The organism is Thermotoga profunda AZM34c06 (genome assembly GCF_000828675.1).
Lineage (GTDB): Bacteria > Thermotogota > Thermotogae > Thermotogales > DSM-5069 > Pseudothermotoga_B > Pseudothermotoga_B profunda.
Genome location: NZ_AP014510.1, coordinates 230687 through 346029, shown reverse-complemented (window position 1 = coordinate 346029; position 115343 = coordinate 230687). Strand labels below are relative to the sequence as shown.

The 115343-nt window shown below is 37.3% G+C and carries 109 protein-coding genes, 2 tRNA genes and 2 CRISPR repeat arrays (1 of these 113 cut by a window edge); of the genes, 62 read left to right on the top strand and 49 right to left on the bottom strand.

Features of this window, described 5'->3' with window-relative positions; all coding sequences use genetic code 11:
• Positions 1-178 precede the first annotated feature (178 nt).
• Together groL and groES are read right to left on the bottom strand one after the other, a co-directional pair.
• Positions 179-1798, bottom strand: a complete 1620-nt coding sequence (gene groL, locus TSP02S_RS01605) for a chaperonin GroEL (protein WP_041081388.1) — start codon at positions 1796-1798, stop codon at positions 179-181.
• Positions 1799-1813: 15 nt separating this feature from the next.
• Positions 1814-2083, bottom strand: coding sequence for a co-chaperone GroES (gene groES / locus TSP02S_RS01600; protein WP_041081386.1), 270 nt, complete (start codon positions 2081-2083; stop codon positions 1814-1816).
• Between the two features lie 272 nt (positions 2084-2355).
• Between groES and TSP02S_RS01595 the strand changes: the two genes are divergently transcribed.
• Positions 2356-3216, top strand: a complete 861-nt coding sequence (locus TSP02S_RS01595; RefSeq protein ID WP_041081384.1) for a YitT family protein — start codon at positions 2356-2358, stop codon at positions 3214-3216.
• A 38-nt stretch (positions 3217-3254) separates the two neighbouring features.
• Positions 3255-3455 carry a hypothetical protein gene (locus TSP02S_RS01590; RefSeq protein ID WP_041081382.1) on the top strand — a complete coding sequence of 67 codons (201 nt, stop codon included), beginning with the start codon at positions 3255-3257 and terminating at the stop codon, positions 3453-3455.
• Here the strand turns inward: TSP02S_RS01590 and TSP02S_RS01585 are convergent.
• Complete coding sequence (locus TSP02S_RS01585) at positions 3436-4446, bottom strand: lysylphosphatidylglycerol synthase transmembrane domain-containing protein (RefSeq protein ID WP_041081380.1); 1011 nt, start codon at positions 4444-4446, stop codon at positions 3436-3438. The two genes, TSP02S_RS01590 and TSP02S_RS01585, sit on opposite strands and share 20 nt — an antisense overlap.
• Positions 4447-4551: 105 nt before the next feature.
• Here TSP02S_RS01585 and mreB point away from each other — a divergent pair, with 105 nt between their 5' ends.
• Both mreB and TSP02S_RS01575 read left to right on the top strand, forming a co-directional pair.
• Positions 4552-5559: a rod shape-determining protein gene (gene mreB, locus TSP02S_RS01580; RefSeq protein ID WP_041084010.1), complete on the top strand. Its 1008-nt coding sequence runs from the start codon at positions 4552-4554 to the stop codon at positions 5557-5559.
• Positions 5560-6219: a hypothetical protein gene (locus TSP02S_RS01575; protein WP_041081378.1), complete on the top strand. Its 660-nt coding sequence runs from the start codon at positions 5560-5562 to the stop codon at positions 6217-6219. It begins immediately after the preceding gene.
• On the opposite strand, the gene TSP02S_RS10680 is transcribed toward TSP02S_RS01575, so the two are convergent.
• From TSP02S_RS10680 to TSP02S_RS01540, 7 genes are read right to left on the bottom strand one after another with little or no spacing between them, the layout of a single operon-like run.
• Complete coding sequence (locus tag TSP02S_RS10680; protein ID WP_052465262.1) at positions 6179-7045, bottom strand: tetratricopeptide repeat protein; 867 nt, start codon at positions 7043-7045, stop codon at positions 6179-6181. The genes TSP02S_RS01575 and TSP02S_RS10680 overlap by 41 nt on opposite strands.
• Complete coding sequence (locus TSP02S_RS01565; RefSeq protein WP_232503739.1) at positions 7032-9371, bottom strand: esterase/lipase family protein; 2340 nt, start codon at positions 9369-9371, stop codon at positions 7032-7034. The genes TSP02S_RS10680 and TSP02S_RS01565 overlap by 14 nt, the downstream gene beginning before the upstream one ends.
• A 4-nt stretch (positions 9372-9375) precedes the next feature.
• On the bottom strand, positions 9376-10206 hold the full coding sequence (locus tag TSP02S_RS01560) for a polyprenyl synthetase family protein (RefSeq protein ID WP_052465261.1): 831 nt from the start codon (positions 10204-10206) through the stop codon (positions 9376-9378).
• Positions 10196-10747, bottom strand: coding sequence for a bifunctional nuclease family protein (locus TSP02S_RS01555; RefSeq protein ID WP_041081374.1), 552 nt, complete (start codon positions 10745-10747; stop codon positions 10196-10198). Before TSP02S_RS01555 ends, TSP02S_RS01560 begins: the two co-directional genes overlap by 11 nt.
• Positions 10744-11487, bottom strand: coding sequence for a lysophospholipid acyltransferase family protein (locus TSP02S_RS01550; protein ID WP_052465260.1), 744 nt, complete (start codon positions 11485-11487; stop codon positions 10744-10746). Before TSP02S_RS01550 ends, TSP02S_RS01555 begins: the two co-directional genes overlap by 4 nt.
• 15 nt (positions 11488-11502) lie before the next feature.
• The gene (locus TSP02S_RS01545) at positions 11503-12123 is read right to left on the bottom strand and encodes a HesA/MoeB/ThiF family protein (protein ID WP_171816299.1); all 621 of its coding nucleotides are present in this window, start codon (positions 12121-12123) and stop codon (positions 11503-11505) included.
• Between the two features lie 37 nt (positions 12124-12160).
• A complete protein-coding gene (locus tag TSP02S_RS01540) occupies positions 12161-12454 on the bottom strand; it encodes a hypothetical protein (RefSeq protein WP_041081368.1) in 294 nt (97 codons plus the stop codon).
• A 34-nt stretch (positions 12455-12488) separates the two neighbouring features.
• Here TSP02S_RS01540 and TSP02S_RS01535 point away from each other — a divergent pair, with 34 nt between their 5' ends.
• From TSP02S_RS01535 to TSP02S_RS01510, 6 genes are all read left to right on the top strand, one after another.
• A complete protein-coding gene (locus TSP02S_RS01535) occupies positions 12489-13268 on the top strand; it encodes a carbohydrate kinase family protein (protein ID WP_052465258.1) in 780 nt (259 codons plus the stop codon).
• A 5-nt stretch (positions 13269-13273) separates the two neighbouring features.
• Positions 13274-14218: an MDR/zinc-dependent alcohol dehydrogenase-like family protein gene (locus TSP02S_RS01530; RefSeq protein ID WP_232503738.1), complete on the top strand. Its 945-nt coding sequence runs from the start codon at positions 13274-13276 to the stop codon at positions 14216-14218.
• 112 nt (positions 14219-14330) lie between these two features.
• Positions 14331-14960 (top strand): redox-sensing transcriptional repressor Rex, encoded by a 630-nt coding sequence (locus TSP02S_RS01525; protein ID WP_041081364.1) that lies wholly within the window; start codon positions 14331-14333, stop codon positions 14958-14960.
• 62 nt (positions 14961-15022) lie between these two features.
• Positions 15023-17545 (top strand): adenosylcobalamin-dependent ribonucleoside-diphosphate reductase, encoded by a 2523-nt coding sequence (locus TSP02S_RS01520; RefSeq protein WP_041081362.1) that lies wholly within the window; start codon positions 15023-15025, stop codon positions 17543-17545.
• A gap of 61 nt (positions 17546-17606) precedes the next feature.
• A tRNA-Leu gene (locus tag TSP02S_RS01515) sits at positions 17607-17694 on the top strand.
• Positions 17695-17732: 38 nt separating this feature from the next.
• Positions 17733-17809 (top strand) — tRNA-Met (locus TSP02S_RS01510).
• A 112-nt stretch (positions 17810-17921) separates the two neighbouring features.
• Here TSP02S_RS01510 and TSP02S_RS01505 read toward each other — a convergent pair.
• Entirely contained in the window at positions 17922-18557 is a 636-nt protein-coding gene (locus tag TSP02S_RS01505) for an HAD family hydrolase (protein WP_232503737.1), read from the bottom strand.
• 229 nt (positions 18558-18786) lie between these two features.
• Between TSP02S_RS01505 and TSP02S_RS01500 the strand changes: the two genes are divergently transcribed.
• The 5 genes from TSP02S_RS01500 to TSP02S_RS01480 all read left to right on the top strand — a co-directional run bounded on the left by TSP02S_RS01500 (position 18787) and on the right by TSP02S_RS01480 (position 26172).
• Positions 18787-19827, top strand: a complete 1041-nt coding sequence (locus tag TSP02S_RS01500; RefSeq protein ID WP_041081360.1) for a GntR family transcriptional regulator — start codon at positions 18787-18789, stop codon at positions 19825-19827.
• 158 nt (positions 19828-19985) lie between these two features.
• Positions 19986-21287, top strand: a complete 1302-nt coding sequence (locus tag TSP02S_RS01495) for an ABC transporter substrate-binding protein (protein WP_041081358.1) — start codon at positions 19986-19988, stop codon at positions 21285-21287.
• A gap of 76 nt (positions 21288-21363) precedes the next feature.
• Positions 21364-22233 (top strand): carbohydrate ABC transporter permease, encoded by an 870-nt coding sequence (locus TSP02S_RS01490; protein ID WP_041081356.1) that lies wholly within the window; start codon positions 21364-21366, stop codon positions 22231-22233.
• A gap of 13 nt (positions 22234-22246) precedes the next feature.
• A complete protein-coding gene (locus TSP02S_RS01485) occupies positions 22247-23077 on the top strand; it encodes a carbohydrate ABC transporter permease (RefSeq protein WP_052465257.1) in 831 nt (276 codons plus the stop codon).
• A gap of 32 nt (positions 23078-23109) precedes the next feature.
• Complete coding sequence (locus tag TSP02S_RS01480) at positions 23110-26172, top strand: alpha-mannosidase (protein WP_041084005.1); 3063 nt, start codon at positions 23110-23112, stop codon at positions 26170-26172.
• A 34-nt stretch (positions 26173-26206) separates the two neighbouring features.
• Here the strand turns inward: TSP02S_RS01480 and TSP02S_RS01475 are convergent, their stop codons facing one another.
• Genes TSP02S_RS01475 through ffh form a run of 10 tightly spaced genes read right to left on the bottom strand, consistent with a single transcriptional unit; the run spans position 26207 to position 33279 of the window.
• A complete protein-coding gene (locus TSP02S_RS01475; protein WP_052465256.1) occupies positions 26207-27709 on the bottom strand; it encodes a clostripain-related cysteine peptidase in 1503 nt (500 codons plus the stop codon).
• 51 nt (positions 27710-27760) lie between these two features.
• On the bottom strand, positions 27761-28390 hold the full coding sequence (gene upp, locus TSP02S_RS01470; protein WP_041081354.1) for a uracil phosphoribosyltransferase: 630 nt from the start codon (positions 28388-28390) through the stop codon (positions 27761-27763).
• Positions 28391-28429: 39 nt separating this feature from the next.
• Positions 28430-29287 carry a signal peptidase I gene (gene lepB / locus TSP02S_RS01465; RefSeq protein WP_041081352.1) on the bottom strand — a complete coding sequence of 286 codons (858 nt, stop codon included), beginning with the start codon at positions 29285-29287 and terminating at the stop codon, positions 28430-28432.
• A 1-nt stretch (position 29288) separates the two neighbouring features.
• Entirely contained in the window at positions 29289-29654 is a 366-nt protein-coding gene (rplS, locus tag TSP02S_RS01460) for a 50S ribosomal protein L19 (RefSeq protein ID WP_041081351.1), read from the bottom strand.
• Positions 29651-30226, bottom strand: a complete 576-nt coding sequence (locus tag TSP02S_RS01455; RefSeq protein ID WP_041081350.1) for an RNA methyltransferase — start codon at positions 30224-30226, stop codon at positions 29651-29653. The genes rplS and TSP02S_RS01455 overlap by 4 nt, the downstream gene beginning before the upstream one ends.
• Positions 30216-30956 carry a tRNA (guanosine(37)-N1)-methyltransferase TrmD gene (trmD, locus tag TSP02S_RS01450; RefSeq protein WP_041081349.1) on the bottom strand — a complete coding sequence of 247 codons (741 nt, stop codon included), beginning with the start codon at positions 30954-30956 and terminating at the stop codon, positions 30216-30218. Before trmD ends, TSP02S_RS01455 begins: the two co-directional genes overlap by 11 nt.
• Positions 30956-31462, bottom strand: coding sequence for a ribosome maturation factor RimM (gene rimM, locus TSP02S_RS01445; protein WP_041081348.1), 507 nt, complete (start codon positions 31460-31462; stop codon positions 30956-30958). Before rimM ends, trmD begins: the two co-directional genes overlap by 1 nt.
• A complete protein-coding gene (locus TSP02S_RS01440) occupies positions 31459-31683 on the bottom strand; it encodes a KH domain-containing protein (RefSeq protein ID WP_041081346.1) in 225 nt (74 codons plus the stop codon). Before TSP02S_RS01440 ends, rimM begins: the two co-directional genes overlap by 4 nt.
• Positions 31667-31963 (bottom strand): 30S ribosomal protein S16, encoded by a 297-nt coding sequence (gene rpsP, locus TSP02S_RS01435; RefSeq protein WP_041081344.1) that lies wholly within the window; start codon positions 31961-31963, stop codon positions 31667-31669. The genes TSP02S_RS01440 and rpsP overlap by 17 nt, the downstream gene beginning before the upstream one ends.
• A 14-nt stretch (positions 31964-31977) precedes the next feature.
• Positions 31978-33279: a signal recognition particle protein gene (gene ffh / locus TSP02S_RS01430; RefSeq protein WP_041081342.1), complete on the bottom strand. Its 1302-nt coding sequence runs from the start codon at positions 33277-33279 to the stop codon at positions 31978-31980.
• A gap of 223 nt (positions 33280-33502) precedes the next feature.
• On the opposite strand from ffh, the gene TSP02S_RS01425 reads away from it, so the two are divergent.
• Positions 33503-34471 carry a dipeptidase gene (locus TSP02S_RS01425; protein ID WP_041081340.1) on the top strand — a complete coding sequence of 323 codons (969 nt, stop codon included), beginning with the start codon at positions 33503-33505 and terminating at the stop codon, positions 34469-34471.
• Here TSP02S_RS01425 and TSP02S_RS01420 read toward each other — a convergent pair.
• The 4 genes from TSP02S_RS01420 to TSP02S_RS01410 are packed head-to-tail and all read right to left on the bottom strand — an operon-like array spanning position 34468 to position 37519.
• Positions 34468-35238, bottom strand: coding sequence for an SDR family NAD(P)-dependent oxidoreductase (locus tag TSP02S_RS01420; protein WP_041084003.1), 771 nt, complete (start codon positions 35236-35238; stop codon positions 34468-34470). The genes TSP02S_RS01425 and TSP02S_RS01420 overlap by 4 nt on opposite strands.
• A gap of 17 nt (positions 35239-35255) precedes the next feature.
• Positions 35256-36830: a bifunctional aspartate carbamoyltransferase catalytic subunit/aspartate carbamoyltransferase regulatory subunit gene (locus TSP02S_RS01415; protein ID WP_041081338.1), complete on the bottom strand. Its 1575-nt coding sequence runs from the start codon at positions 36828-36830 to the stop codon at positions 35256-35258.
• A 27-nt stretch (positions 36831-36857) separates the two neighbouring features.
• Positions 36858-36995, bottom strand: coding sequence for a hypothetical protein (locus TSP02S_RS11010; RefSeq protein ID WP_171816298.1), 138 nt, complete (start codon positions 36993-36995; stop codon positions 36858-36860).
• A gap of 47 nt (positions 36996-37042) precedes the next feature.
• Entirely contained in the window at positions 37043-37519 is a 477-nt protein-coding gene (locus TSP02S_RS01410; RefSeq protein WP_041081336.1) for a metallophosphoesterase, read from the bottom strand.
• An 88-nt stretch (positions 37520-37607) separates the two neighbouring features.
• On the opposite strand from TSP02S_RS01410, the gene TSP02S_RS01405 reads away from it, so the two are divergent.
• Positions 37608-38006: a GIY-YIG nuclease family protein gene (locus TSP02S_RS01405; RefSeq protein ID WP_041081334.1), complete on the top strand. Its 399-nt coding sequence runs from the start codon at positions 37608-37610 to the stop codon at positions 38004-38006.
• Here the strand turns inward: TSP02S_RS01405 and TSP02S_RS01400 are convergent.
• Genes TSP02S_RS01400 through TSP02S_RS01390 form a run of 3 tightly spaced genes read right to left on the bottom strand, consistent with a single transcriptional unit; the run spans position 37966 to position 40292 of the window.
• Positions 37966-38670, bottom strand: a complete 705-nt coding sequence (locus TSP02S_RS01400; RefSeq protein ID WP_041081332.1) for an ABC transporter ATP-binding protein — start codon at positions 38668-38670, stop codon at positions 37966-37968. The two genes, TSP02S_RS01405 and TSP02S_RS01400, sit on opposite strands and share 41 nt — an antisense overlap.
• The gene (locus tag TSP02S_RS01395) at positions 38654-39340 is read right to left on the bottom strand and encodes an ABC transporter permease (RefSeq protein ID WP_232503736.1); all 687 of its coding nucleotides are present in this window, start codon (positions 39338-39340) and stop codon (positions 38654-38656) included. Before TSP02S_RS01395 ends, TSP02S_RS01400 begins: the two co-directional genes overlap by 17 nt.
• Before the next feature lie 43 nt (positions 39341-39383).
• Positions 39384-40292: an ABC transporter substrate-binding protein gene (locus TSP02S_RS01390; RefSeq protein ID WP_041084002.1), complete on the bottom strand. Its 909-nt coding sequence runs from the start codon at positions 40290-40292 to the stop codon at positions 39384-39386.
• Positions 40293-40427: 135 nt separating this feature from the next.
• Here TSP02S_RS01390 and TSP02S_RS01385 point away from each other — a divergent pair, with 135 nt between their 5' ends.
• Positions 40428-42098 carry a sensor domain-containing diguanylate cyclase gene (locus TSP02S_RS01385; protein ID WP_041081328.1) on the top strand — a complete coding sequence of 557 codons (1671 nt, stop codon included), beginning with the start codon at positions 40428-40430 and terminating at the stop codon, positions 42096-42098.
• Positions 42099-42263: 165 nt separating this feature from the next.
• On the top strand, positions 42264-44042 hold the full coding sequence (locus tag TSP02S_RS10890; RefSeq protein ID WP_082025854.1) for a methyl-accepting chemotaxis protein: 1779 nt from the start codon (positions 42264-42266) through the stop codon (positions 44040-44042).
• A gap of 41 nt (positions 44043-44083) precedes the next feature.
• On the opposite strand, the gene TSP02S_RS01375 is transcribed toward TSP02S_RS10890, so the two are convergent.
• From TSP02S_RS01375 to TSP02S_RS01360, 4 genes are all read right to left on the bottom strand, one after another.
• Positions 44084-44917, bottom strand: a complete 834-nt coding sequence (locus TSP02S_RS01375; protein WP_041081326.1) for a carbohydrate ABC transporter permease — start codon at positions 44915-44917, stop codon at positions 44084-44086.
• Positions 44918-44926: 9 nt separating this feature from the next.
• Positions 44927-45754, bottom strand: coding sequence for a carbohydrate ABC transporter permease (locus TSP02S_RS01370; protein WP_232503735.1), 828 nt, complete (start codon positions 45752-45754; stop codon positions 44927-44929).
• A gap of 104 nt (positions 45755-45858) precedes the next feature.
• Complete coding sequence (locus tag TSP02S_RS01365) at positions 45859-47208, bottom strand: ABC transporter substrate-binding protein (protein ID WP_232503734.1); 1350 nt, start codon at positions 47206-47208, stop codon at positions 45859-45861.
• A 15-nt stretch (positions 47209-47223) separates the two neighbouring features.
• Positions 47224-47811: an HAD family hydrolase gene (locus tag TSP02S_RS01360; protein ID WP_052465255.1), complete on the bottom strand. Its 588-nt coding sequence runs from the start codon at positions 47809-47811 to the stop codon at positions 47224-47226.
• A gap of 208 nt (positions 47812-48019) precedes the next feature.
• Here TSP02S_RS01360 and TSP02S_RS01355 point away from each other — a divergent pair, with 208 nt between their 5' ends.
• The 4 genes from TSP02S_RS01355 (at position 48020) to TSP02S_RS01340 (ending at position 50052) form a co-directional block, all read left to right on the top strand.
• Positions 48020-48448 (top strand): hypothetical protein, encoded by a 429-nt coding sequence (locus TSP02S_RS01355; protein WP_041081321.1) that lies wholly within the window; start codon positions 48020-48022, stop codon positions 48446-48448.
• Positions 48449-48553: 105 nt separating this feature from the next.
• Positions 48554-49369: a septum site-determining protein MinD gene (minD, locus tag TSP02S_RS01350; protein ID WP_041081319.1), complete on the top strand. Its 816-nt coding sequence runs from the start codon at positions 48554-48556 to the stop codon at positions 49367-49369.
• Between the two features lie 5 nt (positions 49370-49374).
• Positions 49375-49647 carry a hypothetical protein gene (locus TSP02S_RS01345; RefSeq protein WP_041081317.1) on the top strand — a complete coding sequence of 91 codons (273 nt, stop codon included), beginning with the start codon at positions 49375-49377 and terminating at the stop codon, positions 49645-49647.
• A gap of 9 nt (positions 49648-49656) precedes the next feature.
• Positions 49657-50052 (top strand): secondary thiamine-phosphate synthase enzyme YjbQ, encoded by a 396-nt coding sequence (locus TSP02S_RS01340; protein WP_041081315.1) that lies wholly within the window; start codon positions 49657-49659, stop codon positions 50050-50052.
• Positions 50053-50054: 2 nt separating this feature from the next.
• Here TSP02S_RS01340 and TSP02S_RS01335 read toward each other — a convergent pair whose 3' ends face one another.
• From TSP02S_RS01335 to TSP02S_RS01270, 14 genes are all read right to left on the bottom strand, one after another.
• Positions 50055-51185 carry a type III PLP-dependent enzyme gene (locus TSP02S_RS01335; protein WP_041081313.1) on the bottom strand — a complete coding sequence of 377 codons (1131 nt, stop codon included), beginning with the start codon at positions 51183-51185 and terminating at the stop codon, positions 50055-50057.
• Positions 51176-52141 (bottom strand): GAF domain-containing protein, encoded by a 966-nt coding sequence (locus tag TSP02S_RS01330; RefSeq protein WP_041081312.1) that lies wholly within the window; start codon positions 52139-52141, stop codon positions 51176-51178. Before TSP02S_RS01330 ends, TSP02S_RS01335 begins: the two co-directional genes overlap by 10 nt.
• 3 nt (positions 52142-52144) lie before the next feature.
• Positions 52145-52564 carry an RrF2 family transcriptional regulator gene (locus TSP02S_RS01325; RefSeq protein WP_041081310.1) on the bottom strand — a complete coding sequence of 140 codons (420 nt, stop codon included), beginning with the start codon at positions 52562-52564 and terminating at the stop codon, positions 52145-52147.
• Positions 52565-52580: 16 nt separating this feature from the next.
• Complete coding sequence (locus TSP02S_RS01320) at positions 52581-54296, bottom strand: peptidoglycan DD-metalloendopeptidase family protein (protein WP_041081308.1); 1716 nt, start codon at positions 54294-54296, stop codon at positions 52581-52583.
• A gap of 5 nt (positions 54297-54301) precedes the next feature.
• Positions 54302-54970, bottom strand: coding sequence for a DUF2225 domain-containing protein (locus TSP02S_RS01315; protein WP_232503788.1), 669 nt, complete (start codon positions 54968-54970; stop codon positions 54302-54304).
• A 90-nt stretch (positions 54971-55060) separates the two neighbouring features.
• Positions 55061-55903, bottom strand: a complete 843-nt coding sequence (locus TSP02S_RS01310) for a MurR/RpiR family transcriptional regulator (RefSeq protein WP_171816297.1) — start codon at positions 55901-55903, stop codon at positions 55061-55063.
• On the bottom strand, positions 55893-56246 hold the full coding sequence (locus TSP02S_RS01305; RefSeq protein WP_041081302.1) for a cupin domain-containing protein: 354 nt from the start codon (positions 56244-56246) through the stop codon (positions 55893-55895). The genes TSP02S_RS01310 and TSP02S_RS01305 overlap by 11 nt, the downstream gene beginning before the upstream one ends.
• 1 nt (position 56247) lies before the next feature.
• Positions 56248-57135: an ROK family protein gene (locus tag TSP02S_RS01300; protein ID WP_052465254.1), complete on the bottom strand. Its 888-nt coding sequence runs from the start codon at positions 57133-57135 to the stop codon at positions 56248-56250.
• Positions 57119-57748 carry a bifunctional 4-hydroxy-2-oxoglutarate aldolase/2-dehydro-3-deoxy-phosphogluconate aldolase gene (locus TSP02S_RS01295; protein ID WP_041081298.1) on the bottom strand — a complete coding sequence of 210 codons (630 nt, stop codon included), beginning with the start codon at positions 57746-57748 and terminating at the stop codon, positions 57119-57121. The genes TSP02S_RS01300 and TSP02S_RS01295 overlap by 17 nt, the downstream gene beginning before the upstream one ends.
• Positions 57749-57764: 16 nt before the next feature.
• Positions 57765-59243 carry a tripartite tricarboxylate transporter permease gene (locus TSP02S_RS01290; RefSeq protein ID WP_198407756.1) on the bottom strand — a complete coding sequence of 493 codons (1479 nt, stop codon included), beginning with the start codon at positions 59241-59243 and terminating at the stop codon, positions 57765-57767.
• A 12-nt stretch (positions 59244-59255) separates the two neighbouring features.
• On the bottom strand, positions 59256-59672 hold the full coding sequence (locus TSP02S_RS01285) for a tripartite tricarboxylate transporter TctB family protein (RefSeq protein WP_232503787.1): 417 nt from the start codon (positions 59670-59672) through the stop codon (positions 59256-59258).
• A 60-nt stretch (positions 59673-59732) separates the two neighbouring features.
• A complete protein-coding gene (locus TSP02S_RS01280) occupies positions 59733-60668 on the bottom strand; it encodes a tripartite tricarboxylate transporter substrate binding protein (protein ID WP_041081294.1) in 936 nt (311 codons plus the stop codon).
• 427 nt (positions 60669-61095) lie between these two features.
• Positions 61096-62076 (bottom strand): SAVED domain-containing protein, encoded by a 981-nt coding sequence (locus tag TSP02S_RS01275; protein ID WP_041081292.1) that lies wholly within the window; start codon positions 62074-62076, stop codon positions 61096-61098.
• On the bottom strand, positions 62064-62594 hold the full coding sequence (locus TSP02S_RS01270; RefSeq protein WP_041081291.1) for a hypothetical protein: 531 nt from the start codon (positions 62592-62594) through the stop codon (positions 62064-62066). The genes TSP02S_RS01275 and TSP02S_RS01270 overlap by 13 nt, the downstream gene beginning before the upstream one ends.
• A gap of 138 nt (positions 62595-62732) precedes the next feature.
• Between TSP02S_RS01270 and TSP02S_RS01265 the strand changes: the two genes are divergently transcribed.
• The 24 genes from TSP02S_RS01265 to cmr6 all read left to right on the top strand — a co-directional run bounded on the left by TSP02S_RS01265 (position 62733) and on the right by cmr6 (position 90228).
• Positions 62733-63425 (top strand): hypothetical protein, encoded by a 693-nt coding sequence (locus tag TSP02S_RS01265; protein ID WP_041081289.1) that lies wholly within the window; start codon positions 62733-62735, stop codon positions 63423-63425.
• Between the two features lie 34 nt (positions 63426-63459).
• Positions 63460-64236: a hypothetical protein gene (locus TSP02S_RS01260; protein ID WP_041081287.1), complete on the top strand. Its 777-nt coding sequence runs from the start codon at positions 63460-63462 to the stop codon at positions 64234-64236.
• Between the two features lie 4 nt (positions 64237-64240).
• Complete coding sequence (csx20, locus tag TSP02S_RS01255; protein WP_041083998.1) at positions 64241-64645, top strand: CRISPR-associated protein Csx20; 405 nt, start codon at positions 64241-64243, stop codon at positions 64643-64645.
• Positions 64646-64663: 18 nt separating this feature from the next.
• Positions 64664-66088, top strand: a complete 1425-nt coding sequence (gene csx1, locus TSP02S_RS01250; RefSeq protein ID WP_041081285.1) for a CRISPR-associated CARF protein Csx1 — start codon at positions 64664-64666, stop codon at positions 66086-66088.
• An 81-nt stretch (positions 66089-66169) separates the two neighbouring features.
• Positions 66170-67321, top strand: coding sequence for a putative CRISPR-associated protein (locus TSP02S_RS10675; RefSeq protein WP_052465253.1), 1152 nt, complete (start codon positions 66170-66172; stop codon positions 67319-67321).
• A 4-nt stretch (positions 67322-67325) separates the two neighbouring features.
• The gene (gene cas10 / locus TSP02S_RS01240) at positions 67326-69524 is read left to right on the top strand and encodes a type III-A CRISPR-associated protein Cas10/Csm1 (RefSeq protein ID WP_041081283.1); all 2199 of its coding nucleotides are present in this window, start codon (positions 67326-67328) and stop codon (positions 69522-69524) included.
• Positions 69517-69933: a type III-A CRISPR-associated protein Csm2 gene (csm2, locus tag TSP02S_RS01235; RefSeq protein ID WP_052465252.1), complete on the top strand. Its 417-nt coding sequence runs from the start codon at positions 69517-69519 to the stop codon at positions 69931-69933. The genes cas10 (TSP02S_RS01240) and csm2 overlap by 8 nt, the downstream gene beginning before the upstream one ends.
• Entirely contained in the window at positions 69930-70712 is a 783-nt protein-coding gene (gene csm3 / locus TSP02S_RS01230; protein ID WP_041081282.1) for a type III-A CRISPR-associated RAMP protein Csm3, read from the top strand. The genes csm2 and csm3 overlap by 4 nt, the downstream gene beginning before the upstream one ends.
• A gap of 5 nt (positions 70713-70717) precedes the next feature.
• Positions 70718-71566: a type III-A CRISPR-associated RAMP protein Csm4 gene (gene csm4, locus TSP02S_RS01225; RefSeq protein ID WP_232503733.1), complete on the top strand. Its 849-nt coding sequence runs from the start codon at positions 70718-70720 to the stop codon at positions 71564-71566.
• Complete coding sequence (csm5, locus tag TSP02S_RS01220; protein ID WP_041081279.1) at positions 71563-72660, top strand: type III-A CRISPR-associated RAMP protein Csm5; 1098 nt, start codon at positions 71563-71565, stop codon at positions 72658-72660. The genes csm4 and csm5 overlap by 4 nt, the downstream gene beginning before the upstream one ends.
• Positions 72657-73232 carry a hypothetical protein gene (locus TSP02S_RS01215; protein WP_041081277.1) on the top strand — a complete coding sequence of 192 codons (576 nt, stop codon included), beginning with the start codon at positions 72657-72659 and terminating at the stop codon, positions 73230-73232. Before csm5 ends, TSP02S_RS01215 begins: the two co-directional genes overlap by 4 nt.
• Positions 73229-74038, top strand: coding sequence for a CRISPR-associated endoribonuclease Cas6 (gene cas6, locus TSP02S_RS01210; RefSeq protein ID WP_041081275.1), 810 nt, complete (start codon positions 73229-73231; stop codon positions 74036-74038). The genes TSP02S_RS01215 and cas6 (TSP02S_RS01210) overlap by 4 nt, the downstream gene beginning before the upstream one ends.
• Before the next feature lie 33 nt (positions 74039-74071).
• Positions 74072-75679, top strand: coding sequence for a CRISPR-associated primase-polymerase type A1 (locus tag TSP02S_RS01205; RefSeq protein WP_041081273.1), 1608 nt, complete (start codon positions 74072-74074; stop codon positions 75677-75679).
• A gap of 8 nt (positions 75680-75687) precedes the next feature.
• Positions 75688-76686: a CRISPR-associated endonuclease Cas1 gene (gene cas1 / locus TSP02S_RS01200; RefSeq protein WP_041081271.1), complete on the top strand. Its 999-nt coding sequence runs from the start codon at positions 75688-75690 to the stop codon at positions 76684-76686.
• A gap of 5 nt (positions 76687-76691) precedes the next feature.
• Entirely contained in the window at positions 76692-76970 is a 279-nt protein-coding gene (gene cas2 / locus TSP02S_RS01195) for a CRISPR-associated endonuclease Cas2 (protein ID WP_041081270.1), read from the top strand.
• Between the two features lie 12 nt (positions 76971-76982).
• Positions 76983-78896, top strand: a complete 1914-nt coding sequence (gene ago, locus TSP02S_RS01190) for a protein argonaute (protein ID WP_041081268.1) — start codon at positions 76983-76985, stop codon at positions 78894-78896.
• Between the two features lie 719 nt (positions 78897-79615).
• A CRISPR array of direct repeats spans positions 79616-82531; the repeat unit is 36 nt; unit sequence GTCCGAAAGAAGGTTCTCTCTGAAAGAGATGGAAAC.
• Positions 82532-82658: 127 nt separating this feature from the next.
• The gene (locus tag TSP02S_RS01185; RefSeq protein ID WP_041081266.1) at positions 82659-83069 is read left to right on the top strand and encodes a hypothetical protein; all 411 of its coding nucleotides are present in this window, start codon (positions 82659-82661) and stop codon (positions 83067-83069) included.
• Positions 83070-83237: 168 nt separating this feature from the next.
• A complete protein-coding gene (locus TSP02S_RS01180; protein WP_232503786.1) occupies positions 83238-83540 on the top strand; it encodes a YkvA family protein in 303 nt (100 codons plus the stop codon).
• Between the two features lie 38 nt (positions 83541-83578).
• Entirely contained in the window at positions 83579-84910 is a 1332-nt protein-coding gene (gene cmr1 / locus TSP02S_RS01175) for a type III-B CRISPR module RAMP protein Cmr1 (protein ID WP_041081262.1), read from the top strand.
• A gap of 5 nt (positions 84911-84915) precedes the next feature.
• The gene (gene cas10 / locus TSP02S_RS01170; protein WP_041083995.1) at positions 84916-87240 is read left to right on the top strand and encodes a type III-B CRISPR-associated protein Cas10/Cmr2; all 2325 of its coding nucleotides are present in this window, start codon (positions 84916-84918) and stop codon (positions 87238-87240) included.
• On the top strand, positions 87237-88298 hold the full coding sequence (gene cmr3, locus TSP02S_RS01165; protein WP_041081260.1) for a type III-B CRISPR module-associated protein Cmr3: 1062 nt from the start codon (positions 87237-87239) through the stop codon (positions 88296-88298). Before cas10 (TSP02S_RS01170) ends, cmr3 begins: the two co-directional genes overlap by 4 nt.
• A 15-nt stretch (positions 88299-88313) precedes the next feature.
• Positions 88314-89141, top strand: a complete 828-nt coding sequence (gene cmr4, locus TSP02S_RS01160) for a type III-B CRISPR module RAMP protein Cmr4 (RefSeq protein ID WP_041081258.1) — start codon at positions 88314-88316, stop codon at positions 89139-89141.
• Positions 89138-89482 carry a type III-B CRISPR module-associated protein Cmr5 gene (gene cmr5, locus TSP02S_RS01155; RefSeq protein ID WP_041081256.1) on the top strand — a complete coding sequence of 115 codons (345 nt, stop codon included), beginning with the start codon at positions 89138-89140 and terminating at the stop codon, positions 89480-89482. The genes cmr4 and cmr5 overlap by 4 nt, the downstream gene beginning before the upstream one ends.
• A complete protein-coding gene (cmr6, locus tag TSP02S_RS01150) occupies positions 89479-90228 on the top strand; it encodes a type III-B CRISPR module RAMP protein Cmr6 (protein WP_041081254.1) in 750 nt (249 codons plus the stop codon). Before cmr5 ends, cmr6 begins: the two co-directional genes overlap by 4 nt.
• 177 nt (positions 90229-90405) lie before the next feature.
• Here cmr6 and TSP02S_RS01145 read toward each other — a convergent pair whose 3' ends face one another.
• Positions 90406-90885 (bottom strand): BtpA/SgcQ family protein, encoded by a 480-nt coding sequence (locus TSP02S_RS01145; RefSeq protein WP_082025842.1) that lies wholly within the window; start codon positions 90883-90885, stop codon positions 90406-90408.
• A gap of 8 nt (positions 90886-90893) precedes the next feature.
• The gene (locus tag TSP02S_RS11095; RefSeq protein ID WP_232503732.1) at positions 90894-91061 is read right to left on the bottom strand and encodes a hypothetical protein; all 168 of its coding nucleotides are present in this window, start codon (positions 91059-91061) and stop codon (positions 90894-90896) included.
• Between the two features lie 68 nt (positions 91062-91129).
• Between TSP02S_RS11095 and TSP02S_RS01140 the strand changes: the two genes are divergently transcribed.
• From TSP02S_RS01140 to cas3, 13 genes are all read left to right on the top strand, one after another.
• The gene (locus TSP02S_RS01140) at positions 91130-91870 is read left to right on the top strand and encodes a hypothetical protein (protein WP_041081252.1); all 741 of its coding nucleotides are present in this window, start codon (positions 91130-91132) and stop codon (positions 91868-91870) included.
• Positions 91871-91913: 43 nt separating this feature from the next.
• Entirely contained in the window at positions 91914-92063 is a 150-nt protein-coding gene (locus tag TSP02S_RS11005) for a hypothetical protein (protein ID WP_171816295.1), read from the top strand.
• On the top strand, positions 92060-92497 hold the full coding sequence (locus TSP02S_RS01135) for a ribonuclease H family protein (protein WP_041081250.1): 438 nt from the start codon (positions 92060-92062) through the stop codon (positions 92495-92497). The genes TSP02S_RS11005 and TSP02S_RS01135 overlap by 4 nt, the downstream gene beginning before the upstream one ends.
• Before the next feature lie 176 nt (positions 92498-92673).
• The gene (locus tag TSP02S_RS11000; protein ID WP_171816294.1) at positions 92674-92814 is read left to right on the top strand and encodes a hypothetical protein; all 141 of its coding nucleotides are present in this window, start codon (positions 92674-92676) and stop codon (positions 92812-92814) included.
• A gap of 101 nt (positions 92815-92915) precedes the next feature.
• Positions 92916-93212: a YkvA family protein gene (locus TSP02S_RS01130; RefSeq protein ID WP_041081248.1), complete on the top strand. Its 297-nt coding sequence runs from the start codon at positions 92916-92918 to the stop codon at positions 93210-93212.
• 178 nt (positions 93213-93390) lie between these two features.
• Positions 93391-94170 carry a CRISPR-associated endoribonuclease Cas6 gene (gene cas6, locus TSP02S_RS01125; protein WP_052465250.1) on the top strand — a complete coding sequence of 260 codons (780 nt, stop codon included), beginning with the start codon at positions 93391-93393 and terminating at the stop codon, positions 94168-94170.
• Positions 94171-94182: 12 nt separating this feature from the next.
• Positions 94183-94674 (top strand): CRISPR-associated protein Cas4, encoded by a 492-nt coding sequence (gene cas4, locus TSP02S_RS01120; RefSeq protein ID WP_041081247.1) that lies wholly within the window; start codon positions 94183-94185, stop codon positions 94672-94674.
• A gap of 9 nt (positions 94675-94683) precedes the next feature.
• Positions 94684-95667, top strand: a complete 984-nt coding sequence (gene cas1b, locus TSP02S_RS01115) for a type I-B CRISPR-associated endonuclease Cas1b (protein ID WP_041081245.1) — start codon at positions 94684-94686, stop codon at positions 95665-95667.
• Between the two features lie 9 nt (positions 95668-95676).
• On the top strand, positions 95677-95940 hold the full coding sequence (gene cas2 / locus TSP02S_RS01110) for a CRISPR-associated endonuclease Cas2 (protein ID WP_041081243.1): 264 nt from the start codon (positions 95677-95679) through the stop codon (positions 95938-95940).
• 17 nt (positions 95941-95957) lie between these two features.
• The gene (locus tag TSP02S_RS01105; RefSeq protein ID WP_041081242.1) at positions 95958-97670 is read left to right on the top strand and encodes a TIGR02556 family CRISPR-associated protein; all 1713 of its coding nucleotides are present in this window, start codon (positions 95958-95960) and stop codon (positions 97668-97670) included.
• Positions 97663-98547: a type I-B CRISPR-associated protein Cas7/Csh2 gene (cas7b, locus tag TSP02S_RS01100; RefSeq protein WP_041081240.1), complete on the top strand. Its 885-nt coding sequence runs from the start codon at positions 97663-97665 to the stop codon at positions 98545-98547. Before TSP02S_RS01105 ends, cas7b begins: the two co-directional genes overlap by 8 nt.
• Entirely contained in the window at positions 98544-99239 is a 696-nt protein-coding gene (gene cas5b, locus TSP02S_RS01095; protein ID WP_041081238.1) for a type I-B CRISPR-associated protein Cas5b, read from the top strand. Before cas7b ends, cas5b begins: the two co-directional genes overlap by 4 nt.
• On the top strand, positions 99227-101464 hold the full coding sequence (cas3, locus tag TSP02S_RS01090) for a CRISPR-associated helicase Cas3' (RefSeq protein ID WP_171816293.1): 2238 nt from the start codon (positions 99227-99229) through the stop codon (positions 101462-101464). The genes cas5b and cas3 overlap by 13 nt, the downstream gene beginning before the upstream one ends.
• A 441-nt stretch (positions 101465-101905) precedes the next feature.
• A CRISPR array of direct repeats spans positions 101906-107791; the repeat unit is 30 nt; unit sequence GTTTCAATCGAATCTAAGAGGAATGGAAAC.
• A gap of 1105 nt (positions 107792-108896) precedes the next feature.
• Here the strand turns inward: cas3 and TSP02S_RS01085 are convergent.
• On the bottom strand, positions 108897-111254 hold the full coding sequence (locus TSP02S_RS01085) for a phosphoketolase family protein (protein WP_041081234.1): 2358 nt from the start codon (positions 111252-111254) through the stop codon (positions 108897-108899).
• 1086 nt (positions 111255-112340) lie between these two features.
• Here TSP02S_RS01085 and TSP02S_RS01080 point away from each other — a divergent pair.
• Complete coding sequence (locus TSP02S_RS01080) at positions 112341-114137, top strand: LTA synthase family protein (protein ID WP_052465249.1); 1797 nt, start codon at positions 112341-112343, stop codon at positions 114135-114137.
• An 84-nt stretch (positions 114138-114221) separates the two neighbouring features.
• Positions 114222-115343, top strand: partial view of an ArsB/NhaD family transporter gene (locus TSP02S_RS01075; RefSeq protein ID WP_232503731.1) — the 5' portion only. The gene runs 111 nt beyond the window's last position; the window shows 1122 of its 1233 coding nt (coding positions 1-1122); its start codon is at positions 114222-114224; its stop codon lies beyond the right edge, outside the window.

Here is a 115343-nt window from a genome sequence, read left to right as displayed (position 1 = left end):
ATATTATACGAAACGTATAAAACTAACAATTGAAGGAAATTATTCTGTAGAGCGAATATTCAATCAAATTTCAAACTTTACTTGTCAAATAGCTATGTACAGAACTTATACAAAACTAACTCTCAAATTAATAAAAAATAAGGAGGGCATCCGCCCTCCTTGCCATTTTTCTTTAGTATTAATATTCAGGTGGCATTGCGGGAGGTGTTTCTTTCTTTTCTTCTGGCTTTTCAACAACAAGCACTTCTGTTGTCAAAAGCATCCCAGCAATGGAAGCAGCATTCTGCAGTGCACTTCTTGTGACCTTTGCTGGATCGATAATTCCAGCTTTGAACATATCCGTGTATTCACCTTTGAGTGCGTCGAATCCATAGGCGTCGTCTTTTGAAGAGAGTATCTTTTCAACGATAACTGCACCGTCATATCCAGCATTTTCTGCGATCTGTCTGATAGGATACTCAAGCGACTTGTAAACTATTGTGGCACCAACCTTTTCATCTCCATCGAGTTCTTTGAGAAGACCTTCCAGAACTTTTCTACTTCTGAGAAGTGTTACTCCACCACCAGGAACTATTCCTTCTTCGACAGCTGCCCTTGTTGCGCTCAAAGCGTCTTCAATCCTGTGTTTCTTTTCTTTAAGCTCTGTTTCAGTCGCAGCACCGACCTTTATGACTGCAACTCCACCAGCGAGCTTTGCCATTCTTTCTTGCAGAGTTTCTTTCTCATATTCGGATGTTGTTTGCTCAATCTGGGATTTTATCTGAGCGATTCTCTTTTTGATCTCTTCTGGATTTCCCTTTCCACCAATGATGATCGTGTCATCTTTCTTAACTCTCACAAGATCTGCTCTTCCAAGATCTTCAAGTGTTACATCCTCGAGGTTTATTCCAAGTTCATCGCTAATAACTGTCCCACCTGTGAGGATTGCGATGTCCTGAAGCATGGCTTTTCTTCTGTCACCAAAACCAGGAGCTTTCACTGCACAGGCAGAGAGTGTGCCCTTCAGTTTGTTGAGAACAAGTGTGGTCAATGCCTCTCCCTCAACATCTTCCGCGATAACAAGGATTGGCCTACCAGTCTGAGCAACTTTCTCAAGAATGGGTATCAAAGGTTTAATTGCACTCAGCTTTTTATCTGTGATGAGAATGAAAGGTTCTTTAAGCTCAACTTCCATTTTCTCTGCATCGGTTACAAAATACGGAGAAATGTATCCTCTATCAAACTGCATACCTTCTGTGAATTCAACATAGGTTTCCAGGGTCTTTGAATCTTCAACCGTGATGACTCCATCTTCACCAACTTTGTCCATTGCCTCGGCTATGAGTTCACCAATCTCTGTATTGTTTGCACTGATTGCAGCAACGTGTGCGATATCTTCTCTACCAGAGAGTTTCTTAGATTTTTCTTTGATGTACTTTGCTACTTTTTCTGATGCTTTATCAATACCGCGTTTGAGAAGTATTGGATTTGAACCTGCAGCAACGTTCTTTAAACCTTCTCTGATCATTGCCTGTGCAAGCACTGTAGCCGTTGTTGTTCCGTCACCAGCTACGTCATTGGTCTTTGAAGCAACTTCTTTTACAAGTTGCGCACCGAGATTTTCAAATTTGTCCTCAAGGTCGATCTCTTTTGCTATAGAAACACCGTCATTGGTGATAGTTGGAGATCCCCAGCTTTTCTCGATAACAACATTTCTACCTTTTGGTCCAAGTGTAATTCTCACTGCATCAGCGACTTTGTTTACGCCTCTTTCCAAGGATCTGCGAGCTTCTTCATCAAATCTCAAAAGTTTCGGCATTACTCATTCCTCCCTTCACTCTTCGATCTTTGCAAGAATATCATTCGCATCAATGATGATGTAATCAACCTCATCAATTTTGATTTCAGTACCAGCATACTTTGAGAAGATAACTTTGTCTCCGGCTTTTACGTCGATGTTTTCAACTTTTTCCCCAACAGCAATTACCTCGGCTCTCATTGGTTTTTCCTTTGCCGAATCTGGTAAAACTATACCTCCCTCGGTTCTTTTTTCCTCTTTCAAGGGTTTGATCAACAGCCTCTCGCCAAGTGGCGTAACTTTCATAAAATCAGACCTCCTTTCATTTTTATAAAATCTTATCACTCTACCTATTTGAGTGCTAATTATAGAATACACCACTCATGATAAGTAATCAAGTGTCATTTTTGGCAATCGCAAGAAATTACGCCCAAATAACGGTGATTATATACGATAAAATCATAAAATAGAGGTATTATCTAATCAAATCACACTTTCTCATTTGTGAAACTCACAAATGGTTGTGAAGTTGTGATTTTCTCCATGGTAAAATCTTGCTAATTAGGAGGGGTGAGCGAATGAATAAGAGCTTAGTCATCAGAGAATACATACTTGCGAGCGTTGGTGTGTTGATAACAGCTATAGGTCTTGTGGTTTTTCTAATACCAAACAACATAGCCGCTGGTGGTGCAAGTGGACTTGCCATGGTTCTCAATGGTGTGATCAAATTGCCGGTTGGTGTCTGGATGTATATAATAAATGGTTTGTTATTTTTAATCGCCTTTCTCACGGTCGGTTTTGACTTCAGCATAAAAACGATATACTGCACCTTTTTAATAACTTTTCTTGTGGACCTTTTCGATAGATTCATAAAGTTACCAAGGTACATCGCTGGAGATATGATGCTTGCAGTATTCTTTGGAGATGTTCTCACTGCGATCGGAATGGCTATCACCTTCACTCAAAATGCTTCCACGGGTGGGACAGATATAGTAGCGAGGATATTAAACAGATATTACGCTGCACCGATGGGAACAACCTTGTTAATCGTCGATTTTATTATCGGTGTTCTCGCAGGTTTGACATTTGGTGTGAGAACGGGTATGTATGCAATTCTGGCCATTATAATAAATGGCATGACGATCGATTTTGTGATGAAAGGCATCGAAACATCTACACAAGTTATAGTAATATCAGAAAAGAATGAACAAATAGCAGATTTTGTTTTGAACAAATTGAAAAGAGGTGCAACGTATCTGGACGGATATGGCGCATACACCAAAAAATACAGAAAGATATTGTTAATAGTTTTGAGAAGAAGAGAGCTCGGTGAGTTGATATCTTTCATCCGAAAAACCGACAAGAGTTCTTTCATAATCGTCAACGAGGCACGTTATACTTTCGGTGAGGGATTTCAAAATATCAGAAACGTTTTCTAATGAAACACAAAAGATAAGGTATATCGCGAGGTGATAACTTGAAGGTTGTTTCAAATATCTTGTTCTTTGTGGGATCTGGTATATTGTTATTCGCCATCTTGAGCTTCGAATTAGGTTTGAGAGCCATGAAGAATGACGAAAAGGAAAAGATGAAGGGTCACAACAAAAGAGGTTGGAAAGCTCTGATGTTATGCGGAGCTATGTACGCATTGTCTTTCATTACGGCTTTGTTTGTTTGAAGGTCAAAAGCATTTTTGACAGCAGCAAAGTCCCAAGAGCAATCATTGTATAATACGTGATCAAGCGCCATGTTATGACAGTTGCAACAACAATATCGCGTGAAATCAAATTTTTAAACATTATGTAGAAGGCACCTTCAACACCGCCAGAAGAGCCAGGTGTTGGTAAGAAGTACACAACCATAGTCATCGCAAGTATTGCCGCCAAGAACTCAAGGTAATTCACCTTGCAAAAACCAAAACTCAATACTAATATATACGGAACACTCATTGTCAATAATATCTCTAAACCAGTCAAAAACACATTGACCAACAGGAGTATCTTTGAAGAGGTCCACAGATTCTTGAGCAATTCAAAATAATTTGATAGGGAATCAACTGTTTTCTTAAGAACTAATTGTATATCTTTCTTAGTCAAACGGGATATCACCTTTGTTAAAAATTTCGAGGTGAAAATTCTATATGTGAAATTCTTTGAAAGAATGAGAAGTAGAAAAAATACATAAATGGCACTTGTGAGTATAAGACCAGCATAAACCATAAAAGCCGAACTGTTATCAGATATGAGTTTCTTACCCCGAAACAAAATCAGAAAAAATGAAGTTGTAATCATCAGAGTCAGTGATGTGATGAATTTCACACCAATTGCCATCGATGATCTTTCTATTGAAATGTTGTTCTTGACCAGATGATATATCTGAAAAGGTTGACCACCTGCTGAAAAAGGGGTTATAGCACTCGTATAAAGACCAAGCACAGTGTTTTGAAAACACAATAAATAGCTAACTTTTAATCCATTATGCGACAATAAAATCTTTGTTCTAAGTGCATCAATCAGCATAAAAATAAAGTAAGCACAGCATGCAATCGAGAATATCCGAAGATCAATGGACTTGAACGCTGCCAAAAGACTCTCTTTTGCACCGAAAAGTGATATTAACGCAGTCATTCCCAAACTCAGAATGACACCTATCAGGATTTTTGTTCGCACAACGCATCACCTTTTTGCTCTATTACTTTACCACGATCTGTTATTTTTTCAACCTTCATGATAAAATGTATCTGAGTCGTATCAATGGAGGATGATGTTGTGAACATGAGACGTGACCTTGGTATAGATCTTGGAACGGCAAATACACTTGTGTACGTGAGGGGTAAGGGAATCGTTATAAACGAGCCATCTGTTGTGGCAATCAACGCAGATACAGGTGAAGTCCTCAAGGTTGGTATGGAAGCAAAGATGATGCTTGGAAAAACTCCCGCATCGATAATAGCCTTACGACCACTGAGAGATGGTGTCATTGCAGACTACGATGTGGCTCTCTCAATGCTCAAATACTTCATTGGTAAAACTAAACCAGCTATGTCCTTTCTCAAACCAAGGGTTGTCATAGGTGTACCCATAGGAATAACTGATGTTGAAAGGCGTGCAATACTCGAAGCTGGGCTCGAAGCAGGCGCTTCAAGGGTTTTTTTGATAGAAGAACCCATGGCGAGTGCAATAGGTATAGATCTCGATGTTGAAGAACCAAATGGGAATATGATCGTTGACATAGGAGGAGGAACAACAGAGGTTGCTGTGATATCCTTGGGGAGCATCGTTGTATGGGATTCAATAAGGATTGCAGGAGATGAGATGGACGAAGCAATAGTTCAATATGTCAGAGAAACATATCGAATAGCAATAGGTGAAAGAACTGGTGAGAAGATAAAAATAGACATCGGAAATGTCTTTCAAAACCAAGAATACGACGCATTAGAAACAGTGGTAACCGGCATCGATCTTTCAACTGGGTTACCACGAAGAACCATTCTAAAAGGTGCAGAGATTCGTGAAGCATTGATGATACCAATCGCAGCCATAATCGACAGTATAAAATCCACTTTAGAGAGAACTCCTCCAGAACTGGCAACGGATATCGTAGAACGTGGAATAGTGGCAACAGGTGGTGGTTCTTTACTACGAGGCATAGACAAACTCATTGAAAGAGAAACAGGAATAAAAGTCGTTAGGGCTGAAGATCCAATGTCGTGTGTTGCTAAAGGCGCTGGCAAGGTACTTGACAAAGTAGAAATACTGAAAAAACTCCAGCAGGTGGACTGAATGCCAATCAGAAAAGTTAATCAGGTTGTCGCACTTTTTTTTATCTTCATCTTGATCTTCGTGCTCGATATATTATCCTTACATCGCATAAGTTTTGCTTTACAATCATTTTTTCATCCCTTGACCGTTTTACCTCTCAAAAGTAGGATATTCGCGTTACATATCTTAGAAGGAATAAAGATCTCTCTAAATCAAAACAATGATACAGTCATGGAACGGCAAATTCAATCTCCTTCAGAAGGTTCTCCTGTTTTAGGATTGAGAGAACAATACATCATCATTGCTGGAGATTCAAAACCAGGCGATATAGCTGTAGATCCCGATAGAAAATGTTTGGTTGGGATCGTCAGAAGCTCTGACAAACAAATCAGCTGGGTAGAATCTATATTTTCCCCACAAATGGCTATACAGGTCACAGTCGAATCCTCAACGGTAAAAACAGATGGAGAACTTTTTTTCGGCAACAGGCTCAGGATTTATGAAAATATAGAAATCATGGGTTTTGAGGTGAAAATATCTGATGTATTTCCATGTGGAACGCTTTTGAAAAATCTCGGATTTGGAAAATTGGGTACAGTTATCGATAGAGATGGACCGTACTATGTCATTGATAACCAGTTCAGTGTTCCGTCTCGCCTTGTGATTTTCCCTGGGTATTGATGATCTTGTTCATCAAATCTGATAAAACCTTTGCGTCTTCTTCATCATAAGCGGTCTTTTCTTCAAGTTTCTTTAGAATCTCAAAAGGATCATCTTGACTGCTCAATCGAGTTTCTTCTTTGGGTTTTTCCTTCGACAAAATCTCCTGAACTATTGAATCAAGCTGTGCCTCTATTTCTTTGAACTTCTCATCAGACTCGACAACAGGTGTTTGTGTTGAAGTAGATATCTCCTGAACGAGTTTTTCAACCTCACTTATACTACTTTCAACTTGAGTTTCAACATCGATTTTTTGCTCGGTAGATTCTTTTGATACTTCCACCCGCACTTTCTTTTCTTTCCGTTTTTTCAACAAATACATTGCAAGAAAACTCACAGAGAAACTAACAACAAATACACCTATGATGAGAAGTAAAGAAACACCCTTCTTCTGAGGCAATTCTGTAGGAGTTGGAGTGGTTTGTGGAATTCTTGCTCTTATCCATGTCATCCATTCTTCGGTTGGTTGAGTACCCTGTTTGATCAAAGCCAAGATCTGTTTAGAGATTGGATTGGTGTTCTGATACTGTTCTAAATATGTCTTTGCCTTTTGCAGATCTCCTATGGCAAAGGCACAGATACCCATTTTCAATTTGAGTAAACTATCATAAGATTCCAATGAAGGCTCTATCTGCACAGCCTTTTCAAACCATTGTAGAGCCTGTTCGTAATTTCCAGAAATATAAGCATTCAGTGCCGATGTGTAATACTCATTTGATGCGAAAACCAATGCGACAGATATAACCAACCAAACAACAAGAGGTTTCACATTTTTAAGGTAACTCATAGATCTCTATCCTCCTGTCTACAAGTGCGTAGACCTCCTTTCCAACTGGTACAATCTTCTTGATCTTCCCATCAAATTTGTGTATTTCTTCTCTAAGCGCCATATTCTTCAGATCAAAGAAAAGAACAGAAGAACTTCCACTAATTAATAAATATCTCTCACCTTGCCCAATATAAATTGGATCTATCCATCCTTCAGCCACGATAACACGTGACTTTGTTGAGAGGTTGAACAAAATTATCGAATAACTTCTCAAACCCAAAATCAGCAGATCATCTTTCTCAATACAAGTTGTGAAATCGACCGACTTTCCTTTTATGTTTATGTCAGAAGAGCTCACGAGTTTTTTCAAAACACTCGAATTACTCGACAAACTGTACACAGCTTCATTTGTCAACAAAAGCGGACTGTTTCCATCGATAAATCTCGCATATTCTCCAGATAGGTCAGTTACTTTTTTCCATTCTCTTTCCCACTTATAAAGAGATAGTCCTTTGCTCTTCACTACTGAAAATATCCCTATATCACTGACCAAGAAATCCACGCAATTCTCCAAAAGATTCACACCAGAAGTCTGAGATATACCACTGCCATCATATATTATCGCATTTTTGTTGCTGTAAAATCCGAGTTTACCTGAAACAACATGTGCAAATTGAAGATCTCCTTGGTATAAAACTTTCCCATTCAAGTCATATAAACCACTACTACGTTGAATTAGAATCTTTGAACCAACTTGAAAAATATCGATCGCTTGCTGGTCAAGTGTCTTTATTTTTTTCATCAATTGAGCAATTTTGAAAGAACTCGGTGTTTTGACCTGTAAGGTCTGTATAGGTTTTGGAACAGTTTCTGTTTCTTTTACACCTGGCACTCTTTCAGAATAAGTTTCCACTTTGTACTCGGGAACCTTTGGGAGTTGATAATCCAGAATCTTCTTTAGCTTCTCGTGAAACTTTGGTGAAAGGTAACAATCGAAAAATGACCCATCTGACTCAAAAAGCTCAACTCCATCTATCGTTGCACTCTGTTTTGTAACAACACCATCTCCAGAACCAGTTACCAACTCCGGATAGAAACTCTCAAGTGGTGTACCTTTCAAGTCTATGGACATCGGAGGTTTATTTCCAACCACACAGAGATATTTAATATCTTTGCGTGGAGAACCTATCAAACTCAGCAATTTAGAGGATGCAGATATCTCTCTATACAGCGGACCAACTGACTCAAGATAAGATAACAAATGTGATTTCATGGAATCTACAGTGGATTTGTCCGTGCCAAAATTGTTTGCGATCAGCTCTGAAGGTTTGCCAAAAAGTAAGGTTCCAAAGTAAATTGGGTTCACTATATTTGTACCTTTGTTCGGGGTGCTCACCAAAACAACGGTCCTGATGTTCTTTATCTCTGGATGTCTTTCCAATGCCAAACGAGCTATCAAACCACCCATTCCATGGGCAAGGATATCAAAGTCAAGAGATTTTAACCTGAGAAGCTCTGCCGACAATTTTTCTGCCTCATAAAGCAAGAAGCTATTTATGTCGGAATTCTTAGAAAACTGTCTGAAGCCGTTCATGTAAGACTTTGACTTTGTATCGACTATTGGATATTCATAATACATGATCGTTCTACTTGGAAAGAGCTCACTCCAGATATTTATATCTTGCTTAAGAGTACTCGGAATGAAACCCAAAAAATTTCTGTCTATATCTGGTATGAGTAACAAAACAGGCTCCGCACTCTTTGAGTTTTCCTTGATCAGTTGCAAACCAAGTTTCTGTTTTTGTGGTACATTCGCAATTAATCCAATCGTTGATGTGTGAAAGGCCTCGGTTTCAATATACGGTCCCACTTCATCCATATCTATGTAAGCACCACCAAAGGTTCTGTAGATAGGCTCTGAAGTATTTGGAATATAGGCTAATCTCACATTTGCATAATCCTCGCCAAGATATAGATTCGCCGGTAAACGGTAACGAATCAAAATTGGTTTCATTGCAAATTCCTCGATTTTATCAACAGGAGTGACTTCATACACGTCAGAGACAAATATCGAAGCAAGTTGCAAAGGAAGGTTTGAAGAAGATATCTTTCTTATCTCAAAGGATTTGGGTCTACTATATGCACCTTCAGACACCGAGATCGTTAAAGCCTCGGTCATGACACTCGCACCTTTCTCGGGTTTGGTTGTAAAAGTTTTTCTAAAGATATTCAATCCTAAAAGGACAATCAAAACTACTATGATAGAACCAATAACGATGAGCAAAAGTAATTTCTTTTTCAGTATAGACCCAAGTAACTCAATAACCTTTTCCACAAATCTCACTCTCTCATTTGGCAAGAGATTTCAGAAAATCAACCGTCCCGTTCATTCCAAGTTCACTGAATCTTTTCACAACTCCTTTCAATAACTTATCGGCAAAATTCTCTGCCTTCTGAATCCCAACGATACTCACAACTGTTGGTTTTCCGAGTATTTTATCTCTCCCAACTGTCTTACCAACTGCTGTTTCATCAGACAAAGCATCCTTCAAATCGTCAACTACTTGAAACCACACACCAAGCAACGAGCCCAATTTAGAAAGTTTGTCTATTAAATGAAATTTCTCTGAAAGCATAGCGCCTGATGCAACACAAAACGAGAAAAGGCCACCGGTTTTCTTTGCATACATTTTAATAACTTTATCGAGCTCCTGGCGTTTACCAGTGTATTCGACATCAAGTGCCTCACCAATCAAAACATCATAAGTCGATCTTGAAAATTCTCTAAATAGAACGGCCTTTACATTTTCATTGGCAGGAGACTGGCTGAGTACACAAAAAGACTTCAACATCAACCCATCTCCTGCAAGTATCGCAAAATCATTTCCATAAACCACATGACAGGACGGTCTGCCTCGCCTGAGAGGTGAATCATCTATCTGTGGAAGATCATCATGAATTAAAGAGCCGGTGTGAAAAAGTTCGATTGCAAGTGCAGGGTGCCACACTAAATCGATATCTACCATCATGTCTTCACAGATGGTTTTTATCAGAATTGGTCTGATTCGTTTACCACCAGACAGAAGGCTATAGTTCATAGCCTCTTCGACTTTGCTGGATTTTGGGATCAAATTTTGCAGTTTTTTGTTGAATACTTCAAGAAAATCCTCATTCTTCATCTTCTTGATCCTGTGGCTCGTCTCTGAGCATCTGTCTAAATTTATCTATATCCAGATTTTCAACGAATTTTTTGAATTCCTCATCTGATGTATCTTCAGGTATCTGTAAATCAATTGCGTGTTCTTCTACTATTTCATTACTCACATAAAGTGGTATGCCCTTTTTCACGGCAAGGACTATGGAATCAGATGGTCTTGCGTCCATTTCGATCAAGGCGTGTTCATCTGAACCCTCGTCTTCTTCTCCTTCTACATACGTCAAATCACGTATCACAAGTGTCGCATAGTAAACGTTGTCTTTTACTGAGTGAATGATTGCCTTCTCAAGACGTGCATCGAGTGCCTCAAGAATATTCACGATTAAATCGTGTGTCAGAGGTCTTGGAAAGCCAAGACCCTCAAGGCTTATTGCAAGAGCGTTCGCTTCACATGCTCCTATCCAAATCGGCACCACCTTGTTAGTTCCTTCGATTCCCAATATCACAACCGGAGAATTGTGTACCTTGTCTAAAACCAATGCTTTAATCCAAGCCCTTCTCATTTCGAATCACCTCCAGTGGCTTTAAGTCTCTCAACCCCAAGTCTCACAGTCTCTTCCACTTTCTGAGCAAGCATTTCTTCACTGGGAAAGTCATTTGGACTAATTGGTGGGTGAATTATCATGGAAACTGGACCAGGGTTCAAAAAAAGACTGCGTTTTGGTACTAAAGATATTGTACCCCAAATTGAAATGGGTAACACTTTGACGTTGAGTTTCTTTGCTATCTTGAAAATAGCCGTCTTGAACCTACCAACCGTACCATCAACAGATCGAGTACCTTCTGGAAAGATCAACAGAGAATTCCCAGATGAAAGTGTCTTTATGATCTTTTTAATTACTTGAGCTCCCTCGGCTGGGTTATCTCTATCAAGAAAGAAGCCTCCCATGTATTTGACAAACCAATTCACACCAGGTACTCTCGAGAGCTCCTTCTTGGCAACCATAGGCATGGGACCAACATAACCGAGTATCAAAGGTATATCCATCAAACTCTGGTGATTTGCGACTACAAGACATCTTTCGCAAACATTTTCCTGCCCCATTACAATCACAGGTGAGAACATGAATCTAAAAGCATTCTTACCAAAGATCTTGATCTGACCGTCAATGAATTTTCTCGCCTTATTTTTATCTGCAAAAATACGAATGATCAACCCAATGAACAAGACAACAGTTCCATAAATCAAAATGTATAAAACAGCAGCCACAAGAAAATAAATTGTCACCAAGACTCTCTTCACCATATCACCACCAAATTAAATTATCTTCACAGTCTCAAAGTGGTTGCTTAGAAGGTCAACCATCAGAATTTTACCAGCTAATATCTCTTTCTTCTTGCAAATTAATTTAACCACTTCGGCTACCTGCATTGATGCCACCAAAACTACTAAAGGTGGAAAAATCTGCGAATCTTTTTGATCTTGAATCCCTCTGAACAATTGATTGAGTGTGGGTGTTTCACCATATAAGATAGTTGTGATTTGACCAACAAAACCCTGCACTCCTGCGTGTACAAGCGGTACTGAATTTTCTTGACAGAGTTTATCCAGTATCAATTTGGATCTGAAATTATCAAGGCAATCAACCACAACATCAACCTTTGGAAGACAAAAATTATCATCTATAGTTTCTTCGAATGTAACTACATTACACGATGGATTTACCTTTTTTAGCCTTTCTTTTGCCACAGTGGTTTTTGATCTTCCCAGACTTTCCCGATCGTACAAAATCTGCCTGTTTAAATCTGGTTCATCAACGATACCATGGTCAACTAAGTATATATTCTCAAAACCAAGTCTAACGAGCAACGACAAAACCGTACACCCAAGACCACCAGCACCGGCAACGAATACTTTTGCTGAAGTGATCCTATCCATGCATCCTTCAAGTAGTCGACAATGTCTTTCAAACATTTTATCCACCACTGACAGGGACAAAGATGGTCATTTCTGTACTCCTAAGATGGTTGGTATCACAATCAAGTATATTCACACCATCGCACAAAACGACAACCCAATTTCTGATGAGTTTACCATCCTTTTCAGTCAATAAATAAACACTCTCTTCTTTTTCATCGATAATGATCTCTACGCGCTTTTTCAATGCTTGAGAAATAGATTCAAAAATCTTTTTCAAATTACTCTCTTTCACCTCTATTTCTTTGATACCTACCATCGCATCTACGATATTTCCAAATCTGACCTTCACTTTTTCACCTCACTTCTATTATACTTTTCTATGGGTGATCTTCATAAAAATAGCTGTAGTCGGCGGAATTTTTTGGGATGTTTATATTTATGGTGACCAACCACACAGTGCAGAAATATTGGAGATGTGCGGTGGTTCTGGTCTAAACATCGCCTTTGGTCTCAAAATGATGGGTTTTGATGTTGCACTTTTTTCCAACATAGGTAACGATTACAAGGCAGATCTGATCATGGCAGAACTCACGCGATTGAATTTTAACACACAGTATATCAGAAGAATACAAGGAACAACAGGATACCACATCGCTCTGAATGAAAAACCCATAGCAGTGAATAGGGGTGTGAATAGACTACCAGTTCAAGTAGATCAAGAGCACATAAAATCTTTCGATTGTTTTGTGATCAACACCGAAGTGCCACCCGAGAGTGTTTATAAAGTTATCGAACTCTCAAAAGAAAAAAGAATTTTCCTGGACATTGGACCACTCGCGAATTTGAGAAAAGACGTAAAAAAGTTGTCTGATAACCTACTCGTGATTGGTAACGCCAAGGAATCTGAAAAAATCGATTGCGACGTGATTAAACTTGGACCAAAAGGTGCTAAGTGGGGAGATCTCATGATAGATGGAGATGGTATAGATCATCCTTATAAAATAGGTACTGGAGATGTCTTTGACGTAGTATTGATCTTTAATTTACTTTCTAAAGCAGATAAAGTCCATGCCTTAAAAGAAGCTGTAAAGAAAGCTCAGTATGCTGCCAAATCGATCAAAGGAGCCTTCAGTAAGATGAAAAGTCTTAGTGATGAAAAATAAAAGCCTTGATCTATGATGGACAAGATCTCAAACTTTCAGATGTTAACAAACCAATCATAAAGACAGATCATGCACTCATAAAAATTCTCCTTGCTGGTATATGTAACACCGATTTTGAGATATTGAAAGGATACATGAATTTCAAAGGTATCCTTGGTCATGAGTTCGTTGGAATCGTTGAACAAGGTCCACAGGAACTTGTTGGTAAAAGGGTTGTCGGAGAAATAAACATTCCATGTGAGCAGTGTGATTTGTGTATTCAAGGTCTTCACAGACACTGCCGGAACATGAAAGTACTCGGAATAAAAAATTACGATGGCGTGTTCGCTGAATATACGCTTTTGCCAGTGAAAAACCTTCATGTAGTACCAGAAGAAATAGAAAATGAAAGAGCTGTATTTATAGAACCACTCGCTGCTGCTTTTAGAATACTTGAGCAGATCAGTATATCAAATCCACAAAAAGTGGCGATACTTGGCGATGGAAAACTCGGTTTACTCATCTCCAAAGCCTTGAGTTTTTCAAAGATCGATCACTTACTCTTTGGAAAACACGAAGAAAAATTATCATTAGCCCGTACCTGGACATCTACTGAATCTTCACAGAACTTTCGAAGATATGATAGATATTTTGACGTTGTCATCGATGCAACGGGAAGAAAATCGGGTATAGAACAAGCACTTTCTCTTGTAAAACCCGAAGGTACTATTGTTTTAAAGACAACAATAGCAGATCGAATTGACCTGAACTTGAGTCTGGTAGCCGTTAACGAGATCAAAATGATTGGTTCAAGGTGTGGTCCATTCCCAATGGCAATCTCTGCTCTGAAAGAAGGACTTGAAGTTCGTGATTTAATTCAAGCCGTTTTTGATCTCTCAGATTATCAAAAGGCATTCGATGTGGCAAGAAACAATTCTCTGAAAGTAATCTTGAAGATTCATGATAAATAAAATTTGAGGCCAATTGAAGATATCTCAACGCCACTTTCTAAGATCAAAATATTTTTTTGATTCTATCGTGATAGAATATATTTGTGAAAAAGAGAACTAAGGGGGTTCCTGAATGAAAAAGATACCAAAACCCACCGTGAGAAGGCTGGCGATTTACTACAGATGTCTTGAGCGGTTAGAACAGCAAGGTGAAGAAAACATTTCGTCCAAACTGCTTGCTCAGATGGTGCATATCAAAGATTCTCAGGTGAGAAAAGATCTTTCATATTTTGGGAACTTTGGTCGTCGTGGCATTGGATACAATATCCAGAAGTTGTTGAATGAGATCCGAAAGATACTCGGGATTCACAAAAAGTGGAAGGTTGTGATAATCGGTGCTGGAAACATAGGCCAAGCTATAGCAAGATTCAGGCAAATAGAAAAGCACAATTTCCAGATCATTGGAATTTTTGACACAGACAAAAGAAAAGTGGGGAAGCAGATAACTCATGATCTTGTAATATCTGACATGAATTCGTTGGAAGAATTTATCGCCCAAAATCAGGCAGAAATTGCGGTTATTGCCACTCCGGCAGAGGCAGCTCAATCTGTCACACAGAGGTTGGAAAAGGCAGGAATTAGGGGTATAATATGTTTTGCACCTGTGACCTTGGACTGTAACATACCAGTTGAGTACGTGGACATAACCGTCTTTTTCAAAACACTCGTCCATTCTGTTGTTTCACAGGAATACAATATATAGTACTATCTTGCAATCAAATACAATCTATAGTATAATTACCCCCGGAAGGGGGTTTGAATTTTATGTATTCAGATCTTATTCAAAAGTACAAAAACATAACTCCTTCAGACAATGCGATGAAAATACTCAAAGAAAGGTATTTCATCAAAACGGCTGATGGAGAATTATTAGAAAACTCATGGGAAGATGTTGCACGCCGGGTTTCAAGAGTTGTGGCAGCAGCAGAATTAATCAACAACCCACAGTTGGAAAAATTGTCCGCCAACCAAAAACTCGAATTCGTGAAAGATCTCGAAGAGAAGTTTTTTGATCTAATGGCGAGTAGGATCTTTATCCCCAACAGCCCTACACTTTTCAACGCAGGAATGGGTGTAGATTACAAACTTCTGTACAAACCCATTGAACAAATGACTCTTGAAGATTATGAAAAGATACTAAATTCAAGAAACCATTTACACATGCTTTCCGCATGTTTTGTGGTACCTGTCGAAGACAGCATTGATGGTATTTTTACGGCTGTAAAAGAATACGCACTGATCACAAAAGCCGGTGGAGGAATAGGCAGCAATTTCAGTTCCCTTAGACCGAATGGGAGTTTCGTTGCAGGAACACATGGTAAAGCATCGGGACCGATAAGCTTCATGCATGTCTTCAACTCAGCAGTATCAGTTGTCGAGCAAGGTTATAGAAGACGCGGTGCTTTAATGGGAATCATGAATATCGATCATCCCGATATACTGGATTTCATCTCTGCTAAAAAGGGAAATGATGGTGAAAAAGTCCTTAGATTTTTCAACATATCCGTTGGAATACCAATGAGACGTGAAGAGTTACTGAGAATCTATGAAAACGACGGGATGATAAAACTAAGCCACCCAAAGTGGCATTCACAAAAAGAAGTAAAGCTAAGAGAGATTTTACAAAAAATGGCGCAAAATGCTTGGGAGACAGGCGATCCTGGTATGGTTTTTCTTGGAGAAATGAATAGGTATTATGCACTTTATCCTGAAAAAGAAATCATTTCAACAAATCCATGTGGAGAAATAGGACTTGGTGCTTACGAGGCTTGTAATCTTGGCTCAATAGATCTTGCAAAACTATGTGATGATTCAGGAAGGTTCGACTGGGACGCACTGAGCGAGATTGTCAGAATTTCAACCAGATTCTTAGACAATGTGATAGATGTCAACGTATTTCCCATAGACAAAATCACCAAAGCCGTTAAAGACTCAAGGCGCCTTGGTCTTGGAATCATGGGTTTTGCAGATCTACTTTACAAAATGGAGATACCATACGATTCAGAACAAGCAAGAAAATTGGCAAAAAATATAATGGCATTCATGTCGATAAATGCCCATGAAGAGTCTTCAAAACTCGGTGAACAAAAAGGTAATTTCCCATTGTTTGAAAAAAGTAGATACTTCTCACAAGAAGGCTTTATTCCTTTCTCTATGGACGAAAGCGATTATGACCAAGCAATCGCCGAGCACTTCAGAACACAGGCAAGAAAGTACAAAAGAAATGTTGCAGTACTTGCAATAGCACCTACTGGCTCGATTTCTAACATTGCCGACACTTCATCAGGTCTTGAACCAAATTTCTTGTTGGCTTACGTAAGATACGTAAACAAACAAAACAGCAATGAGAGAGAGGCATTGTTCTATGTCAACGAGGTTCTCAAGAAAAAAATACCCGCAGAATTACTGGAAAAGATAAAAGATAGATTGATCGAAGATGGTACAATGAAACACCTTGAAGTAGATGAGAAACTCAAAAAAATCTTTGTGGTGTCGCATGATATAAAACCGATAGACCATCTTTTAATGCAAGAGGCATTTCAATGTTATGTAGACAACAATATTTCAAAGACCATAAATATGCCCAACAGTGCGACGGTAGATGATGTACTTGAGATTTATGTTGAGGCATTAAAGCACAAGATCAGAGGTCTTACAATTTACCGCGATGGTTCATTACAGACACAGGTTCTGACGTCAACAAAGTCCGCAAAAACAAAAGATGCGCCAAAGATCAAATTTTTCATTCTCGACGATAAACACAGACTCAGGGCAAAACCCAGAAAAGAAACCCTTCGCAGTGTCACAAGAAAATATAAAAGTTCTTCAGGAACGACATACATAACCGTTTCTTTCGATGATACCGGTGAAGCAATAGAGATATTCCTCTCTAACGGTACCGAAACAGCTGAGGCAATAGGAAGACTCTCTTCAACGGCTTTGCGAGCAGGTGTATCAGTCGATGAGATAATCGAACAACTTGTAAAGGTCAAGGGAGATTATGTGAAAAACGTAGGATACGAGATCAAAAAGGCAATAGAAGATTTCAGTGAATTATGGAATCAGAAGGAAACTATGCAAGATGAATTTCTCAAGATAGATGGAACGGCAAAAACTCCAGAAGAAATAGAAAAATTCGTTGTAGCAAATGGCCTTGAGTGGAAACAAGGTTACTATGTAGATATCGATGGAAACACATATTGTCCATCATGTCTTTCCAAAAACTCCCTGATAATGCAAGAAGGATGTACAAGTTGCAAAGCATGCGGCTGGTCCAGATGTAGCTAAGAACGATGTTTATCGCAAAACTTGACAACAAACTCAGTTAATGGTAAACTGATTCTTGGTCGCCGGGGTGGCGGAATAGGCAGACGCTGCGGACTTAAAATCCGCTGGAGGGAGCCTCCGTGTCGGTTCGAGTCCGATCCCCGGCACCAGATGGAGATAAAAAATGATCTCTTGAAGATATATGCGTTGCGGGGTGGAGCAGTCTGGCAGCTCGTTGGGCTCATAACCCAAAGGTCGCAGGTTCAAATCCTGCCCCCGCTACCAGATATTGTAACGTTGGATAAGCACATAACAATAAAAGGGATATCAACGATATCCCTTTTATTTTTTGCTTTTCAACCAATGAAATTGCACACCCTCTTGCAATCAAATAGAACTATACCCTGTTTATTATCTTGAATAATTTTTCACTCAATTCATCGCTTTTTGGAAGATGTAATGTTTTAAAACCCAAATTCTGGGCAATCTGGATATTTTCAAATTTGTCATCTATGAAAAGACTCTGTTGTGGAACGATTTTGTATTTGTTGATCAATTCCAGATATATTTTCTCCTCTGGTTTGATAGAATGAACATAAGCTGAAACAACTATTCCATCGAAGATTTTGAAAAATTCAAAATCCCTATATATCATCTCAAAATTGTCCTTACCAAAATTCGACAAAACGAACAACCTGAAACCTTTATCTTTAAGTATGGGAAGTAGCCTCACGTTCTCTTGGATAGGTTTAAGCAGTCTTGGTACTTCTTTTTTGAGTGAAAGTATATATTGCTTATACTCAACGAGAATTTGCAATTTTCTTTCCCAAAATTCTTCTTGACTGATACTTCCTCTATCTATCTCTTGCCAATCTGGATGTTCAAATATCTCCGCGTTCAAATGGTCCGCAACCTCTTTGGGAAAATTTTTCAACATAAACTCATAAGGTCCCCAACTCACCAGAACTCTTCCAAGATCAAATACAATATTCTTCAGCACGGTCTTTCTCCTTTCATTGTTTTTCAAAACCATTGAATCATTAAAAGGTTGAAAAAACAAGAATTTGAGATTACCATTATTGATATGGCAGACAACCTCAGATGAACCGAATAGGGATTGATCTGTATTGTTTTCAAAGAAGAAGAACTCAGTATAATAAATGTGTTAAGTTTAAATCTCGTAAGTTTATCTACGAACTATTGCAAATCACTGCTCATCTGATAAAACAGGATAGAGACTCTGATCGGCGAGGAGGAAGCGAATGAAACCTGCTTATTCATTGATAATGGATTACGTGAAAAACAAGATACTATCGAAAGAACTAAAACCAGGAGATAAGGTCCCATCCGAGAATGAATTGGCGAAAATATTCAATGTCAGTAGATTAACCGCAAGAAAAGCTTTAGAGAATTTGGAATATGAAAGCATGGTGACCAGAATCCAAGGTTTAGGAACATTTGTAGCATCCGCTCAGGAACCTTTGAAGGGTAGAAGAATAGGAGTTTTGATAACAAATTACCAAGACACTCGTGCTTCGATGCTGTTTGGTATTGTAAGAACCCTTCAGAAATTCTCAATGGATGTTATTCCATTTAATTTAGACGCATTTCTTGCCAATCCATTTCATGAAGAAAAAATGCTAAGAGAACTTTTGAAACTCGGGATAAAGGGTTTGATAATAGAGCCACGTATAACCTCTCTTTCAGATACCTTGCTGTTGAATCTGATTAAAGAAAACTTCCCCGTTGTTTTTGTAGACAGAATGATAGAAGGATTTCCTCAAGTCCCTGTTGTCTTTTCTGACAATAGAAACGGGGGACAGTTGATAGGTAAGCACATGAAGAAGCATCATGTAAAGAATGTCCTTTTTGTCACAGAAGAATCTTTTGATGTCTCCAGTGTTAAGGAAAGATTTGAAGGAGTGAGAGATGAAATCACAGAAACTACATGGAAGATGATAGGTGATTTCGATAAAGATTTTGAAGTCGTTACTGAGATGGTCAAAAAAGAAGACATACAAGCTGTATTTTTCTGCAATGACTATCTTGCCATTCGGGGTATTACATATCTTAGAGAATATGGAAAAGGCATTCCTGAGGATATCGCTGTCTATGGTTTCGATAATCTAAGAGCAAGCATCTATGTCCATCCTCGTCTCACCACCGTTCATCAGGATTTTCAGGCAATGGGTGAATTAGCCGCGTTGCAATTAGTCAAAATTTTCTTGGGAGAATCTTTCAAATTTGAAGAGAGAATACCAGTGAGTTTGGTAGTTAGAGAATCTTGTGGTTGTAACAAGTAGTAGTACCGAGCATTTCTTTGTTTTTACTTGTATATACAAGTATAATCAGGTATAACTGGTAAAAATTAGTTGATATAGCATACAAGATAATTTGACATATCTTAAAAACCAATGTAGTATTTTGCCGTTGAAACTCAACTCTTGATGGAGGTGAAACCATGAAGCGGTTGTTTGTGGCTCTTCTTCTAAGTCTTGCAATTTGTCTTTTGGGGGAAGTAGTTGAAATCACTTTCTGGCACAATATGACCAACCCTGTAGAAAGAGAAAGTATAGCTGGAGCTGTAGCAGAGTTTAGCAAGACACATCCAAATATCAAAGTGAATATCGTTATTGTGCCAGGATCAGAAACTGAGATTACAAAACTCATGACAGCTGTTGCCGGTGGAACAGGTCCTGACGTCTACTATCTTGATCGTTTTACCGTTGCGCAAAGAGCTGCGTATGGGGTACTTGAACCATTAGAAGACTATCTTGTTCAACTTGGCTATGATGCTATTAAACTGAAAGGAGAGTTCTTCAACTTTGCAATCGAGGAATGTCAATGGAACAATAAAATATGGGCATTACCATGGGATACCGACAACAGAGCTCTGTATTACAACAAGAAACTCTTCAAAGAAGCCGGCTTGGATCCAGACAAACCTCCTGTAACACTGAAAGAATTAGAAACTTATGCCGAAAAACTCACCAAAAAAACTGCAGGAAGGTATACCCAAGTTGGTTTCATACCATGGGCATTTCAAGGATGGCATTATACATGGGGTTGGGCTTTTGGAGGAAATTTCTACGACACTCAAAGCCAGAAACTCATATTCGCTGATGATCCAAGAATTGTGAAAGCTTTCGAATGGCTTGGAGAATGGGCAAAGAAATACAATATAAAGGAATTAGAAGCCTTTGTCTCTTCATTTGGAATGAGTTTCTCAGGAGCAAGTATAGGTGGAGCTGAACCGATAAACCCATTCTTAGCCGGAAAGCTCGCAATGGTAGTTGATGGAAACTGGTTATTAGCTCAGATAAAACAATTGGCTCCGAAAGATTTCGAGTTTGGTATAGCTCCAATACCGGCTCCTGAGTATGGTGAGAAAAACAGTACTTGGGCTGGTGGATGGTCACTCGTCATACCAAAAGGAGCAAAACATCCAAAAGAAGCCGCAGAATTTATCTATTACATGGCAACTAAAGGACAGATAAAATACGCCGCTGATACTCAGCATCTTCCTACTTTGAGAGAGGCCGTTCCAGGACTTTTGAAAGTTTCTCCACCAGAACAGAAGATTTTCGCCGATCTTTTACCAACAGCTCATGTAAGACCCGTTATCCCTGTAGGAGCTTTACTTTGGGATGAACTTACGAATGCAATGCAGGCAGTTATCTATGGTGAAAAAAGTGCAACTGAAGCATTGAAAACCGCACAAGAAAAAGTGCAGAAAGAACTTGATAAATGGTTGACAAAATGAAAAAATAATTATCATCCACAGCCACTCTTTTGACAAGAGTGGCTGCTTTTGTTATACATTCAGGAGGGCAAATATCATGAAAAAGCATAAACAATTTTTCACAGCAATGTTTTTTGTTCTACCAGGGATAATTGGCCTTTTGGTTTTCAGAATATATCCAATTCTTGCTTCTTTCTTTTTCAGCTTCACTGAATATCATATAACCTTGCCACCAAAATGGGTGGGATTGGAAAATTTCAAAGAGCTGTTTCACGACCCTCTTTTCATAAAAAGTCTTCAGAATACGTTCGTGTATTTTATTGGCTTGGTACCGGTTGGTTTAGTAGTAGGGATCTTACTCGCTCTCTTGCTTGTGAAGGATTTCAAAGGAGTGAGTTTTTTTAGAGCAGTTATGTACATGCCATCTGTCGTCCCTATCTATGCATTTGCCGTGGTTGCTTTGAATTTCTTTAATCCATATCTGGGACTTGTAAATGGTTTTCTTGCAAAACTTGGTGTACCAGGTCCCCTATGGACTGCAGATGACAAACTTGTCAAACTCACAATAATTCTTATTGCGCAGTGGGGAGCAGGTCAACAAGCAATGATACTCATGGCAGCAATGAAAGATATTCCAAAGGAATTTTATGAAAGCGCATTAATAGATGGGGCAAACAAATGGCAAATTTTCAAAAAGATAACCTTGCCATTGATAACTCCAGCTATTCTCTATTATTTCATCACTTCGTCTATATTAGCACTTCAGTTCTTCGAATTACCCCAAATTATGTTTGGAGGAGGACCAAATAATGCCAGTTTATCAATAGCAATCTATTTGTATAGACATGCCTTTAGATATGGAAATATGGGATATGCATCTGCAATGGCGTGGTTTATATTCCTGATCTCTTTAGGGGTATGTATCCTTTATTTTAGAACCTCAAAGAAATGGGTCTTTTACAGTTGAGGAGGGAATTTTGGTGAACAAAAAATTCAGTATACAAGCACTCCTTCATGCAATATTTTTAATTCTAATCACCATAATCTATATGGCACCTTTTTTCTGGATGATTTCTACTTCTCTAAAACCAAATTACGAACTTTATGAATTTCCTCCAAAATTGATCCCATCAATTGCTGAGTTTACTAATTATTCAAAAGCTTTGCAGAGATTTCCTTTCTTTATATATTTCAGAAATAGTTTAATAATAGCAGGTGGTGCTGTTTTAGGTGTTTTGATCTCTTGTCCTCTTGTGGCATATGGCCTATCTATTTTGAGATGGAAGGGTAGGGAGATTGTCTTTTACGCAATCTTGGCAACTATCATGCTACCAAACGCTGTTACATTGATACCAACTTTTTTGATCTTCAGCAGATTGAACATGGTTAACACTTTCTGGCCTCTGATTTTGCCATCTTTTTTTGGACATCCATTTTATATCTTTCTCATTCGCCAGTTTTTTCTCACACTTCCACGCGATCTATTTGAAGCTGCTAAAATAGATGGAGCTTCAGAGTTTCAAACATATTTCAAGATAGCTCTTCCACTAATCAAACCCACCCTTGTAATAGTCGGACTTTTTCAGTTCATAGCCTCCTGGAATGACTATCTTGGACCTTTGATATATTTAACAAATGAGAAAAAATACCCCTTAGCCCTTGGATTACCACAATTTTTAGATAGATATGGTACCCTCTGGAATCAGATGATGGCAGCTGCAACCATAGCTGTTATTCCTACATTGATTTTCTTCATCTTTGCACAAAAACATCTTTTGGAAAGTATAAAATTCACAGGGTTAAAAGGTTGAAAGATTCAAAAACAAACAAGGAGGAATTGATTGTGAAGAAAAAGCAAAACTTCTACAGACTTCTTAAAAACGTTTCAGAGATTCTTCCTTACACAATTTTGGAACAAAGGTCTCTTAATATCTGGTATTTCACCAACGGTCCACTTGAAGAAAGACCAGCGGGTTATGAAAAGAACGTCACCTTCCCATTTAAATGGGATTTTGAAAAGGCACCAGTTTGGTTTATGAAAGATTTAGAACCCATTTCACATCAAGAAGGTCAGAGAATTTACCTGAGATTCTGGTTTGGTGGGGAAAGTCTCATATTAGTGGATGGAAAACCTTACGGTGAAATAAACGAATACCACAGATTGCTCAATATTACACCACTCTGTGATGGAAAAACTCACCGCGTGGAAGCACAGGTAATGCCAAGAGGCCTATTCGGTAAACCACAAGAACCAGTTTTTTCGGAAGCTTTCCTACTCATTATCGATGAAGAAATCTCAGAAATATTAAAAACAGTGGAAATTACCATAAGGACAGCAAATATCTTGGAAGAACCTGTATCAAAAAAACTTTTTGATATCTGCGATGAATTTCTCTCAAACGTATGGGTACCAAGAGATACAAAAACATATCTCGAAACTGTCCAACAAGACATAGGAGTTAAAGGAGATATTGAAAACATCTGGAACGCACCAAAATTCGAAGAATTCACGGGGATAAAATTGAAAAAAGAATTCAAAGAACAACTGATTAATAGATACACAATCTTCAAAAACAAACTTGAAAAACTCAAGAAAGAGCATCCTCCTGTTGGAACAGTTCATCTTGTTGGTCATTCACATATAGATTATGCCTGGTTGTGGCCGGTAGAGGAAACAAAGCGAAAAATTGCAAGAACATTTGCAAACGCAGTTATGCTATCAAAAATGTTCCCAGAATTTGTTTTCTCTCAATCTTCCGCTCAGATGTATCAAGATTTGAAGGAAAAATATCCTGAGCTATTTGAAACTGTGAAAGAACTTGTAAAACAAAACAGATGGGAACCAGCAGGCGGTATGTGGGTAGAGTCAGATTGCAATATCCCGACCGTTGAATCTCTGATAAGACAATTCTATTACGGTCAGAAATTCTTTGAAAAAGAATTTGGAAGGAAAAGCAAAGTTTGCTGGTTACCCGATGTATTTGGCTTTTCATGGGTATTACCACAGATTCTCAAGCAAGCTGGCATAGAGTACTTTGTCACAACAAAATTGAACTGGAATGATACCAACGAATTTCCTTATGATCTTTGCATCTGGCGTGGAATAGACGGCTCCAAGGTTTTGTATTGCAGTTTCAACAATCCCAATGAAGGTTACAATGGCAAGATAGACCCAGATACAATCTATGAGACATGGAAAAATTTCAGGCAGAAAGAGCTGACAGATAGAGTCCTCCTCTCATTTGGTTATGGTGATGGCGGCGGAGGTCCGACAGAAGAGATGTTGCAAAATTATCGTATTTTAAAAGAATTTCCAAATCTCCCAAAACTCGAAATTCAAAGCGTTGAAAGATATTTTGAATCATTGGAACTTCAGAAAAATCTCCCAGTCTGGGACAACGAGCTCTATCTTGAATGCCATAGAGGAACCTATACTTCCCAATCTCGTACAAAAAAACTTCACAAACAAGCCGAAGACGCACTTTATGCAACAGAGATTATTTCAATTTTTTCTAAACGAAATTATTCCAAGGAACTCGACGAACTCTGGAAGATAGTTTTGAGAAACGAATTTCACGATATTCTCCCAGGTTCTGCTATCAAAGAAGTATATGAAAAGACCGAGAAAGAGCTCTCACAAGTGGTAAACAAGGCAGAAGAGTTTCTAAGAGAAACATTAGATTCTGTTAGAAAAAATGATAATAACGTCATATCTATCATAAACCTATCATCTTTCCCGAAAAAGACTGTTTTCTTTCTAAATAAAGGTATCAATTTACATTTTAAAGGAAAGGAAATTGATTTTCAAAGAACACACGATGGAAGATATATCTACCTTTTGGATAGTGAAATAGAGCCCTTCACGAAAATGGAGTTCGAAGTGAAAGATCAGAAATCCAAGTTCTTAGAGAGAGACAACAGTCTCTCCATGGAAAACGAATACTTAAGTGTACAGATAAGTGACAACGGTACTGTACAGATATACGACAAAGAAATGGAAAGATTCGCATTCCAAGGAGAAGGAAATATTCTGAAAATGCACAAGAACATTCCCGCTTACTGGGATAACTGGGATATCACAGATGGCGTAGAAAAGACTGGTTTTTCCTTGAAAGCCTCAAGAATAGAAAAACTTGAATCAGGTCCAGTCAGAGAAGTGGTGAGAGTAGAATACGAAGCAGAAGGTAGCAAAATCATCCAAGATTATATACTCATGAAGAACTCAAGAAGACTGGATATCAATACCATCATCGATTGGCACACGAGACGAGCGTTGCTGAAAGCCTACTTTCCCGTGAATGTTCTAACAAGAAAGGCTCGATTTGATATCTCAGGAGGTTTTATAGAAAGATCCACACACAGAAACACCAACTACGAAAAAGCACGTTTTGAAGTATCAGCACACAGATGGGTTGATCTATCCCAAACTGATTTTGGCGTTGCCATTATCACAGATTCAAAATATGGTTATGGTATCAAAGATAATCTCGTGTCAATATCCTTGATAAAGGCAGGTATATTCCCAGACTTCTTTTCCGATGAAGGTTCACACGAATTCACTTATTCTGTATACGTTCACCCTTATGATGATATCAAGGCTGTTGTAAAGGAATCAGAAGATTTAAATAAACCCATCCTCGTTAATCCTGGAATCTTAGAAATACCATCACAAATTGTGAAAATCACACCAAGTAATTTCAAAATAACCTCGTTTAGAAAAAACGAAGATGGAGATTTAGTCTTGAGATTGGTAGAAGTTCTTGGCACATCTGGTAAACTGAAAATCGAAATACCGTGGTTCAAAAAGGACATCTTTTTGAGTAACATACTCGAAGAACAAAAACAAAAAATCAAGTTACCATTTGATTTTCAACCATTTAAGATCTACACATTTTTATTCGCATGATTGAGCAATTAAGAGGGGTTGATCCCCTCTTTTTTTAATTCAACCAACTTTGCAAAAAATCATCCCATTTGAGGTTTTTGAACAAAAGCGTGCTGTAGTCATTAATATAGCTGTTGAAAATATTGGTGTTTTTCGGCGTAAAGATGCTCACGGGATTGGAGATTGTACGACCTGTTTTTTCGACATATTCATAAACTACAAGTTCTTCCAGATATTCTTGAATCTGTCGCGCGTAATTTTGAACATCAGAATCATTGATATACAATTCCATAAGATATGCACAATCGTTGAGATCGACTAAAACAGGATAGTAGACATTATTCTGATCTTTCAGATAATAATATACAGTCAGATCTTGATAGAAACTGTGAATCGTGCTTCTGATACTGCTATTCATTATGTTGAACAGTCTCGATCCCAGAAGGCTTATATAAAGGGTTGTGGATTCAACCTTACTCATGTCATAGACTGCCAAGCTGAGACCTTCACTTTCCAAAGAACTGTTGCCATCGTAATATTGCCTATAGGCATCCACTATCTTTTCACCGACATCCAGTGTATCGTCAGTGGAAGTTATTTGGTTTAGAAAACTGTAGTTGTATCCATCACCTGGCACACTAAAACTTGATGCAACTACATAGTCGACAAGACCTTTTAATTCATACAAAACTTCTATTGATCCCATCAAACATGCATCCATACCAAGAAGATTTATCTCAGGACCAGTGTAAGATTCCAAAACTTCTCGAAGCTCTGCTACAGAGATTGAACTTCCAGATGTGTCATCATAACAGATAGCTTTTGGAGTGTATGTGGCTGATAGGCTCTTACTATCTCCAACCCATGCACTACCATGGTCCCACAAGATCAAGGCGCGGTAAGATGATTCATACTCACCGAATATGGAACCCATCCATTCCAATAACTTATCTGGATCTCCAGAGTTAAGATCTTGATCGAATGTATAAATCTTTTTCTGTTCACCGAATTCGTCAAGAAAGTATGCCGCATCTGGATTCTTTCTACCGTCAAAAAAGGTTATGACAGACACATTAGCATTGGCATTTTTCATCTCTTCAAGATCATTCAAACCATAATTTTCTAAATTATTATCCGCGCACATCCAGACCATGAACAGCCAATTTGGTTTTACAAATCTCACGGTGAACTCTGTTTTTATCGATGGATTGTCAACCACATAGGCATTGAACTGCCAAGTTATTTCTTTTGATGAAAATACAGAAACTGTCACAGTCCCATTTTTGTCTGTTACAAAAGTCTCTTTTCCAGTCAATGGATCTTTGAAACTCTCCCATTGACTATCTTCTTTGTACATTATCTTGATCTGCGTATCTGAAATAGGTACACCACTCTGAGTGGTCAATTTTATTTCTATATAACCCACACGTCCCACAGTTTTCGTTTGGTCTGTTGATTTTATTACCCAGTTTGATGAATAAAGATCAGTGCATCCTACTGAGATTAAGATCAAAATAATAAGGCAGACGATCAATAAAGCCCTTGAAAATCTTTTCAAGAAAATCACTCCTTGAGTTTGTATTTCTCAAGTATAGTACATCAAATGAATTCATTTTGTTCTGTACAGCCTATCTCCCGCATCACCTAAACCCGGCAAAATATAACCGTGGTCATTCAATTGTCTGTCTAAACATGCGGTATAGATTGGTACATCGGGACAGTTAACGCTGAATTGTTGAACACCTTCAGGTGCAGCGATGAGCGAAACAAAAATGATATTTCTCGCTCCTCTTTCTTTAAGAATCTTTACAGCATGTACACCCGAAAAACCTGTTGCGAGCATTGGATCAAGCACAAAAACCGCAGAGGTTTCATTCAACGAAGGCAATTTACAGTAATACTCAACTGGCCTGAGCGTCTTTGGATCTCTGTAAACACCAATATGACCAACAGAGGCATTCGGCAAAAGTTCCAGTATACTATCCACCATCCCAAGTCCGGCACGAAGTATTGGCACAATTACAATCTTCTTATCTTCAATTGCATAACCTGTGGTTTTTTCAAGAGGTGTTTCGATTTCAAATTGAAGTGTTTCTATATTTCTTGTTGCCTCATAAGCTAAAAGAAAAGTTATTTCTCTCAAAAGCTCACGAAATTCCTTTGGTCCTGTAGATTTGTTTCTCATTATTGTCAATTTGTGTTTTATGAGTGGATGATCCACAACATGAAGATTATCCATGCACATTCCTCCCAAAACAAAAATAAAAGGGGAGTAATATTATCTCCCCTGTACAGGCCCAAATTCTTTCAAAGGCCAGATACGCAATATAGGCCTTCCTATCACATGATCTTTTGGAACAAATCCAAAATATCTACTGTCAAAACTGTCTTTTGTATTATCACCCATGAAAAAATAAAAACCATCTGGTATTTCTACTTCTACACCGTCGGCTGTTTTACGTACGTACTTGGATAAATCGATGCCTTTGTAGATTTCATCATAAGTTTTGTCAAACGGCACACCCAAGGGAACTGGGTACATACCACCCACTACAGAAAAAACCAGATTTGCCAAGTACGAATCCTGCCGTGCTAAATTTTGCAGGTACGATTTGTACTCAGTTGGCTTATTTCTAAGGCGACTTGCCTCTATAAAGAGGTTAATAAGCTGAGGATATCCAAAGATTCCTTCTGGTGAGTAAGTTCTTTCTTCAAAACCATCTGGAATCTTGCCATTGACATACAGATAGTATTTACCATCCTCATGGATCTTCAACTGTATTACATCTCCACCTTTTGCAACAAGCCTCTTTACGTATTTTACATGTCCCTTGAATCGAGCCGGCGCAAAAAGATCCATGAACTTGTCAAATAAACGAAGCATCGTTTGAGCACGCTCATCAATGAAAGGAGACCAAAAGACAACAATATCACCGATCTCTGGCTCTCTTGCTGTGTAAGTGATCTTCTCTATAAATAATCTATCACCTATGTTTATAGTTGGTATCATCGAACCAGTTGGAACAAGCATCGTCTCAAAAACAAACAGCCTTATTATCGTGGCTGCGACAACAGCATAGAGCAGGGCTTTACCCCACTCTATTGCCTCTTTTTTCAAGCTCCTTTTGGGAGGCATCTTACTCCTTGGACTCCTTTTCCTTGCGTTCTTTGAGTTTCAACTTACCCTTGATATTCCTGATATAGTACAGTTTTGCACGTCTTGAGAGAGCCTTTCTCACCACTTCAACCTTTTCAACAACAGGTGCATGATATGGAAAAGTCCTCTCCACTCCAACTCCACCACTTGCAATTTTTCTAACGGTGAAGGTCTTACCCAAACCAGATCCTCTTATGCTTATGACTATGCCCTCAAAAACCTGTATTCTTTCCTTGCCTCCTTCAACAACTTTTACATGAACTCTCACTGTATCTCCTGGTCTGAAATCTGGAAGTTGTTTGTATTGATCTTTTTCAATTATCCTAACAAGATTGTCCATGCTCATAGCTGTCCCTCCTTTTCTCCTATAAGTCTATCAATGATTATGGCCGCAGCCGCTCTGACTGAAAGGTGATTATAATCAGAACCAGCCCTTATGGGTTCAAGTGCATAATCACAACTCTGCAATACCTCATTCGCCAAACCCCAGCTGGTGCCAAATAAAATCAAAACCGGCCTTTCAGTTTTTCTAATCAAATTCCTTGCCTGATCATAACTCAAAGAATTTTCTCTCTTTCTCGCAGATGTGAAAAACTTTAAAGGCTCCATACCGGTCTCTTTTTTTATCGATTCAACTACGTCTTCAAGATATGATTTTATTTCAACAAGTTCAAGAGCCTGTGTTCTGCTGAAGTTTCTTTCTCTGCCATAACTGTCTATCCAATATTTGAGTACTGTTTTGACCACTTCCTGTTGAGCGCGAAGATTTGTCACTATGTAATATTTCTTCAAATTATAAGTTCTGGCAGTTCTTGCAATGTCGTGTACATCGAGGTTTGTAACAGCACTTGAGACAATTTTACCATCTTTCCCCAACACAGGATAATGTATCAATGCAACTCGAACATCACTGAGCATTACTTGTCAACTCCCTTATGAGCCAGATCAAAGCCTTCTTCTCTTGTTCAGAGAAATCTCTTTTCAAAAAAAGATCTGGCCTACGCAGCGCAGTTCTTTTTAGACTTTCAGCAACCCTGTACAGCTCTATTTTCTCATGATCACCACTCAAAAGAACTTGTGGAACCTTTATCCCTGCGAATTCCGCCGGACGTGTGTAATGAGGATAATCTAATAATTCATTGTAAAAGGAATCTCGCTTGACAGAATCTTCCTCAACCACATTCGGCACAAATCTGCTTACAGCATCACAGATGACCATTGCGGCAAGTTCTCCTCCACTCAGAACATAATCTCCTATCGATATTTCGGTATCAACGATCTTCATCACTCTTTCATCGACACCTTCGTATCTACCACAAAAAATCAAGATATTTTCTTTTTGCGATAATTCTTTCGCCATTCTGTTGTCAAACTTAATTCCTTGTGGTGATGTGAGAATTGTGAAAGGTTTTCCATATCTCTCAGTGCAGTAATCGTGAATACCAAAAAACGGCTCTGGCTTCATGACCATTCCAGGACCTCCACCATAGGGATAATCGTCTACAACTCTGTGCTTGTCTTTTGTAAAATCTCTGAAGTTCAAGACTTCTATTTGCAGTACTCTATTTTTTACAGCCTGCCCTATGACACCATATTCTCTAACTGCACTGACCATCTCTGGAAAGATCGTTGCTATCACAATTCTCATTAAATCCACTCCGGCATCTTCACAATCAATTGTCTCTGCCTTTGAAATTCCAAAATGTAGTCGTGTATCATTGGCAACAAAATCTCTACATTTTTGTTTTTCACAACCAATACTTCGTTTGAACCCGTAGCGATCACGTCACATACCTTCCCAAGAAAATTACCGTTTTGATCAAGAACATCTACATCGAGGATCTCATAGTAATAGTATTCATCTGGCGAACTCAATCTCGGTAGATCTTCGATTTTCATGACTACTTCTAATCCTACAATCTTTTTTGCATTCTCTTCGCTGTCAATACCAGAAAACTTCACCACAAATGTCTTGCCGGTTCTTTTGATATCTTCTACTTCGAGTTTGTAAAGTTCATTATGAATTTCATCGTGTATGAAGACCTCTTTAAAGTTATCAAAGACCTCGAGCACATTTGTCATAGGTTGAACTTTGACATTTCCCAACAATCCATGGGTTTTTGTGATCTTACCAATAGCCACGTAATCTCTCACCTTATCACCCTTAGAGTGAAGTTTTCATCATCAAAGAGTGCCGCGAGCAAAACTTTCAGAGACTTGATTGTCCTTCCATCTTTTCCAATAACTTGTCCAACGTCTTCTTCATTCACAACGATCTCGACTACTCTGTTATCATTCTCATTGAATTCAACCACGACAACATCCTCAGGGTGTTTCACAATACCTTTGAGAATGTACTCAACCAATTCCTTCATCACTTTTCTCCTTTTTCGCGTATTTAATCTGATGAACTTTTGCAAGAACTCCGGCTTTACTCAAGATGTTCGAAACTGTTTCACTTGGTTGTGCACCTTTCAAGATCCACTCAACAGCTTTTTCAACATTCACATCGATCTGAGCAGGTTCTCTCAAAGGATTGTAGTAACCGAGTGATTCAATATAAGCACCATCACGCTTTTTCCTTGAATCCACCACCACAATTCTGTAAAAGGGCATGTGTCTTTTTCCCATTCGTGTTAATCTTATCCTTACCACCTTTACACCTCCTGTCATATTTTGAACGGAAGCTTTAGCTTCCCATGCTTCATTTTCTTCATGAGTTCCTTCATTTCTTCATAAGATTTGAGCAACTTGTTCACCTCTTGCACAGTCGTACCACTTCCTTTTGCAATTCGAATCTTTCTACTGGCGTTGAGAATCTTTGGATTTCTCCTTTCTTCTGGTGTCATGGAATTTATGATCGCTTCGGTACGTTTGAGTTGTTTTTCGCTGTTTTCAAGATCTACCTTTGGTGCACCTGGCAACATCTCTATCAACGATGAAAGTGGTCCGAGCTTTTTCATCTCTTTCAATTGTTCTTGAAAATCTTCAAGTGTGAACTCGGCTTGAAGCATCTTCTTACCCATCGTTTCCATCTTTTCTTTATCGAGTTCTCTTTCTGCCTTTTCAATCAATGTGAGCACATCACCCATACCAAGTATTCTCGCTGCCACTCTATCTGGATAGAATTGCTCAAATGCATCTATCTTTTCCCCGACACCAATAAATTTCACAGGTTTTCCCGTGATATGACTTATTGAAAGAATGACGCCACCACGGGCATCGCCATCCATCTTTGTGACAATAAACCCCGTGAGATCTAATCTCTTGTTAAACTCCGTGGCAGAGTTAACTGCATCTTGACCTATCATTGCATCGACTACCATTAAAATTTCATCGGGATTGGACATCTGTTTTATCTGTTCCAGCTCGTTCATCATCTCTTCGTCTATGTGAAGCCTACCAGCAGTGTCAAGGACAACAACATTGTATTGAGAATTCTTCGCATACTCGAGAGCCTCTCTCACTATCTTCACGGGATTTTTCTTATCGCCGACAAAAACATTTATCTGAATCGATTTTCCAAGTTTTTCGAGTTGGTCTATCGCCGCTGGTCTGTAAACATCCGCAGCCACGAGTAGGACATTACGCCCAGATTTTCTCAAATAATTGGCGAGCTTTGCGGCTGTTGTGGTTTTTCCACTTCCTTGAAGTCCAACGAGCATGATCACAGAAGGATGGTGTTTCAAATTCAAAGATGCCGAAGATTTTCCCATTATATTTATCAATTCATCACGAACTATCTTGATAAACTGTTGATCTGGAGTGAAACTCTTTAAAACTTCTTCTCCAAGTGCCTTTGCTTTCACAGAATCTATAAATTCTTTCACAACCTTGAAATTCACATCAGCTTCAAGCAGAGACAATTTGACTTGCCTCACTGCTTCGTTTATATTTCTTTCTGTCAACCTTCCCTGACCCGTTAAAGACCTAAAGACCTTTGACAGTTTTTCTTGAAGATTTTCAAACACAGCAAACACCTCTTTTGAATGTTATCGTATAGACGTAAAGAAATCAATTAAAAACAAATCACGCAAGAAACAGCTTACCCACTTTTATATTACACTTGTGTTTCTATAATTAGGTGAGTTATCTAAAACAACATATTCAAGTAATAAATTAATAACTAAATTCAGAGAAACCTTTTATCGATAGACGTGATATCATTAGCTTATTGAAGAACGGGGTGAAACTGTGAAAACTTTTGATACTCACACAGATATATGGTACGATGTTTCTCTCAAAAAAGAGAAAGGAAAAAATGATGTCCTAAGAACCTATCATTTACCGAGATTAAAATCTGGCAATGTGTGGGGTATAAATGCCGCTGTGTGGACAAATCCCAAGATTGAGAATCCCATGGATAAATTTCTTCAGATGCTCGGTGCAAGGTCTGAACAAATAAAATTGATGAACCACGAAGATTTTGTTTTTGCACAGACTCATACACAAATTGTTGACGCACTGAAAAATGACAAAGTCGCGGTAATTTCAAGCATAGAAGGTCTAATTGGCATAGGAAAAAATATAGATTTCATTGTGACACTCTACGAACTCGGTTTTAGGATAATGAGCCTGACATGGAACGAAGTTAACGATCTTGCAGCAGGTTGTGGATGCGATGATGCCTCAAAGGGTTTGAACGATCTTGGAAAAGAAGCAATAAAGATCATGGAAAAACTCGGGATAATCCTCGATATATCCCATTTGAGTGAAAAAAGTTTCTGGGATGTGATTAAGATCGTTCAAAAACCTGTGATTGCAACCCATTCTAATGTTTTTTCACTGTGCCCAGTTCCAAGAAATCTCAAAGATGAACAGATAAAGGTAATAGCCCAAGCCGGTGGTTTGATAGGCATCAGTGCATTACCACAGATTGTAGATCGTGAAAATCCAACGATAGAAAAAGTAATTGAACACATAACTTATGTTGCCAACTTGGTTGGTATCGATCATATCTGTCTTGGTTTTGATTTCTCCGACTATCTTAAGACGGATGAATCACTCAAAAACACTGTCCAAAAACAAACAACAGGGCTGGAGGATACCACCAAAGTACCAGCCCTTATCGAGTTATTGGAGAAAAATGGTTTCACACAAAAAGAGATTGAAAAAATATCGTGGTACAATTTTTTCAATTTTCTGAAAGACAATCTTGGCTAACCGCCAAGAACCTTGGCAATGAATCTGTCTGGCATGAGTTTTTTGCCAACAAAAACGATGAATCTATTCTTCAAGCCAGGAGTGTACACGATCGAACCCTTCTCAAATGCCCTGAGTGCACCTATGGCAACTTCATTTGGTTTCATTCTATTTCCAAATCGCTGTATACTTTGTTGTCTAAAAGCCCTTTCAAAGAACCTTGTTTCTGTTGGTCCTGGTGATACACACATCACATGAACATTGTATCTTTTCAATTCAGCCCAAAGGGCAAGTGAAAAATTATACACATAAGCCTTAGTTGCAGCATAAGCACTGAAATATGGCAAGGGTATATGCCCAGCGACCGAAGAGATGTTTATTATTCCGCCAGATCTCCTTTCGATCATTTTCTTCGCAAAGACATGGCTGAGGGTGGTTAAAGTCTTGATATTGAGTTCAATCATCTTTTCTATCTCATCTAAAGCAAGCTCTGTGAATTCTCCATAGAGGCCAAAACCTGCGTTGTTGATCAACAAATCGACCTGGTACTTCGAAAGATCTTTGATCAAAGAATCAACATCCTCTTTTTTTGAAAGGTCAGCTGGATAAATCACAAATTCGACATTTGAAGATTCTCTCACCTTGTTAGCAACTTCTTTCAATCTATTATGATCTCTTCCTACAGCGATTATGTTCAAAGCACTCTTCGAAAGTTCAATTGCAAATTCTCTTCCAATTCCCGATGACGCACCAGTGATCAAAGCCCATTTGAAGTCTTTTAAAGCCATCACATCACTCCCAAGTGTCATATTACCCATATCTCACTGTACTCATGTGGTGTCTCACAATATTCACAGACAAGTTTATCCCCAATCCTCACAAAAGACGCGCCTACATTTTCACCGTTCTTTGGATGGGTTATACAATTTTCATTTTTACACCTGATTTCATCAAAATTGTATATCTTGGGGGGTAATTTGATTCTATATTTTTCTTTCACCGAGGCATCTTTTATGATGTTCACAGTTGTGTTAGGGGCAATAGCAGCCAGCTTTTTTATCTCTTTTTTGGTCAAATATCTATCTGGTAGACTGATATAACCCTTGTAACTTCCATCGGCAGACTTAAAGATACCATCGGCACTATCGCAATCATAAAGCTTCAGAATTCTTCTGATCTTCACAACTGTGTTGAAAACCTCTTCGGTACTCTTCCCTTTTGCTATATGATCGATCACCGTTCCATTCTCAATGGGTTTGATGCCACGTTTTCCCTCTTTTGCAACACCTTTTGTTCCATGAACTATCTGGGCTGGTATGATGAATTCATACTCATCTTCCTCCATTGGCGTTTTTTCTGGTTCATCACATTCCATTGTGATAGCTCCACCAAGCATTGATAATAAAACAACTCTTATCCAGAAACCATTTCTCGCTTGTGTTTCCCAACCATTAAGAGATAGTTCGTCCAGAAAAGTTGGTATTTCTGGATTGATCTTCGGTCTTGGCAATGGATGGTAGAATTTTGTTCCCTCTTTAACCTTATCAATCATATCCTTCCTAAAGGTCACAGCCTTTCTCAATACATGTTCTTTCTCGAGAATATCTTCTCCCATTCTTTCCAGTTGTAATCTGGTGAAATACCATGTTCTTGCGATATTTGAGCTTGAGAGATATTCATCTATCGAGAAGTATTTTCTCACTTCAAACCCATTCGACTTCATCTTCTCAACATAGTGTTCAGGCATCTGAATTTCTTCAGGAGCAATGAGATCTACCTCGACATTTTTGAAAATTTTCAAACCATCCACCTTGGAATGAACCGTTCTACCGTGTAGCAGGTCGCCTATCAAGGCGATTTTGATATATGAATTGTCAAAATTATTCTGTTCAAGAAAGGTGAATTCATCTAAAAGTTCTTGTGTGGGATGTTCATGTCTTCCATCTCCGCCGTTTATGAATGCCGGTTTATCAATGCCGTGTCTATGTGCAAACTCACCTACTTTTCTCTCTAAAAGTCGTGGGACGCCCTCTAATCTCGTTCTAACAATGAAAATCGAGTAGTCACCATAACTTGTGAGCATGTTAAAGGTATCAACATAGCTCTCATTTTTGTTGAAGGAAGAGTGTTCTGCATCAAAGATATTCACATGAGCGTTTTTGTGAAACCTCGCCGCGTTTATAAAAGACTCCTTTGTTCTTGTACTGGGTTCGACAAAAACAATGTAGATATTCACAGGGTCTTTGATCTGAAACTCATCAAGATCTTCTTTGTTCAGCCATTTTTGTTTTAATTCCTTGGCTTTTTCATAAAGAAAGAGTTGTTCACTTACGGAGAAATCTCTTATCAAAGCAAGAGTCCTACCACGAAAGTTTTTCATACCAACACCTCCATAAAATAAAAAAGGTCAGCTTTTGCTGACCTTTTTATAAATATTCAACTTTGAGAAAAACAACCTACCCTTGCAATCACATGCACTGAGAAATAGCTTTTTGATTTTACTACCCAAAGGCGATATCTGAACTATCTTTTTGGGAATTCTCATATTCGATACTTAGCCTATCCCATTCACAGAGAAAAGTCAATAGTCTTTCACACATGGTAGATTTCTATCTCCTTAGTTTGTGGATTCACAAATGCCACCGTTGCTTGGTTTGAGAGATATCCACTCGCATCGCCTGGGTTCACAATCATGGTTTTTGCACTTTTTCTAATATCAACCTTATGAATATGCCCGTAAAAGATGAAGTCGTAATAATTGGCTTCGAGCAATGCTTCAAGCGCACACGGTTCGTGCATTAAAAGAACTCTGTACCCATCTATGACAAGTTCAAGAGGTCCCTTTCTAACCCTTCCAGAAGATTTTTGATTGAGCAATATCACCTCACCATCGTTGTTTCCAAAAACTCCATGAAAATCAAAGCTACCTTTCATGAGTTCAACGAGTGCAAATGGGGAGACAATATCACCACAGTGAAATACATGGGTAACTCCTCTTTTGATTGCTTCTTCAACAAAACATTTGATTTTTACAAGATTATCATGAGTATCAGAGATTACCATCCACATTCTCATATCCCCCTTTGGGTTATAAAACCAAACTCACACATTTTTCGACCAATCAAATGATAACATTTTTTACAGCCGAGGTGATTCTGTGAAAGGAACTTATGTACTTTTGATCAAAGTAAATCAAGACATCAAACTCGATTGTGGAAAAAATTGGCAGATCAAAAAAGGCTTATACGCCTACATTGGTTCTGCAATGAACAACTTACAAAAAAGGATCTGTAGGCACATGAGCGAGCGAAAAAAATATCACTGGCATATAGATTATCTCATGAGATACTCAACGGTTTTATCGGTGTTTATTATTCCTGATGAAAGAAAAGAACTCGAGCTTTCAAAAGAATTTTCAAAACATTTCGCAGGACCAAAGGGTTTCGGATCGAGTGATCTACCGGTAGACACAAATCTCTACAAAATAGATGATCCACAAAAACTGATTTCGCTGATCACTCAACTTTATAAAAATCACCTTGCTGCAAAGACGTGACTTGCTCTTCAATTTCGAGAATTTGAGGATCGAATAAATTGGTGATTTTTCTGTTTAAATCTATCTGCTTGGCAATCGTCGCAGGCTGCCCAGCAAGAACGTATATTTTTTGTGACAAACACGCGGCTTCTCTTATGTCGTGAGTTACGATTATATAAGTCGTACCGAGCTCTTTCAAGATTTTCTGTAAATCCCCTATCAACTTTGATTTAGTCACAAGATCCAAACTCTGAAATGGTTCATCAAAAAGCAATAGATCAGGTTTCTTAACCAAAGCACGAGCCAAATTCAATCTTTGTCTCATTCCACCACTTAATTTTCTTGGTTTATAATCTCTGAACTCTTCAAGCCCTACTAATTTCAGAACACTGAGTATTCGATCTGTATCTTCACAAACAAATAACAGATTCTCAAAAGCCGTACACCAAGGTATCAGACGATCTTCTTGAAATACATAACCAACACTCTTAAAATCTCTTTTAATCTCACCAAAGGTCGGACTGTCAAGAGCTGCAATGATTCTCAGCAATGTTGTTTTTCCACAACCTGATTTACCAACTATCGCTACTGACTGGCCTTCATATAGACTGAAATTGATATCTTTTAGAACCTTCAGTCTTCCGAAATCCTTACATACATTCAACAACTCAAGTACTTTTCTCACTAAAATACCTCTCCCAAAGCGATGAAAAAATCAATTCAAGTACAAGTCCAAACAGCACAGCACTGATGGTAAAAGCAAAAACCTTCGGAGTGTCTATGTAAAATTTCGATTGAAAGATCTGTAATCCAAGACCGCTATCACCAATCAGATATTCAGAGACAATAGCCGCTTTCCACATAGTACCAATACTCACGTTTATAGCCGAAAGCAAAAATGGCAAGACAGAGCCAAGATAGATTTTTTCAAAAACCCTTTTTTTCGAGACAGAATATATCCTTGCCATCTCGAGCAACCTGACATCCACCGCTCTAACACCTTCGGCAATGTTGAAGACCACCGTAGGCAGTAGAGTCATAAAAACAATGAAGACGACGCCCTTCCACCCTATACCCCACAGAAGTATCACCGTACTCAACCACGAAACAACTGGAACAGACCGAACAATCATCAGAAGAGGACGAAATAATTCATACAATCTCTGCGATATACCAATCACAAACCCTAAAAACAAACCCGTCAATAGAGCGAGTATCAATCCCAAAAAGGCTTTGTAGAAAGTTTGCCACAAATAAATAAATAACTGCCCAGTCTTTGCAAGCTCAAAGATCTGGGCAACAACGAGATTTGGATTAGGAAAGACTAAAGAAGATCCAACAAGAAAAGATATCATATACCAAAAACATATCAAAAAAACTATCCCGAGCAAAAACCACTTAGAACGCGAAGAAAGCATCATCTGGAAGTGTCGGCATAGCCTCTGGCTCAATCTGTTTTACTGTATTCAAATAAAAGACGATATCTTCTTTTTGATCCTTCGCAGATCGATACTCATACAGGGTTCTTCTCAGAGATTCTTCTATGACTTCCGGACTCGTACCACCAAGGTATTTTGCAGAGAGTTGAGATACTTCCTTTGGATTTTGCTTGGCATAATCGATCGATCTTTTAATCGCATCGAGTGCTTGCAAAATCTCTTGTGTTTTCTGAAGAAGTTCTCCTCTGACAAAGACGCCTGTGATTGGTACCTCTGGCTTTTTTCCTGTGAGCTGTGACCAAATCTGCTGTAAGTCAAACGCAATCGATGCAGAAGCATTTCTCAACGCGAGTGTGACAAATGGCTCTGGAAGAACGGCAATTTTTACCTTTCCAGCACTCATAAGCGCAACAATCTCATTTTGAACCGCGTATTTTATAGAGGCATTTGAGAGATTATATTTTTCTACCAAAAATCTTATCAAAACATCACCTGTCTGTCCCTTACCTTGAGGTGTGTAGATTTCTTGGTTGTTCAAATCTTCAACAGAACTGAGTTTAATATCCTTAGTAACAACATAAAAACCACTCCAGAGCGTCACAGCAGCAAGTCTCAAATCTACATTTTTTAAATAAAGAGTTGTTCCAATTGAAACCGGCAAAACTACTATATCAACCGATTTAGCGGCTATCTGTGCACTCACTTGATCAAGTGTCCGCCAAAAATCAATCTTCAACGGTACATCTGAACTCACCTTTTCTTCAAGCAAAGCAGCAACACTTACCACAGTTGGACCAGCTGGAACAAGAATATTCAATGAAAAAACACTCACAGTGACAAGTAATGCTATTAGAACTAAACTTTTCATCATAGATCACCTCGTCTTTAATTTTATAACAATTTCTGAGTAAAACAAGAATCAGAACATGGTGTTAAAAAATGATTCATATCCACAAAACTATGATATATTACACTTGACAAATTTAAAACAGGAAGTGTTCCGATGATAAGACAAGTTTTTTTATTCATCATTGTCTTTGCCATTGTTCTAACTATATTCGCCTTCTTGAACCATCAAAGATTTGACCACAGTATACAATTGGCAAAAACAGCATATCTTGGAAAGGTAGAGCAAACCGCGAAATACATAAGCGTTATGTACTTTCAACGCGACTCTACTCTAAGATTGTTTTTCCAAAATGACACACAGCAAATAGAAAAGCTTTTCACAGAGATCAGGCAAGAATTTCCAGAGATTAGAGAACTGAAGGTTCTAAAAGTAAATCAACACACTGCGGAACCCTACCAAATAGAATTGATTGACGAAAATTTGGCAATCAAATTCAATATCTACACAGAGAATTTAAATCTCTACGTTCCTGGTAAAGTAATTTTAGCAACATTGGACTCGCAGGAAATATTGAATTCACTTGGCGTTAGAAATATCAAAATCAGTAAAACAGGAAAAGACTTTACCTTTGGTTTGAAATATCAACGTATATCTTCAGATTTAGATGTTTTTTCATTCTTAAATGCTTTATTGGTTTCAACCATCATCATGTTGTATTCTATCTGGAACAATACTAAAACAAGGTTCTCAGTAGAAAGAATTCTGTGGAAAAAATCAGAAAGAGAAAGAAAGGCTTTGCAAATCATTTTAGATTTAACAGGAAAGTACTTACAGGGAAAGATAGAACAGCCTTACCAGACTCTACTTGAAAAAGCGATAGAGATTGTACCTGGTGCTCAAAGTGGTACCGTTCTTGTGAAAGAAAATGAAAGATATAAATACGTGGCCTCATTTGGATATGATTTAAAAGAGCTTTCAAAAATTTCTTTTAGTACTCAAGAGATCTCTCAATGGACCTCGGGTGAGTTTTTCATAAGAACAGGTTTAAAGCAATACGACGAATCGAACATATCATCAGAAAGATTGGAGATTCTTAGGAAAGCCGGCAGGATAGACGAGATTAAATCCACCCTTATAATACCCGTCAGGATAAATTCGGAGATCACACTTTTGTTCAATCTGGACAATTTTGACAAAGAAGATGCATTCACAAGTGAATCAGTAGAACTTGCAAAACTCTTTGCGAACCACCTTGCGATGATTTTGCACAGAATAAACTTTGAGAGACAACTTGTACAACAACAAGAATTGATGGAATATCTTTCATTTCATGATACATTAACTGGACTTGCTAACAGAAGAATGTTTGAAGAATTCAGTGAAAAAATAATCTCGCTTGCAAAAAGAGAAGGTAAGAAAGTGAGTGTTCTGTTCATGGATCTGTGTAAATTCAAAAAGATCAATGATGAATATGGACATCACACAGGAGATGAAGTGTTGAGAATAGTTGGAAGTAGATTGGAAAAATTAACCAGAAGTAGCGATCTTGTCTCAAGGTTTGGTGGAAATGAATTCGTCATGATACTTTATGATTGTTCGATGACCGATGCCGAACATTTTGTGGAACGCGTAATAAAATCAATCGAAGAACCAATCGAGATCTCTGGTATGAATTTCCACATTTCAGCCAATATAGGCATAGCAGAATATCCAGAAGATGGTGAAAATATAGATCAACTCATAAGGAATGCAGATTCTGCGATGTATTATGCAAAAAAGCAAAACTTAGTATGTGCAAAAATTTCAGAATGCCAAGATAATTAAAAAATCAATCGTGTTGAATTTGATTTCAAAAGCAACGGGTAAAGAGGTTGCATGCAAACCAACTTTTGAAGATAGGTCACTTAAAGGTGCAAACTCCTCAGGAAGCTCTACTTTACTTTTATATAATACTTGAGACTTTGGGTAACTTTTAATGGAGGTGAATTTATGAAGACAATACGTGGTAAACTACTGTTGTTCTTATCTTTGCCAGTATTTGCTATACTTACCTTTTTGGTTTTTTATGGTTCAAACCTTGTTAAGGTAACGATTTATGCAGAAAGGAAACTGAAGCAGAAACATGTTGTAGAAACTGCATATTCAATTATAGAGAATTACTACAAACTTTCTCAACAAGGAGTCATGACAGAAGAACAGGCGAAGAACACGGTTAAGGAGATTATTAAATCCTTGCGCTACGAAGGTGTTGAATATTTCTGGATCAATGATGATGTATTGCCTTATCCAACCATGATTATGCATGCAACCACTCCTACTTTGAATGGGAAGGTATTGGATGATCCTAAGTACAACTGTGCAACTCTTATGGAAACAATTAGTGACCGAAAGATTACGAAAACTGATGGAAAGAAGAACCTATTCCAGGCTTTCGTGGAGGTAACGAATGCAGATCCAAATGGCGGTTATGTACAATATCTGTGGACAAAACCTTTGAAAGATGGCACAACATCAAGGGAGTTGTATCCGAAGCTATCTTTTGTGAAAAAGTTTAAACCCTGGGGTTGGATCATAGGAAGTGGCGTCTATATAGATGATATCCAACAATCCTTCCAAAGGAGAATCTTGTCTTATTTATTCATAACAATTCCGTCATTTGTAGGCTTTTTAATCTTGATCTTCTTGATTAGTTTCTCGATATCCAATCCTATTAAAGTGCTTGCAGACAAAGCCATTGAATTTGGTAAAGGGGATCTAACAGTGAAATTTGAAACAAAAGGCAAAGATGAAGTATCACAGATGGCACAAGCCTTAGAACAAATGGCAGAATCATTGAAAGAATCTATGAGAACAATCCAAGAAGGATCAAACCAAATACATGCATCTTCAGAGAATTTAGCAAGCACAGCTCAAGAAGTGAGTGCAACCAGTGAAGAATTATCCTCACAGATGGAAGAAGTAAATAAATCAGCACAGAATGCAAGTGCATCGATACAAGAAGTGACAAGTGGTATAGAAGAAGTAGCAGCCAGTGCACAGAACGTATCTAAATCAGCTCAAGGATTAACAGAAAAAGCATCAGAGGTGAACAATGCAGCCAAAGAAGGAGAGAAAGCAGTACAGAGTATAGTACAGATAATAAACCAGACCAAAGAGAAATCAACACAAACAGAGAAGGCAGTGAATGAATTAAGTGAAAGGGCAAAGAACATACAAGAGATAGTACAAACAATAAACTCAATAGCAGAACAGACAAACTTATTGGCATTGAATGCAGCGATAGAAGCAGCGAGGGCAGGAGAAGCAGGTAGGGGATTTGCAGTAGTAGCAGATGAGATAAGAAAACTTGCAGAAGAGAGTAAGAAAGCGACAGACAAGATAGGACAGATATTGAATCAGATCCAACAAGGAGCACAACAAGCGAGTATAGTTACAACTGAGACGGTGAAGGTAGTAGAGAAGGCAACAGAACAATCTGAGGTAGTAAGAGAAAGGTTAATGAATATTCTAAAACAAGTAGAGACGATAAGTAGTCAGATAGAGAGTTTAGCAGCGAGTGCACAGGAACAGAGTGCAGCAGCACAAGAGATGAGTAGTGCAATGGACAGTGCAACAAAGTCAATAACATCCATAGCACAACAGATAGAAGAGATGACTCAAGCAGTAAAACAACAAGCTGATTCAAGTCAAAGTGTTTCAAGTGCTTCTGAAGAGTTATCTTCTATCGCTGAAACTCTTGTTGAACAGGTTAGAAAGTTTAAGATTTAGAAAAAAGGGGCACTTCACGTGCCCCTTGTTATATTTGAACATCACTTAATAGCCCCAACGGTAATACCCTGTAGGAAATACCTTTGAAATGCAAAAAAGACTATGAGCATTGGAATGGCAGCATAAGTCGCACTCGCCATGTGTAATGCATATTCCATGGGAATTTCTTCACGTATCATCACAAGACCTGCTTGGAGTGTCTTCATCGCTGTTGTGTTCGTGACTATCAATGGCCATAGGAAGTCGTTCCATTCGTTGACAAAAGTGAAGATCCCGAGAACAGCTATTGCTGGTTTGGATATGGGAAAGATGATCTTCCAAAATGTCTGAAACTCACTTGCCCCATCTATTCTGGCAGCCTCGATGATCTCGTCGGGCAATGTCACCATGAATTGTCTCATCAAAAATACGCCAAATGGTGCTGCTACACTGGGTAATATCAAACCCCAATAGGTGTTTATCATTCTCAAGTTTGACACAATTATGTACAAAGGTATGAGCGTAACTTGATTGGGTATCATCATAGATGCAATATAGATCCAGAAAAATATCTTGGCGCCGGGGAATTTCTTTTTTGCAATTGCATATCCCGCCATAGCACACAAAATTATTCTGATCGCAGTGACAGATCCGGCAACGACAGCACTATTGAATGTCCATCTGATCATGTACGGTCTTTGAAGTAGTTGTTTGAAATTCATCAGCGTGGGATTTGTTGGAAAGATCTCTGGTGGAAATTTCAAGACCAGTGTTGGTGGTTTGAGAGCAGTCACAACCATCCAGTAAAGTGGTATGAAAGCCATTAAACCAAGTACAAATAAGATAATTAACGAAATTGTATTCTTGATCCATTTTGTACGATTGATCTTAGTCATCAAATCACCTCAATATTGAACATTTGAACCAAGCCATTTGAATTGAATTATGCCAAGGCCAACCAGAATCACAAACATTACCATAGACATCGCAGATGCCAAGCCCAAATTGTAATCTCTAAAGGCTGTAGTGTATACAAGATATGCAACTGTGATCGTTGAAAATTCTGGACCTCCTTGGGTCATAACGTATATATTGGAAAAGGTTTGAAAATTCGCTATAGTTCCCATAACAAGTGCATATAAAATGGTAGGTTTAAGCAATGGAACGGTTATCTTCGAAAAAATATTCCAAGAATTAGCCCCTTCTATCTTTGCTGCCTCAAAATAGTACTCTGGTATAGAAGCCATAGCTGCAGACAACAATACAATCGTAGAACCTCCACCCATAATCACCTGCATTGCAATAAGTGATGGCATAGCTGTGAATTTGTTTCCAAGCCAGATAACAGGATTTAGTTTCATCAATTTCATGAAGTAATTCAATAAACCAAAGGTTGGATTGAATATCCACAACCAGATCAAAGAGATGATAACTGAAGAAGTCACGTGTGGCAAATAGAAAATCGTTTTGAAGAATGTCTTAATAGGTCTTCGAAATGGGTATATCAAAACCGTCACAAGCAGTGCTTTACCAAGCCATAGCGGAACTACACCAAAGGTATATATAAAAGTGTTCACAAGTGCTTTTTTGAACAGCCAGTCACTGAAGATCTCTTTATAATTTTCTAATCCTATGAAAGTTTTTGAAAAAACATTGTAGTCAAATAAGCTAAGGTATACACCACTACCCACGGGAATTAAAAAAAAGATCAGAAACAAAACAAAATGCGGCAACAAAAAGAAATACCCATACCTGTTTTTGTATATTCGTTTGAACAAGCTCAAGTTACATCACCTCACAAAAAATCAAGGGACGACCTTGTGGTCGTCCCGATGTCTTATTTTGTTTTCTTTAGAATTTTATTTGCTTCTGTAACAAAGTCATCTAAGGCTTTTTGAGGTGTCTTTGTTTTGGCAAATGTCGCTTCAAGAGCCGCTACAAAGTGTGCATTCATTTGAGACCATGGAAATTCTTCACTTCCAAAAAACTCTACACCGTATTTTCCCATGATTTCTGAATACTTTCTCACTTGCTCGTTCATGTATGGATCGTTTTTGTAAAGTGTCTCATTAACAGATTTTCTCGCTGTTAGATATTGGAGTGTTTCAAGTAGGGCAATGTTTTGCTTGTTGGTTATGAATTTGAGAAATTCAAAGATCATATCCCTTTTCTTTGCATCGTTTTGTTTGAAGACAATGAAACCACTCCCTCGAGCATATGCCACCGGATCCTTGCCTTCAACATGTGGAAATGGAGCAATAACTGGATAGAATGCCTCGGAGAGACGACCCTCTTTTACATAGCGCGTGATCCTACCTATCTCGTATGGCCCACCAAAACCTATGCTCGCTTTGTGTGTGTGAAAGTAACTTATCACACCATAAATGTCGAGTGCCTCGGCTCCCTTTGGTGCAACACCGTATTTTTCTATCAGATCAAGGACAAATTGCAGGCCTTTAACTGCCTCGGGGCTGTTGAGAATCACTTCTGACTCATCTTCATTTGTCAATCTCCCACCAAATGCATAAATGAAATTCAAAACGTTGTGAACCATATCACCCTTTGCCCCAAGTGCAAGTGCATAATGATCAATCTGTCCATCACCATCACTGTCCCAAGTGAGTTTCTTGCATATCTCTACAAATTCTTCCATTGTCCAACCTTCATTGACGATCTTTCGCCAGTCGATACCAGCTTTCTCAAAATCTGGTGTATAAAGGAGCATTGTCGAACCCATGCCATTTGTTCCATAAACCCATGGCCACACATAGTGCTTTCCGTTGATATAACCAGCCTTCAAACACTGATCGTAGAAATCATTCCAATCTTCTTGAGAAAGATAGTCATCAATTGGCTCAAGCAAACCACTCTTCGCCCATCGACTATCCCAAACAGGTCCCTTGAAAAAGTCCGGCTGAGTCTTTGTGGCAATAGCTGCTGCGAGTTTCTGAGCATATTCTTGGTTTGTCACAAGAACGTATTTAACTTCTACGTCTGGATGGAGCTTCATAAATTCTTCAGAAACCCATTTTGGAAACTCTTCACCCGTTAAAGCCTTATCTGCAGGATGACCAGGGGGGGCTATTCTCCAGGGGTTGATCCACCAAGTTATCGTGATTTTTGCCGGTAAGACTATCGTACCAACAAGGATCAGCATTACAAAAAGAGTTTTCCAGCCTACCTTCACAAAAATCTCCCCTTTCTATTTGTTTGACAGAAGTTGTAAATCGAGCAACTTCTGTCGAAGTTCTTGTGCATCAGTGAAAAGGATTGATTCAATACCCAATTGTGATGCCATTTGAACATTTTCTCTCATGTCATCAACAAAAACAACTTGTACAGGTGAGACTCTTTCTTCTTTCAATATATGAAGATAAAACTGAGGATCAGGCTTCATATAACCCACTATGTGCGAAGCGTATACTTTATCGAAAAATCCGTAATCTCCTCTCTTCAAATGTATCTTGTAATGTGATTCAATTGTATTCGTACCAGCTACAACTCTGTAGGTGATTTTCAACTGGTTTATTATTTGTACTGTCTGTGTATTCAATCTGGGATTAAAAAACTTTGCCCATAAATCTTCAGTAACAGCAATACCAGATATGCGAGAAAATTCTGTCCAAAACTGTTCTAAGCTGATCATTCCCGTTTGAATCTCTTTCAAACCTGCTTGGTTTGCTACATCCAAAAATTCAGGTTTCGAAAGACCAAGGTATTCACATATATTGGGGACCACAGAAGTATTTTCACACACCACACCACCTATATCAAATATGAAAAGTCTCAACGTCAGCACTCCTTTCAGATTCATGACAAAGATACTATAACATAGATTTAGACATGTCTCTATGTAATATCTTTTGATCTATATTCGTCGCTAAAAAGGATGGAAAAATTATGATTTTTGTGGTTTAATCTATTTTGCATCCATTGAACTGTGTTGAAGATAACCATGTCTATTAATGGAAGAAATAACAATGTGGAGGTGATTTGATATGCAACCTTGGATGGAGAAATATGTAACGACAAAGGAAGAAAGGAGTATGCTAAAGCAATTACTTCAAACAGGCGAGATCGCCGATCTTGAGAGCACCTTCGGAGATGATTTTGTGAGAGAGCTGATCGAGAACTCTGAACACCTCGAATCTTATGGAGACTACGAAATATTAAAATTCACCGATGAAGGAAAGGTTAGGTTAATAGCTATAGGATATGAAAGAAAACATGGAATTCCTTATATAGTGCAAGAACTCATCTTGGATAAGAATGAGTACAGTGAATCAAGTATTGAAGAAATCAAAGAACTCATTGACAGTGAGTATATCGAAGAAGACAGCGAAGAAATTGAAAAACTCGTTGATATTGACGAGTATGAAGACACTGACGATTACGATGATATCGACGAGTATGATGACTATAATTAATTTTGATTCAGAAAATCTTTGAAGAATTACGACATAATTTTCTATTGTGGTAAAATTCAATTAAAAGATCTACTTTTTGCCCACTGTTGGAAGGTGGTGAAATAGGTGGCAAAGGTAATCGTGGTAACTTCGGGGAAAGGTGGTGTTGGTAAGACCACGATAACGGCAAATCTTGGTTGTACACTGGCTAAACTCGGTGAAAAAGTTTGCCTAATTGATGCCGATATAGGCCTGAAGAATCTCGATGTTGTCCTTGGGCTTGAGAATAGAGTCGTATATACATTGCTGGATGTTGTGAACGGAAAGGTAAATGCCCAAGAAGCCTTAGTAAGGCACAAGCAAATGAGAAATCTGTATCTACTCGCAGCTTCACAAGTTGCCACAAAAGAAATGGTTTCCCCAGAAGATATGAAAAATATCGTGAAATCGTTGTATCCAGTATTCGATTATATTTTGGTCGATTCCCCCGCTGGCATCGAAAGAGGTTTTAGAAATGCTGTTGCGGCAGCGGAAACTGCTCTGATAGTTACGACTCCTGAATTACCAGCGATCTCCGATGCCGATAGAGTGGTGGGATTGCTTGAAAATTTCGGGTTCAATGATCGATCTATGAAGGTAATACTCAATAGATTCAAAATCAAGATGGTCAAAGCGGGTGAAATGTTAACACAACAAGATGTGGAGTCAACTCTTGCTTTGGAAATCATAGGTGTTATCCCCGATTCTGAGGAAGTTATTATAGCAACAAACAAGGGATTACCGGTTGTCTTAAATGGAGATATGTCGGTATCAAAGGTCTTTGAGAACATTGCAAAACGCCTTAAAGGTGAATCAATTCCCGTGGATGAGGATATATCTCAAATCTCTGAAAAAGGGTTCGTCGCGTTCTTTAGAAATCTTTTCGGTAGGAAAAGGGGATGATGTCTGTGTGGTTCTTTGGACTTTTTAAGAGAAGAAAACGCGAAAGAAGTAGAGAAACCGCTTATAAAAGATTAGAGACAATTTTGGAACGCAGACGACCCGTAGCGGTAACTGAGATAGTCCCCAAGAATGAGTTCGAAGAGAATTCAGAAAAAATAAAACAAAGAATTGTCGATTGGGTGAGCGATACTTTTAAAGTTGAAAGAGACAGAGTCAAGGTGGAATTCGAAGAACACAATGGTTACATAGTCATAATAACAAATGTTTTGTTCGAATGAGGTGGTCCCTTGAAGACTTTCACAGTGAGATCATCCCAACGTGAAGAGTTCATCGATATTTCTCATGAGATTCAAAGAATGATTGACGAATCAAATGTTAAAGAAGGTATTTGTTTTGTATTTGTCCCACACACGACTGCGGGTATTACAATAAATGAAGGTAGCGATCGATCTGTTAGGTTTGATATATTAAAAAGGCTTGCAGAATTGGTACCAGAAAACTTGAAATATGAACACCTTGAAGGAAATGCCGATGCGCATATAAAGACTTCTCTGGTAGGATCTTCGGCTTCGATTCCGATTTTTGGTGGAAAACTAACCCTGGGAACCTGGCAAAAGATCTTCTTATGTGAATTTGATGGCCCCAGGGTTAGAACAGTTTTTGTTCAGGTTATTGAAATTTGAGCTTACTTCAGATCCTGCACGAAATAGACTTTGGGTGAAGGTATTCCGTTGAAATTTGTTCCATATTCGACTGTATACGCTCCAGCGTTTATGAAATAGACTATATCATCCAGTGTTATATTGTAAGGTAGCATCGCATCGTCATAGACTTTATCCACACTATCACAGGTTGGACCTGCCAGGACGAACGGTATCTTCTGTTCTGATTCTTTACCATCGACTTGTATCTCATACCTGAAATTCTCAATGGTTTCCATTAAACCATGAAAGACACCAGCATCTATGTAGACCCATTCCTCACTTCCTCTTTGGCATCTCAAAAGAACTTTACTCACCAATATCGCTGAATTACCGACCATAGATCTACCGGGTTCCGCAAAGATCTGCAACCCCTTGACTCCATAAAGATACTCGTTAACCGATTGCAAAACTATATGCCCGATCTCTTCGACAGTGGGTATAGGTTTAACATGCTTTATCGGTATACCCCCGCCTATGTCTAATATCTTCAAATTTATTCCAAAATTTCTATCTGCCCAGTAGAATATCTTTGCCACCCTTTCAATTGCATTTGACCAACTGTGTGGGTCGTAATTCTGTGAACCGACATGAAAACTGACCCCAACGGGTATCAACCTCAATTTCTGAGCATATGCGATTAAGTCAACAGCAACTAACATATCAACACCAAATTTTCTCGATAAAGGCCAATCACTGTGAGTATTCTCCACAGCAACACGTATCACTACCTGCGAACCTGGTGCATTCTCTGCTATCTTTTCAAGCTCCATCGTCGAATCTGCTGCAAAAAGATCCAAGCCAAGATCATAAGCTGCAGCAATATCTTTCTCTCGCTTGATAGGATTTGCGAAGATCATCCTGTCTGGTGTGACACCAAGATCTATCAGCTTTCTTATCTCTCCTATTGAAGCCACATCAAAGTTACTACCAAGATCTCTGAGTCTTTCGATTATTCTCGGATGGCTATTTGCCTTGATTGCATAGAAGATCTTACATCCAGGGATCGCTTTAGAGAGTTTTTTGTAGTTTTCTTCCACAATGTCTAAGTCGATCAATAAAAAAGGTGTTTCAAAATTCTTAGCAGCTTTTCTGACAAGTTCACTCACTTCCACTCGGTATCACTCCTCATCTTCTTAGAGATTTTTTCACAAATGGTATTCAAAAACCGATCATCACTTTCATCAAAAGGATTGAGTACATGGCTGTCTATGTCCAGTTCTCCAAAAATCTTTTCAGATAACTTTATGGGTACAACGATTTCAGCCTTCACCTTGGGACTGCAAGAAAGATAATTGGTTTCCCTCGAAACGTCTTGAACAAGAAAGGTCATGCCAGTCGCAGCCGCCTGTCCACAGATACCTTTTCCAAAAGGTATCCTAACATGCTCTGTTGGCTCACCCACAAATGGTCCTAATACGAGTTCGTTTGCTTTATTTTGATCCACCAAATAAAAACCAACCCAATCATAATAAGCGACATTTGAATACAAAAGCTCACAGATCATCTTCATCGAATCTGCCAAATTGTGTTTTTCAAGTATTTTGTCTATCTCATGTGTCAATCGTATAAATAGTTCTTGTTTTGGAATATAGTCACCTGTATACATACCATCTCTGAAGGATTTCACCGCCTGGAATGTAACTTCGGCAACTTTATCGATAATTCCTTTTTTGTAAAGCGATAAAAGGTCTATTAAGATGACATTTTCCCGATTCCCTTCAACTACAACCCAGTCCTTTAAACCAAGCAAGCCCGTCAGAATTATTGAAAAATCTTCTCTTTGTAATTGAAAAAGGTCATGTCTATGGGAAACAAGTTTTGAGCAATACAGTTTCTGATCCCTTGATGTCTCATGCCAATATTGCATTAAACTATCTAACAAAGGACGTCTTAGTTCATCAAGTAACTCCTTCACTTGTTCTTGTGAAAGATCAAGTCTTTCCTCATAATTATGAATAATTGGTTCATGTTTTTCACTGTATTTTTTCCAGTATTTATACCAATCTTTTTTGTCGTATCTCAGAATCTCAAAGAAATCATCTGCTATATTTTGAACCAGATTTCTCATCTTTCAATCATTCCCTTCACAATGTTCAAGCAAATCTTTAAGAGTCACCGACCTTAATGTTTCTTCAACAGCCCTTTGCAGTTTTTTCCAGATCAATATACGAATGACACAAGTCGAAGGATCATTGCAGCATGTTTCATCCATGGTACATTTGATGATCTTCTCTGGTTCATCGACGGCTTTGACAACATCAAGTGCATTTATTTGATCGGCAGGTTTTGTTAAACGATAACCTCCTTTTCTCCCACGTGTGGAATGTATTATTCCAGCCTCTTTGAGCTCAACCATGATCTTTTCTGCAAATTCCTTTGGTACCTTAACCCTTCCAAGTACAGACGCAAGTGAAATTGGCTCAACTTTCTCGCAGTTTGCTATTTCCAATAAAATCTTAAAGGCATACTCACTTTTGATCGTGATACCCAAGGTTTTCTACCTCCATTCACCTCGATTGGGAGGTTACAATATAAACATCAACATAAGATCGCATGTTCGCAAATGCTTGCTTCAGACTACTTGTATAGATGTCTATTTTGTCGTTCTTAATGGCTAAACCGGTGTCTTCAACCTTGAAAAATCCGTAATTAGGTTTATCGGAAAATTGCGGGATGTAAACAACACTACCCAGAGGAATAACCGACGGATCGGCTGCGATAGTCCACCAATCTTTGGGTACAGTACCGCTTGCCGTCATACGGAAGGTTGGGTGTTCTGGTAACTTTGCATCTTCCCATTCTGAGTAATACGTTGCCTCAAATTTTCCAGCGTATTTGAGAAGTATTCTTAAAGGATCTCTCGGCTCACCGTCTATCCAGATCTCAAAATGAAAGATAGTATCGACCGTACCTATACTCTGACCACTCGTCAACCACTGACCTTGTGAAGTTTCAACGGTGCTTAGGTTTCCATAAATTGCCAATATGCCATTTCCATGGTCTATTCGGATATGATATCCATTTTCATCTTCCATGATGTTCACAACTCTGCCTGGTAAAATCGCATAAACTTTTCTCTGATCGGTCACTTTGATATCTATTCCAGTTCTCGCACCACCATTGACTGGTTCAGAAAAAACACCTACCACATCTTGTGGATTCAATGGATAACTCAATGGATATTTAAACAACGAACTGGTATCTTCTATTGGTATCTTTATCCTCTGACCAACGAGTAATTTATTGGCATCTTGAATTTGGTTTAGCTCCATTATTTGTCTTAAGCTACTTTGCTTTAAACCATACGCTTGGATTATGCTCGATAATGTATCTCCAGATTTCACGATGTATGTTATGTATCCCTGATCAAGCTTCAGGAATCTGTCTCTATCATATTCACGGACAACACCACGAAGAGTTTCGAGTTCTGTAGCCAATTGCCGAACCAAAGCAGTCGTATTGGCAATATACTGTTGCAATTCTGCGGAATTACCAGTAGGAACGGTCTTAGTCTGGGATTCAAGCATTTTTTGAAAATCCCGTCTTAGGCTGGATTCTGTCTCTTTCAAGGCAGATCTCAACTGGCTTATCTCAGTCTCAACAAAAGAGAAATCTCCAACGTATTGTGCTTGAGGAGTCTGAGAAGCCAATTTTTCTATGGTGTTTTCAATGGATTTTATTCTCGATGAAAGTTCCAAAACTTCCAAAACTTGGTTTGAAATTGAAGTGACAGAATTTTCTAAGCTACTCAACCTTGTGGCAATCTCCTTTGCATCGACTTGCTCCAAGAGTTGTTCAGTCTGTCGAATAAATCTTTCATAAGCTAACTGTTGTTGTTTTTGAGAGGCTTCAAGGTCGCCCAATCTGTAGATCAATTCTCTTATATCTGAGACATTTAGAGCTGCCGAAAGTTGACTATAACGCATTTCAAGGGAAGTAATTCTCGCCAAGACACTTTTTAAATCATCTTGTGAGACTATTGGAATGTTTTTCTGCTCGTTTATAGCCTGTTTAGCTGCTGCAACTTCAGTATTTATCCTTGAAACTTCTTTTTGAAGATTTTGCAAATCCTTCTGATTTACAACGTTGCTCTTCTCAATCTGAGAAATCCTGTATTCGAGATCATCCAATCTTCTGTTTATCTGCTGCAACAAATCTTGATCATATGGACTACATGCAAATATCAGTAATAAGACAAAGGGAAGAAAGAGAAGCTTTTTCATACGTTTCACTTCCTCATAGTAACTTCCTGCCATTCCTTACGTGCTAATTTGACATAAACAGAATTGTTGTTTCCAAACTTTTGTATCAGTGTTGAAAACCACCTGACTGCTTCTTTTTTGTTGGAAAGTCGTGCGTTTAGTTCTCCAAGATAAAAAAGAACCATTACCTGTTGATCATTAGAAAGTTCCTCTTTTGTGTAGCTTTCCATAAAATGCTTCAATGCACTACTGAGTGCTTTGGCTTCTTCGTCGTGATTTTTCAAATCTCTGAAAATCCAAGCGAGTTTCAAATATGCCTCGGCAGCTCGCAAATGTTTTTCAAGTATTGTGTAAACCGCAGCTGTTATTGTGAAGATCGAAACACCATCTTTTAAGTTTCTATCTTTTGAAAGATTGATTGACAACATTGATTTCAACTTTTCACACAGTTTTACAAGCATTTCTTTTTGTCTTTGAGAAAAAGATATCTCAAAATCATTTTCAAAGGCAGTATAGAAACACTCTGGACAGGTTACAGGTTGGAACAACATGACATTGACACCATCATAAGTTGGTTTTAAATCACTATCACGCTCTTTTATTTTGATAGCATCACTGAATACACGGACAGAATGAAATACTTTACCGCAGATAGGACATTTGAACTCCTGCTCCCAAAAGGTTTGCAAAACCACACCTCCGCATGAGTATGCTGTGTGAATTATATCACTGATTATTCCGACTTTATTTTGCAACTTTTTTCCAGAACCATTAGTTTTTTGAGATCATTCATAACCATACTCTCTGCGGATTTTCTCAAGATTCTTGAGATTTTCGAGGCTTACCTCACTGATAGCGGCCAGTTCAAAAAGCAGAGCATCTGACATGATTACAGGTATAGCCATAGATCGATAACTACCAATTCCCCCGCGTTCAGTAACAATTACCTCATCTGCCAATTCACCCAAAGGGCTGAGTGACTTATCCGTGAACAGTATGTTTTTCCCGCCCCTCTTTCGAGTTTCGGAAAACAATATTCTCAACTCAAAATTGATCTTCCTGTACGCAAAGCCTACAGAAACATCACCTTTTCTTATATTCACTATATGCTCAAAAAATGAACGACCTGTCATGTTGAAAAACCATGTTTTCTTGCCAAATCTGTTCAACCAAAATGAAAGTTCAAAGGCAGGTACAACAGCTGCACCTTCACCAAAAACATATACATCATCTGCATCATATATAATCCTTGCGGCATTTCTTAAATTTTTCGTCAGTTCTGAAATATTCATATTTTTGAAAACAAAATCGTGTGTTTTAATCAATTCTTCAAGCACAGATTCGGATCTGGCTGCCTTTATACCTTCCTCAACTTTTCTTGAAGAACTCATGTTGTTGACGAGCGCACGCTGAAACTCTTCTTTCATGTCGGAATATCCTTTGTATCCCAAAATTCGAGCAAACCTTATAACTGTGGTTTCACCAACCCCTGAGGCTTTGGCGAGTTGATCTGCACTCATCAAAGTGATCTTGGATGGGTTGTCAATAATAAATTCGGCAACTTTCTTTTGGCTTTGTGTGAGTTTTGAATAGACCTTTTGGATCTTTTTTCTGTACTCAGTGTTCATAATCAAGTTTAAAAACCCATTGCTGGTAAGATTCATTTATAATTACTCTGTGCGCAAGACCGGCTGGGATTAACAAAATATCCCCAGTTTGCATTTCAAATTGTTCACTCATCTCAATTGAATTACTTCGAAACTCACCTTCGGCTATCTTTTCTATTTCTCCAATGAGTTTACCAACCTGCACAATGGCCCTTCCCGTCAATGCGACGTACAGATCATGTTGAAATTCATGAACCTCTGCTTTACCCGTTGAAGGACCTTTTATGGTGACCTTTCTTGCTTGAAATCCCTTTGCTATATTCACTAATTTATCTGCCGATGAAAGTTTCACTGCTTTTTGCATATCACACCCCTCCAAAAATTTTACGGCCAAGTAATAACACACCAATAACACCTGGATTTGGTTTGATCTTCGATAATTCTACAGAAACTATCTTACCAGGTAATTCATAGTAATTTTTCTGTATGTATTCTACCACCAGGTTTGTGTAGAATTTGTTTTTTGTTAATCCTCCACCAATTACGAGAGTTTCTAAATCGAGTATATCTACAACATTTGTCAAGAATCTTCCTAAAACCTTGGCACCATGTAAAACTATCCCGCGATATGGTTCAATACCTTCTTCTGCTCGCTTTAATATTTCTTCACAACTCAATTTTTGTTTTAAAAGTGAATAGATCTGATTCTCTAACCCTCTTCCTGAAGAAAGAGCTTGGAGACAACCTCTTCGACCACAACTACAGATTGGTCCGTCTTCCTCTATGATCGTGTGTCCTATTTCACCAGCCGTAAAATGAGAACCATGGAATATTTCCCCCTTTATGATTAAACCCATACCTATCCCGGTGCTCACAGTCACGTAAGCCAGATTTTCAGATTGGCGAATCCGCGCTTCGGCATATGCGGCAGCGTTACAGTCGTTTTCAATAATTCCATTATCACCAAAGATCACACTCAGAGAATTTTTGAGATCAAAATCTTTCCATCCCAAATTGGGCGACCACAAAATAACTCCATTTTCATCTACAGCCCCTGCTGTACATACACCCCAGAATCTTGGTTTATCTTGTTTCAAAAGCCTTTTGCACACCAAAGACAATCTTTCCAGAAAATCACTAAATCCCTTCGATGACTCAGTCAGAAATTGTTCATAATCACATATCTCCAAACTATCTTCATTAAATGCTGCCACGAAAGTTTTAGTTGCGCCTATATCAATACATAGATCCATTGATACCACCTATTAATTTTTTTAAATTGGCTATTCTTTTCGATAACTGTGCCAAATCCCTTTTACTTAAAAGTTCTTTGTTTGCTATATAAGAACCTATTCCAACAGCCGATGCTCCTGCATTAAGGTAAGAAATTATATTCTGATCTGTCACACCACCAAAGGGCATGAATTTGACTTTCGGGAAGGGCCCTCTATAAGATCTAAGCAAATTCAGATCTGCTGGATAAAGCTTCAAGAAATCAAAACCCATTTCCAAAGCATTTTGTACATCTGTTGATGTGTAGACACCGGGTATGTAAGTTATACCATCTTTTTTTGAAAGTTCTGCGATTTTAAAACTCAAACCAGGACTTAACACATAATCTGCACCACAATTTAGAGCCTTTCGATAATTTTCCTCTTGAAAGATAGTCCCTGCACCTAAGCAAATTTTTTCACCAAATCGATTTTTGAGACCTTCCAATATCTTATCAGCACCGTCGTCAGAAAAGCTAACTTCTACAAAATTGAAATCATTTTCCAGCAATATATCACACAAATCGATTGTTTCCTGTAAAGAGAGATGTCTGATTACTATCAATACTTTTTTATCAATGAATTTTTTAATCACCGCCGTCTACCTCCAATCAAACTTTTTTCTTCCTCGCAACTGAGCCAAGAAGTGAAATCACAGAAAGGACTAACAAAGTCAAAGAAATAGGTCTTCTCAAAAATATGAATGCATTACCCCCGCTTAGAATGAGTGCCCTTCTCATATTTGCTTCTGCCATGGGACCAAGGATCAAAGCCAGTACTATAGGTCCCAGAGGTACATCAATCAATCTGAAAACAAAACCAATAATACCTGCAATAAACACAAGAATTAGATCAAAAGAACTGTTGTTTATTGCATAAGTTCCTATTAGAGAAAGAATAATTATCGTCGTCCAGACAAAACTTTGAGGTAAAGATAGAAATTTGGTGAGAGCTTTCGAAGCGAAAAAACCAACAGCAAGGAATGCAATATTTGCTAATATCATTAATATCACAACCATGTAGACAAAATCAGCCCTATCTCGGAACATAACTGGTCCTGGTTGTACACCATACATTATGAAAGCACCAATCAAAACGGCAGTTACGGCATCTCCTGGTATTCCCAATGCCATCATCGTCGTCAAAGCACCACCCAAGCAAGCATTGTTGGCAGTTGTGGATGCCGTCAAGCCTTCTAATGAACCATTACCGTATTCTTCTGGTTTCTTAGCGATTTTTTTACTTTGATCCCATGCAACTAATCCTGCTATATCTGCTCCAGCACCTGGTATAGCTCCTATGATGATTCCTATGATCGATGATAACAACGCAACTGGTGTGACGCTCTTCATCTCTTTAAGCGTTGGGATGACTCTGCCCAATTGTTTTGTCGCATTTTGGTCATTTTCATAGGTTTTTTTAGACATGTAAACTTGGTAAAAGACCTCGCCAATACCGAAGAGCCCTATCATCATTGGGATAAAAGATATCCCGTTGAGTAATTCCATTCTCCCAAAGGTAAATCTCTCTGAACCAAATATAGGATCTAAACCCACAAGTGAGATTGAAAAACCCAAAAACCCTGCTAATATACCCTTGAAGATTGACTTACCCGAAACAGCAACCATTGTTGAAAGTCCAAATATGGCAAGTGAAAAATACTCCGCAGGTCCAAAAGATAATGCAAACCTTGCCAGGGGAAAACCAATCAAAATCAGCGCAAGAACACCCATAATTCCTCCAAAGGCAGAAAAAACTACATTAATGCCCAGTGCAAGACCTGAAAGCCCTTTTTTAGTCAAACTGTAACCATCAAAAGTGGAGGCAATTGAAGCAGGCGTGCCTGGAGTGTTTATGAGTATAGCTGAAATACCTCCTGAAAAGATTGCAGAATTCCATACCCCAACGAGCATCGCAAGGCCTTGGTTTGGTGAAAGCCAAAATGTCAATGGAGTGAGTATTGCTATCGCCATGGTCGCCGTCAGTCCTGGCAAAGTTCCAATCAATAATCCTGAAAAAGTGCCAACAAGCAGATAAACTATTGCTTGTGGCTCCAAAGCCTGAACCAAACCTTGAATAAACTGTTGCACACTATCACTCCTTCAAAAGAGTATTACGTGAAAGATTTTCCCAAATAGAAAATAAACACTTAAATCCAGAACGGTAGAGCCTATCAATGCATAATACCAACTCGATTTGGTTATTATTTGAATGAAAAATAACAACAACCACGTATTAATAAGAAAGTTTCCCTTACCCCAAAGCAAGACATAGATAAGAACACAAAAGATAATCGTCAAAGTTCTAACCCACTGTCCTTGCAAAATCTTTTGGTCCTTTCTTTTAAAAACTTTCCAAGCGCCGTTGAAAAAAATCACACAAGAAAGTATCAGTATAACCCATGCCACTATACTTGGAAAAAAATTAGGGCCAGGCATATTGGCTATACCCTTAGGCAATTTTGAACTCTCCATTAGAAGATAGATTGAAAAGCAAAGTGTGACCATCGAAAAAATCATGTCTGTCAATATCATCACTCCATTTCAAGGCTGCCCTTTGAGGGCAGCCTGGAATGAATTTCATTTACCCAATGCTTTTGGTATGAGTTCCATGAACATATTGTATTGAGACATGGCAAAGGCTTTAAACTTTTCACCATCCAAATATGCAGGTGTCATACCTCTATCAGCAAGAAATTTCTGAAATGCTTCACTGTCATATGCCTTTTTGAATGCATCTGCAAGAGTATTGTAAACTTGTGGATCAACACCTTTTGGCAATGCAAGACCACCCCATGCAGCAACGGAGACATCGTAACCAAGTTCTTTCAGAGTTGGTACTTCTGGAAATAGAGACGATCTTTCATCACTCATCACTGCTAAAATCCTTAATTGACCTGATTCCACACCGGATTTTACCTCTGTAGGACTCACAGTAACAGCCGTTATATGTCCTCCCATCAAAGCAGCAACTGCAGGTGCTGCACCATCAAATGGAACATGAACAATCTTTGTACCTATAGCTTTCTCAAAACTCAATGCAGCAATATGCCAAATGGAACCAGGCCCAGAGTTTCCAACGGTGACAGTACCAGGGTTTGCCTTTACGTAACTGATGAATTCCTCAATATTTTTCCATCTTGAATCAGCTCTCACAGTAACAGCTGCAGGTATTACCATTATTCGCATGAGTAGATCAAAATCTTCTGGAGTGAAGTCGGCATATCCAAGGGCTTTCACCATCGAAAGTTCAACAGGCACATATCCCATCGTATATCCGTCTGGTTTGCTCGTTTGAAGTCTTTTCATCGCGATTGCTCCTGAAGCACCAGTGATATTTGTACACGTGATTGGTACCTTTAGAATTTCCTGTGCAATTGCTGTTATTGTTCTTGATGTCATATCCGATGCTCCACCTGGTGCCGCTTGAATGATAAAGGTGATAGGTTTGTCTGGATAAGCGGCAAAGAGTACACTGGCAAAAAGTACCAAAAACACCATGAAAAACCTTCTCATAAAACAACCTCCTTTTGAAGGATACGCTTCCATTATGATTTGAGATGGAAGCTTTCACTTCAAAAGTATCACACTTAATATTTAAAAGCAAAAACAGACAGAAGCGGGAAAATCCAAAAATTTTCCTAAAGTTGACTAATAATTGATTAAAATTAATTGTTGCTTCTCTTTGCTTTGATTTCCTATATAAATCACCTATAATCTCGTTCTAAAAATAAAATCCTCTCATAGCAAAAACACAATTAGGATGATTAAGATAAATCTACCGAAATTTATACCCAATAAAGTTCCAAGGTGATGAATAAGAACAAAATACGAACTTTTATGTCAAGGGTACGATAAAGGGGCAAAAAGACAGAGTGTTTGGGATAAATAATACAAAGGATGTTGCTTCTCCTATTTTTTGTTTTTTCGAAAGAGTCATTCTTCAAAGTTGCAATTTTTCCAGTCTCAATGCTTCAAAGTAACTTTTTTTGCTATCATATTGATAAATTGAAGCGTTCACAAAATGACCTATAGCCATACCTAAGGCAAATGCTATAGGCAAAGGAACACTTAAAAAGAAGTGAAAGCGCTTGAAATGTCTCTTAGTTTTGATGAATTGAAATAGACTCATCAATTCGGCAACTTCACATGACCAGTCTCCAAGTGTTATTCCCCCAGTATCTGCGTGAGAAATTTTGATCATCCTGGTACTTAAATTCCGTCGTTTGAGAAATTCTTCGACATCAGCAAATGGTGAATGTGAAGCAAATTGAACTACAAAAGCACAATCTCTTCCATTACCAACTTCCTCGAAACGAATCTTCTCAAATGAATTTACATCTTTCAGTTTCTTGATGATTCTGGTATTTTTTCTTAAATCTATTACCTTGTGATATTCATTATCTTGATAGTGATACAAAACCACAGGGTTCTGTGAACCAAGCATGGCTCCTACACCCATTGCAAGTGAAGCGGGACCGAGCAAGGAGATATGGGGAATTCCACCGTTGGATACGATTTTGTCAATTATTTTGTGAATTTTACAAACCTCTTTTGGAAAATCTTCTTTTTCAAGGCTGCCAGATGTATAAAGTAAATTCACACCAGATATCTTTTCAAATATCTCTCTTTTCACGCAGTTTTCCACTTTCTCGCTGAGTCTTTGAAAAGATTGATTCAAGTAATTAAAGCTTCTTTTATCTGAAAAAGACACCAAGAATGGCACATTGTAATCTTTTTGTGATGCAAAATTCAGAGCCTCATTGGCATTCGAAAAGTCTTCCTGGTTGAACAATATTTTGCCAGATTTCTTACAGATTTCCTCTTTTAAGTGAATTAAAGCTGAAGATTTGACAGCCAAATCCTCTTCAAGACCACCTGTGAAGACGTTTGCGATACTCTTCGAAAACTTCAAAGAGTACAAGCCAAATCCTCTTCAAGACCACCTGTGAAGACCCATAGTTTATTGTATTTTTCAGAGTTCAAAGCAATATAAAGTGACAGCATAAAAGAATCTTCAACAATATCTGTGTCAAAGAAAACCGAAAGATTCTTTTTCAAGATCTTGCACAATTTTTCGATGTACACTGACACAGAAGGTACGTTTGTGAATGGCTTTTCAGTTATTATGGCAGCACCACGTGCCAGTTTGGCTTTATCTTTGAGAACCGCGGGAAATTCGAATTCCACGTAATCGTTACAAAGTATTTCACAACAATGCTTTGGATTTATATTCAAAAACTCAGAGAAAAGTTCATAATTCAAATATTTTTTCTTTCTCGAATTGATAAATATTTCATAAACAATCCATGCTTGATCATGATTTCTATCTTTTGAATCTATTATTGTGTGTATTGCTTCATCAATACTTATAGTTCCTTCTCTTAAGGCAGATACAAAATAGCCTGGGTTGTTATTCAAAAACTTTAGAAATCTTTTCATCCAAAACCCCCACAATGATTCTAATCCAATTGCAAACAATATTCTATATTAATTTGGAAAATCACCTAAAGATGAATTAAAATATTAAAAGGTAAGTAATATGATCGAGTACTTTTCGTGGCATGGGGGTGTATCACATTGTCCTATCTATTTTTGAAGGGATGTACAGAGCTTTTAAGCTGTAGAAAGCTTTCTAAGAATTTTCATGATTATCTTTCATCGCTTTTCACACGAACCGTTTACAGAATCTCAAGGAAATACTACAAACTCAAAAATACAAGTGATCTTGTTGGAGATTTTTTGCAAGACTTTTATGAAAAACTCTATAAACTCTGTGAACTTGTTTTAAAAAATACAAATCAAATAAAATCAATCGATGCATATGTCAATCAAAGCATCGCCAATTTTCTAAAAATGAAATTTGAATCATTTGTCAAAGAAAAGGAAAAAATATTATCATTAGATGAGAAAGTTGATAAATCAGGTAAAGGTGATGATGAATTTATCGAGATAATTGGTTATGAATATGAAGAAGATACATTTTCAAAAGTAATAGCAGAAGATGTATTTGAATTTTTTTTAAAAGAGTGCGAAAAAAAGAAAACAGACATGAAGAGATACATCTGTTCTTTTATCTCACAAGAAATCTCCAACGAAGACAGATTCTCAAATCCTAACTGGTCCGATGCAAATAAATACAAGATAAGGGAGAGAACCAAAAAATTCATACGGGATTTCGCTGAAAAATTCTCGGTTGAAGAGAAGGTAATGGGTTTAGTATTAAAAAAATTCATGTCAGAAATATGTAAAAAGATGAATCTAAATAGTTAGAGAAAGAAAATCTTTAAAACCTGGGGGTCAAAGCATGTCTTTACTCAAAGACTTTATGAAAATCTACAAAAAATCAGTGAAAGACTTTCAAAATACGAATTTGATAAGAGTTTCAGAAAATAAAGAGCTTTCCTTGCGCGATGTTTTCGCAGTTTATACTACGCATCTTCCTATCTATGGAATAGTAACTGACAAGACAAAAGATAAGATAACTTTTGTCTATCTCACAACTTTCCTTCCACTTGCCTCAGTTGAAGCAATCGAGGTGAAGATAAAAGATTTGTTCGACACCGTTAAGTTAACCCATATGACGTTTGAGATAGATTGCCAAACTATAAAACCATTCGCAAAAATCTTGGGACCAGTCAAAGATCTACAAACTATCAAAGAAAATGTCCATAGACTCAGAGAAATAAATTATGGAACATTACACAGAGAGTTTTTCGAAGATGAAAGAAGACGAGTAGAGATTATCCTTCAATTGATGAGAGAAGACGAGAAGATCATTTATGTACCATCAAGTGTTTTAGAAAAATTCAAGCAATTTGCGCAGCAGAAAGCCGTTGCAGCAACTGAGAAGAAAACAATAAGAGTGAACTGCGCAATAGTAGTCTGTGAAGATTTGGGACTCCGTTTCTTCTTTTCAGATGAGTGTGAAAACAAAATAGGCAAGATATACCTGCTCAATGAACCAATTTTCAGTGGTCATCTAATAAGTGGACTGTTGATCAGAAACTTGGGAGATCTTGTTCATTACGTTTCTGAACAGACAATGAGAATTGAAGTTCAAAACGAAGATAACAAAGGATGATAGCGTGAATAAACTGTTTTTGATATTCAATCACGAGCTCACGGAAGAACAAAAAAATTATATATTCAACAATTTAGAAGTCAATGAAATTATCAATCTACCACCTGAATTGTCCAACTTTTGGTCTAATATCCCGCCTGATATTGATCTTACTCCCGAAATATTTACAGAACTGGAAGGTTTTCTTCTTCAAAACAGAGATCCGAAAGTAAATAACTACTGTTTGATACAGGGTGATTTTGGCGCAACCACTTACATGGTGCATTGGTGTTACAAAAATGGATTCATCCCTATCTACGCTACCACCAAAAGAGTCTCTAAGGAAATGAGAAAAGAGGATGGAACCGTGGAGATAGTAAAAATCTTCAAACACGAACGATTCAGAAGGTATGTCCTTCCAGATCCTTAAAAGGGGGGTATACAATGAATGAATGGTTTGATTTATCAAGTTGGACGAATCTTAGGTGAAACCAAATCATTCTTCATACCTTCTCAAGAATCACAAGATGATTTTTGTCAAGAATCCGAACTTTCAAGCTTCTTTCTCAAAAAGTATCATCTAAGCACAAAAAAAGAAGAGACAAAAGTGATACTGATCTACCCTGTCAGTATACTTCTCAACAAAAGACTCCCCGAAGAGTTCAAAAAAAGAAATCTGCATGATCTTGAACGAGAAATTAAAGATATCGTTGAGAATCCCGATGAATATTTGAAGAACCCCGTTTCTTACATCCGTAAAATACCCTGTGAAAATGATAAAGACGACATACTCGTAATTCACTCACTTGGTACTTATGAGAAAGTTGAGTTAAAAGGAGACTACGACGATATAGTTTTAGAATTATTTTTTGACATGGTAAAAAGATACCTTCGCGAACAAATACAGGAATTCTATCTTGATATTTCAAGTGGTTTGAATATATACATCTCCGCGATGATCGAAGCAGCGAGATATTTTTCGATATTTGCTACATTAGTGAACTGGCCTGGGGAAAACTCTCCAAAGATAACCATAACCTTCTCAGATCCCATAATTGGGAGTACAGCCTCAAAATATGAAATACATTTTCAAAAACAGGTTTATCCGACAGCTTTTGAATCACCATTTTTATCATATTTTAAAAGAACATATCAAGGTACAAAATTGACTGAAGATGAACTGAATAGATTTCTAAAAACCGAGATTTTCCGTGATAATGAAAAACTAATCAGACCACTCAAAAGATCACTGAGCGAGAAATTGCTGAAGAGTTTTTGGATTTATTCTGCAATTATAAATTGTGTACCTTTATTTCTTTACTATGAAAACAAACACACAGAACAAGAAATTTTTCAAGAAATTGAAAATTTGATCGAATATGCAGAGAAAAAATTATATAGCAACTACAGAAAATCACCAAAGTTGAACAAAGAGGCTTATGTAGAAATAATATGTCAGCTTGGCCTATACATAGGAATGATCAGAATGCTTCAAAGCAAGGATATCAAACCAATCAACCGAGATACCGGGGTAAGTTTAAAAAGAATCGAGAGTGTTTTTAAAGAGATATTAACTCAAATTGGTTTCAATCACAGTCTTACATTTTTACTAAATGAAGTAGACCTCATGATCATTAAAACTAATAGGTATCTTGAAAAAACTGAGAATCAAGTGAATGGGTGGTTTAGCATGCGTGAAGTTATAGATCCAGGATCTAAAAGCACGCTGAGTGAGAGAAATTTCTTTGCCCACATTGGTTTAGCAAGAGATATCACAGAATTAAGAAAAGGTACAGATGAAACAATTTATGTTAGATACAATGAACATACATCATTGGACGAAGTACGCGAATACCTATTGAGAAATATCTGATAAGTCATTTATCTTGGATAACTGTCAGAAATATGCCGTGGGGAGCATCATATTGATTGGGACAGAAAGGAGCGATTATGGATGAGTTACAAAGACACTCTCATATGTACAGTTGGAGCAAGTCTTAAAACAAATTCCATTAGACCAAATTCTCCAGAACAGTTAAAAAAATTAATAGATGAAGCTCAATCTGAAAATATGGCTGGAGTTGCCCAAATTCTGCGGAACATTAAAGATCCTCACGATAAGACCTGGGGAGCAGAGATCAATTCCGTTGCGAGCTTGATCGAAAAAGGTTTCCTTAATTCCAGGCAAAAGATATTTTTATTGGTTTCTGATACTCCCGATGGAGAACTTATCGGTAATATTCTCAAAGAATATTTCCAAAAAAACAAAAATAATCTTGAATTCAATAGTGTTGAGGTTGTGAAAGTGGATAAACTCAACGATAAAAATCGTTTCGATTTTAAACTCCATGGCTTGAGAAATTTGGTAAGAGAAATGGCTAATTGTGCGAAAGATAGTCTCGATCGATGTATTATAAACGCAACAGGTGGTTACAAGGCTGCTATCGCTTATGCAGCATTACTTGGACAAGCCCTAAACGTTCCCGTTTATTATCTTTTTGAATCCTTTGATGAGATAATAGAACTTCTCCCAATCCCAGTTAGATTCGATCCAGATCTATATAGAAAATATTCAAAGATCTTCGCAATGCTCGAATATATGAACACCGTTGAAGAGAAAAGATTCTTGGAAAAATTTGGTTTTCAAAGTTGGGCGAGTTTACCAGAGGAAATAAAGATATTCATTGAGCGAACTCGAATAGATACAGAAGACTACTTAGCACTAAATCCCCTTGGACAAATCTATTTAGAAAGTACTGAATGGGATTGTTCAACCATTGATGATGATGACTATAAAACAAACAAACCTTTTTCAGACAAAATCACAGGCTCAGGTGGACATGCAACGAAATTCAGAGAATTCAACGAGAAAATCACCGAAGAGATAGCCAAATTACCTTGGATTGAACTTGTCAGCATAACTGGAAGTTCAGAAATCGAAAGTGGAAATGCATTCAGGGTGTGGATAGAGAAAGACCATCTCAAGATGGTTTTGAACAGTAAAAAAGGAACAGGATTTTACGTCATCCAAACTACTATCAAAAATCAAAAATTTCTTGAGTGCGTGAAAAAGAAAATAGAAGAAATTCTTCAAGAAAGGAGGTGAGTATGTGGACAAAGAACGCGAAACTTTAGCAATCGGAGCACTGATACACGATATAGGAAAACTTGTAAGAAGAGCTGGTCTTGTAGATCAATCGCAGAAACATACTCTCGCAGGTAGTGTTTTTATCAAGGATGTTGATGTGGATGACAAAAAAATCTTTGCTCCATACCAAAAATTCATGTTCTACCATCATGAAGCGAATCTTGACGATCCTGATCCACTTACCTGGTACGTGTGTTATGCGGACAACATTGCAAGTTCTGAAAGGCAAACTAAACAAGATGAAGGTTTTGAAGAAAGAAGAACACTTGAAAATATCCTGGCAAGGATAGGGAAAGATGACGAAAGAACAATTGATTCCTACTTTAAACCAGGCGCAATAGGAGAGATCGACCATACAACAAATGAAAAAATAGCAGATCAATCAGACTTCAAAAAACTATACACGGCACTTGTGGATGATTTAAAAAGACTATCTCTGAATGTTGAAAACTTGAGATTCTTATTGTACAAATATCTCTCTTTTGTACCACAGTCAACGCAAAAAGAAGGGATCATGGATATATCGCTATATGATCATTTAAAAGTCACCGCAATGATCGCACTTTCAATCTACGATTATGTTAAAGCAAAGAAGATCCCAATTGAGAAATATAACGACCTAAAAAGTCTTGAAAATGAACAAGTTCTTCTACTCATCGAAGGTGATGTCTCTGGAATTCAAAGATTCATCACCAATGTTTCATCAAAAGGTGCACTTAGATCTTTTAGAGGACGCAGTTTCTTTATAGACCTATTCCAAGAAATCATTGTAGACAAGATACTCCAAGAAACAGGATTTTTCAGAACAAATGTACATTTCGTTGGTGGAGGGCATTTCTATTTAATAATATCAAACACAGATCAAAACATCGAAAAACTCAGAAAGGTTCAAAAGGAAATCAACCAATGGCTCTTAGAAAAAGCGACAGATTTAAAACTCATTGTTGAGTATGAGCCAATGGCACTCAGTGAAGTGAAAGACCCATCAGAAGTTTTTCAAAGAATAAATGAAAAGATCAGAACAGCGAAACTGAGAATGTATTCTGTGGATGAATTAAATGAGCTTTTTGATCTTGTCAATATCAAGAGTGTTCAAAACTTACAGACATGCAAAATCTGCGGAAAAAGAACCAAAGAACTTCTTAGTTTGAGAGAGGATCAAGAACCTTCAGCATGTGATTTTTGTAAACAGATGTATGAGTATGGTAGACAGATGGTGTATGCAAAATACTTCTCACAAGACCCACAAGGAGATTTTGAAATACTCAACGAAAGATACAGTTTCAGTGACAAACCATTGAAAGCCAAAAACTACGTCCTTGGGCTTAGAGAAATCGGCTCAGAAGATTCTCAAAACTTGATCTTCATCGATATGGTCAGTTATGCCAAACATCAGGAATTTGAAGAACTCGCCGAAGAATCGGCTGGGAAAAAACTCGCATGCTTGCAAGCAGACATTGATAATCTCGGTACCATCTTCAGAGAAGGGTTAAAGACAAAAACTCTGTCAAGAATCAGCACGCTTTCGAGATTATTGACTTATTTTTTCAAACACAAGGTTAGAAAATTGGCCAAAGGTAAAAATGTTGCTGTTGTCTACTCGGGAGGAGACGATCTTTTCATTTTAGGTGGCTGGGAAGATATCTTGCAATTCGCTTATGAAATGCAGATGGAATTTCGTAATTTTACTAATGAAAACGAAAATATCACCTACACGGCATCTTTTGTTATCTTTGATGAAAAAGAAAACATAGGTAAGGTGAAAGAAATGGCGCAACAGGCTGAAAAACTTGGAAAAAAACATGGTAAAAACTGCATAGTTCTTTCACACGGTATGAAGAGAGTTTTCAAAAACCACAGATCAGTACTGGAAAAACCACAAATTGTGAGTTGGAAAGATTTCACAGAGAAAACATACAGAATCTACGAAAAACTCTCAAAATTAGCAACTTCCGTCGACAGAAGCGTCATAAGAAAGTCTCTTGAAATATCCTTAGAAGATTCTCCACTAAACAAGGCATTTTTGGCGTATATCGAAGCTCGTGAGAACGAACAAGACAAAATTTTTGCAAATTTGGTTAGAACACAGGAAATTCCTGCACTCAATGCTATTTTACAGCTTATAGATCTCAAAGCAAGAAGGAGGGATGAAAATGGCTAATGTGGAAGTAATAAAGAAATTACCGAAACTATCGGAATGGAATATGTCTGAAATGATTAAATTCTCAGAAAATACAGCTCGAGAATTGAGAATAAACATGACCCAAATAAGGAAATTCCACGGACATATAAGCAAAATCTGGAGTAAATACTCGATGAACAGACCATCTTACTTGAAAAATCTCGATGCCTTTAAGAGAGAAATACGAGACGAAATGATCTTTGTCAAAGCTTATCTTGCTTACCAAACTGGTCGTCAAGATGAACTGAGAGATCTTCAAGATATTCTCGGAACTGCTATAGACAAGATTAATGATCAAGCTGATTTTGAGTTATTTAAAAAATTCTATGATTCAATACTTGCATACTTCAAATACTATGAATCTCAGAAAGGAGGACAAAGAAGATGAGTGAAAACGCAATTAAGCCAATCTTGGGAAAATACATAATAACTGGCAAGATTGTTTTAAAAACAGGTACAAGGATTGGAGGCACAGATACAGGAATATCGATAGGTGGTATCGACAACCCGATAATTAGAAACCCACTGACTGGTGAACCATATATACCTGGTAGTTCATTGAAAGGGAAAATGAGATCATTGCTTGAAAGACTAAAGAAAATGCGCCTTGATACGTTTGGATCAGGAAAGAATGCAGTAAGAAGACATGAATGTAATGATATCAACTGTGAAATCTGTCGTCTCTTTGGATCTTCTCCTAAAACAGAAGGCGAGAAAGTGAATATACCCGCGAGGATAATCGTCAGAGATGCGCATTTAACAGAAGAATCCAAGGAAGCCCTTGAAAGCATGGAAACAGATGTACCTTATGCCGAATGGAAAATGGAAAACGGTCTTGATAGAGTAACCTGCCATGCAAGCCCAAGAACTAATGAGAGAGTGCCAGCTGGTGCAGAATTTTCATTTGAGATTGTTTACACAGCCGAAGAAAAAAGCAATGTTGAAACAGATCTAAGAAATATTTTCACAGCACTTGAATTGATCGAAGATGACTATATTGGATCTAGTGGATCAAGAGGTTATGGAAAAGTCGAGTTTAAGATAAACCAGATGATTTTCAAATCTGAAAAATATTATACCGGTGAAGAAGAAAAAGTTCTCAGCTTTGATGTCGAAGGAAAGACACCCTCTGAACTCAAGCAGAAATTGCCCAACTTGAAAGGGTGATTGTTGTGAGAAAACTTATCCTCCTTGATTTTAAAGGAGGTTTCAGAGTTGGAAGGGGGGATGAGTCAGATTCCACCCTTTCCACAATTCATTCAGACACAATCTATGGTGCTATAGTCTATTGGGCTTTCAAGCTTTTTGGTGAAGACGCCCAGTTGTTTGCCAAAAATTTAAAATGCTCCTCTCTTATTTTCCAAAATAATGATGATTATGTCGTGCCAAAACCAATGATTTACGATTCTATGCATTCAAAAGATCCTAAAAATATTAAATCATCTCCTTATGCTTACTTGTCTAAATTGTCATTAGTAAATCCAGAAAAATCAATCTTAACCGAGCAACCAACAACAGTAACCAGTATACCCAGAAATGCCTTAGATAGAAATACCAACAACTCGATGTTCTACTTTATCGAAGTTACATATGTCAAACCAGGCTTTGTACCTTGTATAGTTTTAGAATTTGAAGATAATTACGAAAAGATGTTAACCAGTTCTCTGAAGGCTTTAGGTGATAGTGGTATAGGTGGTGATAATACTTATGGTTTTGGTCTTTTCGATTTCAAAATAACCGATCTGCCAAAGCAATTCAACCAACAAGGAAAATATTACATCACACTATCACTTTGTATACCTAATGAAGAAGAAATCGAAAGGCTCAATGCAGGATATTACAGAGTAATAAGAAAAAGGGGATTCAAGAAAGATACAGTAAAAACAAAGGTAGATCTAAACTATCTTGTTGAAGGAAGTACTTTCACATTCCCTATTCAAGGCCGTGGAGTGGTTAAAATAGAAGATTATTTCATCCAGACATCGCCTGTCGTAATCGCTTTCGGTGGTGATGAAAAATGAGGCAAAAGATATCGATTAAGTTCAAAACATTTACCCCTGTTTTCATTGGTTCTGGGGAAAAATACACACCATGCCAGATAGTGAATATTAATTCGTCATACTACAAACTCCGTGACATGTCATTTTTTAGACTGCTTCACAACTACCCAAAATTGAAAGAAAAAGACTCTCTAAACAAAATCGCCAATAAAACTATTCCAAATGTTGAAAAACAAATAGATAAAAAAGATCTATTCTATGAAATAAGAAAATATACAGACGAAATAAACGGAGAAATACTTCAAATGATCAAGCATCCTTCAGGAGTATTGTACATACCCGGTAGCTCCATCAAAGGTGCCATAAGAACGGCTATTCAATACCATATAATGAAAAAGAACAGAAGTCATTTTTCAGAGATCATAGAGATCATAAAGAATAAACTGAAAGAAGTTCAACAGGATCCAAAAAGAAAATGGTCATTAATGTCTCAAATAACTAAGCATGTAGACAGTTGTTTTAGATTTGAAAATGAAATTCACACAGATTTCGCAAGGTTTTTGATAGTCAGGGATACCAATCTACTCACAGAACCTGTTTGCCTTGTAAGAATTGGTGTTTTCAAAGTTATGTCTCAAAAACTTGTCTTTGACAGTAAAAAGCCCACCTTTTTGGCAGAAGTGATACCTCCATCAATGGAGTTTGAAACTGAGATTATCTTCGATTTGGATCAAATGGAACTTATGCAAAGAGAGCTTTCAAAAAAATACTCCGATGTACCAAAGTCAATTGATCAAATATTTGATTGCGTGAGAGAGATGTACGACGATGTGATAAAAGATGAACTAAATGACCTGAAAGCTGAGAATTCGAAATACGGAAGCCTTTTGAAGAAATTACAAAACCAAAAAGACAAAATTCACATCGGCTATGGGGGTGGTTTGAAAGCGTGTAGTTTGTTTATTCTTTTAGACGAGGAATTGAGAAAACAAGTTAGAAACCTGATTAAAAATCATGGTAGAGACATCGCACCACTTTCAAGACGTTCTTTGATAAACAAAGAAAATCAACCAATATCACCTTTTGGTTGGTTCACTTTCACGGTGGTAAAATGATTGGAAGGTTCCCAATTTACACAAAAACTATCTTTGCAGATGGCGAAGAAAAATGGAATTATATTCTTCAAATCATCAAAGATTTGGACGAAGCCGCTTATGAATTTCTTTTAAACTCACCAGACGGTACATTGAGGGTAGTGGGACCTTTTCAAACTAAACACAATCACTGCTTGGTGCTTTCAAGCCCACTACCCGCTCTTTTTAGATTTCTTGTTCTGAACATACCCACCAAAGTACAAGCAGTAATAAAATCAGATAAAGCTTTCGTTGAAATCACAACTACCAAAGCACTCTTTAAACCGCCTTCAACTTATATTTTGAAAATTAGAAATGCCGAAAGTATAAGCTTTAACCAACTTGTTTATGATTTTCAGATGTTCCTTGGTATAAAGATCAAGCCAGAATTTCTTTTCAAATCGGTAAAAGTAGATGGAATCTACACTTACATCACAATCAAGACATTGAATAAAGATGCATCGGCATTAGCCAACTTCATGAGATACGCAGGAATTGGGAAAGACAGAAAATATGGTTATGGAGACGTTGAAATCTTTGAATTAAAGGAGTGATTGATATTTTCCACAGTGTGGTTATAAAACTCAAAGCTTTGAAAGATGGAAAATATGATTTTTATCCGGCACAAAAGATTCACAGTCTCTTTCTTGGGTTGATCAAAAAAAGCGATGAGCAGATGGCAAAACAATTACACGATGAACAAAAAGAAAAATCCTTCACCGTCTCATCGTTTCTTGGAAAAGAACTCAGTAAACCAATAGAAATAAAAATGAGCAACAACTACTTCATTCGACTGACAGTACTCGATGAAGAAGTATTTAAGACGATGATATCAAGCCTTCTTGAAAAAAACACATTGAGAGAAGACATGAGGATAGGGAATATAGATTATAAAATCGTCGAAATACTCTTCGACAAAGAACAGAGTAAATGGGCAGACCATATTTCAGTACAAGAACTCTTCAAAAGGCAGTATGAATCAAACCTCATTAAATTTAGATTTCACACACCAACACTTTTTAGAGCTGGTGATCAACACTATAAATATCCTATTCCAGAAAAGATATTTACAAGCCTTTTTAGAAAATTCAATAAATATTCAGAACAGAAGATAGATCAAGATATCGAAAAAAGATTCAAAGAGATAACTATTTACGAAAAAAAGACACAATCAAGGAGAATAACTCTGAGAGACTTTTATCTTGAAGGTTTTATAGGTGATGTCACATTCAAAATACCAGAACACGACAGTCAATTAATAAAAGTTGCTAATATACTGGCTGATTTTGCTTTCTATGCAGGCGTTGGATATAAAACAACAATGGGACTTGGTCAAGTTGAAAAGATACCTTTGGAGTAAGAAGGTGATTTTCTGGACTTTAAAGAACTTGCATTGAAAGCCGAGGATGATTTTGACTTTGCAAAAGCGCTTGAATACTATGAAAAAGCTTTTGATGAGCTTTCCATTGAGGATGGATCATTACAGAGATATGCAAATCTGTTGTTTGAATTTCAAGAATATGAGAAAGCAAAAGAAATCTTTGAAATCATAGTGCAGAAAACAAATCATAGTGAGTATCTTGAAAAACTCGCACAGATTTACGAAGAGCTCGAACTGAAAGACCAAGCGATAAATATCTATGAAAGATTGGGGCAAATTGATAGAATCAGTCAGTTAAAAAATCAAAAGAGAACAAGTCAAATAGATGACATAGTTATAAAAAAGTTTCTCGATCTGTTCAGTGGTAGAGAAGACGTCTTTGCCATTCAAATGGACGAAGGTTACTATCCAGTGAGATTACCCATGAAGGAAAAGGACGTTTTAGAACACCTCAATGGGGAAAAAACTTTGGGGCTGTATGTACTTAGATCGGATAACAACATCAAATTTGCGGCTTTCGATATTGATTTCAAAAAAGGCTTCGAAAATAATTACCAAAGTGCATTGCGACTTTGCAGACAGTCGGTAATGAATATCTGTGAAAAGTTGAAAATCGAAAATATCAAATATCATGTAGAATTCAGTGGCAATCGTGGTTATCACATATGGATTTTCTTTGACAGGTGGCTTCAGGCTTATAAGGTGAGATTTATCCTCAGGAAAATCGTCGAAAGTATCTCAATAGATGATCAAATCTCTGTAGAAATTTTTCCCAAACAATCAGACACAGGTGGCGGACTTGGAAATCTGATCAAACTTCCATTAGGTATACACAGAAAGACGAAAAATAGATGTCCATTCGTCGACGAAAACTTCGAACCAGTACATAACCAATATGATTATCTTTTAAAAATCGAGCCAAATGATTCAGATGTGATTGAAAAGCTATACAAAGAATTTTCACAAGAACAAAATCTGGACCTTCAAGCCACAAAACAAAAGCAAAAAAATATTGATGCAAAGCCATCCTCTCAGGTCAAAAGAGTGTTAAGACAAGAAATAAAGCCGATAACAAGGTCAAATTTGCTTAATACCATGATTCAAGCGTGTTATCCACTCAAACAGATTTACGAAAAGATTCAGAAGTTAGGATATATCAATGAAGATGAAGAGTACATAATAATTGCGGCTTGTGTGGCAATGGAAAATTCAAAGGAATTCCTATCAGATCTGTTTAAAAAGACCATCAATTATTCACAGTCAAGACTACACGCACTGATGAACAGAGTTGGTACAATACCGATAACTTGCGAAGAGATAAAAAGAATTATACTCAGTAAGTCACTCGCTTTAAATATAGATCAATGCAATTGCAAATTCAATGAAGTTCTTAACACACCTTTGTGTTTAGTCACGAATTTGGACTTCTTTGTCTTGCCGAATATAGATCTCAGAGATATTGTTAGAAAGATAATGGACAAAACAAAAGAAAAGGCTGAACTTGAAAATCAGATAAGAACTCTTAAAAACCTATTAGCTCAAAAAATGACAGTTGATGAAATAAATATAGAAGATCTTATCATTAGAAAAAAAGATGGGGAAATCCAAATAATCATTTAGGTGATCGCATGATTTTATACATAACCGAACAAGGTGTTGTACTTTCTAAGGAACTTGGAAAGTTGATTATCTCAAAGCAAGGAGATACCATCAATGAAATACCGTTGAAAAAAATTGAGAAAGTCAATCTCATGGGCAATATATCGCTCACACCTCAAATACTGAATTATTTCTTGGAAAACAAAATAGAAGTCGTTTTCATGACTCAATATGGTAAATACAGGGGAAAACTATATACAAACGAATATCGAAACGTTATATTGAGACTCAAACAGTATGAAAGAAGTAATGATCAATCCTTCAAATTCAAAATGGCACAGAGCATAGTCATTGGTAAATTGAGGAACTATTATGATTTCCTTTCGAATAAGAGCAAAAACTTGCCGCGAGGAACGATCAGTGAAGAAATAGCTGCTTTGAGAAAGATTATCGAAAAAACTCGTGGTTCTACTAATATCGAACAAATAATGGGATTAGAAGGAATCGGTTCAAAATATTACTTTCAAGGTTTCGCAAAACTCTTTAAAAGCGATGAGTTCAAATTCGAGAAAAGAATCGCTCATCCTCCCAAAGATCCTGTGAATGCCATGTTATCACTTGGATATAGCCTTTTGTACAACGAAATAGAAGCAGCCATGAATGCGGTAGGCTTGGATCCTTATCTTGGAAATCTGCACACTGTGGATATATCAAAAAAATCTTTGCTCTATGACTTAACAGAAGAGTTTAGATGTATCATTGTTGATAATTTTGTAATAAATGCAATCAACAGGAACGAATTCACGGTGAATGACTTTGAAGAAAAAGAAGAAGGAATAATACATTTCACAAAAGATGCTATTAAAAGATTTATAGATAAATTCGAAGAGCGTTTGAACAGCAAAATGAAATATCATTTAGATGACGAAGAAAATTACATAAGAACGATCTTTGAAAAACAGTCAAGGCATTATGCAAGGGTAGTATTGGGAGAAGAAGAACAATATACACCTTTCTATAGGAAGTGATCTGTGTGTTTTTCGTTATAAGTTATGATGTTGTCGATGATAAAAGACGTAAACATTTATCAGATTATCTTGAAAGCTATGGTGTAAGAGTCCAATACAGCGTTTTTGAAACAGAACTCAATCAGTCACAACTAAATCAATTGATCAAAGGTATCAAAAAACGCATAAAAGCCGATGAAGATACCGTGAGAGTATATCCAATTGCAAAAGACCTCCGTGAGATGATAATCACAATCGGCACAAACAAAGGACAGTTTTATGACAAAGACGTGCTCATCGTATAGGGGGCTGATTGAATGAAATTGAATCTATTTGAAATCATGGTTCCATCAAAGGTCAAAAGAATTTATTACTACAATCCTCAGACACCACCAGAGATCTTTGCAAAGAACCTCACAAGAATTAACAACATCAGATTCAATGATTCAAGTGATCTGGTCTGGGTTGAATTACCATTTTTGCAGGTGCAAATTCTGCCGGAACAAGCCGTTGTTTACAAAAAAAGGGAAGAGGTTATAGAAAGTGATGAAAAACTGTTCATCAGAACCTTGTATAGTTACATAAAGAAACTGTTCAAGGATAATGATTTCATAGCTACAAGACAAAATCTTTACATATCTAACCGTACTAAAACTCCATTTCAGAATAATAAAGAAGTCTCATGGTTTGAGAGTTATCAAGTAAAGATATACAAGATATATGAAAAATACTATCTTTCCATAAATCCTCGCTTCACGTTCTTATCCACAAAACCCGCTTTAGAGTCTCAAGTTAGGTCTGCCTACCTTTTAAACACCAAATCTGGGAAGTCTTTTCCTTTTGTTAGCGCAGAAGATGGAAAGCTTGTTATAGCAATAGATGAGAGAACCCATAAAGAAGTTACTCATCCAGAAAACTATTTTTTCAATTTCACATCTAAAGAAGCCGAGGAACTTGGGGTCTCAAAACAAATTTATGAAATTTACAACAATAAACTTCCCTACTTATATGAAAAAATATCAACGGAATTGAGTTTTCTGAAAGATTTAGTTAACCTGAATCAGTACTATGAAGTAAAACCCGATCATCAAGAGAGAATTACTGCATTTTATAAATTCGCCAATGGTAATTCAGATGATATTAAAAAAATCTTTCAACTTCAACCACTTAAAAGCCCAGGGACTTTAAAAATGACTTTTTTGTTCTCAAGTAAGTATAAAAATGAAAATATCAGTGAACCTGTGAGAAAAGTCTTTGCATCAAGTGATTCTGCCTATCGTAAAGCCTTATCTGAACTTGGATTGGAGATAGAATACTTGAGAAATCCTCAAACTAATAAAGCGATCTTTTATTACAAAGAAAAAACCTTTGAAATCGAGAACAAAGAAGTATTATCTTCTTCTGGTAAAATCTATGCGATAGTTTTACTTGATGAAAGACAAGAAAGCCTGGATAATCTTATTAAAAATGCTCCCAAGAATGTTGTCATTTTGCCTGTTTTAACACCAAAGATCATCAGCGATCAAATTTATATTCTAAAAAGCTTTGCTTACAAAATTGTGAATTTTTCCCAAGACGCACAGACCTATCAATTACTTGGACTTTCAGATAATGCTTTATATATAGGTTTTGATCTAAGTCACGATTTTCAAAAGAGAGTATCTCATTATGCAATTTCTGCCGTTGACAGGAATAGCAAAGTACTTTACATAAATCAAGAACGCGATATGCCATTGAATGAGAAATTCGAATTGGAACTCCTTCAAAAGGATATTGTTAAATCCATTGACAGATACAAATCTGTGGTCAAGAAACCACCAAATATGATATTCCTCATGCGTGATGGAGTTTTCTTTGAAGATATAAACCTTTTGAAAAACTACTTAGATCTTCTGAAAATAGACTATACGATAATTGAAATAGACAAAAACTCAAACATAAACTCAAAACAAAATCTAAAAGGAATGATTGTGAAATTTGAACCAAATAAATATGTTTACTTTGCACAGACTTACAACTTACAAAAAGCCGTTGAAATAAATATAGTGATCAATAATTCAAAGCTTTCTGATGAACAGATAGCCAGAGAAACTTACTTGACAACAAGACTATTTCATTCTACACCATATACCAATTTGAAATTGCCATACCCACTCTATATAACCGACAAAGTTGCTTTACTTAACAATGAATGGAAACTATATATTCCATATTTTTGTGATAAAATATAAATATGTTAACCCTGATGCAAAAAAGAAGAACTTTAAAAAAATCGCACAATGATCTCTCAGAGAAGAAATTATAAGATAGATACCAATAGGTTCCCAAAAAATTTGTGGTAAATATCTACTACATTTTAAATATTGAATGGTCCTACACCTGATCGCAAAATGTACTACAAATGTGGTATTATAATAACAAAAGCTACTAAAGCTTAACATCAAACGCAGTCGAAAATGAAAAAGCAAATTAGATTGACTTGAAGTTCTATCAGTCTAAGACAAATAGAAGCTTTATCAATCAGAAAACTCTTGTTTCTATAAGCAAAAGAAGACAAGGCTCGCGATTCTGAAAAAGCAGAATAGATTGAAAAACTAATTATAAGGTTGAGTAGTTCACTTAGACATAAACACAAGACATACAAAATCGTTTTCTCAAGCCTATAAAGGTTAAGAAGTGGGTCATTGACAAGTGAAAAAATAAAGCAAAAGGGGCACAGATCGCAAAAACGGAAATTTGTAAAAAACCCAAACAAGAATTCCTAACCTCCTTCAAAAAGTTGACTAACGAAAATAAGCCACTTTGAGAAAATAGGTCCTGAATCCGCATGGAAAGCTAAAAAGAGTGATGAAAAAGGGTTGATGTTAGACATGCACTAACATTATTAACACCAGGTTATGAATTTTAAGCACAAATAGTCCTTTACTTATGATATACTTAGAAATGTACTGTCCGAAAGAAGGTTCTCTCTGAAAGAGATGGAAACCTCATAATTTCTTTGCGTTTAGAAGATGGTTTATTTTTCATGTCCGAAAGAAGGTTCTCTCTGAAAGAGATGGAAACTTTTAAACAGAATTAGAATGATTACTATGATAGCAACTATAGTCCGAAAGAAGGTTCTCTCTGAAAGAGATGGAAACAGAACTTTTTCTGTTTCTGGGTCTACTTTTCTCTTTGGGTGTCCGAAAGAAGGTTCTCTCTGAAAGAGATGGAAACGCCGAGTTTTCTTGCTGCGGCTTTTTCTTTCAGTATAGCGAGTCCGAAAGAAGGTTCTCTCTGAAAGAGATGGAAACTCTACCTTCCTTTTCGGGAATCTCTGTCTTAGAAAGTGATGTCCGAAAGAAGGTTCTCTCTGAAAGAGATGGAAACGGACGAAAACGGCGCCCCACGCGCACGAGCTCGACCAGCCGTCCGAAAGAAGGTTCTCTCTGAAAGAGATGGAAACGTGGGGCGAAAACGGCGCCCCACGCGCACAAGCTCGACCAGTCCGAAAGAAGGTTCTCTCTGAAAGAGATGGAAACTTTATCATTACTACGGCAATGTTGTCCGGGACGCTCAACGGTCCGAAAGAAGGTTCTCTCTGAAAGAGATGGAAACAGAGTTAGCGTATATCCTTCGCCCTTGAATTTGCTTAACCGTCCGAAAGAAGGTTCTCTCTGAAAGAGATGGAAACGGCTTCGACGTTATTCGTGACCAAATACAAAAGCTTCTGAGTCCGAAAGAAGGTTCTCTCTGAAAGAGATGGAAACTACTCGACCAGCCATCGTCGCTGGTCGAGTTCAAAAATTGTCCGAAAGAAGGTTCTCTCTGAAAGAGATGGAAACCAACAACGAAGCTGCGTCTTCTTTCGATATACGTCTCACCGTCCGAAAGAAGGTTCTCTCTGAAAGAGATGGAAACCTAGTGACCAACGACACAGACGCCGTTGCCACACGTCCGAAAGAAGGTTCTCTCTGAAAGAGATGGAAACTTACCAGATACAAAAGCTTCTGTGCTGGTGTTGATCTCGACAGTCCGAAAGAAGGTTCTCTCTGAAAGAGATGGAAACTCTCTTTTGACCTTGGGGTATTTTGTTCTCAAGAAATTGTGTCCGAAAGAAGGTTCTCTCTGAAAGAGATGGAAACCTTAAAGTCACTGTTTGTTGATATAACAAATTGTGCTTTATGTCCGAAAGAAGGTTCTCTCTGAAAGAGATGGAAACATTGTCTCACCTTCATACCTTCTAACAATAATACTTAACAGTCCGAAAGAAGGTTCTCTCTGAAAGAGATGGAAACTCTTTTTTGATCTTCGGGTACTTCTGTTTCAAGAGGTCCGAAAGAAGGTTCTCTCTGAAAGAGATGGAAACTCTCTTTTGACCTTGGGGTATTTTGTTCTCAAGAAATTGTGTCCGAAAGAAGGTTCTCTCTGAAAGAGATGGAAACCTTAAAGTCACTGTTTGTTGATATAACAAATTGTGCTTTATGTCCGAAAGAAGGTTCTCTCTGAAAGAGATGGAAACATTGTCTCACCTTCATACCTTCTAACAATAATACTTAACAGTCCGAAAGAAGGTTCTCTCTGAAAGAGATGGAAACTCTTTTTTGATCTTCGGGTACTTCTGTTTCAAGAGGTCCGAAAGAAGGTTCTCTCTGAAAGAGATGGAAACTAGAAATGAGTACAATTGTTGCAACGTCATTCCGGCCACCCCGTCCGAAAGAAGGTTCTCTCTGAAAGAGATGGAAACCCTTCTTTTGCTTAGGATATCGCTGTTTGAGAAACAAATGTCCGAAAGAAGGTTCTCTCTGAAAGAGATGGAAACTTAAGCGAAGCCTACGGGGTCAATAGACCCCGTAGTACTGTCCGAAAGAAGGTTCTCTCTGAAAGAGATGGAAACCTTGGAAATCTGAAAGAAGACCTTGCTGTCTTTTTTGTAGTCCGAAAGAAGGTTCTCTCTGAAAGAGATGGAAACGTCAATAGACCCCGTAGTACTTCGCCATACGTATTAGAAAGTCCGAAAGAAGGTTCTCTCTGAAAGAGATGGAAACTTCGATGTCATTTGTTACTAGGAAAAGAAGTTTTTGCGCGTCCGAAAGAAGGTTCTCTCTGAAAGAGATGGAAACCAATAGACCCCGTAGTACTTCGCCATACGAATCAGGAATTGTCCGAAAGAAGGTTCTCTCTGAAAGAGATGGAAACTTCTTGACTAACTGGTAGGTTGCCTCGTTGAATATGTATACGGTCCGAAAGAAGGTTCTCTCTGAAAGAGATGGAAACTCATGGGGGCTAAACACGTTACTACCGATAAAATAAAATATGTCCGAAAGAAGGTTCTCTCTGAAAGAGATGGAAACTGTTATATGGCTCGATGATTACACTGACTGAAACCGGAAAGTCCGAAAGAAGGTTCTCTCTGAAAGAGATGGAAACTTGACTAATTGGTATGTTGCTTCGTTGAACACGTATACGAGTCCGAAAGAAGGTTCTCTCTGAAAGAGATGGAAACAGATATTGTGATTGTGATGTTGTTAAAAATTTGCTCGGATGTCCGAAAGAAGGTTCTCTCTGAAAGAGATGGAAACGGATTAACTGTCCCCGCTGTTTAATATTTGTGTTATAATCGTCCGAAAGAAGGTTCTCTCTGAAAGAGATGGAAACGTGTCTTTAAGAACATATACAGTTGGTTAATCGTCATCCCGTCCGAAAGAAGGTTCTCTCTGAAAGAGATGGAAACTGTCCGTTAAAGTAAATTGCACAACTTTCAACTTCCCATAGTCCGAAAGAAGGTTCTCTCTGAAAGAGATGGAAACTTCTGCTTGGGGTATCTTTCCTTTACGAACAAGTAAAGTTGGTCCGAAAGAAGGTTCTCTCTGAAAGAGATGGAAACTAACTCTGATGGGTTTGGGTGCGAGTTACTGTTCGGTTTGCGGACTTTCTTTCCCTTTGTTCTTATGTGAGGTGTACATTTTTTCTATATTGGAAAAATTTTTGGGAATAATTAGGAGGTGGTGGTTATGAAAAGACTTATTTTACTTATTTTGATTGTTTTAACGGTTATTCTGCTATCAGGTTGTACAAATTTGTTCTTTCGTATTGACGCCGTAGTTAGAATTACGAAAGTTGAATTAACGATCATAGGCTCGCTAAAGGTTGATTATACATTAACAAATGTCGGAAATACAGAAATCGACTACTACGAAATTGATTTCAAAGGCAAATGTTCTGATAACACAACTATTAGTGACTGGACAAACGGTTTGAATGTGGGTCCAGGAGAAACACGAGTTGATTACACATTTGTAAGTATCGGAGATAAAGAAGTTCAACAACTTTATATTTCGGCAATTACGCTTAAGAACTACAATTTTGGTACAAAGTATATCACTGGAATAATTTCTCCTGTACCTGTTCCATATAATCCATAAGGGCATATTTTTATTTGGTGTATTTGTTTTGATTACCTACAAAGAACGAAATTAATTTTTTTGGAACTGTCAGGAAATCTCAAGTAACTGGATCAATATTATTGGAACGATTTAAACCAGCAAACGCGAGTTTTCTATCACAGGAAATCCTAACAATGAATTTTGGATGTGGTTTTTTTAATGGGGGATTTACTGGAAGAAACACTCAGATATGCTAAAGAAAAGCGTGCAGCCGGTATGAAACAGTTTATGCAATTCATAAAACAAGTCATGACAAAGCAAGTTACACTGCCTGTATGGGCATTGTTGTTGTTGATATCAGCGTGTACGTATGTACTATCTCCATTAGATAGCATACCAGATTTCTTACCTGTAACCGGCTTCTTAGATGATATGCTAATGGTTACCTCTGTATTGAACACTATCAAACCATTCACTAAGGTTAGAGATAATCAATCTTCAACAAATTGATTCATGAGGTGATTAAAAAAGGGAAAAGGGGGATTTTGATGAATGTGATAAACAAACCTGTTGAATGCAAAGTGATTACACCAATTATCTCAAAAAGTTTGAATTTTTCTGTTAACGGATCTCCAAGTTACAAAATTTATCACTTCGAGCTTAGGCCACAAAGCATCAAGGGTGTTCTTCATTTTTGGTTTCGTGCGATAGCGCCAAGGGTAATTGATATTTATACATTGAACTTTCATAATATTGCGGATAAAGATGAGCGAAAGAAACTTGAAAAACTCTATGAAAAGGAAAAATACAAAGGTCTCAAATTTCTGGAATCAATGATCTTTGGATCTCAAAATGAAAAGGCTCCTTTTGGCTTAATTGTTAAATACGATCAAGGAGATACAGCTCCCATTGACAGCATAAGACTTGACAACAAAAAAGAAAAATCCGAGCCGGATTTGGTATTAAAAAAACTTTCATATCCACTTTATGGAACATATTATACTTCAAAGTCAAATCCTAAAGATAATTTTGTCTGTAGCTGTTTAAAACCAGAAAGCACTTTCGAGCTGAAATTTTTTGTGAAAGATGAACTCACCTGGAATGTTATCTATTCTCTTTTAAAAATAGTCTCTGTATTATCAGGCTTTGGCGCAAAAACGACAAAAGGTTTTGGACAGTTTGAAATAATAAATGACAAAGATTTTCACAGAGAAAAATACACTAACTTATTTGAAATAGAAAAATTAATCTCGCAAGTAGAAGAGGCTTTGACTGATTATATAAAAGAGTATGACAAAAATAAATTGATTGAGTTTGGTAAAATTGATGTTTCTGACTTTCCCAATTTAACAGACGATGCATTTAAATTCTTTGGTCCCATAGCAACAGGCACACAATGGCATGATATTATGTCAAAACTTTATTATGTGAGTAGAAGTAGTAAAGGCTGGTACAGACAGCTCAAATTTGATCTTAGGAAACTCAATCAAGAAAAAACTCCGAAATTTGACGTCGTTAAAAATCTAATTGAATGCCTTGAAGGACGCTTAAAACAAGTTGAAATCTCTCCTGCTATACTCGGCATGCCTTTGCAGTATCAAAGATTAGAATCTAATAAAATAAATAAAATAACATTTTATCCAAAAGTTCCCGGAGAAATTAAAAACAGGGGTAGAAAACCTTCTCCACTCAGAATAATCATAAACAAATCTGGCAAAGAATACGCGGCTTATGGACTTTTGCTCAAAAGTAAGATCACCAATGATGAAGAACTCATCTATGATATTTCAAGTGATTTTAATGCAAAGCTCACAACTACTTTTGATCAATTGAGTGGAAAGATCGAAAAAAGCATTAACAAAGGGGGTAGAAGCCATTGACACAGATGACTTTTTGGCAGAAAAAGGCATCGGCATTGTTACATGATCCTTTAACAAAAGCCTTTGATATACAAACACATGAAGATCTGGTTGAGGAAATCTGCAAAAGTATTGGCATAGAAATAACTAAAGGAGGTGGTGAAGAAGATAAAATTGCCAGCGCTTTTGATAGATTTCCAATTCCATTTGAGCGTTTCGGTGAACAGATCAGGGTTAACTTTAGTGAATTGAATTACTTTATTCATCCACTTTCTGCAAGCGAGCTTAAAATAGATTATTCTTCCATAGATCAACAAAAATATGTAGAAAAGCTCAAAAACGATATCGAAAAACTACGAAGTCAAAACTCGGACGATGATAAATTTTATCACGCTCTCTGGTGGGAACTTCCAAATATCGTTGATATTTCACAATTTCTACCTGCCGATACACGAATCCCAAATCATTCCATAATCGACCATGTAGATTCAACTGCTGCGATAAGGTCATGCATTGAGGCTGGACAGGTAAACGCTTCATTAGTAATGATCTCTATCGGACCTGTTCAGGAGATAATCTCTCAGGCAAGAAAGACTATCGATCTGTGGGCTGGTAGCTATTTACTGTCCTATCTTATCTATCAAGCCATCGAGTGCATAGGTTTGACCGTCGGTTTTGATTCGGTAATATATCCATATCTGAGAGGAAATAGATTTGTTCATAAAACCCTTGAACAAAAAGGTGTAAGGTTTTTAAATCAAAATCAGATTCCTGAAATGGATGAAAAAATCGCATCGTTGCCAAATGTTGTACTTGCCATTTTGCCATCGAATAGATCTAACGAAATTATAAAAGACTGCAAGAACAAGATCCAACAGAAATGGAGAGAAATTGCTGAAAGCGCCTTGAGAGAATTTGATCAAAATCAATTAAACGAAAAAGAATTCAAAAAACAAATCGATCTCTTTCCAGTTATAAATGCCACTCAAGTGATCTTGGCGGATGATCCAAGTGTATTGGAAAAAGCTCTGATACATATCTCAAAAAGTCCTGATTTTAAATCATACAAAAATTTGATCAATGAAATCCAAGAAAAAGGTGGTTATCCACCCAATACTGGAACTTTCTACAGGTACATTTACAAAACACTCATTTCAAAGATGAATGCCATAAAAATCGTCAGATATTTCAAAGGTTATTCAAGCGATGCTCAACTTGATGGACAAAGAAATGCAGATGATTTTGGCGATTATGTGAGAGCCTGTGTGAAAGTAGTTGATAAGCAACCAGATGGAGAAAATATAGACCTTTTAGGAACTTTGAATGCTACTAAAAGAGTTCTGAAAAAGGTTTTGGAAATAGAAGGCATCAGGTACGAGTCAACTGAAGAAATCGCAAAGCAAAATGAAAACTTCGACAGAAACAAATACATTGCAATACTCATGATGGATGGAGATAATATGGGCAAATGGGTTTCTGGAGACAATGCACCATCTGCTGAAAAAATCCTTCATCCCAAGGTGAAGGATCGCTTAGCTGAGATTGGGATAAATCCCCAAGAATACAAATTTGTCACTCCATCCTACCACAAAGCCATTTCAAGAACTCTGGGGGTTTTTTCGTGTTTTGTCAGGCATGTCGTTGAGGAAGAATACAAGGGAATGCTCATATACGCCGGTGGAGATGATATCCTTGCGATGCTCCCGGCAGATAAAGTCTTGGAGTGTGCCAATAAACTTCGAAAGATGTACATTGGAATTGGACATGAGAAATTGCAAATAGAAGACACAACATATGAATTCAGAGACCAGATGCTTTTTGTGAACGGTAAACCTTACACAACTATGATGGGTGAAAATGCATCAATGAGTGCTGGTATAGCCGTGATTCACTGCAAGAGTCCATTGAGAGTCGGCATACAACTTGCAAGAAATGCTGAAAAATGCGCAAAAGAAGAGATTGGGAGAAATGCCTTTGGAATATTTGTTGTGCGCCGTTCGGGACAGGCTGAAAGAAATGGCTCAAAATGGGATATTGACAATATGGATGTAATATCAAAGGCACTTGAAATATTTGAAAAATCAGAAAAAGTGAAGTTATCTCATAGGAGCCTTTATAAATTTCATCCGGAAGATCTCAGCGTACTGCAAGATAAAGATCTCTACGCCCTGATTGATTACGTTATAAAAAGATCAGATGCGAAAAACAAAAAGTCTGATGAATTCAAAAATCTTGCGCTAACAATGAAGAAATTCATGTTCACTGTATCTTGTGGAGAAATTAGTCGCTTAAAGAAAGCCATTGATCTATTACAAATTGTTCGATTCACAAAGAGAGGTGAAAGAATATGAATGAATTATACGCTGTATACTTTCAACCAGAAGATTGGTTAGCCTTCAGAGAAAATCGCAGATTCAACCCAGGAGATTCAGTAAAATCGGTTTTTCCTTCACCTTTCCCTTTTTATGGAGCTATCAGAACGGCATTGTTGAAAAAATATAATGTGAAATTGTTTTATCATAAAAAACCTGAACTTTCACAAGAACTTTTAGAAAAAATAGGCGATGAGAATAACCCAGGATTGATAAAACTCTACGGGCCATTTTTGTATTCGGAAGAAAACGGAATTAAGAAACATTATTTTCCTGCACCTAAAAATATTTATATTTACGAGCACGATTCAAATAAGACAGAGTATAAGATCATGCAGTATTTTGACACAGAAATAAAATTTGAAGATTTGCAATTGGGATTAGCCTGGATACCCGAGTATGATAACGTTCAAGAAATCGGGGAAAATTATATTGAATTACAGGAATTGGTGAATCTTCAGTCAGAAAAAGAATTCGTTTTGTCCAATCCCGAAAACTTCGAAATCGAGTCCAGATTGGGTATTGCCCTTGAGAAATCATATAAGAAATCAAAGGAAGGTATGATTTATACGATGACAATTTACAGATTCAAAAATGGTGGATTTTTCATGCTCACGGATAGTAGGGAAACTGTTGAAGAACTTTCCAAGATAGATTTCGTCTTTCTTGGTTCAAAACAAAGGTGGTGCAATGTAAAGATTGAATCATTTCCATACAACGTCTTTCAAAAAATACAAAGCGAAAATGTTGCAATAGAACTCATAACTCCAGCAATATATGAAAATGGCATTACTCCAAAAGAAGCTAAATTTGGTGAGATACGAATTAAAGCTGTAGCAGCTAATAAGAAAATGGCAATATCTGGTTGGGATTATACTTCAGGAAAACCAAAACCAATGCATCAGGCTGTAAGTCCCGGGACGGTGTATTACCTTGATAAAGTTCCTGAAAATGACGAGGTTATAACAAATCAAAGTCTTTACAATCAATTCGGTTTTGGACGATTTGTGTACATTCCATACAAACCATTTGAATGAAAAGGAGGAAAGACAATGGAGGGTAAAGTATTTCTGATGTATGCCGAAACCGAGCTTCACGCAGGTAAAGGTATGGATATTGGTGTTTTAGATCTTCCCATCCAAAGAGAACGAAAGACAAAGTTTCCCATCATTCAGGGTATCAAAGGTGCTCTGAGAGCGAATATAGACAACGATAAACTTGACAAAGAAAAAATCTTTGGCAGCGAACCTGGAGATGGAGAAGAAACAAAGCCTGGTACTGTTGCCTTTTCTGAAGCTAAAATACTCCTTTTTCCAGTGAGAAATCCTGAAAGGCTCTTCATATGGGTTACGTGTCCACTCGTGCTCATAAGGTTTTTGAGAAACTTTGAGAAAAAAGATTTGATTAAGCATGTAGAAAGCACACAAATAAGTGACTCAGAAGCCGTTACATTAGACAATCAATCCTCAGTCTGGATTGAAGATATAAAACTGAATGCTAAAAAGTCCGATTGGTTATTAGATTTTGCTGAAAAACTCAGCATCCAAGCCAGTGATATAGATTACATAAAAAATAAACTCAAGAAAGACATCGTAGTAGTCAATGACAATATATTCTCACAGATTGTTGAAACAATGACAAATGTTATACCAAGAGTAAGAATAGATCGTGAAAAAGGAATAGTCGAAACTGGTGCACTTTGGTACGAAGAATATTTACCACAAGACACGATCATGTATTTCATAGCAAGGGAAACAGTTTATTCAGACGGAAATGAACTAAATTTACTTGAAAACGCCTTAAAAGATAGAGTGATCTCAATAGGTGGAAAGGAAACGCTTGGCAAAGGTTTAGTGAATTTAAAGGTGGTGAACCTATGATTGAAATTGCAAAGAAAGCTGCCGAACTTGTAGCTCCGATACGTGAAAATCAAGATATTAAGGAAGAATATCTTCGAACTATTAAAGGACTCGGAAGTCTTGTAATACAAAATGGTCTTGCCGGGGCAATACTATTTACTATCAAAAAGGGACCAAAAGAAGTTGTTGAACACCTTGATCAGTTAATAGAAATCAAAACCGGTGTGAGTCAACTTTCCGAAAAGGTTAAAAATGGAGATATCTATAACCAAAAATATCTACAAATCCAAATAGCAGCGTTAGATTGCATAAAATGGCTAAAAAGGTATGCTGAAATATTACTGGGCGGTGATTCTGCATGAATTTAAGCGAACAAATCTCCAAGTGTAGTAATCTAAGTCTTTATTGGGATAAATACACCTTCATTCAATTTAAAAGCGATTTTTTAGGAGAAAAAAAGCAGGAAATACCATTTAAAATCCTGGAAAAAGTTGAAAAAACAGATATAAACATTGCAATAAACCACTTAAAAGAACGAAGAGATAATCTAAAAGAAAAATTCAAAGACAAAGTGATACTCGATCTTGAGCTTGAACTCAATGGTAGATTACTTGTCGGTAGTGGTTCTCCGAGCATGCTCGAAGTTGGAATGACCTTTTCCAGAAATTACGGCGTACCAATAATCCCATCTTCTGCTCTCAAAGGATGTTTCTCGCATTACTGCTTTAAGGAAGGAATCTTCAGTGATGAAGATTTTAAAGTCATTTTTGGGGAAGATTTATCGAGCGAATCAGAAAATAATCGTGGAAATGTAATCTTTTTAGATGCTTTTCCTACATCGAAAGTTGAATTTGGACTCGATGTAGTGAACAATCATTTTCAAAGATACTACATCAACGGAGAAATACCTAATGATTGGTACAATCCAGTTCCAGTGACTTATCTCACAATAACAAATGGTGTATTTAGATTCACGGCAATCTCGATAGATAAAATATCTTCAGAGCTCAGCTCAAAGATAAAGGCGGCGTTTAAGGAAATGCTGAGTAATTATGGCATAGGTTCAAAAACAAATTACGGTTATGGCAGGTTCGGGATAGATGTTTGAGTAATAGTCACGGAAGATTAGAGTAAAAGTATGGTCTCTACTTAAATCAACCTCAGTGGTAGGTGAATTTCTTATCTCGAAAGTAAAATCAAGAGGGTAAGAGGTATATACTTCTTACCCTTTGTTATCTATCCAAATTTATAGAAAATGAAGCTTTTGCCTGATAATGTTAAGGTATCAGATTTTTGTGCGCAAAATTTTTACCTTACTCATGAATTCTCGTACTCTGTTTTCATCTACATGATTTTCAAATTTACCATCATATTTGAACGTTGTACCAACAATGGCTCCATCTGCGACTCTAATTATTTCTTCAAGATTCTCCATCGAGACTCCCGTATTCGCAAAAACAACTGTATTAGGTACTGCTTGCTTTACTTTTTGTAGCGCACTGGTACTTGCAGGTATTCCTGCAGTAAGACCCGATACACATAGTGCATCTGGTCGATGATTGAACACTGTGGACTTAGCTATTTCTGCTATATCTCTATCGGCAAGATATTTAGCGCTCTCAGGAACTATATTAAATAGCAATTTCACATTCTGAGCGCCTATGGTACATCTGTGTCTTGCTACTTCGCCGAAATTTAGATTCCACAATCCAAAATCACTTGCATAAACTCCAGAGAAAACTTCCCTAACAAATGAGGCATTCACTGCAGTTGCTAAATGATTATCATGTCGATAACCATCCCTTGAGACTGTTTCATAGCCACTTTTTTATAGCCAAAAACAAATGTCAGAAAATCATATCTATCTGAATCAATAATTATGGCGAGTAATAATGGTCTTTGAAAAGTGAATAGTGCTTCAAATGAAACTGGGTGATTCAAAAGAAAGCGAGGTGGTGGCTTTTGGCAACTTTGGCAGATATTCTTGAAAATTAAAGGAGGTGAAGAATATGAAAAAAGTCAAAGATTTAACAGATGACGAACTTGCGTGGTTGCACGATCAAAACCTTGCAAAATTTTTCAATGATCGTGCAGCAATCGATAAGTACCGTGTCCCAGATTGGAAAATCACTCTTGATTCTTTCGAATCCTTCACAGCAGATAGGTATAAGATCATCGTAAGAGTAGAGAAAATAGAGATCATTTATGAAAAAAGGCTTGTAATTTTTGAAGGATCGATTTCAATTAAAGATAATTTGTTAAAAAGAAAACTAATCGTTAGGTGCTTTGGTTTTGTAAACCCAAATTCACGTAGCTATGAAATTATTGCAGACCATACTCCAGATGAATTATCTCAATTCATGGACATAGTCAAACCCGGGAAAAATCTCAAGATAAAAGTCGTTGAAGAAACTATCAAAGATATACTTGAAAACTTTGATCAACTTCAGACAAAAGGAGGTGAAAATATGATGAATGATTTTTTTAAACTACTGAACATGTATGCTGAATCGATTCAAAATGCAGGTCATTCAGCAGACCTGATGTTCAAAATTCTGCAAGAGAGAATAAAAATGATCGAACAAAATGAATCAAAGGAATACGCAAATCAACTTTTCGAAAATCTGTACGATTTACAATACAAGGGAATAGATTTAGTGAAACAATCAGAAAATTTATTGATTCAGATAATGAACATGTGTTCAAAACTTTATAATAATAACGTCAAAGAAAACCAAATGACAGCGTAATTTACTTTCATTTCTTGTTTAATGAACAAACAATAAACTGGAGGTGATTGTTTTCTATTACAAATGTGAAAATTGCGGTCAGGTTTATTATTCCGCTGCGGAATTACCCGAAGATCAATTAATCTGTGACAAATGTGGTAGCAAAATAAGAAAGATAGATCCAGATGAACTAAAAAAGGAGGGGAATGAATGACTATTTACACGGATGGTTCTTATTCAAACCAGACAAATGTTCTGGGATATGCCTTTTGTATCGTAGAAGATCACACAATTAAGGAATTTTCAGATGCCTTCATTTTAAAAAAAGGAAGTTCAACAATAGCGGAAATCATCGCGGTAACAAAATCTCTTGAATACTGTAAAAAGAGAGGTATCGAGAGCCCTGTGATTGTTCACGATTACAATGAACTACCATTTCTTGCCTTTGGATATAGAAAAAGCCCACCATCTATGTACAGTTTTGTCAGACATTTGCGGTCACTCACGAAAAAAGTCAAACCAAGATTCCGAAAAGTAGAAGCTCATAAAAAAGATGATAAATACAATAACTTAGTCAACAAATTGGCAAGGGAGGCAATGCAGAAATTCATAGCTCAAAGAGAACAAGCCACGAAATTTTCCGACTAATCAATCAAAATCAAAAATAGTATTCGGTTTCAATCTCTATTTGTTGAATTTAGCATATTTCTACCAATATCTTTCGTAAGAAAACTCAACGATGTAACTCCCCCGGAAGATATCTTGTATCTGTAAAATTCTGAAAAGCCCGCCTGTCGTTTTTCGCACATAAGTGGGTGATGCAGGTGAATAAGATATTGCTGGTAATAATATTGCTGCAAGCTCTTGCATTACTTGCGGTACTTGCGCCTGTTATTTTAATAGCAGGTATCGTTTTACTGGCTATATTGTTTTTCGCATTCAAGATTATGCGTAAAAGGAGGTGATGCCATAAAAAAACTTGCTTGCAAGCCAAGAAAGGGGTGGTCTTATTGGGGTCCATGACTTTATTCGGTACGTTGAGTAAGAAACAGGAGGTGGTTTGTCTGTGCTTGGTATATTTTCAAGAGTGAGTAAGTATATTACAGAGAAACGAGCACTTGGTATGCGAAATTTTGGTATTTTTCTAAAACAAGTTGCAACTAAGGAAATCACATTGCCTTTGTGGGCATTTTTACTTCTACTGTTAGCGTGTATGTATGTGTTATCGCCATTAGATAGCATACCAGATTTCTTACCCATTATCGGCTTCTTGGATGATGCACTGTTGGCTATTTCTACATTGAACACAATCAAGCCGTTTGCACGTGTTAAGAACGGTACAAAACAACAAATTGTGGAATGATTTTATGGGTTTAGTTGAAAAGTTTTTGAAGATTGCAAAATCTGTATAGAAAACAGATTACAAGAGAATATGTTATAATACGAGTGTAGTTCCTAAAATAACCCAGGTCTAATTCCTACCAAGCGATCTTCTTAAAGATAAATCTTCTAAACTTTTTACTTAAACCGTGGGGTGTATCATGAGATTAGAGATCATCTTTAAAACTTCGATGTGTTCTATACCTGTAAATTATCAATATCAACTATGTAGCTTTGTTTACAAGAGACTCAAACATACTGACAGCGACTTTGAAACTTTCTTACACGAGAAGGGTTTTAAAGGATTCAGAATGTTTACTTTCTCACAGCTGTTTTTCAACAAATCTGCCTTAAGAGATAATTCACTTTTGATATGGCCTTCCGGAGGAACATGGTACGTATCTTCTATAAGTAAAGATTTTCTGATGTACTTCTTCTCTTCTTTGATTGAAACTCCGCAAATAGAAATCGAAGGAACTGTATTTCCCATCGAGCAAATCGACCTATTGTCTGAAAAAGAGATCAAACAAGAGATGGATTTTTTCATGCTTTCTCCTCTGGTAGTCAGTACACCTATAAACAAAAATGGAAAACTTTATCACAAATTTCTCTTTCCTGGAGACGACCAATTTGAAGAAATATTGAACAAAAACCTGATCAAGAAATATGAAGCTTTTTATGGTGAAAGACTCAACACGGCAGTTTCAATAGAACCTGATTGGGAATACATAAGGCATAGAAATAAAATCACAAAACTCATAGATATAAAAGGAATAAAGATAAAAGGGTCGGTTTTTCCATTTAGAGCAAAAGGAGACACCAGGTTAATAAAGATTGGATACGAAGTTGGTTTTGGAGAAAAAAACAGCCTTGGATTCGGGATGGTTGAAATCTCAAGAAAAGTATCAACAGAAAAAGAGAAACTCTTCAGGATTGATTGAGGTGTGATTTTCATGATTACCGGTAGTGTATTGCTAAGTTCTACTGTATGTGATAGAGAAGCCTGGTTGATAGCTCATCAAATTGAGCCAGACCAATTCAATCCTTTCATAGAAATAGGCCGACTTATACATACTGAGAGTTACAAAAACAATCAGATCAGAGAAATATCTCTACCTGGCATGAAAATCGATATGATTTACGAACAGGGCCAGATGGTTATCGTGGGGGAAATTAAGAAATCATCAAAATTTCTCAAAGGCGCCCGCTTGCAGTTGCTTTATTATCTAAATGAAATAAAAAAAAGACAAGTCCAGGCCGTGGGAAAAATACTCATTCCAAAAGAGAAAAAACAAATAACCGTGGTACTTGATGAACAATCAATAGATGAATTAAACCAAGCTATCAAAAATGCCGAAAAAATCATATCTCTACCCAGACCGCCACAAAGAAAAAAATCAAGCTTTTGTTCCAAATGTGGTTATGAAGAATTTTGCTGGTCATGAGGTGGTTCTATGGCGGAACCGATATATATTTTCTCGGATGGGATTTTGAGGCGAAAGGAGAATACCATAGTATTAGAAACAAGCGAGGGAAAAAGACATATTCCAGTTGAAAACGTGGCGGAAATAAAGATTTTTTCGGAAGTAGATTTGAATAAGAGGCTACTTGAATTTCTAACTGAAAAAAACATTAGTGTTCATTTTTTCAATCATTTTGGATATTACATCGGAAGTTACTATCCAAGAGAATTTCTCAACTCAGGGCTTGTGATATTAAAACAGGCAGAAAATTATTTGAATGAAAAGAAAAGGCTCTTTCTTGCGAAAATGTTCGTTGAAGGAGCACTTTTGAATATTATCAACAACCTAAAAAACTACAACGAAAATTATCGATTCTCAGACAAGATTCGTATTATAAAAGAACATGTAGACAAACTCACAATGTGCTACGATGTGGAACAATTAATGGCGCTCGAAGGTAATGCGCGGGAAGTTTACTATAACTGCTTCGATGAAATCATCAAATCAAATGACTTTACTTTTAATTCAAGAACTAAGAGACCTCCAGAAAATGAACTAAATGCACTCATAAGTTTTGGTAATAGTCTCTTGTACACAACGGTTCTTTCGGAGATATACAAAACCCATTTAGATCCCAGGATAGGCTATCTGCATTCTACCAACAATAGAAGATTCACATTGAATTTGGACATTGCGGAGATTTTCAAACCAATTATCGTAGATAGATTGATATTCACATTAATCAACAGAAGGCAAATCAAGACATCAGATTTTCACCAGATATCTGGTGGTATATCAATGAAAGAAAATGCAAAGAAATTATTTGTGCAATCATTCGAAGAGAGGCTTAAAGACACTATCCAGCATAAACAACTCAAAAGGCAGGTATCTTACAGATCTCTAATAAGAATGGAGATTTACAAAATAGAAAAACACATCCTTGAAGATCAAGAGTACGAACCTTATATAGGGTGAACGATATATATGTATCTCATACTCACTTATGATATCGAACAAGAGCGCGTCGCTAAAGTCCTTAAGATATGCAGAAAATATCTCAACTGGGTGCAAAACTCTGTTCTTGAAGGAGAAATCACCACTGCCAAACTTGAAAAACTAAAATTGGAACTCCAAAAGACGATCGAAAAATCAAAAGATTCAGTCAGATTCTACATTCTCAAAGATAAATCCCTTATAGATCTTCAATTATTAGGACAGGAAAAAGGTTTAACAAACATTATCTATTAAAAAAGGAGGTGAAATTAATGTTGACAAAAATCATCAAAATCGGACACTTAATGAGACCACCAGATCTGTATCGAAACTTTGTGCAGCAAGTGAATACTGAAAATGGATTAGCTTTGTTCATTAATTTAGCACCAATGGAATACAGGGGGATTCGAATCATCGAAACACCAAATGAAAACCACTTGCTTTTGTATTGTGACCAAAGAGGACAGGTTTCAGGAAAATCACCCACAGTGAATCTGACTCTCAAAAACAAAAAAAGCGCAGAAAAACTAAAAGAAGACATCCAAAAAGCCCTTCAGAAGATGCGGAATTTTTTTGAAGGAGAAGTTGAAAATATCGGGGCACTCATTGAAGAAAATTCAGAAAAAATCATTCAAGAGATCGAGAACATTCTCCAAAATATGAATGAAAAAAGTACTTACCTGACAATCATAATAATCCAAGACAATCAAGAACTCAGACCCGCCGAATATGAACCATTTAAACAACTCTTTCTGAAAAAAGCATTCAGCAAAGCCACAGAAACAAGCGTAAATGGTGTTTGTCACTTTTGTGGTGAAAGTAAAGCTGTATCGGCAACGGTAAATGAAGTCTTTACTTTTGCAACGTTCGACAAACCAGGTTTTTGTCCAAGCTTAAAAAAAGAGGATGCAATAAAAGTTCTACCGATCTGCGAAGAATGCAAAACCAATCTTCAAAATGGAGCGAATGTTTTGAGGAAAGACCTGTCATTCAACTTTCTTGGAAACAAACTCTGGGTGATACCATCACTGGTAGTGGAAGATGAAAACGCTTTGAAAAATGTAATAAACAAGATCAAACAGGTTTCTAATGAATTAAAAGACTTTGCGAAAAAAGAAAAAACCATTGAACAAGCACTTTGTGATCAAGATCAGGTACACTACGATTTTCTTTTCATGGAAATGAATCAAAGTCAGCAAAGAATAGAATTACATCTAACAGAAATCTCACCAACAAGACTTAGGCAATTAGTGGAAGTTGCTCAGGAAGTTAAACAGAAAATGGACATGGAAGATATTCCTGAACCAACTCTTGGTTTATTGTGGTATTTGTATGAAAAACCAACATCAAGGTCTGAAGAAAGAAAAGAATACCTTGCTTTAGTAAGATCGATCTTCCAGGCTGAACCTTACAATTTACAAAGGTTTCTATGGTACTGCATGAGAAGAATACGAAAAGCCGCACAAGAATATGTTTCCAATGACAGAGAAAGCTTTGGATGGAGAAAACTGACATATCTGAGTTTTGCCAGTATTTTATATTTAAACCAAATAGGAGTTTTCAATCTTAAAAAGGGGGAGAATAAAGTGAACAGTGACGAGCTAAGCGCGTTTTTTGACAAATATCCAGAGTTTTTCAATGAATCCTGGAAAAAGGCCGTCTTTCTCACAGGAATTCTTGCAGGAAAGGTCTTATCAATTCAATATGCAAAGAGACAGGCAACACCATTTTTCAAAAAACTCAAAGGGCTCAAGATGAACATGCAAGACATTCAAGGACTTCTCGCGGAAATTCGAAACAAACTTCAACAGTACGGTAGTTATGGTCAAAGGATTGATCTTTTGATGAAATCCGCTGCGGCATATTATCTTGAATCAGCCAAACAGAAATCGACTGTCGATGAACTGAATTTTGTTTTCACACTTGGATTGGCTTATTCAAACAAAGAACCTTTCAAAATTGAGGAGGTAGAGGAAAATGAATAACAGGTCTGAAATTCTCTTTCTGTACGATGTAAAATGGGCAAATCCCAACGGAGATCCTTTGGACGAAAACAAACCAAGAATTGATGAAGAAACAGAAAAATGTATCGTCAGTGATGTGAGATTAAAAAGAACAATTAGGGATGAGTGGCAATCTTGGGGAGAAGAAATATGGGTATCTGGTGAATCAGTCGATCCAAACCAACGTCGTAAAGAACTCGGTATCGAAAAAAAAGAAGACGCCTTAAAATGCCTCGATGTTCGATTGTTTGGAGCTGTGATTCCAATTCCAAAACAAGGTGACACCTCTTACACTGGACCAGTACAATTCAGACCCGGCACATCACTGCATACAGTCAAGGTAGTCTTCCAACAAGGCACGGCAGCATTCACAAGCCAAGAGGGCGCGCAACAGAGAAGTTTTAGAGAAGAATACCTCCTACCCTATGCTTTGATATGCTTCTATGGTGTTGCAAATGAAAACAGCGCAAAAATCACGAAAGCAACTGAAGAAGATCTTCAAAAACTTCTCAAAGCCATGTGGTACGGTACAAAAAATCTAATCACTCGTTCCAAGATAGAGCACAATCCAAGGTTACTTATCAGAATTGTTTACAAAGAGAAGACCAACTATCACATAGGCGAACTTGATTCATACATAAAACTTCAAACCAACCTCGATGAAAAAGCAATCAGGGACATATCGGAAGTAGCACTTGAAATGGGAGCACTTTTAGAAAAACTTGAACTTAACAAAGAAAAAATAGAAAAAATCGAGTACAAGCAAGATTCCAAATTAAAGCTTTTCAAAAAAGATCAAGAAACAGATCTCTCAGAAGAGTTCAAAAAAATGAATATTCAGGCAGTGATTCTACCATGAAAGTACTGGTTTTTGATGTATTCGGAAAATATGCCATATTCAGAAGAAGCTACACGACAACCAGTTCAACATCGTATTGCTTTCCTCCAAGAACTGCTATCTGTGGTTTATTAGGAGCTATCTTAGGTATAGAAAATGAAACAACCAACAGCAGCAAGCACTTGAGAACCTTTGATCAAGCACACATTGCGGTGAGATCACTTAAGCCTGTCAGAAAAGTTAATCTAAGTACAAACTACATCGACACCAGATCAGGTCATAACCAAAGAACGCAAATATTGTTGGAATTGATAAAATCTCCAGCATATAGGGTGTATATTTCAGAGTTTGAGAAATTTGAACAACTAAAATACCATCTTGAGAACAAAATCAGTATCTTCACACCATATCTTGGACAAGCTCAAATGATCGCAGATTTCAGTTATATTGGATGCTTTCAAATCACACAAGCAGAACCACCTCTTGAGCTACATACAGTGATGAAAATCACAGGCGGAACCATTATAGAACCACAAAGGGACCAAATACTGATAAAAGAACAGATGGTTTTAAACATGGATGATGAAAGGCGGCCAACAGAGGTTGCTTCATACTGGATTGAAAAAAACGCAAAACCATTAAAAATATTGCGATATTCAAAACCTATCTATTCAATAAATGAATTAGGTGAAAATATATGTTGGATCGATTGAAATCCCATCCAGATAGGTTTTTGGTTGATCATCTCTTGGGCACGGCACAGAGAGCATGTGAGAAAGCCAAAAAAATAAACTGGGAACCTTTTGGAATAAGCAATGAACAGGCTTTGAAACTCGTCGAACTTTGTGCATTATGCCACGATTTTGCAAAAGCAAGCAAAGATTTTCAAGATTACATGGCTGACCCGAAGAGTGGCAAACGCACCTCACATGCTCCTCTTTCTTCTTTGATTAGTTTTAGTGCTTTACAGAACAACGGATTTGACCTCAAACTTTCTTGTTTTGGCTATTTCGTTGTCAGGAACCACCATGAAAATCTCAAAAATTTTGAACTAATTGAAGAAAATATCTATCAACTTGAAAAACAATTTCAAACCATACCAGAATCTTTCTTGAACTGGATTAAAGCAAAAACAAATACACACATACCAGACATAAAAACCATAGATGAAAACATCAAAAGACAAATTTCAAAATTAACTTTCAATACAGAATTCAATCTAAAAGACTATATCCTGTTGCATACTCTCACATCTATTTTAGTGAGTTCTGATCATGAAGATGCCGCTCTAAAAGATCTCAAGATTGATATAATTCCAAGTCTCACGATCGAACTCGTTGAGCAATATAAAAAATCGATTCCGCGTGATAACCAACTTTACGAATTAAGAAATCAATTTCACGAAGAAGTCGATCGTTCATTGCAGACAATTAAAAGCAGAATTTTGTCTATGACTGCACCAACAGGCATTGGTAAAACTTTGGCAAACATAAAAGTCGCTTTATCAAAAGCCACAGAAAATTCCACTATAGTTTATGCATTACCATTCATAAATATAATAGATCAAACCATCGAAACTCTGCATAGGATTTTAGAAAAAACCGAATATGATGCGACAACCATACTACCATACCATCATCTTGCAGATTATGAATATAAAAACAAAGATTATGAACAGCACTCGGTACAACGCATTTTAGTAGAAAATTGGTACGCACAAGTCATAGTAACAACATTTGTTTCTCTGTTTGAGTCACTTTTGACAAACAGGAAGGTCCCTTTTTTCTATAAACTACTGAATTCCGTGATTATTCTGGACGAAGTACAATCAATACCTCACAAATATTGGGAACCAATAGCACAGATCTTGAATGAATTAACGCAATTTGGCACCACAATAATTTTATCTACAGCGACTCAACCAATGATTTTGAACAATACAGAAAATATAGTGAAAAGAAACTATAGTGAAAAAATCAATCGAACCAAAGTATATTTTCATGGAGAGGTTGAGTACGCAGAATTTCTAAATGTTGTTGAACAAATTGCAAAAGAAACCCTCATGCACAAAAAGACATTGTTGGTTGTTTTAAACACAATACGTGAATCGAAAGAATTATTCAAATATTTGTACGAAAAAATTCCTGATGATAACCTGTTTTATCTATCCTCTAATGTAATTCCCAAGCAAAGAATGGAGAGGATAAGAAAACTCAAACAAATCAAAGGACAGCCAGTTATATGTATAAGTACTCAGGTAATCGAGGCAGGCGTTGACATATCGTTTGATAAGGTTATAAGAGACGAAGGACCATTGGACAGTATAATACAGGTTAGCGGAAGATGTAATAGAGCATTTGAGAGCCATCTGGGCGAAGTGCATATTTATAGAATTTTCGAACAAAAAGAGAATATTAAGAGGAGTTTTTCATCATATATTTATGATTCGTTTTTGTTGAACATCACAAGGGAAGTAACACGTGAAAAACAGTCATGCGAAGAAAAAGAATTTCCACACCTTATTAGGGAATATTTTGAAAAAATTAAGAAGAGAGGAAATACTGACCAAGATAATCTCCTTGAGTTAATATCGCCTCTTCAATTTGAAGAGATAGGTAGTAGGTTTCACCTAATAGACAGAAAATATCAAGTAGCAGCAATTTTTGTCGAATACGATGATTACGCAGTCAGTTTAAGAGAAAAATTAAACCAAGTCATGAAAAATCAATCTATTGAAAAATTCGAAAAATTAGCCCAAATCAAAAAACTACTTCGACAAATGGCTATGTATATGATTGACGTGCCCATATTGAAGGAAGACCTAACAGGAGCCTTGATGGTAGAAAATGGTTTCTTAATTATAACAAAAGACAATTTAAAATACTGGTATAACGATCAGACAGGCTTTGAAAGAAGTGAAGCAACAATGATTTTTTGATAAATGCGCTTTAGGACTCACAAACTTCCTTGTTAAACATAATGTAATAGTGAAGTAATATTAATCATCCAAACGTACATGTTTTCACTCGAAATTGCGTAAAATGAATTATCACATATCAATTGTTAAATTAAAACTATATTGTGATAATCGATATACTATGTATATATATCATAGTAGAGATTTTTTGATATAATAATGACTTAAACCACATTGTGAAAATTCACAATCGTTTTTTGGTTTTGTTAATAAAAATCGTGAAAATGCCAATTTTCTGAGTGAACCTTAGATAATGAAAAAATTCCGAATGGTTCAAAACCACAAGTGACAAACCATTTTGCCTGAATTCACTAAGGTATTAGTTTTATTCTATTCCCCGTAGCAAAGCTAATTTTGACAAATATAAAATCTTATGATAATATTCTATTAAGAATAATATGAGTTTCAATCGAATCTAAGAGGAATGGAAACAGGAGAAGTATTTGACTATAAACAGATTGATTCTCAGTTTCAATCGAATCTAAGAGGAATGGAAACCCTTTCAATCTATTTAATACAATACACTCATAATCAGTTTCAATCGAATCTAAGAGGAATGGAAACACGAATACTTCAAATATGTGTTCATAAAGGCACCTCGTTTCAATCGAATCTAAGAGGAATGGAAACATTCTACGCTCTGCAGTTTTGAAAGATTTATAATAGTTTCAATCGAATCTAAGAGGAATGGAAACATTTCTTCAACAACAAGATTTACACATTCAATTGCAGTTTCAATCGAATCTAAGAGGAATGGAAACTCCCTGAATCACGTGAAGAGACTGTTGGTGGAAAGCGTTTCAATCGAATCTAAGAGGAATGGAAACAAGTAACCTCAACATGCATAATGTCTTTGTCTTCAAGGTTTCAATCGAATCTAAGAGGAATGGAAACTGTTGATGAAGAAGTATATCTCACTCTTACTACTTAGTTTCAATCGAATCTAAGAGGAATGGAAACACAAGAAACCAGTTACCGTTAAATCAGAAACCATACGTTTCAATCGAATCTAAGAGGAATGGAAACAAAGCGTCGTAAGGTTATCCTCACGACGCTTATAACGTTTCAATCGAATCTAAGAGGAATGGAAACTCTTTTGCCACATCTCCTTTTTATAATCTTCTAACGCGTTTCAATCGAATCTAAGAGGAATGGAAACTTGATGAAATGAAGAATCAGCAACGTTCTGAAAGAGGTTTCAATCGAATCTAAGAGGAATGGAAACAAACTGAGCAACCTAAACCGCAAGCGAACAACTTGCGTTTCAATCGAATCTAAGAGGAATGGAAACTCTTTTCAGACGTGATTACTCTGTAAATACCAACAAGTTTCAATCGAATCTAAGAGGAATGGAAACTCAGCAACGAGATGATCTGGCATATCACATCTACCATGTTTCAATCGAATCTAAGAGGAATGGAAACCTCGATGCAACTCCCGATAATTTAGCGCTCGCATTTGGGTTTCAATCGAATCTAAGAGGAATGGAAACTCTCGTTGCTGATAAACAACTCTCCAGAAGAAAAAAGTTTCAATCGAATCTAAGAGGAATGGAAACATATATACAGAAAAAACAGCGATTCAACGCGATGAGAGGTTTCAATCGAATCTAAGAGGAATGGAAACAGAGAGCCAAGATCACAGGTAAGAGTACTATCAGGCGTTTCAATCGAATCTAAGAGGAATGGAAACTCTTACAACGGTTTTGAAGGTGATATAGAGTGGCTGAGTTTCAATCGAATCTAAGAGGAATGGAAACCTCCTTTCAAAACGGGGAGGTTAAACCCCCCCATCACGTTTCAATCGAATCTAAGAGGAATGGAAACCTTTCTTGGATTCTGAAAACAAGCGTTATCCTTACAGTTTCAATCGAATCTAAGAGGAATGGAAACTCCTTACAAAAAATACGTCGATGGTGAATGGAAAATGTTTCAATCGAATCTAAGAGGAATGGAAACCTGGTTGAAGAGTATGAACGTGTTTTGTCTGCCGCAGGGTTTCAATCGAATCTAAGAGGAATGGAAACCTGGTTGAAGAGTATGAACGTGTTTTGTCTGCCGCAGGGTTTCAATCGAATCTAAGAGGAATGGAAACTGACATTTACATTTGCTTGGGCTTTGTCAACATCGTGTTTCAATCGAATCTAAGAGGAATGGAAACAGAGATTCGATACCGCTTGCTGTTCAAAAACAAACTTGTTTCAATCGAATCTAAGAGGAATGGAAACCCAGAAGTCCTGCGCAAGAAATTTTCCATTCACCATGTTTCAATCGAATCTAAGAGGAATGGAAACATGAGTCAAAAAATCGCATCTTGAAACGATCACCACGTTTCAATCGAATCTAAGAGGAATGGAAACTCGGTTCAAACAGGCATGAGTGCACGAAGATTGGCAGTTTCAATCGAATCTAAGAGGAATGGAAACGAGTCACGCTTGAAAGGCAAAACACCAACACAACCAAGTTTCAATCGAATCTAAGAGGAATGGAAACCGGATCAAGACTTGCTTTTTCATCTCAAACAACTCAGTTTCAATCGAATCTAAGAGGAATGGAAACAGTTCTCACTCCTGATGATAGTTCTGCTCCCGTCACAGTTTCAATCGAATCTAAGAGGAATGGAAACGAACATCGTAAGGTATCTTTTCAAGCGTGTTGCTCAGGTTTCAATCGAATCTAAGAGGAATGGAAACTACAATGCAAACGTTCTTAGAGCAGATATTGAATTGGTTTCAATCGAATCTAAGAGGAATGGAAACATGCTGGGTGTCCATGACTGTGAGCCGTTCTTTAGTGTTTCAATCGAATCTAAGAGGAATGGAAACAACTTTAATACCAGAAAATGCAGTTTTGCGAAGGAGGTTTCAATCGAATCTAAGAGGAATGGAAACTTGTGAACAATTCGACATCTACCGAGACTAAAGACAGTTTCAATCGAATCTAAGAGGAATGGAAACCTGTTCGAGCTCGATCTGCTCTTTCCAAATCCGATAAGTTTCAATCGAATCTAAGAGGAATGGAAACGAAACAGGATGGCAAAATGTATATTATTGTGATACAGACGTTTCAATCGAATCTAAGAGGAATGGAAACCCAATTTTCTGTTGCTTCCTTCCACCCTGGAAGCCAGTTTCAATCGAATCTAAGAGGAATGGAAACATCGACTCAGGGCTGATGATAAACCAGCCTTCACACGGTTTCAATCGAATCTAAGAGGAATGGAAACTACACACTTTTCATAACTATTTCGCGTTCGCAAGAACAGTTTCAATCGAATCTAAGAGGAATGGAAACGATTATTTTCTTGACCCCAACAAGTGCAAGATCAAGTGGTTTCAATCGAATCTAAGAGGAATGGAAACCTATTACAAATAATCAGAAAATCATGTAAATTTCTTGTTTCAATCGAATCTAAGAGGAATGGAAACGATACATTAAATGTAAATGTTGACATGAGTGGTGTTGGTTTCAATCGAATCTAAGAGGAATGGAAACCGTGTGTAATAATTTTAAAGCCACATTTAAGCATAGATGTTTCAATCGAATCTAAGAGGAATGGAAACCATAACTATAAAAGGTGCACAACTTGTTGATGCATTGTTTCAATCGAATCTAAGAGGAATGGAAACAGGGACAAAGATTTGCTGAATTGGTGGGCACAACATAGGTTTCAATCGAATCTAAGAGGAATGGAAACTATACACGAACTAAAGCGTCTGGATAATACGAACCCCGTTTCAATCGAATCTAAGAGGAATGGAAACCGAGAACTAAACCATATGTTTGCTTCGTCAACCAAAGTTTCAATCGAATCTAAGAGGAATGGAAACAGGATTTTGCAGGCTTCAGGATCTGTCTTTCTCAACCGTTTCAATCGAATCTAAGAGGAATGGAAACTCCAGTTCACTACAAACGCAACACTTAATGCACTAACGTTTCAATCGAATCTAAGAGGAATGGAAACAAACTCTCACCAATAACCTTTAACATACACTCCACCGTTTCAATCGAATCTAAGAGGAATGGAAACTCAAAACATTACTGTATACCCAGCGTTCCTTGCCAGGTTTCAATCGAATCTAAGAGGAATGGAAACTCTGGCGAAACTTTTACTTTCGGTGCAGGAGTACTTTGTTTCAATCGAATCTAAGAGGAATGGAAACGATAAGATAACAGAAATAAACAGACTTCTTTGGCAGGTTTCAATCGAATCTAAGAGGAATGGAAACATCGGAGCGATGGTTGTCTCTTTCCTGCTTCTAATTGTTTCAATCGAATCTAAGAGGAATGGAAACTCCAGTCCGAGTTTGCAGGAATAGTGGCTACAATTTTGGTTTCAATCGAATCTAAGAGGAATGGAAACTGTAGTAAGGCTAAGTCTGTACTTGACGCTGAATTGTGTTTCAATCGAATCTAAGAGGAATGGAAACCGAGATATGCCCGCTTTGATGCGGGCTTTTCTTTTTCGTTTCAATCGAATCTAAGAGGAATGGAAACACAATCCTGAATCCTGATTCGTCATGATCTTCACCGGTTTCAATCGAATCTAAGAGGAATGGAAACTAATGAGCTTTCACAAGATGATGAAGATAGTCGAGAGTTTCAATCGAATCTAAGAGGAATGGAAACTTAAAGACCATTGCCGATCTTGGTGAGCGTTTTGCAAGTTTCAATCGAATCTAAGAGGAATGGAAACTGGTAGAAACGGATGATCCTGAAATTCTGCAGTTGGGTTTCAATCGAATCTAAGAGGAATGGAAACAAGGCATTGTTCTCACCTCACTAAGCAAAAAGGCCTGGTTTCAATCGAATCTAAGAGGAATGGAAACTCGATTCGTGGTAATTCAAGCATAGTACGAGAAACGGTTTCAATCGAATCTAAGAGGAATGGAAACACTTTCGTTTCCAGAGCAGCAATTCTTTCGATCAATGGTTTCAATCGAATCTAAGAGGAATGGAAACTATGTGTTAGGATTGGGCTGAATGCCATACCCTTCAAGTTTCAATCGAATCTAAGAGGAATGGAAACTGAGTTTTATAAGTGCATCTTTTTTAGTTGAGGCATCGTTTCAATCGAATCTAAGAGGAATGGAAACACGCATCGAATAATGGTTGCATTGCTTCGGATGCAAGTTTCAATCGAATCTAAGAGGAATGGAAACACTGATTGCAAGTGGTACTGAAACAGTAAAAGCGGGGTTTCAATCGAATCTAAGAGGAATGGAAACACCTGCTTCCTCGTTCTCGCTTCGTGATTACCTTCAAGTTTCAATCGAATCTAAGAGGAATGGAAACGTTGCTTGCTGTGTATGAGCAAAGCGTGGAGAATCTGTTTCAATCGAATCTAAGAGGAATGGAAACACAACTGGCACTTTGAAGTGCTTATAAAGACCTCTGAGTTTCAATCGAATCTAAGAGGAATGGAAACGAATTCAACTCAATAGCACCGTCGATTCGTGGTAAGTTTCAATCGAATCTAAGAGGAATGGAAACTTTGATATTTGTTACATGTCAATAGTCAAACGTGTAAGTTTCAATCGAATCTAAGAGGAATGGAAACGTGTTCCTTTCTCTGTTCTTATTAATCTCACCCCCGTTTCAATCGAATCTAAGAGGAATGGAAACAATTAGAAAGAAATGCATATCATGGTGGAAGAACTGGTTTCAATCGAATCTAAGAGGAATGGAAACTAAAATTCCCTCCTTTTTTTGGGTGCTCATGCACCCAGTTTCAATCGAATCTAAGAGGAATGGAAACTAAATTTCCCTCCTTTTTGGGTGCATGGGCACCCAAGTTTCAATCGAATCTAAGAGGAATGGAAACATAAAGTAATACCCATTTCTCTGTTGTACTCCATAATGTTTCAATCGAATCTAAGAGGAATGGAAACTCTTTCACATGGTATGGTTTTCGTTTTGCAAAAATCGTTTCAATCGAATCTAAGAGGAATGGAAACCAATTCTACCCTCTGAGTTGATCGAAAAAGTCAAACGTTTCAATCGAATCTAAGAGGAATGGAAACAAGGACGGCTCACAGCTGTCATGGACACCCAGCATTGTTTCAATCGAATCTAAGAGGAATGGAAACCACACAGACAATGAATCCTGAGCAAGCACTATACATAGTTTCAATCGAATCTAAGAGGAATGGAAACAAATGAATGACTACTGTACCCAAGGAATTCATAAAAAGTTTCAATCGAATCTAAGAGGAATGGAAACAGATTACATTAAAACCCATTTTTCTCCATTCTTCGAGTTTCAATCGAATCTAAGAGGAATGGAAACGGCTGGAAACAAACCGAACAAATATTTCAGATTCCTCATATAGTGAATCTGTTAAATCATACCAATCGAAAGCCATTTCCAAAACTTCACCATTTTCATTATATCCACGCACATATAAGTACCTATGATCCTGAAGGATGGGACCATATGGTCTGGAAGAATCGATTAAATTAGAAAGAGTTTCTAAGATAACATGTCCAATAATGAACGGTTTCCAATTCGGTTTTGGCAGAGAAACTTCAACATGAATATAACCAATGGGCATTACACAATAGTAATCTGGAGTGCCAGTCCATGTGCTTTTAAAAGATTTATAAGCCCATCCCACAAGGTAATCTGGAGTTGCACGTACATAGGAGTTTTCGAGTTTGTCCACAAACTGTGTCAAAATTGTATTTATAAATTCTTTTTCTTCAAATGTCATGGAATCGGTTTTTATAACCTTGATGTACTTGAAAGCTGGGTTAGGTTTTTGATGCCAAGGATAATGTGCATAGGATTGAAAGTATGTGTTTTTATCTCGATTTTTCCAAAGAAGTTCTAACAGGGCAAAGAAAAATCTCTTTTGTTCAGGATTATCTGTATAAAGTGTAAAACCCCATAAACCTTCTTCTGGTAAAACAGAAAGCTCGCTGATGAAGTACGATTCTGGAAATGCATTCAATACTTCTTCGCGAATTGCTCCATAAAGATGGATCATTAATCCAGTCTGTCGAAAATCAATCTGAGCAGCTGGCTGACCTAACCCACTTGATCCGGCGCGAATTCTAACATCATGTGGTTTTTTCAAATCGATCATGCCTCTGCGCCTACCTATTTTATATCTAAGGCAATCATTTTCTAATAAGATTTCACCATACTTTTTTCGAGCCAGATTTATTACAAATCTGTAGGTTATGACGCAAACAAAAAGAGATAGAATCAAACTTCCAATAAAACCAAGAAAAATGATCCAGGCAGAAATTTTCCAATTCAGTAAACTGAAGATAAGAACCGGCAAACCAATCCATATCACAAGGAATTCTAAAAGAGGGATCATAACGGTGAATTTACCGCTGATGTACACAGCTTTAATTTTCAAAACCAATCCCCCCTTTAATCAAATTCAAAAATCAGGTTTGTCTATGCCATGTTCATAAGCATATTGGAGGGCTTCAATTTGAGCATTTCTTATCAAATCTCTTGCATAACCAGCTTTTTGACTTATGTGTTCAACTCTATCTATTACATCTATCGCTATGCTGAATCTGTCAATTTGATTCAAAATTGCCAATTGCATTGGTGTAGTTATGCCTCCCCTACCTTTCAAAAACGGCGAAAGCGCGGTGGAATCTATTCCATATTTTCTGTTTTCACGATAGCCTCGAACATGGATATTGTCATGGTTTTTTCTTCTGTAAGTAAGTCTGTGTATGAGCCAAGGATAGCCATGAAAATTAAATATAACAGGTTTGTCGGTGGTGAAATAAGAATCAAACTCTCTGTCGGTTAATCCGTCGGGATGTTCGGCATTTGGTGTTAGGGTGAAGAGGTTTATCACATTCACAAATCTTATTCTAAGTTCTGGGAAAAACTCTTTCAAAATCTTTATTGCCGAAACAGCCTCCTTGGTCGGAATATCACCACAACTTGCCACAATCACATCTGGCTCTTCTTGAGGATGGTTTGATGCAAAATCCCATATTCCAATACCTTTTGCCACATTTTTAGTTGCTTCATCAATATTCAAATATTGTGGATGTTTTTGCTTGTCGGCTACTATGATGTTTATTCTGTTCGTCGTTTGTAAGCAATGCCATACTGTTGCCAAAAGTGTATTTGCGTCCGGTGGAAAATAAACTCTAACTACATTAGGCCATTTATCAACTATTGAGGTTATGAAACCTGGATCCTGGTGTGTAAAACCGTTGTGATCTTGCCGCCATACGACAGAAGTCAGTAACAAATTCAAAGAAGAAATGGGCATTCTCCAGGGAATGTCTGAAGATATATCAACCCACTTTCCAAATTGATTGACCATCGAGGAAATGATAGGTGCAAACCCTTCATAAGTGTTAAGAAAACCATGTCTACCTGTGAGTAAATATCCTTCGAGCCAACCCTCAATCGTATGTTCAGAGAGAATTTCCATAACCCTTCCAAAGGTCGAAAGATAGCCTTCATCACTATCTACGGGGAAAATTTTCGCATTCCAAGTCTTGCCATGAACAAACGTCGCATCGAGTTTGTTAGATTTTGTTTCATCTGGTCCAAAGACTCTAAAATTATTGTGGTTGAGATCCATAATTTTTTTAAGATAATCCCCTAATGGGCGGGTATTCTCATAGTATTTTTGTTGCTCAGGATCAACGGAAAATTCTTTAAACTGTGGTAATTTCAGCGGAATTCTGACAAGTCCACCGTTTGCATTCGGATTTTTACTCATCTTTAAATTGTCTGGTGGAATGAGTTCAAGTAAGTCTTTTCTCAATCCTCCAGATTGATCAAAGAGTTTATCAGGTTCATAACTCATTAGCCAGCGCTCTAAGATTTTCAGAGAATCCAAATTTTCTTTGACATCAGCAAGTGGTACCTGGTGCGATCTCCAGTACCCTTCAATGTAGTGAGTTTTTATAGTCTTCGGAGCGGTCCAACCCTTTGGAGACCTCAAGATTATCATAGGTAAAATTGGCCTTTCAATTTTTTCTTTAGCCTCAGACCAGATGTCGATTATTCTTTCAATGCTTTTATCCATTGCTTCAATCATTTTTTGATGTGATTCAAGATAATCATCGGTCCCATCAACAATGATAGGATCATAACCATAACCTTTGAATAAATTAAGCAATTCACTCTCTTCTATTCGGGAGAGAATCGTTGGGTTGTTTATTTTATAACCGTTCAAAGACAATATCGGTAAGACGGCACCGTCTCTGGCTGGATTGAGAAATTTGTTGGAATGCCACGACGCCGCAAGAGGTCCTGTTTCCGCTTCACCATCACCAATAACTGTTATAGCTACAAGCTTCGGATTATCAAAAATCGCACCGTAGGCATGAGAGAGTGAATAACCAAGCTCACCACCTTCCTGTATCGAACCAGGCAATTCAGGTGTGCAGTGACTGCCAAAACCACCTGGAAAAGAAAAGCATTTGAAAAGTTTTCTCATACCTTCTTCATCTTGTGTGAACTCTGGATAGTATTCGCTCAATGTTCCTTCAAGATATACAGGTGCTATCACGCCAGGTGCTCCGTGACCTGGTCCGGCAATGAAAATGGCATTCAGATTGTACTTTTTTATCACTCTATTGGCATGAGTATATACAAAGCTCAAAGCGGGTGAAGCGCCCCAATGACCGAGTAATCTGTTTTTTATATGTTCGGGTTTAAGAGGTTCCTTCAAAAGTGGATTGTCTTTGAGGTAAATCATACCAGCTGAAATATAACAACAGGCTTTCCAAAAATCAACTAATTTTTCAACCATAATTTCACCTCAATTTAATTTTACATAAATATTTGCCAGAAAGCACACTATCTTTATCGAATAGTGATGAATGGCAAAGTTATATCTTTTACGCAATGCTATACTCTTCAGAGAATTTGGAATAGATCAACGCACAAGGCTTATCTATTTAGAAAATGTCAGGAATCACGATTGCAAATGCAATTCATCCACAGTTATGTGTTAAATTGAAAAAAGGCAGGCTTTTGCCTGCCTTAGAAAAAAAGAAGGTTTTGTATTGACTTTTCCCAATTTTGTAAACGACAATATTTCAGTTTAAGGTTTAGCTTCCTGCTTCTACGTATAGAAAGAGTATTTTTGGAGTAGAAGTCATTGCTTGCTAACATCAAGAAAAAACTCTTGAGGACTGGCTAAAGAATAAAATTCATGGAAAACCTAAATTCAAATGGATTTTGGAAAGAACCTTATAAAACTACCAAAAATAGGATGGTTAAAGACAGAGGTGCATAGACATTTTAGTGGACCTGTCCTGTCTGCTGCTCTAAAGTGTAGATGGCTCTGTCGAAAGGTGAAGTATTCAAAGACATTGATGTATAAAATCGAAGTATTTGATTTTTCAATACAAATAAGGATTTACCCAAAAGATTAGACCTATGGCAATATACGATGGGGTATTTCCCCAGGATCCTGGTTGGCGCCTTCCATTATATAGTATACGATTTTTTGTTTGTAACAATTTCTTGTTTTTGCCTTTCTGATGATACTTTGGTGTAGAAAACTCAATGTACTTTGCTATTCATCGCTATAACAGAACTTTGTTGAGTATAACTTCAAGTTACTTTTGTCTTATTCACTAAAGCTGGGTTTTTGTTATGAGAGAGTTTTATTTTTGGAACAAGCTTGATTATTGTTCATCTTGAAACTTCCAAATCCCCTAAAGGGAATGGGATTATTAACAGCTCATTATACCGCTATGCCTTATAGGTTGTCATATTGATAATCTTCTCACTATCCCATAAATGCGATGTGCTTTATGGCTTGTTTCTGTAAAGAATCTTTGAAATTGACAAATTCAGTGGTTGTATAATCCTTAATGGAGGTATCGTTTTGCTCAAAAGCACTCAAAACTATATGCTGTTTTTATCGATGCTCAGTATTTTAAAGATTTGCATTTTCTATATCACGATACCTGGTGTATTCAAGCTTTCCACAGTACTTGGTACTGTAGGTTGGGTTTTTCTATTATTTTTTTTGTTCACCTTTATCATCAAAGAATGGGGTTTTGGGCTGTACTGTATCTTGTCTGCAGTGTTATTCGCTGATTTTCTCTATTTTCAAAACTTTGGAACCCTGCCATCTGTAAGACAACTCATCCTATTACCACAGGTGGGTAAACTCGGTACAAATATAAAATATTTCACCAACTTTTTTTCTATATTATTCGTGATAGATCTAATACCAATTGGAATATTCGACAGAAAAAGATATCTGTCTATCAGAGGGATAGTTCACGAAACGCCAAGGTGGGTTTTCACTACTGTACTACTCTGCGGAATCTTTGCCATTACACCCCTTGTGGCTGAAAAACTCAAATCGAGTCAGGTTTTTAATAGGTATGGTCTGATTGCTTATCATGCATATGATATCGCCAACTTGTTCGCCAAATCAAAACAAGAGGCATCTTCAGCTGTTCGGATAGACTCTCAACAAGTTTCAAAGAAAAAGTACTGGGCAATCGGTGCTAATAGGAATGTTATAGTTATTCAGCTTGAATCTTTTCAGAACTTCTTGGTGGACATGAAGTACAATGGACAAGAAGTCACACCAAATCTGAACAAATTGGTACACAGAGATTCTATTTACTTTAGTAATTATTATCAACAAACTGGGGCAGGAAACACAGCCGATGCTGAATTTGTATCTCTGGTGTCTCTGCATATTCCAGGAGAAGAAGTGGCTTACGAGAAGTATGATGATATAGATTTTTACGCACTTCCCAGAATCTTGAAAGAAAAAGGCTTTCACACACTTGCCATGCATGGTAATGTAGGGTGGTTTTGGAATCGAGAGAAAATCTACCCACACCTTGGTTTCGAGGACTTTATAAGCCTTGAGGAACTCGATCAAGATTTGGTGTTTGGTATGGGGTTGAACGATCTTTCTTTTTTTGAACAAGCTACCGATATCTTGAAGAACTACCCACAGCCGTTCTTATCTTTTTTGGTAACTATCTCGAGTCATACACCTTTCATAATTCCAGATCAATTGAAAAGTTTAGAGCTTTTACCAGAGCATCAAGGAAGTATTTTTGGTAATTATCTTCAGGCTGTACATTATGCAGATTATGCTCTGGGTAGATTCATTGAAAAATTAAAGCAAGCGGGGTTGTATGAGAAATCTATCGTAATACTCTATGGTGATCACGCGGGACTGTATCCTTTCAATAAAGAGGCAAAAGATGACGTTTCGAAGTTTTTCAAAATAGATTATAAATACAAAGATGCCATGAACATACCGTTGGTTGTTCACATACCTGGTTCAAAAATAGAGGAAGAAATCAAAACAGTGGGAGGACAGATCGATTTTTTACCCACTGTACTCAACATTTTGGGCATACAAGATGAGAAAATAATAACCCTTGGCAAGGATCTGGTCAATTCAAAAAATGGTTTTGTAGCCTTGAGGTATCATCTACCAGATGGATCATTTATCGATGATACAAGATATTTTGAGGTGTCAAATGACGGGATTATTCAAAACAGTTTGGGTTTTAATTCTATTGATGGTCATATCTTACCATACTATGAATGCCTTGATGGTTACAAAATTGCCGTTCAACAGATAGAAAATTCCAAACATATACTCAATTCTTATATCGAGAAAACGGCAGTATCACCAAAATAATTTCTCGTACCTATTTGAAAAGTTACCTTTCTAAAACTTCAATTTAATCCAAAATAGGGATTTTAACCCATAAAATATCTGTTGGTGTTGCACTTGAGTCTACCTTTGATAGTTATATTAGTTGTTTTTGTTCTCATTGCAATTAGAAGAATCGGAAAAATAACTTTTAAAATATGGCAGGTTATGACTGGCGCCGCTTTGTTTTTGATATTAACCAAGCAAATCAGCGTCAAAGATGCTTTGTTTTCAATAAATTTTGACGTGATTATCTTTTTGATTGGTATGTTCATCATTGGAGAGGCAATGAGAGAAAGTGGGTATTTATATCACCTTTCTTATCTGATCTTCAGAAAGGCAAAAAATTCTTCCAACTTGCTCTTATTGGTCATATTCGTTAGTGGGTTTCTTTCAGCTCTTTTGATGAATGATACAGTTGCCGTTGTTGGAACACCGTTGATGATTTATCTGGCAAGAAAACACAAGATGGATCCTAAGGTTTTGTTACTCGCTCTTGCCTTTGGCGTGACCATTGGTAGTGTTACAAGTCCAATTGGGAACCCGCAAAATCTCTTGATAGCTCTCGGGAGCCAAATGAAAGGTCCTTTTGTTGTTTTTGCGGAATATCTATTCATCCCAACAATTGTGAATATGTTTGTGACATATCTTGTCATCAAATTACTGTACAGAAAATCATTTGGTGATGACGAAATAGAACATTCGATTGATATTTCAATGGATAAGAAACTCTCGCGTGTATCAAAGATTTCTTTAATTGTGCTTCTGGTACTCGTGGCTATGAGAATAATTGGCACTTTTTTTGGTCAGGAGATCTTAAAACTCAGTTATATTTCGATAATAGCCGCGCTGCCTGTTGTTTTGTTCAGTGACAAAAGATTCAAGATTTTAAAGTCAATAGATTGGGCAACAATTGTCTTTTTTGTTTCGATGTTTATTACAATGCAAGCCGTATGGAACTGCGGATTTTTCCAGAAATATGTTTCTTTCATAAACTTTTCCAGCATCCCACAGATACTTTTAGCGAGTGTTGGTGTTAGTCAATTTATCTCTAATGTTCCTTTTGTTGCACTGTTTTTGACTTTCTTCAAAGGCGCAAGCAATCTGATTCTCTGTGCTCTTGCCGCTGGTAGTACGATAGCTGGCAATCTCACGATTCTCGGTGCGGCAAGTAATGTGATCATAGTCCAG

Excerpts from the sequence above, each read along its gene's own strand:
- groL (WP_041081388.1), bottom strand. The coding sequence starts at position 1,798 with ATGCCGAAACTTTTGAGATTTGATGAAGAAGCTCGCAGATCCTTGGAA.
- groES (WP_041081386.1), bottom strand. The coding sequence starts at position 2,083 with ATGAAAGTTACGCCACTTGGCGAGAGGCTGTTGATCAAACCCTTGAAA.
- TSP02S_RS01595 (WP_041081384.1), top strand. The coding sequence starts at position 2,356 with ATGAATAAGAGCTTAGTCATCAGAGAATACATACTTGCGAGCGTTGGT.
- mreB (WP_041084010.1), top strand. The coding sequence starts at position 4,552 with ATGAGACGTGACCTTGGTATAGATCTTGGAACGGCAAATACACTTGTG.
- TSP02S_RS01575 (WP_041081378.1), top strand. The coding sequence starts at position 5,560 with ATGCCAATCAGAAAAGTTAATCAGGTTGTCGCACTTTTTTTTATCTTC.
- TSP02S_RS10680 (WP_052465262.1), bottom strand. The coding sequence starts at position 7,045 with ATGAGTTACCTTAAAAATGTGAAACCTCTTGTTGTTTGGTTGGTTATA.
- TSP02S_RS01560 (WP_052465261.1), bottom strand. The coding sequence starts at position 10,206 with ATGAAGAATGAGGATTTTCTTGAAGTATTCAACAAAAAACTGCAAAAT.
- TSP02S_RS01555 (WP_041081374.1), bottom strand. The coding sequence starts at position 10,747 with ATGAGAAGGGCTTGGATTAAAGCATTGGTTTTAGACAAGGTACACAAT.
- TSP02S_RS01545 (WP_171816299.1), bottom strand. The coding sequence starts at position 12,123 with ATGGATAGGATCACTTCAGCAAAAGTATTCGTTGCCGGTGCTGGTGGT.
- TSP02S_RS01525 (WP_041081364.1), top strand. The coding sequence starts at position 14,331 with ATGAAAAAGATACCAAAACCCACCGTGAGAAGGCTGGCGATTTACTAC.
- TSP02S_RS01520 (WP_041081362.1), top strand. The coding sequence starts at position 15,023 with ATGTATTCAGATCTTATTCAAAAGTACAAAAACATAACTCCTTCAGAC.
- TSP02S_RS01505 (WP_232503737.1), bottom strand. The coding sequence starts at position 18,557 with ATGGTTTTGAAAAACAATGAAAGGAGAAAGACCGTGCTGAAGAATATT.
- TSP02S_RS01500 (WP_041081360.1), top strand. The coding sequence starts at position 18,787 with ATGAAACCTGCTTATTCATTGATAATGGATTACGTGAAAAACAAGATA.
- TSP02S_RS01495 (WP_041081358.1), top strand. The coding sequence starts at position 19,986 with ATGAAGCGGTTGTTTGTGGCTCTTCTTCTAAGTCTTGCAATTTGTCTT.
- TSP02S_RS01490 (WP_041081356.1), top strand. The coding sequence starts at position 21,364 with ATGAAAAAGCATAAACAATTTTTCACAGCAATGTTTTTTGTTCTACCA.
- upp (WP_041081354.1), bottom strand. The coding sequence starts at position 28,390 with ATGGATAATCTTCATGTTGTGGATCATCCACTCATAAAACACAAATTG.
- lepB (WP_041081352.1), bottom strand. The coding sequence starts at position 29,287 with ATGCCTCCCAAAAGGAGCTTGAAAAAAGAGGCAATAGAGTGGGGTAAA.
- rplS (WP_041081351.1), bottom strand. The coding sequence starts at position 29,654 with ATGAGCATGGACAATCTTGTTAGGATAATTGAAAAAGATCAATACAAA.
- TSP02S_RS01455 (WP_041081350.1), bottom strand. The coding sequence starts at position 30,226 with ATGCTCAGTGATGTTCGAGTTGCATTGATACATTATCCTGTGTTGGGG.
- trmD (WP_041081349.1), bottom strand. The coding sequence starts at position 30,956 with ATGAGAATTGTGATAGCAACGATCTTTCCAGAGATGGTCAGTGCAGTT.
- TSP02S_RS01440 (WP_041081346.1), bottom strand. The coding sequence starts at position 31,683 with ATGAAGGAATTGGTTGAGTACATTCTCAAAGGTATTGTGAAACACCCT.
- TSP02S_RS01420 (WP_041084003.1), bottom strand. The coding sequence starts at position 35,238 with ATGGCTTTAAAAGACTTCAAATGGGCTTTGATCACTGGTGCGTCATCG.
- TSP02S_RS01415 (WP_041081338.1), bottom strand. The coding sequence starts at position 36,830 with ATGAAAAACTTTCGTGGTAGGACTCTTGCTTTGATAAGAGATTTCTCC.
- TSP02S_RS11010 (WP_171816298.1), bottom strand. The coding sequence starts at position 36,995 with ATGAGAATTCCCAAAAAGATAGTTCAGATATCGCCTTTGGGTAGTAAA.
- TSP02S_RS01410 (WP_041081336.1), bottom strand. The coding sequence starts at position 37,519 with ATGTGGATGGTAATCTCTGATACTCATGATAATCTTGTAAAAATCAAA.
- TSP02S_RS01395 (WP_232503736.1), bottom strand. The coding sequence starts at position 39,340 with ATGATATCTTTTCTTGTTGGATCTTCTTTAGTCTTTCCTAATCCAAAT.
- TSP02S_RS01390 (WP_041084002.1), bottom strand. The coding sequence starts at position 40,292 with ATGAAAAGTTTAGTTCTAATAGCATTACTTGTCACTGTGAGTGTTTTT.
- TSP02S_RS01385 (WP_041081328.1), top strand. The coding sequence starts at position 40,428 with ATGATAAGACAAGTTTTTTTATTCATCATTGTCTTTGCCATTGTTCTA.
- TSP02S_RS10890 (WP_082025854.1), top strand. The coding sequence starts at position 42,264 with ATGAAGACAATACGTGGTAAACTACTGTTGTTCTTATCTTTGCCAGTA.
- TSP02S_RS01375 (WP_041081326.1), bottom strand. The coding sequence starts at position 44,917 with ATGACTAAGATCAATCGTACAAAATGGATCAAGAATACAATTTCGTTA.
- TSP02S_RS01355 (WP_041081321.1), top strand. The coding sequence starts at position 48,020 with ATGCAACCTTGGATGGAGAAATATGTAACGACAAAGGAAGAAAGGAGT.
- TSP02S_RS01330 (WP_041081312.1), bottom strand. The coding sequence starts at position 52,141 with ATGAGAAATCTGGTTCAAAATATAGCAGATGATTTCTTTGAGATTCTG.
- TSP02S_RS01320 (WP_041081308.1), bottom strand. The coding sequence starts at position 54,296 with ATGAAAAAGCTTCTCTTTCTTCCCTTTGTCTTATTACTGATATTTGCA.
- TSP02S_RS01310 (WP_171816297.1), bottom strand. The coding sequence starts at position 55,903 with ATGAACACTGAGTACAGAAAAAAGATCCAAAAGGTCTATTCAAAACTC.
- TSP02S_RS01305 (WP_041081302.1), bottom strand. The coding sequence starts at position 56,246 with ATGCAAAAAGCAGTGAAACTTTCATCGGCAGATAAATTAGTGAATATA.
- TSP02S_RS01300 (WP_052465254.1), bottom strand. The coding sequence starts at position 57,135 with ATGGATCTATGTATTGATATAGGCGCAACTAAAACTTTCGTGGCAGCA.
- TSP02S_RS01285 (WP_232503787.1), bottom strand. The coding sequence starts at position 59,672 with ATGATTTTTTCGATGGTCACACTTTGCTTTTCAATCTATCTTCTAATG.
- TSP02S_RS01280 (WP_041081294.1), bottom strand. The coding sequence starts at position 60,668 with ATGAGAAGGTTTTTCATGGTGTTTTTGGTACTTTTTGCCAGTGTACTC.
- TSP02S_RS01270 (WP_041081291.1), bottom strand. The coding sequence starts at position 62,594 with ATGAAAAGATTTCTAAAGTTTTTGAATAACAACCCAGGCTATTTTGTA.
- TSP02S_RS01260 (WP_041081287.1), top strand. The coding sequence starts at position 63,460 with ATGTCTTTACTCAAAGACTTTATGAAAATCTACAAAAAATCAGTGAAA.
- csx1 (WP_041081285.1), top strand. The coding sequence starts at position 64,664 with ATGAATGGTTTGATTTATCAAGTTGGACGAATCTTAGGTGAAACCAAA.
- TSP02S_RS10675 (WP_052465253.1), top strand. The coding sequence starts at position 66,170 with ATGAGTTACAAAGACACTCTCATATGTACAGTTGGAGCAAGTCTTAAA.
- csm2 (WP_052465252.1), top strand. The coding sequence starts at position 69,517 with ATGGCTAATGTGGAAGTAATAAAGAAATTACCGAAACTATCGGAATGG.
- csm3 (WP_041081282.1), top strand. The coding sequence starts at position 69,930 with ATGAGTGAAAACGCAATTAAGCCAATCTTGGGAAAATACATAATAACT.
- csm5 (WP_041081279.1), top strand. The coding sequence starts at position 71,563 with ATGAGGCAAAAGATATCGATTAAGTTCAAAACATTTACCCCTGTTTTC.
- TSP02S_RS01215 (WP_041081277.1), top strand. The coding sequence starts at position 72,657 with ATGATTGGAAGGTTCCCAATTTACACAAAAACTATCTTTGCAGATGGC.
- cas1 (WP_041081271.1), top strand. The coding sequence starts at position 75,688 with ATGATTTTATACATAACCGAACAAGGTGTTGTACTTTCTAAGGAACTT.
- ago (WP_041081268.1), top strand. The coding sequence starts at position 76,983 with ATGAAATTGAATCTATTTGAAATCATGGTTCCATCAAAGGTCAAAAGA.
- TSP02S_RS01185 (WP_041081266.1), top strand. The coding sequence starts at position 82,659 with ATGAAAAGACTTATTTTACTTATTTTGATTGTTTTAACGGTTATTCTG.
- cmr1 (WP_041081262.1), top strand. The coding sequence starts at position 83,579 with ATGAATGTGATAAACAAACCTGTTGAATGCAAAGTGATTACACCAATT.
- cas10 (WP_041083995.1), top strand. The coding sequence starts at position 84,916 with ATGACTTTTTGGCAGAAAAAGGCATCGGCATTGTTACATGATCCTTTA.
- cmr3 (WP_041081260.1), top strand. The coding sequence starts at position 87,237 with ATGAATGAATTATACGCTGTATACTTTCAACCAGAAGATTGGTTAGCC.
- cmr4 (WP_041081258.1), top strand. The coding sequence starts at position 88,314 with ATGGAGGGTAAAGTATTTCTGATGTATGCCGAAACCGAGCTTCACGCA.
- cmr5 (WP_041081256.1), top strand. The coding sequence starts at position 89,138 with ATGATTGAAATTGCAAAGAAAGCTGCCGAACTTGTAGCTCCGATACGT.
- cmr6 (WP_041081254.1), top strand. The coding sequence starts at position 89,479 with ATGAATTTAAGCGAACAAATCTCCAAGTGTAGTAATCTAAGTCTTTAT.
- TSP02S_RS01140 (WP_041081252.1), top strand. The coding sequence starts at position 91,130 with ATGAAAAAAGTCAAAGATTTAACAGATGACGAACTTGCGTGGTTGCAC.
- TSP02S_RS01135 (WP_041081250.1), top strand. The coding sequence starts at position 92,060 with ATGACTATTTACACGGATGGTTCTTATTCAAACCAGACAAATGTTCTG.
- cas6 (WP_052465250.1), top strand. The coding sequence starts at position 93,391 with ATGAGATTAGAGATCATCTTTAAAACTTCGATGTGTTCTATACCTGTA.
- cas4 (WP_041081247.1), top strand. The coding sequence starts at position 94,183 with ATGATTACCGGTAGTGTATTGCTAAGTTCTACTGTATGTGATAGAGAA.
- cas1b (WP_041081245.1), top strand. The coding sequence starts at position 94,684 with ATGGCGGAACCGATATATATTTTCTCGGATGGGATTTTGAGGCGAAAG.
- cas2 (WP_041081243.1), top strand. The coding sequence starts at position 95,677 with ATGTATCTCATACTCACTTATGATATCGAACAAGAGCGCGTCGCTAAA.
- TSP02S_RS01105 (WP_041081242.1), top strand. The coding sequence starts at position 95,958 with ATGTTGACAAAAATCATCAAAATCGGACACTTAATGAGACCACCAGAT.
- cas7b (WP_041081240.1), top strand. The coding sequence starts at position 97,663 with ATGAATAACAGGTCTGAAATTCTCTTTCTGTACGATGTAAAATGGGCA.
- cas5b (WP_041081238.1), top strand. The coding sequence starts at position 98,544 with ATGAAAGTACTGGTTTTTGATGTATTCGGAAAATATGCCATATTCAGA.
- TSP02S_RS01085 (WP_041081234.1), bottom strand. The coding sequence starts at position 111,254 with ATGGTTGAAAAATTAGTTGATTTTTGGAAAGCCTGTTGTTATATTTCA.